Raw genomic sequence first — 115,343 nt, forward strand, 5'->3', positions numbered from 1 at the left:
AAGTTTTGGACTTGAGACGATGGTCTGGTGGTCCAGGTCGGCCCACAGTTGTCCTTTATAAATAACTCCGATGCGGTCACTCAAATTGATGATCTCATCGAGTTCATAAGAGATAAGTAAAATCGCTTTGCCTTGATCGCGCAATTTAATCAATTCACGGTGAACGTATTCAATCGCACCAACATCCAGACCACGAGTAGGCTGGAAGGCAATCAAGACGTCAGGGTTATGAACGATTTCACGGGCAAGAATAATCTTCTGCTGATTTCCACCAGAAAGATTAGAGGCATTCAATTCAGGATTAGGTGGCCTGATATCAAAGCGGGAAATTAATTCATTAGAAAATTTTGTTAGTTCACGATTAACGATGAATCCATAATTCGAAAATGGTTTTTCATCAATTTGCTGAAGAACAAAATTTTCTTTAACTTTGAAATCCATAACCAGACCCACTCTTTGGCGGTCTTCGGGAATGCATCCCAGTTTATTTTTATAAATTTGTTTCGGTGAAAGATTGGTAATGTCGTGGTCGTTGATTAAAATTTTACCAGAGTTGGTTTTACGTAGGCCTGTTAAGGCCTGAACTAATTCACTCTGACCATTCCCATCGATACCGGCAAGACCTGTGATTTCACCTTTTTTAAGATTGAAAGTGAAGTTCGTAATACATTGGTGCTGTTTTGAATTCACTACATTTAAGTTTTGGATCTTAAAAACAACTTCGCCATTAGGAAGGGCAGGAGTTTTTTCTACGACCAGCTCAACTTCTCTTCCTACCATTTTAGAGGCAAGTTCCGTTTCACTTGTCACTGCTACATCAACCGTCTCAATGAATTCACCTTTTCTGATGATGGTACAACGGTCGGCGATTTCTTTAATCTCGTGAAGCTTGTGAGTGATGATGATAATCGTCTTACCCTGAGACTTAAGGTTGTTGATGATGCAATAGAAGACTTTAATTTCTTGTGGAGTCAGAACAGCTGTAGGTTCATCTAAAATGATGATCTCAGCGTTCCTATAAAGCGTCTTGATAATTTCCACGCGCTGTTGAGTACCAACACTCACGTTTTCAATTTTTTGATCAAGATCTAAATCGAGTTTGTATTTTTCAACAATCGCTTCGATATCTTTGCGTGCTTTTTTATAGTTGATCATTCCCAGGAAGTTTTTTGGTTCAATCCCAAGGATGACGTTTTGGAGAATCGTAAAAGGGCGTACCAGTCTAAAGTGCTGGTGAACCATTCCAATCCCAAGCGAGATGGCGTGAGCGGGGGTTTCGATTTCCGTTTTCACACCACGAAGAATAATCTCACCACCGGCATCTGGAAGATGCTCGCCGTAGATTGTTTTCATGAGTGTAGATTTACCGGCACCGTTTTCGCCGAGGATGGCATGAACCTCGCCGTTTTTCACAGCGAGGTTGATTTTATTATTTGCTTTAAATGTTCCAAAAGTTTTGGAAATATTTTTTAGTTCAAGTGCCAGCATTTTATTTTACTGTTTTGATATAAGCTGCGTAAGCGCTTGAGGTTGAAGGAATTTTAATTTTTCCAGCAATGATTTCTTTTTTAATTTTTGCTACATCTTCAAGAAGAATAGAAGGAATCATCTTCGTTGTTGTTGGAGCAATATCAACAGCACCGTCTTTTAGACCGTACTCAACAGTTGTTCCACCTTTGAAGACACCTTTGCTTAAGTCAGACACAACATTGAATACAGCGTTGTCGACTCTCTTCATGCTTGAAGTGATCACGTTTTTTGGAGCAAGGTAATTTTGATCGCGGTCAACACCAACGGCCATTTTATCTTTTTCCTTAACAGCTTCAATAACACCATCACCAACAGCACCAGCGGCGTGGAAGATAACGTCAGCGCCTTTCCCGATCATTTGGTTAGCAATAGCTTTTCCTTTAGCAGCATCAGTAAAAGATTCTGCGTGTTGCTCAAGGATATTAATTTTTTTGTTAGCGTATTTTGCTCCGGCCTTAAATCCGTATTGGAAACTGTGAATGATAGGAACACTCATTCCACCGATGAACCCAAGAGTTCCCGTTTTGCTCATTTTTGCAGCAATGTAACCAGCAAGAAAAGCACCTTCTTCAGCTTTGAACATAACACCCACAACGTTCTTTGGAGTTTTAGCTCCGAAAGAGTAATCGATGATCGCATATTTTTGTTTTGGATTTTGTTTAGCTGCAATTAGGATAGCGTCGGCCATCTTAAAGCCGATACCCCAGATCAGGTCGTTTTTAGCGTCTAATAAAGTTTCTAAGTTGGCAGGATAGTCTGCATCTTGCTTAGATTCCTGGTAACTAGTCTTAATGCCTAGCTCTTTTTTTACCTTTGTTAGCCCTTCCCAAGCAGATTGGTTGAAAGACTGGTCGTTAACGCCACCCACATCTGTAACCATACCGACTTTGAGCGGCGCAGCGGATGAAGTTGCCGGAACGATGGCCGATACACATAGTAAGACAAGCGAGAACAGAACATTTTTAATTCTCATGAAACCCTCTTAGAAATTTACCGTATAACTTTTTGTTAGACATGTTTAGCACTTAACTACGAATATTGGTAGAAAGATTTACACTCTGAATGGCCTTTGTTTTAATAAGATTTCACAGGCTTTTCACTTACAATCACCGGAAGGATTAATGGGTTCATCAAAACTGTTTATTAGTTGTTTATTTACTGTTCTTTATGCTTCAAATTCATATGCCGTTACCTTAGGAGAGAGCTTTAACAGTGCTCTTTTAAACAACCAATCCGACAACATTAACGAGTCAAGACTTAAGCAAAGTATGGAGCAAAGAGCTAAAGGCCAGGGTTCATACTACCCAACACTTTCAGTGCGCGGGACTTACTTAAAGCAAGAAAAGTTTGAAGACCAAAAGACTCTTGGGTTAAACCTGACAACGAGTTTATACAATGGTGGACGCGACCGTCAGTTAATTAGAAATGCTGATGCTGGTGTGAAGATCGCAGAAAACCAAAGACAGCTCGACCGAGTGGCCTTGTATATGGAAGTCGTCGATTCTTATTACACTTTTTTACTGAATCAAAACGACGAAAAAAACCTGAACCTTTTAAAAAAGCAAAGTCAGGAGCGTGTTGATGAAATTAGAAAGCGCTTACAAATCGGACGCTCAAGAAGAGGAGAATTGCTACAAGCAGAAGCTCAACTGGCCTCAGTTGATGCTCAACTTTTAGACGCTCAAGGTTTACTAAAACAAAGTGAAGCGCGCTTTTATATCTTAACTGGATTGAATAAGGATAAAGCGATTGATATGAAATTTGATGAAACAACTCCGGTTAAACCACTGGAAGAGTACATCAGCATGGCCTTGTCTCGTGAAGATGTTCAAAACAAGCAACTCGAAATCCAGCAATTTGATGGAGACGTAAAAATTTCAAAAGGAAGTTATCTTCCGACTCTTGATCTTCTTTCAAATTACTACGCTCTTAAAGAAGGTGGCTCGACTGCTTCAAAAAACTCAGACTGGGATGTGGGCTTAAACTTAACAATTCCTCTTTATGAAGGGGGAGTGACTCAAGCACTAGTTAGAGAAACGACAGCAAAAAAACAATCGGCAGAGTATCAGTTAACTGATTACAAAAAAAATCTTCAGATTGAAATCACTTCAAGATATGAATTGTTTCATCGTTATTTTGATCAGATCAAAGCTTTTGACTTAGCTCTTCAAAAAGCAAAAAGAAGTTATGAAGAAACAACAAAAGACTACCGTTTAGGACTGGTATCTAACCTGGACGTTCTAACTTCATTAAATCTTTATTTAGATAGCAAAAGAAATTCTGAAAAAACAAAAATTCTTGCGGTGTTAAATCACAAGCAACTTGAAGCAACTGCTGGTATCATCCAATAATGAATAATAATCCGGTCGTAACATTACAAGAAAATGCCTCTGGTTTTTTTGATAAAATCAGTGAAAAGCATAGTGATAAAATGCAATGTAAAAAAGGCTGCTCGAAATGCTGCCAGACGGACATTAGCGTTTTTGAAATTGAATCAGATCGTATCGAAGATTGGTTTGCCGCTCAAGAACCAGTTGAGCAACAACGTCTATTGGACTTATGGCAAACACCTAATCAAGAAACTTATTGTACATTTCTTTACAATGACCAATGCACAATCTACGAAGCAAGACCTCTTATCTGCCGCACTCAAGGTTTACCTTTGTATGTGGCCAGTGAAAATGTTCTCGATTACTGCCCGCTGAATTTTAAAGCAGGTGATCCTCCTAAAGAAGACTGGTTGAATTTAGAGCGAATGAATACACTTCTCTCGTTTGCTGCATCGACTGAAAAAAAAGATAAACGAATTCGTCTCAAAAAACTTAAGACTAAACTCTTAACTACGCTAAAATAATTAACGAATCAAATCTTAACAATTTTATAGTAAAAATCATTATTGCAATGGGTGTTTTTTCTTTAGATAATAGAGGCCATGCAAATCAGAATATATGCCTTAAAATTTTTCTTCCTTCTAGCTCTTATATTTTCCGCACCAATTGTGTCTGGGAATACTCAACCCATCGTCGTTAAGATCGGAGGTTACGAATTTGCTCCCTTTATTGAAAAAGAAGGCAAGGAAGGAATTGTTAAGGACCTTATTGCCAAACTTAATGCTTCTCAAGAAAAATATCATTTCGAATTTGTCCTAACCAGTGCCAATAGAAGATACCGCGATTTTAAAACTCAGAAATATGACATTATTCTTTTTGAAGATGAAGCCTGGAGTTGGAAGCAGATGGGGATTAATTATGCCCGCACAAGTATTATTGGAAGCGGAAAAGAATTGGCCGTGGCGATGAATTATGAAACCCGCGACCAAAGCTATTTTGATAATCTTGCCGATAAAAAAATTGAAGTAGTTTTAGGTTATCACTATCAAATAACGGATATGAAATCAGATGCTCAGACCTTGATGAATAAAAAAATTGTTCAAGGGAAATCAAATCAAGATAACCTGGAAGATTTACTCAGCAAAAAAGTAGATGTGACATTTATCAACAGTTTGATGTTGAGCAGATTTTTAAATAAGAATAAAGAGTTGAAAGATAAATTTTTGATTAGAAATAAAGTCGATCATCAATTTGCACTTCGTGGCCTTATTCATCCCAACTCACCCATAAAAGTAAGTGAGTTGGAAAAATTAGGTTTCAATAAGATCTTGGTCACAGATGAAAATTAAGGGATCGCTCTTTCGATAAATCTCAATAGAGCAGGTTTATTTTGTTGGTAGTAATAGTCAACTTTTGAGTACTCCGGCCATTTTGTATTTGAAAGCTCGATAGTGATCTGAAGATCGTTTCTGTACTTGATACTCCAGTCTTGCATCCCACCGTTCACTTCATACCATGCATACCCGTTTGTGATTCCATTTTTAAAAGCTGTTGAAGCGAAGATATAAGGAGCAAGTCCTGAGTACTCTAAGCTTAATTCTTTAACGTAAGCTTCTTGCGGAAATTTATCAGGCATTGTATCCCAAGGATAGTTCACAACTTCAGATCCACCGTGGAAGTTGGCAGAAAGAACAAACCTACGTGTTTTTTGCCAGTTCATCACTGCCTGAGTTTCCGGCTGTCTTCCATCAACAGTGTCTTTATTGTCTGGAGTTGTGAAGTCAGGGAAATCGCGGTTTAAATCAACGTATTTTGCATTCCCACGCATGCTTGATGCTGCTCCATCTGGATTCATCGAAGGCATGATGTAGATTTGAACTCTATCAAGTAGGTTTGTGACCTGAGGGTCTTTTCCGTAGTTTGCTAAAAGATCTTTAATGAACTTCACCATGATCTCGCGGCCGACGATTTCATCTCCGTGCATGTTCGCGATGTATTTAAACTCCGGACGGTCATCATCAGTCCCGACATCGCGAGAAAGCTTAATCACCCATAGGTCACGGTTCTTAACCGATTTACCAATAGAAAACATTTTGCTGATTTCAGGGTATTGAGCTGTGATTGATTTAAGTTCTTTTTCAGTCTCTTCAGGTGATGGATAAACTCCACGCATCTTTAGATTTCCGATTGCCATTGAGAAGTGAGGGATGTTGTTTCTTACAAGGAACTCTTTAAGTCCTTTTGGCCCATAAAGCTCGAAGCCACCTTCTTCCACGTGGTCGATAGTTAATTCAGGTCTAGTTTTTACCAGGTCAAAAATTTTATGATCATTAGTCTGGATGTAAAAAGATTCTTCAACAACATTAGAGTAAGCTTTCGTCATAGAGAAAGTGCAGATGAATGCACATAGCATAGCAAATTTTTTCATGTTCTCGTCCTTGAGAAAAAGATAGTACTGCTTTTGATCCTACTCCTAAGATTTTAGCTTGCCCAAGCGATGATATAAATTGTTGGAAAATAATTTGTCGTACTAAAACAATCAGGTTTCAAAACATTGACCGAAAATATCCTTCAAGGTAAATTTTTTATGCCCTTTATTCTCAAGGAAAAACTAATCATGTTGATGCGTCATCTAGCTTTCTTATTTGTATTTATTTTTTCACTACAGACCTATGCTCAGGTTCCTGTTTCAGTCATTAATAAAGCATTAGCACAGTCTAAACCGAAAGTAGCAGAGGTGCCCCCTGCAGCAGAGACGTCATACATCCGTTATGAAGAACTGGAAAAATTAAAAAGCCCACGCGAAACTATGAGAACCTTTGTTGAGTCGATGGAAGAAGTTAAAAAAGCGACTGGCTCTTCTCGAGCTTATTTTGATCAAGCAGCAAGGACTTTCAATCTTTCACGTATTGATGAAAGTCTTCGTGAGATGACTGGAAGACAGGCAGCTGAAAAATTAATCAACACTCTTGATCGTATTACAAAAATTGATTTCAACCATATTCCCGATGATCCTAATGGATCAAAGTGGTACTTCAGAAAACAGTCTCTCACTGAAGGCAGTAAAACAATTGAAGCTGAAATCGCTATTGAAAAAAATGCAGATGGTGCCTGGAGATTTACTCCTGAAACAGTGAGTACGATTGGGAATCTTTATACTTCTATTTCACACTTAGGTGTAGTGGAAGGAGTTGTTGAATACAAAAACTGGAAGACGCGCTTAAAGGGTCATTTACCAGCATGGACTTCTGAAGAACTACTGATGTTTACGAAAGGGCAATGGTTGGGATTCTTATTTATTTTCTCAGTAGGAATTTTGGCCCTTAGTTTAATTCGCTACCTGACAACTTTATACATCCGAGCATTAGTTAAAAAAGAGTCTTTAAACTTTAAAGAAAAAGATCATTACAAGGCCACACTACCATTTGGTTTGTTAGCTTTCTCTCTAGTGGGCATGGGTGGTATTCGTTTACTTGAGTTAGATCTCGACAGCTACGCCGTTCTTATCCGCGCTTTTTATATTCTTATCGCCGTCACATCAGTTTGGTCTGCCGTAAAAATTGTAGACTTAATTACCTTACACTTTGTGAAGATCGCGAAAGACACTCACAACAAGTTTGATGATGTTCTCGTTCCGATGCTCTCTAAAACTTCGAAAGTTTTAGTTATGGCCTTCGGTACTATACTGGTGGCCCACAGTTTAACTTTTGATATCGGCAGCATTCTTGCCGGTCTGGGAATCGGGGGGGTGGCCGTTGCTCTTGCTGCAAAAGATACGATTTCAAATCTCTTTGGATCGGTCACAGTTATTATGGACCGCCCATTTTTAATCGGCGATTACGTATCGTTAGATAAAGGTTTAGAAGGAACAGTTGAAGAGGTCGGTTTTAGGAGTACACGTATCAGAACTCCTCATCAGTCACTGGTCAGTATTCCCAATAACGTTTTAGCAAACATGGCGATTGATAACTTTGGAATGAGAGGGTCGAGACGCTTTAAAACTTTTCTGCAAATGGACTACTCAACTCCGGTTGAGAAACTTGAAGAGTTCTGTGAGCGCTTAAGATACTTATGTAAAATTCACCCGATCATTAATCCAGACACGGCACAAATCTACGTTAACGATATGACGGATAAATCCATTAATATTTTACTGACCGTATTTTTTAAAACAACTGATGGGAATGTTGAATTGGAAGAAAGACATAAACTGCTTATGGAAATCCTAAAGCTCGCCAATGAAGTGGGTGTTCGATTCGCGTTTCCGACAAATACGATGCTACTTGCACCAACTGACGAGCTTCAAAATTTTAAAGAGGCAAGAGCTTCGAATTCTTCGCTCTAAAATAAAAACTTATAACTAACTAAAGTGGAGTTTCTTTATCGCCGTAAAGAACACCGTCTACGATCGTGAATCCATCAGCGTGTGGACCATGTGGATCGAAGTGAGTCCAGTGAACCATACCTTGTCCAACTCTTAGGAATTCTCCACATACAGTTGTTACTTTTCCAACAACAAGAGGGATGCGACCGAATTCAAGGTTGCTTACGATTTGAAGAGTGATGTCTTTATCAACTTTCATATTGTATTTTTGGTGTTGAAGACCACTGTTATCTTCTTTTCCAATTTGTGCGATTGTCCCAGTTACTAAAACCTGAGTTTTTTCACCTTTGTGATTGGCCATAACACTTCTTAAGCGAGCGATGCTTCCATCAACTACGTTACCTTTAAAATCTTTACACTCAACAGTTGGCTGTGCAGAAAATGCAGACAGAGACAGGGCAAGTAGCAGGCCTGTAAAAAGAGCTTTCATGTGTGAACCTCACAATAAATGTTAGGAGGCAAACTTAAAGAAGTTCTAAAGAGCCGTCTACTTTTTTATGAGCTTTCTAGTCCCTGTAAGATTTTGTCCGATTCCATCTAAATAAGCATTGTAGCGTAGTGTGATTTTTTGGTTAGGACCCATATTTTCCTTAGCAATAATCTTCTCATAGGCTTCAGCGTTAATTGGAAACGCCGTGACAAGAAATTCTTTATTCATAGCGTGATCTATAGTGGAATAAATAAGCAAATAGTCATTTTCTTCAACTAGAATTTTCACTGGGAAACGTACTAATGTTGTCACTAAAGTATGGCCTTTAATTTCTTCTTCAACTCTATCAACTGCAAGCTTCGCGTAATCATAAGTGAACACTTCATTCGAAACATTTTTCAGTAAATTTAGTTCTGTTTTATTTTTAAACGCCAGCATTCCAGAAAAATAAGTCACGTTAGAAAGAAGTCCACCATCAATGGCCTCAGGAGAAAAACTATTTCCACTCATCGAAAAAGCAGTGTTAAGTGTGGGAGCAATCCATCTCTTTCTTTTGTATCCATAAGGAGTGTTGATCGTGCTGAAAAGGTATCCATAGGTATGCATGATTCCCGCATGGACAATTTTATTGTCATTTTTAATATTGAAGAGTCTTTGCAGGTCTTCAATAATTTTATCATCGACGATTTTCTTTTTAGCGCCGGAATCAAAATTCACACTTTTTCCCCAAAACATAGCGACGTAGGGGTCTTTAGAGTCTTTTAGAATTTGATTATAGAGAGCAGGATTGTTCTCTTCAAGAATGTTTAAAATTGAAGTCTGCCATTCAGTCGAATCTAGTGCCATGTCATTCCAGTACTGGTCTTCCTTTGGCGTGTGGCCCGTTATATTGCGTGTTTTTTTATGAGCACACGATAAAGTGATAAGAAGAGTGACCAGGCATAATAGTATTTTTGTTTTCATGCTTAATAATCTCTCACAGGACGACTTACGTTGTCCTCAGAAAATGGGCACTTCAAGTAATAAAAAGTTCGTACTAATTCCCTATAAGGCACCGATTTCTGAGTGTCCCAATGGAAAACTTCAGAATAATGCAAAACACACCTATACTGAGTCCATCGCATCTACTAACCAAACCATCCAGTAGGTCAGCGATAGGAGTTACGTCTATGCATATGACAAGAAATAACGAGACACCAAATCAGTACTCTTACGGGAGTTTAGCTCTGATGCTGGTAACAGTTTTTGCGATCGCTGATGCAATGACTGGAGGTCTTCTAAGAGAGTCTGTTATTGGAAATGCGAAAGAATATGCTGTGGCCGCGGCCCTTGTGATTGCGACTGTTGGAGTTTATGCCTCAGATGGATCACCCGGACTTGTATTCGTGCGCGCTTGCTCACGCCATAAATTATGAAGAAGAACAGTTCAACATAGATGTTTAAAAAAGGGCCAATCGTAATGATCGGCCCTTTTTTATTTATCTTTGAACGACTATCTAATCTTAATGTGTCCCATCGAAGCTAAACACGCCGACGTCATCTTATAAAGTAATCTCATCCCAACGTTAGCATCCCATTCATCAGCGTTCTTAGGGTTAGGAGCAACCTCTACAAGGTCAAATCCAACCAACTGTCTGCCTGAACGAACCACTTCATTGATTAGGTAGATAACTTCAGGATAATCCAATCCACCTGGCACCGGAGTTCCTGTGTTAGGGCAGAAGCGTGGATCAAGTCCGTCGATATCAAATGAGATGTAAACCTGCTTAGGAAGTTTCGCTACAATCTCTTGAGCGATTTTCATAAACGATTCACCGTTAAGTTTTCTTTGAGCTAAAACCTGATCGAAGTAAATATCGATTTTTTTATTGTCTCTTGTGTACTCGAATTCCTGCTCGCAGAAATCGCGAATCCCCACCTGAACCAGCTTTCCAACTTTAGGAAGTTTTTCCATCACGTTGTGCATGATTGTCGCGTGAGAGTTTTCAAATCCCATGTAAGCAATACGCGTGTCTGAGTGAGCATCAAAGTGAAGCACTCCCATTCCCGGGTATTTTTCAGAGTAAGCTTTAATCGCTCCAAATGGAGTCGCGTGGTCACCACCAACAACAACAGAAATTTGGTTATTATCAAGGTGTGCTTTTGTTTGAGCATAAACTTCGTCGTTTAAAACTTCGCAAATCTCATTAACTTTTTTAAGAGCAGCTTGAAGTGTTTTACTTTTTGCCATTGTCTCATCATCAGCGTCGATGATTTTTTTAGCGAGAGCACGCCCTTCAGTATTTAATTTTTTAATTTTTGCACTTTCTTTTTTCATGAAGAGACCAGCTTGGTAAGCGTCTACATAATCAAGATCGAAAAAATCGATTTGTTCTGATGCTTGTAAAATCGCCCCTGGACCTTTTGACGTTCCTGCCTGGTATGACGTCGTTACGTCCCAAGGGATTGGAAGGAAAACAACTTTGGCTTCGCTTTCTTTAAAAGGAAGACCATAGATTCCGTCAGCAGCTGTTGCTTTTGCGTTGGGGTCAATAATTGTGCGTTCTGCTTTTGCTGCCACTTTTTTTGCAGGAGCTTTTGTTGCAGTAGGCTTTTTTGCAGGAGTTTTTTTCATTACTTTTTTTGTCATAACAATCTCTTTCTTTTTCTCGTTAATCTCGTCATACTTTTATGAATAATGGAGATTATCACAGGGAGAGTGTCTATGCGAAAAATTTTTGGTCCAATTTGCCTGATTGTTTTACTAGGCCTGTCTGTGAACGCGATTGCCAATGACGTTCGTTTAATTTCTGTGACTGGCCTTGTTGAAAAATCATTTCAACCAGATATCGTTCGTTTAAATGTCACAGTATGGGGAAAAGGCGAGTCTGCTAAAAAAGCACAGGCCAACAACCAGGCCGGATACGAAATTTTAAAGAAGAGTTTAGACTCTTTTAAAGTTAAAAAAGAAGACGCTCAAACCAGCAATTACGAATTAAATCCTGAGTATGTTTACGATCAAAAAACAAATAAAAATAATATCTCTGGTTACAATGCTAATCAGGGACTCGTTATCACTCTGAGAAAGATTGAAGACGCAGGTCCTTTCCTGGATTCAATCACAACGAATTCAAAATCAATGACTGGTGGAGTGAATGTAAACTCACTTGGATTTGACTTAGATAAAAGAGTGGATGAAGAGCGCGCACTATTAGCAGACGCGGTAAGAGCAGCCGAGGCCCAAGCTGAAATTTTAGCACGTGCGGCGAAAGTAAAACTAAAAGGTATTTACAGGCTCTCACCACGCGGAGCAAATCCTCCGATCCCAACATATGGTGGAGCCATTATGAAATCAGCAGCGATGAGAGCAAACGATGCTACGCAATTAATGAGTGGTGAAGTTAAAGTGTCTGGAGAAGTCGCAGCGGATTATATTGTAGAGTAAGATTTCTCTCTCAATTGTTAGAAAGTTTGACTGGTCAAACTTTGCTTGGGTCACTAGCATATTGCCCATGACATTCAACAAACACTCTCTATATTCAATGGCCCTAGGTTTAACTCTAGGGCTTATAAGTTCAAACGCTTCCGCAGACCCAGTTGATGATTTTATTTATCAAAGACTAAGAGTTTTCGGCATTGGGAAATATGAAACACTTCCGGTGAACAATGCTCCTGACTATCAAGCGCGAATTGAATTAGGTCGCAAGCTTTTCATGGATCCGAACCTTTCGGGAAATAAAAATATCAGCTGTCTTACTTGCCACACTCCAATGACAGGATTGAGTGATGGGCGCGCGCTTTCTCAAACGGAAGATGGGCAACGTGTTCTAAGAAGAAATGCCAATAGTCTTTATAATGTCGGTGATCCTCAAAATAAATTTATGTTCTGGGATGGGCGTGTTCATTACAGTCCAGCTAAGAAAATTTTTACCACTCCAGAGCCTGCGTTTAATGGTGAAAATCCTGTCGCAAAAGAAATTACTTCTGTTATGCAAAGTGCACTTTCTGCTCAATCCATTTTTCCCATCGTAAACTCCGATGAAATGAGAGGGCGTCGTGGTGACAATGAAATCGCTAATGCTAAAACAGATCTGGAAGCTTGGGACTTAATTGTAAAGAGACTCACAAACGATAAAAACAGCAAGTACATTGATCTCTTTAAACGTGCCTATCCCACAGTGGAAAAAGTTAACATCGGCCATGTTGGTGAAGCTATGGGCGTTTTCATGCGCGAGAGTTTCCAATCGAATGGATCTCCTTTTAATCGATATGCAGCAGGAGATACTACAGCTTTAAATGCTCAACAAAAAAGAGGACTGCAAGTTTTCATGTCGTCTAACTGTATTGCCTGTCACTCAGGACCGACTCTTGGAAACAATTCTTTTTTTGCTTCAGTGGGAGTTCCATTTTACGGAGCAAAACCATTCGCGCAGGATAAAGGTCGCGCAGAAGTGACTAACGAAAAATTTAGAACATACTTTTTTAAAACACCAAGTTTAATCAACGTTGGTTTGTCTGCGCCTTATATGCACAACGGAGCTTTCAAAACTCTTCGCGATGTCATCAATCACTACAATGATATCGAAACATCAATTACGACTTTTGATATTGGTAATAGAAGAAATGAATTTCCAGTGGAAGTAGAGGTATTGAATTCTCCTGCTGACCTGGGAGCTTTAAGAGCATCAATTCAAGCAGGATTTTTGTTATCAGGGCTAGAGCTTGGAACAAGAAGCCTCGATGATCTCGAGGCGTTCTTAAAAGAAGGTTTAACTGATCCTAAGTGGGACCCAAAAAACTTTAATGGAGCTAGTCCATTCTAGGGTTGTTGTGAAGCAGGTATCTCGCTGATTCATACAGACCCTTTGTCAGGGTTTCCATTTCCTTATATTTTTCCGGGTACTGATCTTTTACGTTGATGTCCCCTGGGTTTTCACTGTGCTTAACCAGCTTTCCTTGGCCATTGTAAGGGATGTACTCAAAGTAAAAATCTTTATCAACTAAGCTGATGTTAAACGGAGCATACCAGTTATAAGAAAAGGCCGCTCTGTACTCATCAAATTTTGGATTGAATAAATCGCGTCCAAGAGCTCTGGTTTTGTACGGTACTCCTGCAAGTCCAGCAAGCGTCGGCATAACATCCATCTCTGAGGCAATCTTCGTTTCTACACCCGGAGAAATGCGCTTAGGAGAGTGAATGATAAACGGTACGTGAAAACCATTAGCTAAACTTTTTTGCCAGTCAGGAACGTTTTTAGCGTTGTTATGTGGAAGACCGTGGTCACCGAATACAACGAAGATCGTATTGTCATACCAGTCTTCTTTCTTAGCTAATTCAAAGAATTTCCCAAGCGCAAAGTCTTGCAGTCTCATTGCATTGTACTCTTCAAAAGACTCAAATCCAAAAGCTCTGATCTCTGCTTCTGAAATCTCTTTTGGTGTCTTCACAACAAATCCATCGCTGTCCGCTGGAATTGTATAAGGACGGTGGAATCCTGCTGTTTGAATGAAAGCAAAAAATGGTTTTTTATCTTTTGCCAGAGCTGCATTGATATTTTCGTGTGACTCTTTAAATAAGTTTAAGTCTGAAATCCCCCAAACATCCACACGTGGAGATTTGTATGAGCCTTCTTCAAAAATATTTAAGTTCGGAACGTTGTAACTAAACACTCCGCGGATGTTACCCCAGTTTGCACTTCCTCCAAGGAAGTAAAATTTATCGTAGTTTTTAAACTCACCCATAATCGTGTGTTGATTAACGATGAAAGGGTTGCGGGAACCCGTTTTAACTTTTGAAGTGTCAGGAAGACTTGTTACAGCTGCAAAGATTGAACGTGCTGTTGCTACTGTGGGAGTATAGAAATTGCTAAACAGTAATGACTCATCCGCAAGTTTATCCAGGTTGGGAGTTGGATTGATTTCCGATCCTCCTAATCCTGTTTTATACCAAGCAAGAGATTCCATAACGATGACAACCACGTTTGGCTGAGACATGCTTTTTTCATCATTGCCAGGAAAGCTTCGAACAAAATTAAGATTTTTAGCATCAGGTTTATCTACACCTAAGAAATTAGCAACGACTGCATAATTCTCGGAAGCTTTATCTTTTTCAAATTCGGCCACTCTGAATGTATAAGTGTCGGTCACATATAAAATCGGATTCAATGAAAGATTAGATGTAAAAGCATCAGGAGTTGCAAAAGCTTCAGACCATCTTAGTGGATACATCTGGAAACTACCGTAAGTCCCAAGCCCAAAAAGAACCATGAATAACAATCCGCCAGCAAAGCGAGTCTTATTGTTATTGACTAGAGGAGAACCAACTAACTTAGGAGTTAAAACTTTCACCAAAATAAAAATACAGATTAAAGATAAGGCAATAATCAGCATTAAAAGTAGTGGCCACGGATATGACTCACGGACCATTTCAAATGAGATTAATGGATTTTTTAAGAACTGAATAACAGTCGCATTCAATCGCGATTTTAAATAGCCAAAATACCCGACATCAACCACGTATAAAAAGCAGATGATAGTAAACAAGATACTATAGATCCATTTGATCAATCTGACTTTAAAGGCAGGGTTAAGAGGGATGTTGATAAAGATCATCGCCGGCAATAGAACAAACATCGCTAGACGAATGTCAAAGCGTAAACCAAGACCAAGATTATGGAAGATAAGTCCGGTGGTTCCTGGAGAGATGTTATCTCTAAAGTAGATTAAAAAACCAAGCCTGAAAATTGTGTACAGGATGATTTGAAAAATCAAAAGTGAATAAAGGAACTTCAGTTTCGGGGTGCCAAATAATTTATTTTTCATAAGCTATTTATACGCTTGGGCTTGGAAAAATAAAACAATAAAGATAGAGTTAACTATGTTTTTTTGCACACTTTTAAAGAGGCTCCGATGAAAGAATTAATTGCTCGCTATTTTGAAGTTTTCAATGCAGGTGATGCCGCGGCAATGCTGGCCTTGGTTGATGATAATATTGAGCATGACATCAATCAGGGCAAGACTCAATTTGGTAAAACAAAATTCGAGGCCTTTCTTCACCATATGAATGCCTGTTACAAAGAAGATATTAAAGACCTGATCATTATGGTCAGTGATAATGGTAAAAATGCCTCTGCTGAATTTATGGTTCATGGAACCTATTTAAAGACCGACGGAACATTGCCGAAAGCGAGTAATCAAAAATACAGCATCCGCGCCGGAAGCTTCTTTGAAATAAAAAACAATAAAATCCTACGTGTCAGCACTTACTATAATCTTCCTCATTGGATTGAGTTGGTTACACAATAGGAATGAAATCCAACCTGATTTTTGCCAACCGCTTTGAAGATTTCGCTAAAATATTTTTGGCCACATTGATTGTTTTTATTTTTATGATGATGACTGATGTACTGGTATCTTCAACGGCCTTTTTACTGATTACTATTTACTTTCTGGACGGTGGTCATGTTTATTCAACTTTGTTGGAAGTTCTGGCCGACCCCGAAGAAGTCAGAAAGAAATATGTATGGATCGTCTTATTAGGATCATTTTTTTTAAACTTCATTATCCATTTATTTTTTACCGGCTATTTTTTCTACTATATTTTTTATTTTACGATTTATCACAATATGAGGCAGGGCCTTGGTGTGACGTTTTTATACCGCTTGGGTGAAAAACGCTCCGCGAATATAGTCAAATGGTCATACTACTTTTTAACATTGGTTCCTTTAGTCCTTTTTCATATGAAAGCACCGCTCTTAAAAGGAAAATTAGAAGAAGCTCTATTTAAACCAATTGATCTTTATCAGTTTTTTTCGGCCCAAGCTTTAGAGACTGCCTTTAGGTCAGGCCTTATTATTTATACTGTGGGAGCAATTGCCATCGCTATTTATCTCATCGTTCAAAAAAATGTGAGAGGTTTCCTTTCAATGCTTTTTTTCACGACAGTTTATACTTATGCCTTCCTCATTTCGGACAACGAGTTCAAAAGCTATGCCTTACTTATTTTCTCTCACGCTATCCCGTATTACTTTCTGATGGAAAAAAGGTTAGGTATCACTCATAAATTAAATTTCATGCAAAAGTATGCATGGCTTTTTTTATTAATAATCTTTACCATCGGTGGCGTGCTTGAGTACCATCAAAGGGATATCGTCACTCTTTTAGAGCCGATGGATAGTCTGGCCCTAGCTTTATTAACAACACCTTTGATTTCACATTTTATCTACGATGCCATTTTGTGGAAGCGTGGAAACGAGCGCTTTAAAGCGTTTGTCGACAACGGCAGAACACAAACTTTATAACGATTACTTTCTCTGGAGCTTATTTTGAAAAATTATCTGTACCTGGTTTTATTTTTTACTATTTTTACGTCGAATGAACTGTTTGCAAAAAACTGTCAGGAAGTGCGCATGGGTCTCGATATTGGATCGGGTTCAACAAAGATGATGGTGGCCAAAGTTGATTTTTGTACCTATAAAATTCTTGAAGTTCTTCATCAGGAAAGTCAGCCTGTTCAGTTCAACGAAGACCTGGAAAAAAGTGCTGATGGAAATTTAAGTCAGGCGATTATCGATAAAGGGTTTGCAACTTTAAGTGGCATGATCATGAAAGGAAAAACATTTAAACCAAAAAGAATTACAGGTGTGGCGACTTCAGTTTTTAGAAAGTCTAAAAATGGTGTCGATGTCATCAAAGGTTATGCAAGAAGACTAAAAACAAGATTAGAAGTAATTTCTCAGGAAGAAGAAGCAATGCTTGGATACCTTTCTGTTTTATCTTTAATGGATGAAAAAATTAAACAAGATAAAAATATTGTTGTATGGGATATCGGTGGTGGATCCATGCAGATGTTCAGCATGGATAAAAATAAAAAGCCACACCAATATCTTGGAGACCTGGCCTCAGTGACTTTTAAGAATATGGTTATTGAAGTTCTTCAATTAAAATCTCTTGAGAACACAACATCACCTAATCCGATTGGAGATAAACGCGAGCAAGTAATTGCTCTTGCCCGTTCATATTCAAAACTTCATGTTCCAAGTGATATTAAGTTTGATATTAAAGACCGCGTAGTGATCGGAGTTGGTGGAGTTCATGGTCAGTCGATTAAAAATCAATTACAGCTTAAAGAGCTGAAGTACACACTGGATGAAGTGAATCAGGCCGGTAAAACTCAGTCCCTGAAAAGTGATAAAGAACTGACCGGAGACTACCGCTCAACAGATGTTACCAACTTGCTTTTAGTCCAGGGTTTTATGGAAGGCCTGGGGATTAAAGAAGTCAAAATCGTGAACGCGACTCTTCTTCAGGGTGTGATGCTTAAGTAAAATCAAAATGAATCTGATTTAACCCCCTGATCTCAGGGGGTTATGCCAGATTTTCTCCGGATAAGTTTTTCATGGTTTACACCTAAGAGTGCTTATTTTCGCTAAACTGAGTCCATGAACAAACAGTTATTTTTAATCCTCGTTTTGGGGCTTCTATCAGGTCAGCTTTTTGCTGGATCAACGAATGACTGTCGTTCACTAATGTCGGATTTTCTTGCTCGTACCGATAAAAAAGAAAACATGTCATTGATCAAAAACAAGTGGCTTAGAACTGAAAAGGAAGATTTCCTCGAGGAATTAAAAGCACTGAAGTTTTCTGATGCCGATATCAAAACCATTATTGAAAGTCTTAATATGCAGGTAGATCCTGTGACTCCGGTTCGCGCCAGAAACTACTTAACTTATGTTTTAAGCTTGGGCCAAAAAGAGCAGAAAACGGGATTGATGGATTTAGCTCAACTTGATGCCCGCGAAGTAAATTCAAAGCATGTAACAAAATTTACTGCTCACGAAAAAAAGATTCAGGAAAAGTTTGAGTCTAAAAAAATGTCTTTAAAAGAACAAGGCCGTTACAAAGAACTTTATTACGGGTGCCGTGCTCTTTCTCCTAACGACGTTAATAAAAATGCAGCAAAAGACTTTAAGCGCTTTAACCTGGCACTTAACCTGGGCTCTCTGGGAGCTAGTTACGCTTTTTATAACATGGATAAAGAAAAAGATGCTGAATGGTATGCAAAACTAGGTTACGACCTTGGGACAACTATTTTCTTTTCTTATGTCGGTGGAAAAATCCAGACCAATCCAACAGACACTCAAATTGCAAAATCATTAAAGGGATACTTTAGTGGAAGAGTGATGGGATTAACTGATATCCTGGTTTACGATCCGCTATTTAATAAGGAACAAGAAAAAGCAGAGGCGAGAGTTGAAGCTTTAAAGAAAGATCCAAACTACAAAGATGAAGTTGCGAGTCTTTTGAAAGAATACAATGAACGTGGTCTTTATCGTAAGTACAAGGCCGAAATTATCAATACACTTAAAAAACTTCCTGAAGGAATCAGTCTTGGATTGAAAGGAAACTCAGTTGATGAAAACAACGTTGACTGGAATAACTTAACTCACGCTGATCTTGATCGTCCTGAAGTTCAGGATGTTTTAGTTGCCGCTTCGATGATGCAAATTTATCACGAGAGTAAAGGTGAATGGATTGATACAGGAGACGCTGGTCTGGATCGTTATGCATATAATGCCGTTTTTTATGCAGTGATGATACCAAAGAGTATTGTGCAGAACTTTATTACCTACAGAATGCTTTGCATGGGACAAGATAATGCAAAATTATCTTTTACGAAGGCCGTTATTTTCAATGTTGCTTCTAACTTTGTGGTGAATCAAGCATTGTTTGGTTACCGACATACGGCCATTAATCAATAATTTTTTCTTATTAAATTTATTATTTGTTGAAGTTTATCTTAAGAAGAAATGTATCACGTTGCATTTTTTTGCGAAGTGATAGAATGTTTTTTTTAGAAAAGCACATAAAACTTTTTGCGTGGTTGAAGTTGAGAATTTTTTGTTAATTTTCCCAATGAAAATATAAGATTTTCTAGATATGTATTTTTTCTTTTTTAAGAAGTTCGAACATTATACAGATGATCAAAATCGTAGAACGCAGACTCTAGAGTTTGAAGTTAACCTTAAGGAAATTGCTAACTGTCTCAATCTTAATTAGAGAAAATTTGCAAGTCTCATGCCTATCTACTATGTAATATCTACAGAAAAAGCTTCAGACTTTGTTATTTAGTGATAAAATTCGCAACGGTAATTCTTAATAAACTGAGGTTTTTTATGAGTATTTTAGTAACAGGTGGTGCGGGATATATTGGATCCCATATTGTAAGTCTCCTTGGAGCTGCCGGTGAAGACATCATTATTTTTGACAATCTCACGACTGGAAAAAAAGAAAATATTCTCTATGGAAAACTTATTGTTGGTGATCTAAATGATCAGGCAGCTATCGATAAACTTTTTCTTGAGAATCAGATTGATGCTGTTTTACACTTCGCCGGAAGCATTGTTGTTCCTGAGAGTGTAGAGAACCCCTCATTATACTATCAAAACAATACTGAAAATTCATTGAACCTGATTAAGGCCTGTATCAAACATAAGACAAAAAAATTCATCTTTTCATCAACTGCTGCAGTTTATGGGATGCCTGAAAGTGGTGTGGCCTCAGAAGAAACTCCAACGAATCCTATCAATCCTTATGGGCGCTCAAAGCTCATGACAGAATGGATGCTTGAAGACGTGTCTGCTGCTCACGATTTTAATTACGTGGCCCTTCGCTATTTTAATGTCGCTGGAGCAAGTAAGACAGGAAAAATCGGACAATCAACTCCAAGGGCCACTCACTTGCTTAAAACAGCAGCTGAAGTTGTGACGAAAAAAAGAGAAAAGATGGCGATTTTTGGAACAGATTATAAAACAAAAGATGGGACATGCATCCGAGACTATATTCATGTCGACGACTTGGCTCAGGCCCACTTAGATGCACTTGCATACCTTGGTAAAGGCGGACGATCACAAGTTCTTAACTGTGGTTACGGGCACGGCTTTACAGTGAAAGAAGTCATTGGCGCTGTTGAGGCGTGCACTGGCGAAAAACTGAATGTAGAAATGGGTCCGAGAAGAGCAGGAGATGCTGTTGAGTTGATCTCAAAGGCTGAAAAGATTAAGGATATCCTTGGTTGGAAACCTTTATATGATGATCTTGCTTACATCGTAAAATCGGCCATTGAGTGGGAGAAGAAACTGAAATAATCCAGCTATCTTGGAAAAATTACAGGGACCTATCTTATAAATAAACGGTTTGGTATGGTCCCCGTCATATAGGTATATTAATTAAAAGGGCGTCGTAAATGATAAATGAAACTCGAGCGACTTCGGTTTGGGATATTGATCCGATAAGCTCACTAATTCAGCGAATTCATTTTAAACACACAACTAAAGGGTTGCGTTCGATTAGTATTCTAAGTGAGAAGCGTTCAGAAGGTAAAACGACGACAGCAATGCTTCTTGCTCGTGGACTAAGCGAAGTATATAAATTTAAAATTCTTTTAATTGATTTAAACCCAGATGGGGATGCGCTATTAAATCAATATTTGCAAAAATATGAAGCAGTAAAAACTCAAGACGGAATGGTTGTCGGTCACCCTTTTGATTTTTCCATTTTCAGAATCAAGAACATCGATATGAACTGGCTTAAAACAGCTTACGATGGTCTTTATGCAAATCAGTTAATCAATGGTTTCTCAAATGAATATGACCTGGTGATTGTGGATACAATGACGAGTTCAAATCCGAATGATAATGCTTTAAGAGTCAGCACTCATTCAAATATTATTGTGAGTTCTGAAAAATCTTTTGGAAGAACGACTAACAAACTACAAACTGAGCTGGAACAAAATCGTAAAGAAGTTCTTGGCGTAATTTTTAATAAGTAGAAAGAAAATGAAAGAAAAAATTTATATCAAAGATTTTTTGAGCTTATTGGTTTTCTACAAAAAACCTCTTGCCATTATTATGGTGGCATCAATTCTATGCCTGGTTCAATTAAGTTTTATCCTACCTAAGACCTATAGATCTGAATTCGAGCTAAACATTTACTCTAAGTATTTTAAGAATGCTCTAATCAGTGAAGTTATCCCGGGAATGAACTCAATTGCCGAAATGACTCAGACCACTGATTCAATGGTAAAAGAAACACTAAATGATGAATTCATCGATTCTATCGGGAAAGAATTCAACATTTACCCAACTGAGATGTCACCACAACAACTTTCAAAAGCTCGTGAGCAGCTTCGTGATAGATTTGAAATGTTCTCGACTGGTGGACAGTCTTACCACGTATCATTTTCTCACGGTGACCCGATCGTGACTTTCGAAGTAACGAAGAAAGTTATGGATGCTGTAAGGGCGAATTTCATCAATACAAGAATTGAGACAATCGAAAACGCAAAGAAGACCATTCAGCAAAAACTTGAGTCAGTAAACGTTACAAAACAAATTACTGACGATTCAATTTCTGCCAATGCACTTGCTTCTAAAAATCCGACTGTCTTAAGATCTGAAATTTTAAAAATCAATACAGACTTAAGTGCATTAAAAATGCAGTTTAATGTTCACCACCCTCGCATTGTAAAGCTTGAACAAAGAAAAGCGACGATCGAAAACTGGTTAAAAGAAGTTGAAGACGATAAAGTTCCTGAAAAAGATGCTCTTAATGAAGACGGAACAAAAGAGTATTCAGATGCTCCACTTCTAATGGCCGGGGATCGTGAAATCTCTCAAACGATTGCTGCTAAACTTTACACAAAGTTTAACGACATCAACGTGGCCCTTGATATCGAAAGAAAAAGTCTACCAGGTTATATTGGTGTGATCGTTGCTCCACAAATTCCTTCTTCACCACTTTTTCCGAAGAAGAGACTTTTTGCCAGCCTTGGATTCATGATCGGATTAATCTGTTGCTTCGGTTATGTTTTTTATAATGAGATCATGTCTTTAAGCTCGACTGAAAAGGCGAGAAGAATGGCAAAAGACCTGAAGGGTGAATACTTCGGAACTATGCCGCATATTGAAGAACTTGGTTTGATGACAAATAGAGCAATCGTTTGGGAAGAAAAGAAAGTTCTTGAAGATAATTCTCCTTCAACCAGAATTACTTTACAGAAAATTCAAGATACTTAACGATTGGAAGACCTATGATTACTGGCGATGACTTTTTATTTACGCTTCACCAGTTTATCATCTCTACGTTGTGTTTGTTCTTTGTCTACTTCGCGTGGAGAGATCAGGCGGCAAAAACTTTTGACCGCTTGGAACACGTTAATCTTAAAATTATCGGGCCACTCTTAATCGGAATCTTTCTTGGTCTGTTTATGCTTTTTCTTTATGAATGGGGCAGTCTCGGGATCATTATCTCTTTTGCTTTTGCTCTTCTTATTACATTTTCGATATTCGATCCGAAGTATGCGGTTTCATTTTTTATCTTTTTACTAATTTCCAGGCCGTGGGAAATTTTTAAAGACCAAATGATGGCCGGAATGCCCAGAGATATTTTCATCCTGTGTTTTTTAAGTTTCGTCGGACATAAGATTATTAGAAAGAGATTCTACTTTCAATGGAACATGGCTTCGGCCTTCGTTTTGTTTTTTGCCATCTGGACTTTCTTTTCCATTATACCGTCAGGGCAAATTGTCGGGGCCATGATCGATTATGAAGAGGTTTTCATTAAAGGGATCATTGTTTATTTCCTGATCGTAAACGTTGTGGATAAAAAAGAATTTATTCTTCCGGTTCAATCTGCTTTAGTTTTAGGAATTACCGAAAAGGCCTTAATGTCTTTTTATAATTCAATCTTCCTGGGAAAAGTTTCGGACGGGGATCGTTTAACCAGCGTAGGTATCTTTGAAAACTCAAATGATATCGCTGCCATTATGATCTTAGTTATCCCTTTCACGCTGGCCTTCCTAAAAGGAATCACGAATACGATTATCAGATATCTTTTGGGATTTGTTATCTTCTCATTTTATTTTTATCTGATCTGGCAGTCTAAATCCCGCGGGGCAGTTCTTGGAGTAGGTGCACTGGCCGTTGCATGGTTTTGGCTACAGGCCCAAAATAAAAAGGTCGCAAGTTGTATAGTTGTCATTGGAATGATTGCCAGTCTAGGTGTGATGTCATTGATTAAAAGGGACGCTGAAGATGTTGAAGGGTCAACTTCAAATAGAAAAATTTATTGGGGAGCTGCTATTAACATGGGAATCAGGAATCCACTTTTCGGAGTAGGGTATAACGGTTTTCCACTTAACCTTTTAACATATACCGATGGCCACGTTGGTACAGAAGGGAAACACAAAACGGCCCACTCGACATGGCTTCTCGCTCTGGCCGAAACAGGTATTGTGGGATTCGTTTTCTATGTGGGCATCTGGGTTTTTTCTTTCAAGTCAGCATGGGTCATGCGAAATGATCACCCCGAGTTTTTGCTCGGTATGCTATCCTATGGAACAGCGATCACATTCCTCTCCCATACCTATATGTTATACCCCTATATTTTGTTAGGATTAACAGTTGCCTCCGGGCAGTTTTATATTAAAAATGAGGAAGTCGTTCCAGACAAAGGACTGGCAGGTGCCGTCCTTGCTAAAGGATTGTAAAACACAATGGAAGTTTTAATTATTATCCTCCTTATTATCATGTTCTATTCATACCTCGGTTATCCATTAACCTTGTTTTTCTTTTCCTTATTTTCAAGTCACAAAGTCATTAAAGATGACAACTACACTCCCGAAGTTTCTCTTCTCATTGCTGCTTACAATGAAGAAGATACGATCGCCGATAAAATAAAAAACTCTCTTGAACTTGATTATCCAAAAGATAAAATGGAAATTGTGATCGTCTCTGATGGCTCGACTGACAGAACTGATGAGATTGTTAAAAGTTTTGAATCAAGTGGGATTAAACTCTTTAGAGTCGAAGGCCGTGTAGGAAAAACTGAAGCAAGAAACCAGGCCGTCTTGGCGATGAGACGCGAGATCATCGTGTTTTCTGATGCCACTGCCGTTTATGAAAAAGATGCCATTAGAAAACTTGTCCGCAACTTTGCAGATACTTCAGTTGGAATGGTTAGTGGCAACCTTACTTATTTTGAAAAAGGGCAAAGCTCAATGGGCCTTGCGACTAAACTTTACTGGAACTATGAAAAGGCCATTAAAAAAGCTCAAAGCAAACTCTACACTCTGACAGGAGCAGTAGGATGCATCAATGCTTTTAGAAGAAGACTTTATCATGTGCTTCCTCCCAACATCATTGAAGACTTTACCGAGCCTTTGATGATCGTTGCTCAAAATTATAGAATCGTTTACGAAGAAGAAGCTGTCTCTTATGAGCGTACAACTCAAAAACCTTCACAAGAATTTAAGATGCGTGTTCGTGTTATCCGCGGTGGAATGAAAGGCTTCATCTATGCTTTTAGAAAATTAAATTTTAAAGAGCACCGTTTAGTTCTGTTTCAATTATTTGGTCATAAAGTTTTAAGATGGTTGATGCCAGTATTCTTAATTCTTTTATTCATTGTTAATTTATTGTCGTTTATTTTTAATCACAATATGGCCGCTGACTTTTTAATGATGGCCCAATTTATTTGTTACGCTATCGCTCTCGTCGGAATGATGTGGAAGCCGCCAGGGATAATCGGAAAAGTTTTTTCTATTCCTGCTTACTTTGTCATCATTAATGCTGCCAGTTTGAAAGCGCTGCTCTTAACACTTACAACAGACTTAGAGGCGACTTGGGAAACCAACGTCTATTAATGGATATAAAATGAAGAGATGTTTATGGGTCGTTCCCAAAGGTATATTTCCGGTTAGAGATGGTGCACGTGTGGCCAATCAGGCCTTATTAAAATCGGTGAGACCACATTTCAATGAACTTGATATCATGCTTTTTAATGAAGAAGACTCAGACGAGCTTCATATGAGCTTATACAATAGCGAATTCAATCCAACGAATGTTTACTTTTTTAAACGCGCTTCTTATCCAAACAAAATAAAAAAATTATTATTCTTAGCGAAAAGTTTTTTAACGACGCCATCACTTCCAGTGACGACAGGTTATTTCCATACTGATAAACAAAAACATGAAGTCACACAGGTGCTCACTCACCGCAAGTACGACGTGATCGTTTTCGATGGACTTCATCCATTCACAACGTTTATGGATCTGCCGGAATTTAAGAATATCCCGGTTGTTTACCGTGCCCATAATGTGGAAGGTGATCTTTGGTCTACGGCCGCTTCAAAAACTAAAAATATGATTATTCAAAAACTTCTTTTATGGCAGGGACGCAAGATGACTGATCTTGAAATGAGTCTTGCCCGTCGTGCACAGAAAGTCTGGTGTATTGCCGAAGAGGATTTAAAAAGATTCAAGTCACTGCAAAATGGCGATGATAAAAATTTAGTCTTGATTCCAGTTGGCCTTGATTTTAAAAAATCAATTCACACAGGCCACAACTCTAAGTCAGATAAAATTAATCTTCTCTTTCTTGGGAAGATGGACTGGGCCCCAAATAAGGATGGCCTGAAGTGGTTTCTGGAAGAAGTATGGCCGAAAGTCGATACTTCGCGCTTTGAGCTCCAAATCGTCGGGAGCGGAGACTCAAGCTGGGGAACAGAGCTTTTCAAAGCACCTGGCATTAACTTCATTGGTTTTGCAAAAGACTTAGAGGCCATTTATTCAAATTGTGACTTTAGTATTATTCCTATTCGCTATGGATCAGGAACAAGAATTAAAGTCATCGAAAGTATTTCCAAAGGTGTGCCTATCGTATCAACCGATATGGGAGTGCAGGGAAGTGGTCTGAATGATTATTTCAAAGCAGAAACTGCTGATGAATGGATTAAAGTGATTAATTCATTAGATAAAAAACGTGGGCAAGAAATTGCAGCACTGGCATTTACTCAACTTGAAGTTATGTACTCACCAGCTTCAATTGGGAATAAGGCCATCAATTCAATTAAGATTTAATGGCAAGATCGTAGAGTTCTCGAGTTTTTTGAGTCCACTTCTTTAAACTAAAGCGCTCTTCAACAGACTCAGCTGCACTGGCCGCATTCTTCATCCACTCATGATAATTTTCAGAAGTTTTTAAAAGAGCTTCATTCCAACTTTCAGTAGAAAAGTCTTTAGCAAAATGCCCATTCGTATTATGAGTCACCATGCTGGCAATGGCCCCAACATTATTAGCAAGCACCGGAACACCTGAGGCAAGTGCCTCGATTAAAGTCATAGGTAGACCTTCACGCAAGCTTGGCATTATTAAGATATCCGGATTGATAAAAAAGCTTGAAGGATCTGAAACAAATCCATGAAGCGTCACTTGGTTTTGCATTTTGTGATCAACAATAAATTTTTCAACCAGTTCTCTTTCAACACCGTCGCCTAAAACAGTTAAATGAAAGCGCTCTTTCACTGCACTTGCTGCCAAGCTTTCTAGAAAAGGAAGTAAACCTTTTTCCGGGCTTAGCCTACCAACGTATAAAAGCTCAATCGTATTTTCATTTTTATTTCTTAAAGCGCGCTCAGATCTAATCTTGGCCGCATTGGTAAGTGAGAGCATATTCTCAATCACTGCAATTTTATTGTAAGGATAAAGCTTTTGATCCAGCTCCTGTTTCATCTGATGAGAAACCGCGATCACATGGTTACATGTCTTCATCGTCATCATCGCGATCTTTTCATAGATACGTACTTTTAATGTATGGGCCGTATTGCCATGGTGAGTATGCAGATGAGGAAGTTTCCCTTTCATCATGTAACAAGCAATCAGAGCTTTGAATCCGTGACTGTGTAAAATGATAGGAGAGGATTGATCTAAAAGTGCGGCCTTCAATCTTTTTGGAAGTTGTAGATCGAAAGCTTTTGTCGAATCAATCATCACACTTTCAATACCTGTAGGCATGGCCTTTAAAAAAGTCTCAGCAAAATGTGGCGCTCTGGTTTCTCTGATAATAATCATCAATGGGTTTAATCCCATATCACGTAGTCCCACCAGACCGGTAAGCACAACTTTTTCCGCACCAGCAAGAACTCCTGGAGCTAGAACTAAAACTGGTCTGATGTTATTAGGCCTCAATTTCATGTTTTGCCTTAAAATGTCTGATAATATTTACAGCTGCCAGATAGATCGCTGCATAGAAGGGACTTAAAACTAAAAACCACATTTTCTCTGTTTCAAACATTGGTCTGAACATATAACAAAGCGCAGTTAAAACGAGATTGAGTCCAACAAAGAGACCTAACGATTTCCAGGCAATCAACTTCGGAATCGCAAACTGTGTGATTCGTGAAGAATAGATGAGACCAGGAATCTTTGGAATAAAAAAGAAGATCATTGAAGAGATCAGTGCTCCCATTGCTCCCCATTGTCCTGCACATACGTATACCACCAAAATAGAAAGTGGAGTCAATAGGAGATACATTTTTAAAACCCAGCGCGTTTGCCCAGTCGCTCTTGGGATAGCATCGTGAGGAATGATATAGGCCAGGTAAGTAAGAGCATAGACCTTTAAAAAAACGGCCGAGTCCATATACTGAGAGGTAAAAAGAATTTCAATAATCGGACGATTGAAAATAATAAGTCCAAACACCGCAGGAATCATCAGATAAGCGATATCACTTTGAGCTTTTCTGTAATGCTGAATCATACCTAGCTTATCGTCATCATGGTAAGATCGAGACAACGCCGGTACTAAAACTTTTTGGACTGACATTTCTAAAATATAAAGAGGTGGAACAAGTAAGCATCCCATTGAATAAAATGCAAAGTGTTCAGGTGAAAGTTGTGATGATAATAAAATCATATCAACTTTTTCCAGGAAAAATCCCAGTGCACCGGCAATTGATAAAGGTGCGCAGTATTTCCAGACTTCTTTTAATCTTTGAGTATCAAGTTTAAAATCCAGAATCCCTTCTTTCTTACCTAAGTGCATAGCTAAGCAAAGCTTAATAAGAAATAATCCAGTGAATCCCCAAAATGCAGCATTGATATGTCTTGTGTAATAAACCAGAGTGACAATAACCACACCTTTTAAAATCTCAAAACCGCTATTGAATAAACTTCCGTTGATTCGTTTTCCTTTAGCAATTAGATACTCACCATAGAAAGAAGCAGGTGCAGCAGTAATTGCAGATAATAGAAGAAGAATGGTTTGAGTTTCAGTAATTGAGATTATACGTGAAAGCTGGAAGGAAAATAATAATCCGACAGCTGCACAGATAAAACTTAGACTAAAACTTAAGATCCATGCGTGTTCGACATATTTTTGAGCATTATCTTTTTTTCCAATCCAGTAATAGACACTATAAAGAGGTCCACCTGTTAAAGATAAAAAAGTAATAGATTGAGCGTAAAGAAAGAAAATTTTATAAATCCCGATATCTTCAGGATCAAGGATTCGCACCAGAACAACCGGCAGGAAAAGATTTGTAATGGCCGAAACCATACTGATAAGAAAAACTGGCCAGTGCCCAGCTCTTAATTTGTTAAGCAAATCTTTCATTATTCGTACACCTGTAAATATTTATTAACCATTTGCTTAACCGAGTAGTGATCAACCACTAACGTTCTTGCTTTCTTAGCATTAACCATCGCTTCATTGTAATTTCCAAACATAGAATCAAGTTTTGCTAAAAAATCTTTTGCATCACCAAGTTTATAAGTCTGAACATAAGGCCCGTACTTTAATAACGTCACGTGCCCCGGAATATCGCTGATCAGGCAAGGTGTTTCAACTGCCATCGCTTCAAGGACCGCAACTGGGATTCCTTCATGAGTTGAAGCACTGACATACATATCGGAACCCATATTATATTCGAGAACTAATTCTTGAGAACCGATTAGTTTAATATCTGCATCTTCAAGTTTTTTTAATTCATCGTAGTAGGCCTGGTCACTTGGAGGACCAGCAATAATTAATTGAAGTCCTGGACGCTCTTTAAACATCATCATTAAAAATTTTTGATCTTTAAGTGGAACAACTCTTGAAAGTGAAAGAACAATCGGGCGATTTAAATCAAGCCCATGTCTTTTGGCGATCCATTCTTTTTTCTCTGCTCTCATTGAAGTCTCAATCACTCCCTCATAAGTAGAAATCCCGTTCTGGATAACGGCAACCTTAGTGGCAGAAAGCCCGATATCCTCGAGGTAAAACTTCCCAATCTTTTCACTGACAGCAATCATCTTGTCAGCAAGACGAGAAAATATTTTTTGGTACAACTTCCCACGAGGATAATTATCAACGTGATCAAGACCATGAGTAGTATGAATAAGTTTTGGCCTCTTTTGGAAAGTTAATTTTTTCCAAAGACTGAGTGGGCCAAGATACATAAGAGGATTTAAATCATGACTGTGAATAACATCTGCATCAAAAAGATCATTGTTCATACGACTTAGTAATTCTAAATCGTATCCAGGTTTTTTTAATTTTGGCGTCACAACTGTAAGACCGCTGTCTCTAAAGAACTGTACCCACGTGCGTTCGTGGTCGTAGATATATATTTCTACAAGGTGACCACGCTTTTGTTGCTCAAGGGCAATGTGATAGATAATTTTTTCTAGTCCGCCAATTCCTAAAAATTGTGCGACATGAATGATTCTCATATAGTTTTATTCGCCGGGCGTATGCCTTTACCGAAATCCATGTTATTCTTAAAATCCAAGATCCACTTATATATCATATACTTCGAATGGGGAGCGGAACGTGAAATATTTACTTTTTCTTTTGAGTGCGACAAGCATTTTTTTAGTAGCAGGTTGTTCAAGTAATTCCGTCAAGAATTATCCCCGTTACTCAGAGCATGTAGCAAAGATGATGGAGCACCAGGAAGCTGCAAATCCTGCGAACCAAATGAGTAGTGAAGTTCCAGATCTTTCAAAAGTTCCCGTTTATATGGCCCCAGGACATTTATTCACAATGTCTCATTCAAGCGATAGCAAACTGAGTGGAAAATTCAGAGCAGACTTCAATGGAATTCTTCAACTTCCTTATAACGTCAATGTAGATGTTTCAAACAAGACATTTCCAGAAGTAAAAGAAACAGTACTAAATGCTTACAGACGCTTTTTTCAAAAGGGTGTTGAGAGTGTAAATTTCACTCTTACATCAAGAGATTTTTGGGTAGAGGTCAGAGGTCTTGTAAAAAAGCCAGGCCGTTATTTAGTACGTCCTTCAGACTCACTTGACCTAGTTGTCGATGCGGCCGGTGGAGTTCAAGGTGACATCAGTGTTGATTATTTTACAGCATCACTGAAACAATCGACTTATGAATATCAAGTTTTATTAAATCGTTATTTCGAATCAAATGAATCAGCAGATAAAATCAGATGGCTTGGTGGAGACAGTGTTTTCATTTCCAAACTTGATAGTTTAGCTGGGGCCAGCAGAGAAATTCCATTCGTTACAATGCTTGGTGGAGTGATTAAACCTGGTAAAGTTTTACACCAAAAAGACGCCAGTCTATATTACTACATCGAAAAATCGGGTGGTATGGTTCAAGGTTTAGGTTACGAAGAGTGTTACGTTTTTAGAAATACAACAGAAGGCGTAAAAAGAATCAATTTCTCATTCGATAAACCAGAAACGATTCCGGTTATTTTTCCAAATGATACAGTTTATATGAACTCAAAAGTTGAAACGGAAGGGGACACTTGGCTTCAACGTTTAAGTTCGGTCGCAGGTATCATTTCAACAGCAGCTCTTTTAATTATTGCTCTATAATTTAAAATGAATAGCACTGAAACATGGTCAAAACTTTTTTCTAAATCCTCTTTTTTTGCAATTAACAAAGAAGAGGATTTAGATAGTCATCTGGCAAAAATTCAATCCCAAATTATTTACGATAAAAAAGTCGATGGTTTTCATCCCAACAGAAAAGATGAATTTCTATTGGGAAGAGTCTGTGCTTCAAAGGCCTTTGAATTGTGCACGGGGGATGAATTACTTTCACTTCCAGTTAATGCCGATCGCTCACCACAATGGCCTTCAGACGTCGTAGGAACCATTTCTCACAATCAATATTGGGTTGGTGCTGCCGTTGCTAAAAGTTCTGATCTGGTTGGTCTTGGAATGGATTTTGAAGTCATGGGCAGAACCAGACTTGAACTCGCAAAACAAATCAGAACCGGCGAAGATATTAAGCAGCACTCCAAACTTTCTGATGAAGAATTGCTCACAGTTATTTTTTCCTGCAAAGAATCTTTATATAAAGCTCTCTATCCAAGCGTGCAAAAATTTTTTGGTTTTGAAGATGCAGCTGTCGTCGAACTTGATTTGGATAACGGCATGTTTACTATTAATTTGCTAACTCAACTCAGTCTTAAATTTGGCATAAATTCACATCAATCCTTCATAGGCCGTATTGCCCTAGACAATAGAAACTGTTTAACTGTCTTGGAAGTTTAAGGCCTTCAAAACAGTGAAATAGGGATCTTTTTACTGATAAAAATTATGTAGTTTTATGTCGTAAAAATTTGTCTGTAATTTCAATCTCTTAACACCTTATTTTGGGCCTTTAAAGTTGTGAAAAATTTACATTTCTCACACTTTACCGATATGGAAACAATGCTGAGTGTTATAGTTCAAGAAACATTTTTTAGTTATATTTTTTAACAAGGGACCTTCGTTGTTCATCCACAAGTTGTTTGAAAAAACTGCTGATCGTATGAGAGACACTATTGCATTGTCGATGGGTGGCCGTGTTTTAACTTATGGTGAACTTGAAAACCTATCGAACAAAATTTCTTATGCATTAATGAGTGAAGGTGTGGGCGCAGGAGATATTGTTGGTGTATGCCTTAAGCGTTCTCCGGAACTTGTTGCAACTGTTTTAGCAATACTAAAGTCAGGTGCGGCCTATTTACCACTAGACCCAGAATACCCAAGCGATAGATTAAAATACATGGTGACACATTCTCGTGTCAGAAAAATTATTGCTCACGAAAAATTCACATCCATCTTCAATGGCACAACGGCTTCTCTTTTAACTTTTGAAAAAATCAATCTTGATCAGTTCGAATCAAGTAGACCTGAAGTTAATGAAGCAATGATCGACCTTGCTTATGTTATCTATACGAGCGGCTCAACAGGAAACCCTAAAGGTGTCTCTCTTGGGCATGCGGCCTTAGTGAACTTAATCGAATGGCAAAATGAACAAACTATTTTTAAAACAAATAGTGTGACTCTACAGTTCACTCCATTAAGTTTCGATGTTCACTTTCAAGAAATATTTTCAACTCTGACACTAGGTGGACACCTGGTGATGATTTCAGAAGAGCTGCGCTTAGATACATACGAGCTATTAAAAACTCTTTCAGAAAAGCATGTGAATAGATTATTTCTTCCTTACGTTGCTCTTAATCACCTTTCTGAAATTGCGGTGATTCATAATCTTTATCCAGATTCACTAAAAGAAATCACGACTGCCGGTGAGCAATTAAAGATCACTCCAAACATTCGTGCATTCTTTAATAAGATCCCAGGTGCTGTTTTATACAATCACTACGGGCCGAGTGAAACTCACGTTGTGACAAGTCTAACTCTTTCTGGTAACGCCGATTCATGGCCTAATCTTCCAACAATCGGTCAGGCGATTGCAAACGTAAGAGTTCTTTTACTGGATGAAAATTTAAATCCAGTTGCGACAGGATCTGAAGGGGATATCTACTTAGGTGGAGTATGTCTTGCTAACGGATACCTGCACTCACCGGAATTAACGGCAGAGAGATTTCTTCAATCAGAAAATCTTGGTCGTATTTATAAAACAGGTGATATTGGATATATCGACACTGACGGCAATATCGTTTTCCTTGGCAGAAAAGACGGTCAGGTGAAAATCAGAGGATACAGAATTGAATTAGGTGAAGTTGAGATCGCTATCATGAAACAACGTAGCGTTGATCGTGCCGTTGTTAAAGTGATTGATGATGAAAGCGAAAACTATATCTGTGCTTACGTCACAGGAAATACTGATATCGGTAAACTTAGAGAAGCTCTTCGCACTGAGCTTCCTGAATATATGGTTCCAAGCCATTTCTTAAAAATTGATTCAATCCCACTGACGCCTTCTGGAAAAGTGGATTACAAGGCCCTTCCTATTCCTGGAACAGAGCGCCCGGATCTATCAGTAGAATTCGTTCAAGCAGAATCACCTACAGAATTATTTATTGAAAGATGCTGGAAAAAATATATCCGCATTCAAAAAATCGGTATCGATGATAATTTCTTTGACCTGGGTGGTACTTCACTTATGGCCATCAAGATTTTAATCGATATCAACCAGGTTGCTGAAAAGAAGTTAACAGTTGTTCATCTTTTCCAATATGCAACTATCAGACAAATTGCCAACTTCATTGATACTGACCAGGATGAATTAGATAACTTTCTTGGAAGTCTTGGTGAGAATACTGATGTTATTTCTGGAGATATCGCAGTTATTGGTATGACTGGAAGATTTCCTGGTGCCAAAAATATTGATGAATTCTGGAATAACTTAGTTGAAGTTAAAAACAATATTGAAATTTTTGATTCAAGCTTAGTGAACCCTGCTGTAGATAACGAACTAACAGAAGACAGCAATTATGTTTTCGCTCAAGGGGCATACCCAGGGCAAGAAAACTTCGATAATAAATTCTTCGGCATGACTCCACGTGAAGCGGAGTTAATGGACCCTCAACAAAGAAAGTTCCTGGAGTTGACTCACGAAGGTCTTGAGCTTGCTGGATACAATCCTGAAAGCTACAAAGGCTCAATTGGCATTTTCGCCGGAATGGGAAATTCTAAATACTCACGTCTCGTTGATCAGTATCCTGAAAAAGCAAAAATGATCGGGGACTTCAACGTGATGCTTGGTCTTGAAAAAGACTACATCGCCACAAGAGTTGCTTTCAAATTAAATTTAAAAGGACCGGCCCTAAGCATTCATACAGCATGTTCAACATCGCTTGTCGCAATCATTGAAGCTGTAAAGAACTTACGAGTGAAAAACTGTGATATGGCCCTTGCTGGTGGTATCGCTATTTCAGGCGCACCAAATACAGGACATCTATTTCAAGAAGGTGGAATTCTATCGAAGAACGGCGAATGCCGCTCGTTTGATAATGAAGCAACAGGAACAATCTTTACTGACGGTGGTGGAGTTGTTGTTCTTAAGCGTTTGAGTGATGCTGAAAGAGACGGCGATTCAATCCTTGCCGTGATTAAAGGAGTGGGAATCAATAATGATGGTTCTCATAAAATGAGTTTTACAGCTCCAAGTGTAATGGGGCAAGCAGAAGCTATTTTACGCGCTCAAAAAGATGCAGGTGTTTCTGCAGATTCAATCGGCTTTATTGAAGCTCACGGTACCGCCACTCCAGTTGGAGATCCCATTGAAGTTGAAGCCTTGATTAAAGCTTTTAGAAAATCAACTGACCTGAAAAATTACTGCTACCTTGGATCATTAAAATCCAACATGGGACACTTAACTGGTGCCGCCGGTGTCGCAAGTTTCATGAAAGCAGTAAAAGTTGTAAACACTGGAATCATTCCAGGAACAGTTCATTATACAAGTCCAAATAAAATGCTGGACCTTGATAGTTCACCTTTTATTATCACGAATAAAACAGAGAAATTTCCAGAGTCTCATCTGGTGAAGAGAGCTGGTATTTCATCTTTTGGTGTTGGTGGGACAAATGCTCACATCATTATCGAAGAGTATAAAAAACCAGTTGTAGAAAATACGACAGATCTTGATGAAACATCATCTATCTTTAAGCTTTCAGCGAAATCAGCTGCTCAGCTTGAATTGATGCAAAAAGAATTGCTCACTTTCCTGCAGAAAAGTGATGTTTCTATTTGGAAGAAAATTGCCTATACACTTGAGACAGGTAGAAAAGAATATAAATTCAGAAGTTATATCGCAGGAAATAAGCCAGAAGATTTAAATCGTTTAACGGTTTTAAACTCTGGAAAAGGGGAGTACACAAAACTTCCATCAATCTACTTTATGTTCCCAGGTCAAGGCAGCCATTATAAACAAATGGGGAAAGGCCTGTATGCAACGAGCGGAATCTTTAAAGAGATTTTTGATCAGTGTTGCGACCTTTTAAATAAGCACATCTCTTACAATATTAAAGATCTTATTTTTGATGAAAGCTCAGAAGAGAATTTAAATAATACTTTCTATTCTCAACCTGCAATCTTTATTATTGAGTACTCACTGGCCATGACACTAAAGTCTCTAGGGATCACCCCAAAAGCTTATATTGGTCACAGTATTGGTGAATTCGTTGCAGCGACACTCAATGGTGTTTTTTCTCTTGAAGATGGTCTTCGTGCCATTTCGAAACGAGCAGAACTCATGAAGGCCCTTCCTGTTGGAATGATGCTTTCGGTGAGCACAAGTGAAGAAAAATTAAAAGAGATCATTGGACTACGTGCTCTTGATATTGCTGCCGTTAATGGTTCGATGTCTTGCGTAGTCGCCGGAGCAATCGATAATGTTAATGCTTTCAAGAAAGAGTTAGCTGATCTTGATATCGCTTCAATTGAATTAAAAACATCTCACGCTTTCCATTCTCGAATGATGAAACCAGCTGTTGGAATGTTCTTAGAGTTCTTAAAAGAACTTCCAATTTCAAAACCAATGTCTCCAATGTATTCAACGGTCACAACAAAGATGGAACTAGATCTTTTTGGGACACCGGAATACTGGGCCAACCACATTATCGATACAGTCCAGTTTTCTCGCACTATCGCGAAAGTCCTGGCAACACCAAATATTCTTTTACTGGAAGTAGGAACAAAAAACATTCTTACCAACCTTGCTAAAAAAGAAATGGCCCTAATCACTGGATCAGATACAAAAATCGTGACTCTACTTTCAGGTAATAAGGCCGAGCTTGAGAACCTGAGCTTCAATAAGGCGCTGGGAGATCTTTGGTTATCAGGAATCAAAGTTTCTGATTCTCGTATTCTTTTTGCAGAAGTAGATAGAAAGAAAGTCGTAGCTCCAGTTTATATTTTCGAAGAAACAAAACTTTGGCTTGAGCCTAAAAATAAAAAAACTCTTAAAACTCTTAATATGTCTGAAACAATCAATAGGAATGGAACTATGAACACTCAACTTACATCTCTTCAAAATACTCTGGTAGAGTTATTCGAAAGATCTTCAGGAATTGAAGTCGGAAGCTTTGATAACGATACAACTTTCCTGGAAATGGGAATGGACTCGTTATTTCTTACCCAGGTCGCTCTTCTTTTAAAGAAAGAGTTAAAGACAACTGTAACTTTCAGACAACTGATGGAAGATTACGGATCAATTAATCTTTTAGCTAATCACTTAGTAGATAAAGTAGAAGTTAAAGTCGCAGCACCTGTTCAGGTTTCAACTCCTGCACCAATTGCTGCTCCTGTTGTACATACGCCTGTTCAACCAACTCAGGCCGTAGCTCCGGTACAACAAGCACCTGTTCAGCAGCAACAACAACAAAGAGTGATCATTCCAACGATGGCACCAGTAACAAGTGGAAGCGGATTAGAATCAATCATCAATCGTCAGCTTGAACTCATGTCTCAACAGATCATGCTTTTAAGCGGAAACCAAATTTCAACAACTTTATCTCCAGTTCAAAATACTGAAGTGCAAATGCAGATCCCTGCAGCGATGAGTGCGGCTCCTCAAGTTCAACAAGCACAAGCACCAGCAGTTGCAGTTGCTGAGAAAAAAGGAAAAGTAAGTGTCACGAATGTAAAAGACGCTTTCGGAGCTCAAGCGCGTATCTCAACTGAAAAGACAGCTCAGTTAACTGATGCTCAAAATAAAGAGATCAAAAATTTCTTCGAGCAGTACACAGCAAAGACAAAAGGATCTAAAAAATTCACTCAGGATAACCGCAAGAATCACGCTGACCCACGTGTTGTGACAGGATTCAAACCTGAGAGTAAAGAAGTTGTTTACCCAATCGTTGTGAAAAAATCATACCTTCAAACTCTTTGGGATATTGATGACAACAAGTACATCGATATGACTTGTGGATTCGGTTCAAACTTTTTTGGTAACGGAAACGAAATCATTAAAAAGCATGTCCTGAAACAAATTGAAGATGGTATCGAACTTGGCCCTCAACACCCATTGGTTGCTGAAGTGTCAAACATGATTAACGAAATGACTGGAAACGAAAGAACAGCTTTCTGTAATACTGGTTCTGAAGCCGTACTAGGTGCCATGAGAATTGCCCGTACAGTGACAGGAAGAGAAAAAATTATCGTTTTCAGTGGTTCATATCACGGGATCAACGATGAAGTTATTTTACGTGGATCAAAATCAGGTAAGTCATTTCCAGCGGCACCAGGAATTAACGGTGAAGCGGTTTCTAACATGATCGTGTTAGATTATGGAACAGCAGAGTCACTACAAATCATTAGAGAGATGGCCGGTGAGGTCGCTGCGGTTCTAGTAGAGCCAGTTCAAAGTCGTCGTTGTAACTTTCATCCGGTAGAGTTCTTAAAAGAAGTAAGAAAAATTACTCTGGAATCACAAACATGTTTAATCTTTGATGAAATCATCACTGGTTTCAGAGTTCACCCAGCAGGAGCACAAGGTTACTTTGGAATCCGTGCAGATCTTTGTACTTACGGGAAGATCGTAGGTGGTGGAATGCCAATTGGTGTGGTCTCAGGTAAATCTGAATATATGGATGCACTTGATGGCGGTCACTGGCAATATGGAGATGATTCAACTCCGACTGTTGGAGTCACATATTTCGCAGGGACATTCGTTCGCCATCCATTAGCGTTAGCAGCAGCAAAAGGTGCATTGGAAATTTTAAAAGAAGGCGGAGTAGAGCGTCTTGATCAATTGAATAAAAAGGCACAAAAGTTTGCTGATGATTTGAACCTTTTCTTATTAACAGAAAATGCTCCAATCGAAATGAACAACTTTGGTCCACTAATGAAGCCGAAGTGGAATGCTGATATTACTAGTGGTGATTTGTTGTTCGCTATTCTAAGATATAACGGAGTACACGTTTATGACGGTTTTCCATGGTTCATTAATCTTGCTCACACAGATCAGGAATTAGCAGAAGTTTTAAATGCATTTAAGAGTGCAGTGAAGACAATGCAAAAAATGGGACTTTTTCCAGTAAATGCGAACTCTAATACTAACGAAATTAATCTTGATCCAAAAGTCTTCGACCAAAAAGGTGCACCAATGGTTGGTGCAAAAATTGGAAGAGATGAAAAAGGAAATCCTGCATGGTTCGTTGAAGATCCAGAAAATGCAGGAGAATATTACTTACTAAAGGGCTAGAAGAATGGATGCAAAATTTGTAAGTGGTGACTCTAAGAAACAAAAAGTCACTTACAATCCATTTGAGACAGGCCCATTATCAAAAGCTGTTCCATCAACTGCGGCCCAGAGAGAAATCTGGGCCTCTATAGTTATGGATGCCAATGCGACTCTTTGTTATAACGAATCGCTGGCCATTGATTTCGACGGTGCCCTTAACTCGAATGCATTAAACATCGCTTTTCAACACTTGCTTATCAAGCACGATGCACTTCGCTCGGTCTTCAGCAGTGATGGTAAAACTTTTTTTGTAAAAGAGTTTACTCCGGATAATATTAATTATCTTGATTACTCTCATAAAACGACTCAGGACCTGGATGCTTTAAAAGAATTTGAAGTTCAATTCAAGTATGATCTGATTAAAGGGCCATGCTATCGTGCAACCCTCGTTAAAATTTCACCACAGAAATTTACCTTCTTATTTTCTGCTCATCACATTGTTTGTGATGGATGGTCTTTTGCTATTTTGCTTCAGGAGTTAAGCGAGTTCTATGAAGCTGTCATAAAAAATAAAACTCCAAAAAGTTCAGGAGCACATCAGTTTGCAGACTTTGCAGTTGATGAATATATCCACGGAGTAAATTTAGAGCATAAAGCTTATTGGCTAAAAGAATTTGAAAAACCTCTGGTCACCAATAATTTTCCGGTAGATTTAAAACGCCCGGCCTTTAGAACATTTAATAGCGCTCGTTACGATGTCACAGTGAGTGTTGAACTCGTGCGCGCAATTAAAAAATTAGGTGCAACCCAAGGCTGCAGTTTCTATAGCACTTTGATGTCTGCATTTAATATTCTCTTATACAATCTGACAAAGTCACAAGACATTGTTGTAGGAATGGCATCAGCGGCGCAGTCGGGATTAGGTCAGAATGATCTTGTCGGGCATATGGTTAATCTTCTTCCATTAAGAACAACAATTAAAGAAGACCTGCCATTTAATATTTTTATGAAGTCGGTAAGATCAAAAATGCTTGATGCCTTTGATCACCAGTTCTATTCATATGGGCCATTGGTTAAAGATTTAAAAAATATTGTGCGTTCTCCAGGGCAAATGCCACTTTTAAATGTAGTGTTCAACATTGATCAGCAGGCACCAGATCAAGGGTTAAGTTTTGAGGGCATTAGGACTTCATATAATACAATTCCCAGACACTATGAGAACTTCGAGCTGTTTATCAATGCCGTAAGTTCAGGGGATAAACTGATCCTTGAGTGTCAGTACAACACGAATCTCTTTTCTTCTTCGACTATTGAAAACTGGTTTTCAACTTTTCTGGAATTATTGAATCAGCTTGTTACAAATCCTACAAAACATATCAAGTCATTTCAGTTACCATTTTTAAAAATCCCAATACCAGTGGCCGTTGAAGAACAAAAAACTGCACAGGTCTTGGTTCGCAATGCTCAGGTAGAAGAAAAAATAAAAAATATCTGGTCTCAAGTCTTATTGAATAATTCATTGGATGTGAAAGACAATTTTTTTGCGATTGGTGGCCATTCACTTCTTGCTATTGAGGTGGCCGCAATGCTTGAAGATGAATTCAAATCGAGTTTTACTATAAAAGATATTTTTGAAAACCCGACGATCCTTGAGCTTTCTCATAAAATCGGCAGTGGATTACAAACACCAAAAAATAACTTACCAGCTCTTGTGGCCAATGCTTTAACTTCAGTCAATGTCAGCCATAATCAAATGCAAGTATGGTATCTGGAAGAAATGCACCCGCAGACACTGATGCACAATCTTCCGGCCTCTATCAGAATTAGAAGTAAGATTGACCGTGTCGCACTAGAAAAAACGCTGCATTTTATTATTGAAAGGCATCCTTCTCTTAGAACGGCGATTGTCGTTGAAGACGGGATACCCGTTCAAAAAATTCTGGATAAAAATAATGTCAGGTTTAAGCCCCATCTGGAGTTAATTAAAACAACAGAAGAGCGCGTCCTTGATTTATTAAACCGCGAAGCACAGCTTGCCTTTGATAAAGCAGAACCACCATTATTAAGAGCAAAGCTCTATGAGCTAGGTCCGGAAGATTATGTTTTCTTCTTCATGGTCCACCATGCTGTTTGGGATGGATGGAGTTTTGATATTTTCTTCGAAGAGCTCAATACTGTGTATTCGGCCTACGTAAAAAATGAAGTCCCTTCATTTATTAAAAATCCCGATATTACTTATGCCGACTATAGTTCATGGTTGCATAATTTAATAACTGAAAAAGTTCTCAATAAACAAATCACTTATTGGGAAGAGAAGTTAAAGGCCCCATTGCCAATCCTTGATCTGCCGTTGGATTATAAACGTCCATTGGTCGTCTCGCATGAAGGATCAACTTTTCCTTTTGTTTTTTCAAGTGAGAGAACTAATATTCTTCGCGAGTATGCCCGTGCTCATAGTTCATCACTATTCAATGTCTTCTTGACGGCCTTTAAAGTGACTCTTGCACGCTACAGTGGGCTCGATGATATTATCGTGGGTCTTCCTGTTAGAGGAAGAAACCAGCCTGAGATCATGCAGACCATTGGCTATTTTGTAAATACTGTGGCCTTGCGATCTCAAATTAATTTGAATCAGTCATTTGAAGAAAATTTGAAGCAGGTAAGCAATACTTGTCTGGATGCTTTTGATAATCAATTGGTACCATTTCAAATTGTCTTAAATAAAATCAATTATCCAAGAGATGCGAGCAGAACTCCTATCTTTCAAACCTTCTTTTCCTATCAGGATGTAAGTAATCGTTCAGCTGAACTTAATGGTGCTCCTTACACTCAAATCAATATCGACAAGGCCTCAACACATACCGACCTTGATCTATGGATTAAGTCGAGCGATAGAAAAATTGAAGGTGCTTTTGAATTTAGAAAAGATTTATTCAAAGAAATTTCAATCGAGCGTTTTGCAGAGAGCTTTTTCCATGTTTTGGATACACTTATTGAAAATGAGCAGAGGCCATTAAATATTGTAAAATCAATTCCATTAGCGCATGAAGATCAAATCATGCTTAAGTGGAATGATACATGGACCAAGACAGATAGCTTTGTGCCATTTCATAAAATCTTTGAGCAAAATGCTAAACACAATCCTGATACCGTTGCGATTGAAACCAGCAATGGAAAAATAACTTTTGGAGAGTTGAATAAACTTGCTGATCGTTGTGCGAACGCCTTGATTGAAAAAGGTGTCGGCAGAGGACAACTGGTAGGTATTTCTTTAATTCGAAATGTGAATATTGTCGCTTCTATCTTAGGTGTTTTAAAAACGGGAGCGGGCTATGTTCCACTTGATCCAGGATTTCCACAGGATCGTCTGGATTACATGATTGAGAGTTCAACTCCTAAAATTTTAATAACTGAAGAGTCTCTATCATCAAGATTTACTCATGGTGGAGAAAAGTTACTTATTTCTCAAATCATCAACGAACCTCGTTTTGATAGAGCTGTTCCTGAGGTTAAAAATGAATTAACCGATACAATCTATGTCATCTACACTTCAGGTAGTACTGGAAATCCAAAAGGTGTTCAGTTAACTCACGGATCGGTTACGAACTTTCTTCTTTCGATGAAAGAGAAAATTGGATTTGGCCTAAATGATAAAATCCTGGCAGTGACGACATTAAGTTTTGATATTGCCGTACTGGAACTTTTCCTGCCACTTATTACTGGTGGAAGTATCTACCTTGCCACTAGCAGTGAGGCGATGGATGGAAACTCTCTAAAAAATATCCTGGAAAATAAAGACATCACAATGATGCAGGCCACTCCATCAACATGGAGACTGCTGCTTGCTTCAGGATGGAGAGGAAGTAAAAAAATTAAGATTCTTTGTGGTGGGGAAGCTTTCCCAATAGACCTGGCAAAGACACTGATTCCCATTTGTAGTGAAGTCTGGAACATGTATGGCCCGACGGAAACAACTGTATGGTCAGCATGTAAAAAATTAAGCTTAGACGATGAGTTCATCACTGTCGGGCGTCCTATCGCTAATACCTCTCTTTATATTCTTGATGACAATCGTTTTATGAAACCAATCGGTGCAACGGGTGAGCTTTTCATCGGTGGATACGGTCTGGCACGCGGGTACTTCGGTAGAGAAGACCTGACGAACGAAAGATTTATGGCCGATCCATTTATTCCGGGCGCACGAATGTATGCCACTGGAGACCTTGCACGTTTCATCTGTAACGGCGAAGTCGAGTGCTTAGGAAGAAATGATGGGCAGGTTAAAGTCAGAGGTTATAGAATTGAGTTAGGCGAAATTGAGGCCGAATTACAAAAAGTACCAGGCGTAAATGTTGCTGCCGCTATTACCAGTGAATATAGACCTGGCGACGTAAGAATTTTTGCTTATCTTTCAACAATAACAGGTGCTCCCATTGAAGAGCGCGTTTTGAGAGAAACACTTAGTAAAAAACTTCCAGTTTACATGATTCCTTCGCACTTCACGCATATGAAGGAAATTCCAAAAACATTAAATGGAAAGATTGATAAAAAATCTCTGCCAAAAGTTCAGTCTCAAAATATTGCTTTAAAAGAAGAACCAGCAGCACCAACAGCTCCGGTCACAAATATTGAAAAAAATGACAACATCAAAGAAACAATGCGTGCGATGTGGATTGAAGTTCTTGGCGTCAGCGAATTAAAGAACAATGATAATTTTTTTAATATTGGTGGAAACTCATTACTTGCCGTACAGTTGTTTTCAAAAATTGCTTCGGTATTTAAAATCAATCTTCCACTGGCCGCTCTGATTGAAGCTGAAGACTTTGATGCTTTTGTAATAAATCTTGAAGCTAAGCTAACTCCTGGTGCTGCTCACACATTTTTTAATGACAACAAATCACTCGTAAGTGAGTCGATTACTGTCATCCCTCAAATCTTTAAATCGATGGTCGCGATTAAATCGACAGGTCATAAGAATCCATTTTTCTGCTTCCACGGAGTAGGTGGAAATATTCTGAACTATGTGACTCTTGTACCCGCCACTAAGAACGAGAGACCCTTACTTGCTCTTCAATCTGTGGGAATGGATGGGGTGACTCCACCTCTTAGAAGCATTGAAGAAATGGCCAAAAGTTACATTCGAGAAATTAAACTGGTTCAACCAGAAGGGCCTTATCTTTTAGCTGGTGGTTCAATGGGGGGAATGATTGCTTTTGAAGCAGCTATCCAATTGCTTAAATCAGGTGAGAAAATCGATAAGCTTATTATGTTCGATACATTTGGACCCAATCTCGATCTAAAATCATATACAACCGAAAGAGGAAGACCATTTTTAGCAAAAATAAAAAATGCTTTCGTCGTCAGAGGTAAGAATTTGATTAATAGATTCCAGGCGAAAATTTACCGCCAACTTGGTCTTCCAGTTCCTTTACCAGTTTTACTTAAAGAAATTGAAAGAAAGAACTACCAGGCCATCTGGAAGTACTATCCAACAGAACGTTTCACTGGAGACCTTCATCTTGTAAGATCAAAGCTCGAGCCAACAGGCTGGTACAGCGATCCAGTTATGGGGTGGAAGGGAATCATTAATGGTGAAATTAAAACCTATGAGATTAATGGGACTCACGAAAATTTTATTGAAAGTCCTGAACTTATAACCGTATTAAAAAAAATCATCTAAAAAATTATGAAAATGAAATATATTCGTTCGATGCTTTTGAGTTTCTCACTTCTTGTTGGTTGTGCTTATTCGAAAAGTTTCAATTTTAATCCTAAAGAGCCTCAATGGAATTTTTATGGTGAAGGTCTGGCCGCCTATGTAACGAATATGGGACGAGATAAAGATCAAACCAGCATGTGGTTATCAACTGACTTTGGTGAAAGCGAGACCGCTTACTTTACCTGGAATGACCTCTCTCCAGGACTTTATAAAGTTATCTCTTATGTAAGAGCACAAAATGTTCAAAAGGGTCCGGAAGGAACTTCTTTCTGGCATTTTTACGATGGTGGATTTGGAACTCAGTCACCTTTTATGGACTTGAGTGGAGATTATAACTGGAGAAAAATCGAGTATTCAGTAAGAGTGAAGGGATCAGATCTGACAGTATGGTTTAGATTAAAAGCTCCAGGACAAATTTGGGTTGATGATTTTTATATCGAAAAAGTTGAAAGTGCTGAAGATAAAGTTTCTATTGAAAAACCGGAACCACTGCCCGTTCAAAGTAATAGAATGGCAAAGTCTTTTACTGCGGCCCCAGTAGCTGCAAGAAAAAAACTCTACACTTTTGAAGGATCTGAAGCAGGCCATCCTTTTTCTGTCAAAAATAAAGCAGGTGAATTTAGTCCACAGGAATTTTACAATTTCAAAGTTGGCAAAATGCCAGTGAAAGACTGGACTGGGTACGATCGCCTGGAAATGGATGTCTTTAACCCCAATGAAAGTTATACCGATTTTTTCATAACCCTTGCTGATGATAAAACGACTAACTACTGGTCGCAGACAAATTATAAACAAACCCTGGCCCCAGGATGGAACAAATTAAGTTTTAATCTCACTCAGTATTTGGGAGAAAGAGGATCACACCGTTTTCAACGTTCTGTGAACCTGGCAAAACTGGATAAAATTTTTGTGGTGATCGATCCAGATAAAAAGGCGACGTACGAAAAAAAGAATTTCATGATTGATAATATTTATCTTTCATCAAATCCAATGCCGGCAATACCAGATGGAGTATGGGCCTTCGATTTCACATCTCACCGTGCACCTGGAACTGGAAATCTTACTAAGGTGACAAGCCAGAACTTATTCAATGAAAATACTGGATATGGTTTTGTTGATCCAAAATTCTGGAGGGTAGAAGACTCTCAATATGCCAGCGAAGCGCTGAGATATACAATTGGACTTCTTGATGGCCATTTCAGAGTGAAGTTACCCAATGGGAAATACCAAATGGACCTGGTTATAGATAAATTAGGTTACTGGGATGTTCCGTTTTGGTCAGATCGTACGGTTTCAGTCAATGGCTCTCCCGTATTTAAAGAATCAAGAGGATCAGGAAAAGAATTTTTAAGCGATCTACTAAGATTTGAATCAATTGTGCCGCAACCTACAGATCATCCTTATGACTTGTATTTGGCAAAAGTTTTTAATCACATTGATAAGTCTGTTGAAGTGACCAATGGGTACTTAGACATTGATTTTTCAGGTGACGAAACAGGAATCAGCTTAAATTCATTAGTTCTTTGGAATAAAGAAAAAGACTCTCAAGGTTTAGCTTATAAAGCAGCTCTGGAGCAAAGGTCTAAACTTGAATTTGACTGGATGTCGAGATCTCTTCAAAAAACAGACAAGAGTTCCAATCAAAAACTCTCTATCAGCGTTGTTGAACCAGATCTCTACCTGAGTCCAACTAATTCAAAAAAGGCGAGTGCACAGAATTTGGCCTTTAGTGGTGGCGCAGGAGACAGACCTTATCAATTGATTCAATTCACAGCTGGAAACGCAGATGAGAAAATTAGCTGGAGTTTTAGCGATTTTACCAATGAAAAAGGACAAAAAATCAGCAAAGAAAATATTGATGTTAGTGATCTGGTATTTCAATACACATCACCAGACATCAATCATGAAACTTATCTGATCACAGGAAAATATTTAAAACCAATGATTGATCATTCAATTGTTGTGAAGAAAAATCAGGCCCGTTATGTATGGCTACAAATTCCTATCGATGAAAAAACTCCTCAAGGAAAATTCACCGGCGAAGCTGTCTTCCATCATGGAAGTGAGACGACAAAATTTCCGTTAGAGATTTCAGTTCTTTCTTACTCATTACCTAAAATCGAATTTCCGGTTGGATTTTTTGGTATCGATCCACTTCCATACAGTTATTTTCCCAAAGATGGATACGAGGCCCTTAGAAAAAAATATCGTCATATGGCCGTCAATGTTTTAGGTCAGGCAGGATTCACGACTTTCACCGGCCTTCCAGAAGACATTGGTGATTTGAATGATTTATTTAAAGAGTCTGCTAAGTGGGGAATGAATACAGTTTATTCTTATGGCGGGCAGTTCCCTCAGTCCTACCTGGATCTTGGCAAAAAACCAGGAGACATGAGTGAAGAAGATTACTATAAAAAATCCAGCGGTGACCTGAAGTCACTTTTAGCGAATAAAAATTGGCCTAAAATTGTTCATACATTCAGTGATGAGGCCGGTGGATACTCGGACAAGATCGCTTCAGATATCGAGCTTGCTAAAAAGTATCAAAAGTTTTTTCCCTTCATGGCCCTTGGCGGATTTGGATCATTCCACGGAGGAGACTCAAACAAGCTTAACAGCACCTTTGACTACGGTTTTTTCTCAAGCTTATCCAAGTCAGATGTCGGGAAACTAAAGAGTAATAACCAGCGCTGGGGTCTTTACAACGCTTCGGCCGGAAATCTTGATGACCCACGTTTTTCTTTCGGATTGGGGCTGTATATTGCCCGAATGAACGGTTTATCCCAGTATTTAGAGTGGCATGCGACTGCCGTTAACAATTACCCTTACTACGATTTCGATGGAAGAGAGTCCGATGTGGTCATGTTCTACCCAACGACAGATGGTAAACTTTTACACTCTCTACGTTTTGAGCTGGCAACTGAAGGTCTTCATGCCTATAAAAAACTTCGCCTTATAGAAACTGCGATAACAAACAACGATGGTCCGGCAGCAGCTCTGAGCGCCGCTAAAACCTGGATGGATACACTTCGCCGTGAGAATTTCTTTTATTCCTCACCGGTTTTTATGAGCAATAAAAAAATAGATTTCCGCGAATTCGAAAAAAAGTTAAACGAACATTTGAAAAATATATATTTAAAAAAATAGGTGAATTTATGAAAGATCTAAAATGTTTTTCTGGCGATATTAAAACTGACCTGATTGATCGTGAGCCGTTTAGAATAAATCATAAGCTAGTGGACCATCCAGCATTAAGCCTTGAGAATATCTCAAAGGTTATTCTCACTCACCCTAAAGACAAGGTGATGTTCTCCAAAGGACTTGATCACCTGGGGATTAATTTCGACAAGGCCTTGGTTAAAGAAAAAGATAAACTTGATATCAACGAAATTGTTGAAACAATTCGCACTTCTAATTCTTATATTGCGGTAAGGAGTGCAGAACTCCACCCATCATTCAAAGACTTGTTTCAGGATATTCTGAGCGACGTTGAAGGGTTTATGAAGATCAATAAAACGGGGAAGAAGGCCCATGTGCCAATGATATGGCTCTTTATTGCCTCTCCCGGTGCAGTGACTCCATTTCACTTTGACCGTTTTTCTAATTTCATTATGCAGATTCGTGGAAGCAAAGAGCTAGCAGTCTTTCCTCCAGGACATGAAGCAGTTGTGGCGACGAGAGATACAGAAGCTTATCTGGACTGGGATGTAGAGACACCTCCCTGGAGAGATGAGATGGAAGCCTATGCTCATAAATTTAATTTCAAGGCGGGAGAAGCCGTTCACATACCATATACTTCCGGACACTATGTAAAAAATGGCATGGATGATATCTCGATCACTCTTTCAGTTTTTTATCATTCTGATGAGACGTTGATGTGGAGTAAGGCGATGAGACTAAACAATCGTTTGAGAAATAGAGGTTATAATCCAACTCCCGCAAAGCAGTCCGTTGTAAAAGATAAATTAAAAGCGACTATCTTCCCTTATGTGAACAAACTTTCCACTACTTTAAGTAAGTTTAAGTCTTAATCCTAATCGAATTTTTTATTTCACAATGTTTTGAAATCCTAACAATCGTAAAAATGCCTTTTTTCCCAATGGGATTGGGGCATTCTTTCTAATTCATCTTGAGACTCAATTTAGTCATCTAATTCTAAGAGCTTAAAAATCCAAGATCACTCAAAAGTTATCCACATGGTACTTTCCTTGCTGTAGCAACCAGTAATTATTACCGGGTGAGTTCATTAGTTTTGGCCACTCGAAAATGTGCATGATATTTATTTGCCTTAAAAAAACTTTGCATAATTTGTTGGAAATGCTTGGAGTATTTGTATGACTGAACTAGCTGTTTCAAGTACAGGAACATTGGATATTGAAAAATTTGATATGAAGAATTTCTTCTACACAGATTCTTTTCTCTTCAGGCATCTTACTATTGGAGAAAAAGCGATTACGGTTTTTGAAGCGGCCTTCGCGATTTTACTTCTAGTGCTTTTTTCGCCGATTATGTTGTTCGTTGCCGTATCCATTAAGTTGAGTATGGGCGGAAAAGTTTTATACTCACAGACTCGCGTTGGAAAAGATGGTGAGAAATTTTCAATCTATAAGTTTCGTACTATGATTGAAAATGCAGAAGCAAAGACAGGCGCTATTCTTGCGACAAAAAATGATCCGCGCATTACACGTCTTGGAAGAATTCTTCGTGCAAGTCACTTAGACGAACTTCCACAACTTTTTAACGTGCTAACAGGAGAAATGTCTTTTGTTGGTCCACGCCCGGAAAGACCGGAATTCGTAGAAATTTATGAGAAAGAAATTGCTAAGTATATTCGTCGTCGCGAAGTAAAGCCGGGGATCACAGGCCTTGCTCAAATCTGTCTTCCATACGATGCAACTGCTAGTGAAAAGATCCAGTATGATGTTTATTATATCGATCAAAGGCACTCAATCCTATTTAACATTTTAATCAGCTATTATACGGCGATTAAAATGGTCACGTTCTTCAGAATGATCAAAAACTAAAATCAAAATTCAAATCGTAATATAATCAAACCTCTTCACACGAAGAGGTTTTTTTTGTCGGTTTCTCTAGTCATAGTGACACCACTAAATCATCAGTGTTTGTAGGCAAAATATTCCCGCCACTCATAGGCATTTCACTTCTTCACTTAAAATTAATTCATAGCTCTCGTAAGCTCCCTGCAAACTCACTGGAGACTCAACTATGAAATACTTTCAAGTAAAGCATACGCTTTTTTTATCTCTTATTTTACTCACACTATCTTCTTGTGGTGGCGGGTCTGGTTCAAGCACATCAACAGGTGAAGAACCGATTCAAGATCAAATCAGTACATCTGGATTTATTTTAACTCAGATCAGAGAACGTCAGATCGCTGATGATCCAATAGAACGCATCTATGAACCGCGCGGAATTGGCGGAGGTGGAGCGATGAGTGGATTTTCTATTTCACCTTATAGTTCCTTATGGTTTGTCGGAACAGATATGGGAACACTCTTTAGAAGTGTCGATAGAGGTGTGACCTGGCACGGAATCAATCACAACGAAACAACATACTCATCAGATTTAGACAGTGCTGCCGGTGTTGGGTTTTCAGCTGACCCGGAAGTTGTTTTTCATGCACCGGCCGGAAGAACTCCTGTGAGGAGTGAGGATGCCGGAGTTCACTGGACGAAAATTTCTTCTTTCGCTCTTGCTTCAGGAGAAAAAATTAAATACTGGAGAGCACATAGTTACGATGCCAACTATATGTACGCCGGAACGACAAGTGGACTATGGCAAAGTAGAGATAATGGATTAAGCTGGGCAAAGTTATCAGGTGTATCCGGAGACTCTCGCGGAACCTATATTGATTATCATCAAACCGGACACATCATTTATCATGCGACAGCAAATGGAATTTATAAATCAGTAGATCAAGGATCAAGCTTCACTCGCGTTCATGCTCCATCTGCTGGGCTTACGATCAGAGCATTCACTGCTGGTAGAGACTTAGATAAAATTACGTTTGCTTATATTGATAACAATGGAAAAGGTGCCTGTTCTGAAGTTCAGCCTTTTGCCAGCGATTGGGGTGTCACAAGTATGAACGCTCATTACGATCACTGCGGTTATGTGTGGCTTGGAAATGAAGCGATGTCTTTTAGACAAACAACTCAACAGGCCGGCGATCATATTAAGATGGCCGAAAATAATTCAAAGGTTATTTTCGTGACGGGATCGACTGCATGGATTCGCCAGTACGGTACAAAAGTCTGGAGAAGCACAGACTCAGGTGCTACTTGGAATTTAAAATTAAATCAAATTAACTACGATGTAACTCCGTTTGCGGCCTGGGGCCAGGATAAGATGGAGTACAGTGCTGCTGCTCTAGATATCGGATGGGATGACAGCGGATATGAAAGTTTTGACGTGCACTTAAGATCACCGGCCTCAGTTGGTGGAACAGGTTACTACTTCTTACACTCTTCAAAAAATGGAGGGGACTTCTGGAATGCTCCTTTTACAAAGTACGCTGATACTGGAGCTCGCGCGAAAGCAAAAAAATGGAAATCGACAGGACTTGAAGTCACATCCGTTTATCGTTTTAAGTTTCACCCAACGAATCCACAAATAGGATATGCGGCGATGGCCGATATGGGTGGAATGGTAACAGAGGACGGAGGAAAAAGTTTTAGAATTTCCAAAGTAGGCTACAACAGCAATTATGATTATGCGTTTGATCCTGATGATGACCGCGTAGTGTACGCAGTTTCAGGTTCTCAACATGACTTCCCGATGGAGTGGCATGCAAACGCTGCCAATGGAGATGAGGGAGGAGTTTATAAATCAACCAACAGAGGTTTAAACTGGACGAGACTCACGCCAACGAACGGCACTTTCAATCGTCAGTTTCTTTCAATCGGATACGACAATGGCAGCAATGCCATTTACGCTGGATTACACGGAACAGGAATTGCGAGATCACTAGATGGTGGAGCAACTTGGTCTCTCTTTAATACTGGACTTCCTGGTGGAGTTAAAATCATTCCACAAATTGAAGTGGACCCGGACAATGGTGGAGTTTACGCGCTTCTTGCTGGAGATGCTCCCACGTTCTCTAACAGCTCCAGTACAGGGATTTATTATCTTGCTCCTGGTGCAGCGTCATGGACTTTATTAAGAGGGACTGTGACACGTCCAAGCGGCGTCACGGCAGGACTGTGGTACTACCCAACTTCTTTTGCGGTAGACTTCTCAAGCGGAAGCTCGCGCAACACACTTTATCTGACGGATTACGAAAATAATTCAAACTGGCTGGCGACAGGGGTTTGGAAAAGTACCGACAGAGGAGCAACGTGGACGAGGCAACTGCAGTACACGCATCCTTTGACTGTCACACTAGATCAAGTTGACCCAAGTAATGTTTACGTCAATGGACTTCACTCCGTCGACGGTAGTTGGGGTAACGGTGGACTTTATTATTCGACGAATGGCGGAAGCACTTGGGGGAAAAATACAATTCCTCCATACCAATCCAATGCAAGATCAGCTACTATAGATCCAAACGACAGATCTAAGCTGTTCTACACCTTTTTTGGAAGTGCGATGCTTTATGGACCACGCCCGCAATAAAATAATTTTTTGTTTATTAGTACTGATCTTATCGGCCTGTTCTTCTCGTACACCAGAAGAACAGCTGTTAAGACAGCTTGAAGAAAAATACGCTAATCTTTATTACAACAACGAAGCTCATAAAAGAAAAGTCATAGATGAGCTTCGTGAATATTTAAAGACTCACGAATTAAACGACGATCACATCAATGACATTCATCATATTTTAAATCGCATTAACGATGGCCATGTGGTGATGTTTGATGAACGCGCCGATAAAAATCAAAAATTCAGTAACGGGATTAAATTTGTTGTCGGATCTGACCTGATTGAATCCTGTGCAGATTGCACACCTGCACTTGCTAAAGACAAATACGAAATCCTTGAAGTGAATAATGGGCCTTTCAAAGATTTTTTAATGCAGAATAAATATGAAGTGGCCGCTTCCACAGATTGGGGAAGATACTTCAGGTTAACCAGACTGCTTAAAGAAAAAAATAACAATGAGGCCACGGTCTTAAAGTTAAAAAATACATCAGGGAAAATCATCACGACTAACTTAAACTGGAAACCTGTTGTCGACAGGCCTTTAGTTTGTGTGAGCGGAGAAAGGCTGGCCCCAGATATTTATAAAGTCAGTGTTATGAACTTGTGGTGTGACGATTCAAAAGGCAGTTGGTCTCGCGAGCAGGTTTACGACAATTTTAAGAACCAATTTGATGGTGCCTTAAGCAGCGCCAAACCAAGCGATCGTCTCATCATGGAGCTGCGTGAAAATGGTGGCGGAGGTGATGAAGAAGTTGAATATATTCTGAATGCTTTCCATGAAAAACCTGTTTTCTTATACCACTTCAAATACTTGAGAAAGACTCATCCGGGAAAGCGAAAGTGGTTTGAAAAATTCTGGCCTTTTAAACTGTCTCTTTGGTCAGATGACGAATACGAATACACAGATACGAAACACAGGCCTAAAAAAACTTTTTACACTAATAAGATGGCAACTATCATCTCTAGTGGATGCTTTTCATCTTGTGAGACAATTGCTTCAATCTTAAAAAATGAAAAACGCTCAATCGTTATTGGATCGACTACTCATGGTGGATCAGGTGACCCGGTGATTTTTCCTATTAAAGGAACACCGTACTCGATTAATATTCCTACATGTGTGAATTGGCAGGAGCCTGGACTAGTGTATGAAGGAGTCGGGGTTCAACCCAATATCATTATGGAGCAGAACCCGAAAATCAAAGAAGATAATATTCTAAAATCAGCTATTGATCTAACTCGATAAGGTAAGCGATTCCAAGCTTCGTGAAAAGCGAAGCGTGCTCAGTCGTGAAGTCAGATTTATCAAATGTATCTTTATCTGTGTGCAGGTAAGGAGTTTGTTCAGCGTTGATGGCCTCTACAGGAAAGCTTGCTCTATATCCTTCGTAGTTCCATGCTGCGTGATCAGAACACCCGTAACCACATTGTTCCCAAGTCCATTTTGCTTTTACGTATTTATCAATAAGTGTCGCAAGGAAATTGTTTTGCTCTGGGTTTGTACTGTCGCTGATTAAGGCCATGTCGTAAGTTTTTTTAACGTTGTAGTTAACGCCATCAAACTGCATAACCCCTAAAACTTTCGTTTTCTTTTCTCTGTAAACGCGGGCCAGTTCATATGAACCTTGAATTCCAACTTCTTCAGCAGCATAAGCAATGAACTGAATCGTGTGTCTCGGTTGATAGTTCTGACTAACCATAATTCTAATGATGTCACTTACAACTGCAATTCCAGCAGCGTTGTCATCTGCACCTGGAGCATGTGAGTCCACTCCTTCATTATCAGTGTTGATTGAATCGCCATGCCCACCAAGAATAATAATCTGATCTTTTACTTCAGGGTCTGACCCTTCAATTGTTAAAATCACTGTCGGTTGATCATGGTTTGCGTATTGATAGTATTCAACTTTTGCATCTGAGCGAGAGGCCGTTAACTTCGACCATTCAGCTCCAATCCACTTAAGAGCGGCCACTCCTTCAGGAGCTTTGTAATAACGAGTCTTATAAGAAGAAAGGTGAGTGACAATTCCATTCATATAATCAATTGAGACTTCTGGAAGCCAGGCCTCAACTGTACTTTCTTGATTGATTGAATAATCAGGAAGCAGCATTGTTTGAAAATCGTACCATCCAAAGGCTGTTGAATTAAATAATGATTTATAGTTTGCCAGTTTTTCTTCTTTCTTAGGTTCATTATGAAGAACTCTAAAACCCCCACAACGTTTAAAGTTGTGATGAATGAAATGAGAGAGCTTATCAATCTCTGATTCTTTAATCTTAAAGAATGTTTCTCTATTACCTTTGATCACATCTTTATATTCAAAAACACGCTGATGACTTTTAGAAATGGTTGAAAGAACCAATGGCTCAATTCCAATCCAGACTGTTTTATCATTGTTAATTAGTTTAGCTTCCGCAGTTGAGAAACCAAGACTTAAAAGCATTGTTAGGGCAAGTATTTGTGTTTTCATGGCGCGACTATAATCCATTTTTAAATGATCGTTTGAGTGCTCAGTAATAATTACAGACTAAGTGGCGAATCTGTCAATCGCGTCCTAGAACACATTGATAAGACAAATTCGTGATGGGGTTTTGTGATCATAATTAAGGGAATCTTGAGGACACTAGGATTGGTGTGCCTTATTACATTTAATAATTCGTATGCTAGTGAGTTGTGGTCGCGTACCCAACTAACGGGACGTCATTTTCTTTCTGTCGAAAGAACGGACGCGGGTCTCAAGTTAAAACATTTCACCCAACAAAGAGGAGAGTATCAATCTCTACTTTCTGAAACAATTTTCAAAAATAAATCTGAATTAGAAAAATACGTCGCAGTCAATTATCCAAACTATAATGCCGTCACCAGTTTAAACTCATGGCCGATTCAAACGAAATTAGAAAAAGATCAGGATAAGATTTTTGGTAGAGGCGAAAAAAATGAATACATATGGGCCGCTAAAAATAGATGGAGCGATGAGTGGGAGTTAAAGTACGCACAGTGGCTGCAAAACGAAGTGACTCCAGAATTTTTTAAACGCTATAAAATTCCTACAGACTGTGCAGATGCTTTAGTTGGATTGCGCTGGATTTTTGCCCGCATGAATTCTCTGCCAGTGGCCAATACAATTGCAGACACTGGAAATATTTTCGGTCATTTCTCAATGAAGAAAGAATGGAGAAAATACGATACGGCCGCGAATTGGTATGAAGATGAACTTTTCATGGCCGCACTTGATTATATAATGAACCTGACAAGTACCAGAACTGTTATCAACGATGGTTACCCGGTAAAGATAGATAAAGAAGGGCTAGTTCCTGGAACTTATATCATCACTCAAAATAATGGTTCTGGTCATGCCAAAATTATTACTGAAACTCACTACGATGAAATTACGGAATTACCTCTATATACTATGGCCTCAACCAGCCCGAGAGAAGTGCGCCTGCTTGCCCGCGAAGTATTCCTGGATCAGGACTGGCCGGCAAAAAGTGCTAAAGAAATTCTGGCCTTCAGATGGCCGGTTGTCGTTAATTCGAGCTGGGTGCTTCAACCTAAAAATGCCCGCTCAAATTATTCAGAAGAACAATTTGATATCGAAATCAAAAAAGAATTCCCGGCCTTCATTCAATTTGTTCTTTCACGAGTGAAAGGTAGCTATGACCCATTGAAGTTAGTTGAGATGGGAGTGAATGATGTCCTTAATTATGCCAGACAAAGAATTAGTGTGGTCACCTCAGGTTATGCTTATTGCAAAAATAATAACTGTAAAGCTGGAAGTGCCGGTGATGAAGATTGGGGAACCAGCAGTCGCGACGCTAAACTTTTAAAGAAGTTTCACGACATCGATACACTGGTAAAACAGTTTGAAAATTTATCTCCCGGTTTATATGACCGCTGGATGGCCGGTTTAAGATCTGCCATCATCCAAATTGAAGGAGTGGATTTAAGCCTGTCTAGTTTGCGCTTTATTATGGAGAGCAATCTTTATTCAAGTCTTGCCAGTGATACACCTGAAAGAAGATGGGGGTTAAATACCTCGGAGCTTCTGACTAAATGGATGAGTGATGCCGAGAAACTTTTGAGCGCCAGAGATGGTGTGATCAGCAGACCGGAAAACCCATGCAGTACTGATTGTTATCCTAAAACTAATCTTTGGGTGGGATTGAGTACCTACGATATAGATGCTGAGCTTAATAAGCTTTACGTGCAGGTGAATACTTATTGTACGTTGATTGGAAGTAATCAATGCTTAAAATTCTTTTCGACTAAGGGCCAGAAAATTCTGGTTCATAGCGGACAAAGTAAAACTCTGGATTCATGGTTTCAGAGAATTCCTTATTTCCATTCTGATCCACGTGTAAGCATTGAAAGGCGATGGGGAAAGTTGCCTGAGGATATCAAAGCGCTGGCATTGCCTTATTTTGAGACGGTGAAGGTGGCAAAAAACTCTCTGGCCGTTTTAGATTCCGTAAAACTGATGAACCTGAAAACGGGCAAAATCATTTATCAGGCGGACGTTGATTCAAGAATCGTGTTAACTGCCAGCGGTGTTGTCTATAGTATCAATGATCAAAAAGGCGAGATCAAGCGCATGCACTTCCATAATGGTTTGATGGAATGGATTGATGTTGCCGATCCTGATCAGTTATTAAAAGTTGAAGTCAAACGCCACATCTACGTGACTGAAAGTCAGGGTTACACTATTTTTAGAAAAACTCTTCCTCAAGGCCAGATCACTTTCAGAATTAAAGATGATCAGATCGAATTTATTAAAGAGCATACCGGCAGCACTAATCAGTTCGGCCCACTGTTAACAATGGCCATAGAAAAAAACACGATGAGCTTTATCGATCTCGATAGAACTCTCAATGTTGACATTACTGTGCCAAGTTCTCCTGATTTTATCGACATGAACATTGTGAAGATTTCTTCATACAAATACCCTTATGCTGTTTTAAATTATGCTGATCACGATCAGGATCTTTATTATTCGATACTGGTTAATATAGAAGACAAGACGTGGACAAAGATCGCTTCTTCTCTCAATGAAAAACACCTAGTGTTGTGGGCCAGTGCTGATTTGAAAAAAATGCTTCTACAGACGAATTTCAGTCAGGAGTTTCCAACTGTTTATGCCGTCAGTTGGGATGAATTAAATCATTTTAAAATTCAGGAAATGAGCAACCTCATTTTGGGTGCAGAAATTATAAATGGCAGTGCTTATTTTATTTCTGGGACTGGTGGTATTTGGGATTTTAATCCGAAGACAAAACTTTTTCATTGGGATACTAAGCCGATTGAAGTGAATGCTCCTGCAAATTTTGAAGTTAAATTTTTAACTTCTTTTGGTGCGTACTTTTCTTCAAGTGATTCAGGGCTTATCCGCATGTTTAGCAATACTAAGGACTTAAATCTTCCTAAAGACTTGCTCGCAGACGACGAATTTTGCCAAATTCAGACAAAAGTTGAGGAAATATTTAGTTATAGGTTCAGTACAAGTTATGGAGATTATTCATGTATGGGTGGGAGTCTTTTGAAATCCGAGCTAACTAATCAAAATGCAGAACTGACACCTCAATTTTCTACGTACTCTTGGATAAACAAAGAAAGTTTGTTAGATCTTCGATGGCAAAAAACTTTCGCGGAGTTTGATGTTCAGTACGGAACTATTATTGGCCTTGGAAAAAATATGGGCCTTTGGTGGAACAGTGTTGAGTAAAAATTACATAAACAATAGATGAGCAGGAAGGATTCCTAAGTAAACGTGTTAATTATGGGTATAAAAATTTTGGAGAAGTGTGTATGAAGAAGATTATCGGTTTCGTAGTCCTATTAGGACTGTTTTCGAGTTCAGTGTTTGCTGGTCAACAGTATTCACTGGAAACTGCAAAGCAAGCTGTTGTTAATGACAACATCAATGTTTCAATTGCATATGAGCAATACGTACTAGTAAAGAGCCAGGCACAATCAAAGTCTCTTAACTTACTTCCAACGATCTCTGTTGATATGTTGATGGTCGACTATCAATACGCAGTTCTAAGAAGTATCGTTCCTGAGCCACAAAGGTTTTTCGAGGCAGCTGCATCTAAAGATCTTGCTGTTGCAGCAAGTATCAATAGAACAATTGTAAAAAGAAATCTTCTTCAAGATCTAGAACAAACTTTCTTCCTGTATCAGTACCACCAGGAAATGCTTGAATCTTTCAACAAAGAAAAAGCAATCACTCAAGAAATCGCAACTCGTTCACAAGAAGCTTACGATCTTGGGACAATTGATTTCTCTGAATACTACAGAACTCAAAGAGGTGTAGTTTCTGCTAACACACAAGCTGTTAACGGAAAACAAATTGTGAACACTGAAGAATACGCTTTAAAGCTTATCCTTCAAGCTAAGAACACAGAGGCCCTAGACCTGGCACCAACTAATTTCTACAACTCAACTTTGGATTTCCCAGCTACTGCTGAAGAAGCTTCAACAATTGCTGTGAATAACTCTAAAGAAGTTGAACAGTTCGATTACTTAATCGAAGCTGCTAACAAGCAAAAGAAAGGTGTAGCAGTGTCTTGGATTTCATGGGGTGGAGTAGGATTTGATTACTTCTCAAGATTATCAATTGCTAAGCACGAAGTGAACAAGATCGCACTTAACAAGAAAAAATCAATCTATGAAGTGAAGAACCAAGTTGTTGCTCAATACGCACAAATTGAATCTCAACAAGAAAAAATCAGTTACCAAAATCAATTACTAGCTATGGCACAAGATGAGTACACAGCAGCAGTAGCTGCTCAGACTTCATTATTAAACTCTTTCATCAATACAAAAAAAGCGGAATTAAATTTAATGTACGCTGAAAGAGAGTCGTCAAAACTTAAGTACGAACTAGAGCTTCAATACATCAAGCTTAAACGTCTACTTGGTGCAAACATGATGACTAACGTTGTTCCACGTTCTTAATTAAAAATGTAAATTTGGTGAAGGATTAACTTATATGAAAAAATTAATAGCATTAATATTAGTGCTTTCGATGGGAGTTGCCAGTGCAAACGTCGTAAGCCCACTACCTACAGTAGTGCAAAGTCTGGATGGGATGTTACAACCTTCTTCAGCACGCAAAACTTTAACAGACATGAAGGCCGTAGCTAACGAAAGAAATACTGACATCGACGAAGCAATGGAAAACTACATCATTGCCAAGAAGAATGTTAACGTTGCTCGTGCTCAGTTCAGCCCGATCACATCAGGACATCTATTGGGTGTGGCGATGGGGATTCCTTACCTATGGGCACCTCTCGCAATCGACGCTGTTCTTTCTATTCCTACAAAGATCTACGGTGTATCAAAAAATAAGTCTCTAGCAAGATCAGCTGAGTACAACCTTTATGATGCTCGCCAACAGATCAACAATGAATTAGCTCACCTTTACTACGATATTCTTACTCATGAAGTAATTTTAAAGACTATCGATCTAGAGATGCAAATTCTTACTTACCAAGAAGCTAAATGGATCGAAAACAAGTACTCGAAAGACAGACTTGCTGATCAGAGAAAATGGATTCTTCGTTTAGGTATGGAAAGAGTTGATATCTACAAGATGTATGCGGCCGAACTAGCAGCGATCAGAACTATGATCAGCACAACAAACGGTACAGCATACGAATTGTCTCAAAACTCAACAGAGCTTAACAAGTCGATCATCGATGGTCTTGAACTTGAAAAACTTCAAAACTTCTCACTTAGAAACAGTAACAAGTACAAATCATCAATTCACCTAAATCACGCTGCTGAAGCCAACGTGAAGCAAGTGAAGTGGTCTGTTATTAGTTTTTCGGGTTTAAGTTTTGCTTACAAGAGAAAAGTTAAGGAAGCAAAAAACGAAGCAAAAATTGCTGAGCTTCGTATGGAATCAGTAGCGCAAGAAGTGAAGACAAATGTTCTTCTACAAGTAAGCAAACTTGATTCAAATCTGGATGTTTTCGAAAACTACAACTCTGTTTCAAATGCATCAATTGGTATTTTTGAAGATACTCTTCAATCATACGGTCTGGGGCAAATGAGTGAAGACTCAGTTATTGAAACTGCTCTTGGGGCCATCCGTGACTTCAGAAGTAAAGTCGTGTCTCACTATATCGCTTGGTCATCTCTTGATGACTTCTCGACATCGGCTAACTACGACTTCGCAATTAACCCTAAATTTGAAGAGAAAGCAGTTCAGGGCCAAGTTGAATTAGATCCTCTTTATAGATTAGATGAAGATTCATTCACAGTTAAAATGAAAGAAGGTGAGAACCTAACGATCTACTTAAGCTCTCCGAAAATCGGAACAGTTTCAAGTGTTGACTATACTTTTAACGATGAAACTCTTGGAACTAAGTCTTCAGACATCGGTAAAACGAACTACGCTGTATACATCGTAGGAAAAAATGCACCTGCTGATCTTTCAGGGGTAGCGAACGTGACTTTAGATAATGGTCACGAATTTAAAGTTAACTTTACGATTAAAAAATAAACTGAGGTATATATGAAAAAACTATTACTAATTCTTGGACTTGTCGTCTCTTTTCCAAGTTTCGCATTAAATGCTAAACTTGAACCAGCTGTAAAAATGGTAGAAGCATGTTTGGCTTCCCAAGGTGTCCTTCTTTGTAATCCTGAAATCACTGAAGTATTAAAGACTGTAAGTCTTGATGCTCGCGGTGAATTCGTTTACTACCTAAAAGATGTACTTAACAAAAACGAAACTGAAAAAACGATCGTAAACCTGTACACAGAACTTCAGGTTCTTGCTCCGATTTACGAAAAACTTGATGGATGTTCAGAATGGTCATGTAGAGATCTAAAAATCTTCTTAGGTGACGTTTCTATCCGTTATGTAAAAGTATCTCCAATCAACAGCGAACTTTATATTAAACTTTATAAAGGACAAGCGGTTCAATCAGGTCGTTACGGTCTTCTAGCAACTCTTTCAGAGAAATCTGATAAAGCTGCTAACGTAGAAGAAATGGACGAGATGATTAGATTTGCTGAATTCGCTAAGAACTGGTCACGCCAAATCGGTGACGAGTACTACCTTTACCAAGCTGGTGTTGCTATCGTTCGCAAGATGACTCTTGCAGCGATGAAGGTACGCCCTGGACACGAAGGTGTTTACTCAATCGTTTTCGACAATGCTGAAGTTAACAAAGACCTTAAAATTGATAGCGTAGTTGTTATGGAGTCAAATGACCGTGACGCTTTAGTTGTTAACTTTGTTGCAAGCAGCTCAAGAGTGATCCAAGTTGCTTTCAAGCAAGCTGGTCTTCTTGGAAACACATTCTTCTCAAACGAAGAAATTTACAACAATGAAAACAACCCACAAATTCAATCTCCATACTTTAAAATGGAACTTGACCGTGAAACAAAAACTGTAAAAGGTGTTTTCACTTCAGCTCGTTACGGAAAATCAACTTTCTCAGGAAAGCTTGTTAAGTCAAACCTTTCAGTTTACTCACAAGACAATGTTGAAGGTGTAACTCTAGAGCAACTTATTGGGAAACACTCAGTACAAGTTGGAAATTACAGCATGACTCTTTCTATTGGAAAGAGAGCTGACGATAGAACAGTTTATGAAGCTGCTCTTGTTAGCGACAATGCTCTAATCACGTTCTCTAAGGTATCTATCGACTCAGCTAAGGGGATTGTTTCTCTTGTTGATTCAAACAACCAAAGAAAGTTAACTCTTGGTGTGACTGATATTTCAGCATCTCCAGTGTTCGTTGGGCAATTCTTAAATGCTCCACAAGCTAAGATTCTTGAAGTTGTATCGAAATAATTTTTAATTATTCAGACGATATAAAAAGGCCACCTTATTTAGGTGGCCTTTTTTTTGAATTTTTTTAGAAGAATAAAAGTAGACCTAAGCGTGCCTGGCTAATTTTTTGATTATAATGAAGAAGAGTTTCGGCATATCCACTATAATACTGCAAATAAAAAGCAGGGTTGAAGTTATCACTTCCTAAGCGGTAAACAAGACCTAGCTCTCGTCCACCTTTTCCAATGTCAATGACGCTTTTACCGGCAAAAAAGCGGTATTCTACATCAAGTCTTTGAGTATTATGGACTAGTACATGAGTAATAATAAGTTTTAACTCCCAGAAACCCATGTGGTCGACAATGTCTTTATTGGCAGTGGCCTTACTGTAAATATTTTGAAGTTTAAATTCTCCAAGAATATTGTTTCGTTTGATTTTTGTTGCAAAATTTGTTTTTAAGAAAAGCAGATTCATCGAGCGGGACTTATCACCATCTTCACCGTTAGATCTATGTTGCATACCGATGTCGATAGAGCGAATAAACTTATCATCACCTTCAACTAAGCGATAAAAAGCTTCCGGTGAATAAGTGATGTCATCGAATGGAGCTGATTGGTCATAAATATTCCAGAACATTGTCTGGGTGTAGGCGAGATAGAGATTGTAGTTTTTTGCGACTCTATACTTACCTGAAAATTGCATTTTTAAGTTTTCTTTACCGAAGACAAAATATGAAGGTTGGTAAAGAGAGAATTTGTTTCTTGGATCAATTCCAAAAATGGCCTTAGAGGCCTCTTGAACATCTTTATCAGGTGTCCCAAGAATAGTTGCGGTGTTATCGCCTGGAAGTGATTTGGAATCTGGTGAGATTTTTTTTGATTCGGAGTCTTCTTCAGCGGACAGAACGGCAGTCGTTGCTACACTAGTTAACAATACACTTACCAGCAGTGACTTAAGCATCTTAAATGTCCTTTATGAATGGAGATAGTAGTGAATGAATTTGTTGATCATCTTAATCCGACCACTTCTTTTTTCTTCGGTGGTAAATTCTTACCAATCTGAATGTTTATAAAAGTCGTAAACGTTTTAGATTCTCTTTTCGTAATAATGGCCTTTCAAGTTTTGCAGGTTTGAAAGGCCATTAAGACTATTTCATTAATTTTTTGTCAGAGAGCTATGGGATTCGGTTTGAGCCGTTTCCTCTAATTAAGCCTACAACGAAGCTTAAAATTGCTAGGACAATGAATACCATTAGTAGAACTTTACCTAACTCAATTGAAACTCCGGCGATTCCGTAAGCTCCAAATAGCATGGCAACAAGCCCCAGAACGAAGAAAGTGATTGCGGCGCGTAACATAGTGATCTCCTGATGAGAGGTTAGTAAGTCTCTTGAGCTTATCTAGAGCAGGACTCGTGCCACATTTTGCAATACACGAAAACGGTAAGTTATGTTGGGGGGTTGACGAGTGTGTGGGAAATATGCCACACTGTCTTCAGAAACGGTCATAAAAACCCCACACGGAAAAAATACCCCATGAAACCAAAAAAACTTTCAACGCTAATGATTATTGACGATGATCCGGATTTATTAGACCTGCTTTGCTCGTTTTTTAAGCAAAGAGGATACAACGTTTTAACGTATGCAGATGCTCGTGAAGCTCTCGATGATATCGAGAACAATAAAGTAAATGCAGATGTCGTTCTTTCAGATTTTAAACTGCCGGTTATGTCTGGTGTAGATTTCATTAAGAGAATAAGAAAGCTGAATATTGTTTTGCCAATTATTCTTATGACAGCTGAAGGTAGTTTAGAAGTTTCACTGGAAGCAATTGAAGCTGGTGCTTATGACTTCGTATTGAAGCCATTACACTTTCCTCAATTGTTAATTTCAGTTCAACGTGCACTATTTTTAAATCAAGTTCAGACAGAAAACTCGACACTAAAGAGTTTATTTACTGAGCAGGATTTCCTTGGATTAAAAGGTGTCATTGGGAGAAGCCCAGGATTTAAACAAGCAATGGAGCTCGCTAAAAGAGTTTCTTCAAGCCAGGCGAATATTATTATTTCCGGTGAATCTGGATCTGGTAAGGAAGTTGTGGCCCGTGCAGTTCATGAACTTGGTGAGAGAAAAAATAAACCATTCATCGCTATTAACTGTTCTGCTATTCCTGAAAACCTACTTGAATCGGAACTTTTTGGTTATGCCAAAGGGGCCTTTACGGGAGCAATGGGAAGTAAGATTGGTCTTTTTGAAGAGGCCAATGAAGGGACACTTTTCTTAGATGAGATTGGTGATTTAGCACTTCCATTGCAGGCAAAACTTCTGCGTGTTTTACAGGAAAGAAAGATTAAACGTATTGGTGAAAACACTTCTAGAGATATCACTGCTCGTATCATCTGTGCGACTCACAAGAATTTAAAGAAAGAAGTTGAAGCAGGAAAATTCAGAGAAGATTTATATTTCCGTCTGAATGTTATTCCTATTTACATGCCACCACTAAGAGATAGAAAAGAAGATATTCTTCCTCTGTCTGAATACTTCTTAAAAAAGTTCAGCATCATGAACAATGTAACTCTGAAAGGATTTACAAAAGAAGCGATTAAGAAATTAGAAAATCACCCATGGCAAGGTAACGTTCGTGAGCTGGAAAATGCGATTGAACGTGCAGTTGTTCTTGCAACATCTGAATACATTGAACCGGATGATCTTCCATCACAAGATCATGGTTTAGGAGAGGCAAAATCAGAAGCAGGTGCAAGCAATGCTCTGTTTGCAATTAATTCTCTTATGACACTGGAAGATGTATGCAAAAAATATATTGAGTTTATTTTCAAAAAGAATAATTTTGCAAAAGAACAGACGGCAAAAGAGCTCGATATTGACCGCAAAACTTTATACAGAAAGTTAAAAGAAATTGAATCTTACGAACTAAATTAATCAGAAAAAATTGACATTATTAGTCTTTAGAAAAGGGGTATTTATACCCCTTTTTTATTTTTCAATCCTATAACTTGATAGATTTACGTCTGTAATTATTGGCATCATTTATGCTCTATACCTATTAGATTCAATGAACTACTTCATTGGAAAATGTGAGAGGGATTTATGACTTTTAAAGATCTAGATAATGCATCAAGCACAAAAAGTAATTACGTATTAAATGAAGACACATTAAAAGGTAAATGGAAGGAAGCTAAAGGCGAAATTCAAAAGATGTGGGGGAAACTCACAGATGATGATCTAGAGAAAGCTAAAGGCGATATGACCGCTCTTACGGGTATTATTCAACAACGTTATGGAGAGTCGAAGGAGTCTGTTCAAACGAAGTTAAATGATTACTTTGGTAATGCATGGGCTGACGTAAAACAAGGTGTAGCATCGACGGCCGAAAAAGCAAAAAATGCTGTAGCCGAGGCCAGCGAAAGTGCAAAGCAAAAACTGTAATGCAGTAAAAAGAGCGAAGTTATTTATGGTGTTGAAATTTAAATAATGATTAAGTTTCTTATAAACATCAGATAGACAGTTTCCAATTTACTTCCTTCAAGCCGCCCCGATTTCGGGGTGGCTTTTTAATTTTTCCTCAAGACGATTTTAGTAATTCCATGTTGGATAAGCCAAAAAACAGGTGTAACTTCTTAGGTATGGAAATCTTAAAAGATCAGAAGCTCGTTTATCTAACGAGAAGACAAACAGAAGTCGTACAATTAAAACAAAGTCTTGTGGAAGATAGTTTTGAGCTTGCGCTGATGATTGGCCATCGATTAAAAGGGCACGGAGAGACGTTTGGTTTTCCACTTATCAGCAGTATCGGTGTTCAAATGGAACTTGCTGCAAAAGAAAAAGATATGGCAAAGTTGAAAGAGATGGTGGCATCTTTGGATGCGAGCATAGAAGAGAATTTAAAATTAGTGAACGAAGAATAAAAAAAAGGGTGATCGCTGATCACCCTTTTTTTTGTCATTATTGTGCTTCAAAGATTATTCATCTTTGTAATCAACCATAATTAATGCTTTTGAAGCTTTGCTATTCATGAAAGCTTGCATATCAGTTCCGGCCGGAGCTGCTCCTGTTCTTTCAAAAATTCTTTTTGTTTTATAATCATCACCTTTGAAGAATTCACTTACCTTGTTTGGACGTTTTGCCATATTGTAAGTTTCGTAATCTCCACTTGTATTAAGATCATCTTTTAAATATTTCTCAATCGACTTCGATCGTTGGGTTGCAATTTTTACGTCGCGGTCAGTAAGTCTGACACCCGTTGAAGGATACTCTCTATCTGCCCATGCAAGAATTTTGATTTCATCAATTTTTCTTCCTTCTCTTTGAGCACTGGCAACGAAGTCTCTTAAGTCCTTCTTGCTGGCCTCGCTTAAGCGCTGTGTGCCCTTATCGAATTTCAGGACGGCATAGTAGGCACCATTGTTGTCAGCGACTTCCTGCACGGCCACAGACGTCTTAGTAGGCTCCTCAGCTTTTGCTGTCTTCTCTTCAGTCTTGTGTGATGAGCAAGCAACTGCTGTTAACGATAGTAGTGCCGCAATGGCAATTCCTTTTAGCTTCATGAAAACTCCTCAGTTAAAAAAATTCATACTTCATGTTTGAAGATATCAAGGCATATAGAGCAAAACTCGTTCCAACTTTTATGGGCCTGGAATTAGTCTTTTAGGTCATTAATTCTGTAGCGAGATGGAATAATGCCTCAAAACAGTAAGGAATTCTGTACTCGGTTATATGATTTTAATAACTTTGCTCATGCCCCAGACGTGAGTAATTATGGCCTAACAATTGCTAAACAAAGTTTAAGGAGTAATTATGAAATGTATTTCATTCATGCTGGGAAATGGCCTACTTAAAAAAGAAAAAAAACTTATTGGAACTAAGATGTCGAAGTCTGAGAAAGATTCGCGCAGAATTAGAAAAAAAGTTTCAGTGGAAGTTTTCTTGAGAGAAATCTTGGGAACTCATTTGATTGAAAAGAAGTTTTAATTTTTTGATTCAAAAATAAGCAACGTCCCATTTTTATGATCCAAAGATTCTATCAAAGATCGTAATCTTACATTGTATTCAGAGGTTTATTAAAACCCCTGAATTGTATCTAATAAATTATTTTTGCTCAGCAGGTGGAGTTGTCGTCGTTTCAACTGTCGGTGGTTGCACTGGCGTAGTCGGGGGCGGAGTTTCAGGACGGCTACATGCTGAAAGAATTGTCAAAACAGGTATTACCAAAATTAAACATTTCATAAAGACTCCAGATTATTATTTACCAAGTTGATATTTATTTTCCAGTCCAGCTGGAATTTTTTTACTAAAACCATTTTCAATTGCCTTCGAAATTCCCTGTCCGGTATTGACGTTAAACGTGCCGTTGTAAGTAAAATCCACATAAGTCGCCACTGTTTTATTCTTTGAATCACGCAGGATTAAATTTCCTAAGGCCGTGAGGATTTCAATCCCAAAATGTTTTACTCCCTTAAAATGCTCTTTATTAGCGATGACATCAATATCTGTAATGAAAGGCTTGATATAGCCCTTGATCCCCTTGTCATCGTTTTGAGCTTCAGCGTAGAGGTCCAGTTTTCCCTTCGTAAAAGTTAAAGGAAGTTTCCTAATGAGTACCGGATTTAATTTTGAGAGATCAAAATTTTTCATTTCAACATCGACATCCCAGCGTAGTGGTTTTTTAAACATATTGAGTTCACCGATAAAGTGGGTAGGTGCAGAGCCTTGAAGTGAGCCGCTTAGATTAAAAGCAGAAACCTGGTGCTTTTTAGTGGGAGTTACATTGGTAATCTGGCCGTTTATATTTTCGATTTTTAATCTCGATGTCTCATCCAAAGATGGATACTCTTCAAAAACAATCTGGGCACGACGAAGATCGACGGAGTCAACCGAGACGGGAAATAAAGTATTTTTTACATCCTTTGCTTCTTCTTTTGGACTTGAAAGCTTACTCATATCTTTTAAGAATAAAAAATCCAGTTTATCAGTGACGATATCTGTAACAATTCTTCCTCTGAAGACTTCTCTCCATGCAATTGATACATCAACTGACTTAATGGATAAAAATGTTTTCTCATCGCCTTTTAATTTACCTGTCACTTCTTCGAAGCGGTAGGCCCCGCGGATAATACTCAGATCTAAATCTTCCATATGGAGGTAATAGGTAGGAGAAAACTCGCTTAAGTATTTATTGGCCTGGTGAAGAAGGATCATTGGTAGAAGCATACGAAAGGCGATAAGGACGACGAGAAATGTAGCTGGAATAAGAACTTTCTTTTTTTTATAGATCGAATTCATTACGTTCTCTAGTCAGCTAGTGAATATGATTTTTCAATGATGGTGCTTGTGCCACCAAAGAACTGATATAGCGATTAACTTTTCTTACGAAGTTTCCAGACCACTGATAAATATTTTTGCGCGATCTTTTAGGTTCTGTGAAATTTTGTTGATAGAGTTGGCCCTGAAGTTCAGGGTAGTCTTTTAAGTCTTGGGGCGTGAACTGACGAAGGATCATGAATTGGAAGCCAATCTCATTGAGAATTCCCTGGTCCAGGTTGTAGCGCATTTTTGGGAAAAGCTCTGTTTCTTCATCATCAATATGATGTTCGACCAATTCAGCTAAAACTTTTATTTCAGCTTCTGTGACATCATCTAATACTTTCATTTTTGCAAGACGAGGAATAAGTTTTTCATATTTAAATTTTGCCATTCCATGTTCTGCTTCTCCTTCGAGAATTAACATGCGTAGTTCATCCATCTCACTTAGAGATTCATAAACTGTTTTTTCTTCAGATTCTGAGTGCTTTTTTAAGGTATCGAGAAATGTTCTGGCATAAAATATCTTTTCATTTTTGTTAGCGTAGTCGTTAGTTAAAACGGCAATACATTCTTTTAGATAAGCGTGGTCAATAAGTAAAATATCAATAATGTTGAAGCTATTATCTACGGCAATTTCTTCACTGATATTTGTCATTTGAATGTCCTCTCGTTTTTTATATATATAGATCTGATTGAAAAATAGTGTAGGCTTAAATAATTAAAGCTCTGCCATTTCTGACAGAGCTTCAACAAGATATAACTAAATCGCTATATCTTCTTTTTTGCATCATTTGATGCTTCGGATGAGATAGGTGCAGCTTTCGCTGTAGATATTTTGGTTGCAGAAGAAGTGTTTCTTCCTAAAGTGATATCCTCGCGGCTAGGGCTCGGATCTTGAGAAGGGTAGAATTCATCCGGTGCAGAAAAATGCGTATTTGATTCTTTATTATCTAGTTTGTTAAATTCTGCAGTTTCATCGCTATCAAGTTCTGATGTGCGCGAACCAGCAGTGTAATGAGATAGCTCATCATCGGCTTCACGATTAAACTCATCAGTATGCTCAACTTTGGCATAACTTGCATTCGCTCTACGCTCTGGAGATCCTGCATGAAATGTATCATCATATGATGACGATACAGTATCGTGCTCAGACATGCCAGCTTCAGCTGAAGGTGCTGTTCTTGATCTGTTTTCGAAATCAGGAACACCGTCTGCTTGAGTTGATGAAAATTTCTTTTCACCATAAGTAGAAGTATTAGTTATTGGGTTTCTTGAAGAATGAATTGTGTTACAAATTTTATCGTAAGTTTTATCGAATTCTTCGTGGTTTCCGTATTTTGAATGTACTAATTTTCCCAGTGATTGTGCTTCACCATGAGTTCTTTGAACTTCAGCTTCTGAAAGTTTGTTCCATTTGCTTAATACTTGCGATTTAATCGTTGGCCAATTATTTTGAATTTGTTGGTTGCTTAACATATTAAACCTCAGTGTTTGAATTCGATCTCATGATCTCTTGTTAATTACATTGCATCTAGCATGCCAAATTTAACCAAAACGATATTTTAATCACTTAAGTAAGTTTTTACTGGTCGCACAAGGGGAAAAATTACTCAAGGACGTAGCAAATTGGTTTTTACAGTGTCGCGTCTGACCCATTTTAGGCAGGTAATTAGCGTCATTTAAAGGCATCGGAATTGCTACTTAAACCAGAGGGCCGATGATGGCATTTAAAAATATTGGAGAGAAGTTATGGCAGTTAAAAAATCAGCAGTAAAAAATTCCCGTCAAAAGAAAGTGCTTCAAATGGTTAATGAAGTTCATGCAAAAGATAGAACTAATGTTGAATATCAAGATATGAAGCATGATGAAGATGCTCTTCGCCGTCAGCTTCTAGTAATCAAAAAAGATTACGATAGATTAATGACTGATATGGCAACTGGTTATGGAATCATTAGGCACTGGGTAGGAATTCAAGCGACCACTAGAGGCGAATTGATTAAATCTCGTTTCATTAGGAATTAAAAAAAGGGAACTTTAAAGTTCCCTTTTTTTGTCTAATTTTTTTAGTTATTAGTGATGAGTAGATTCTTCAGATGGATGATATCTTTCATCAGTAGCTGCTCTTTGAGATCTTTCCGCTGCATACTCTTCTGCTTGGGCCCGCTTCATTTCTCTTTCTTTTACAAAATCATGAATGAGTAAGGCAAGAGCATCTTGAAGAGGGTGCGATGTTCCTACTGATTGTAAAACTTCGCGTGGAGCTGGTTTTGTATTTTCATTTGAAATAATTTTGGCAGCACCAAAAGCAATAATGAGACTGAGTACACTTAAAGTGATTCCCATCATAATCATTGAAGAGAAATAGACGTAAGCATTCTGATCGTACTGTGCTCCAACATCAACTGCGATAATAACAAGTCCCGCAGCAAACAGGGTAGCCAGCGCAGATGCAGCAGCAAAAACACCAACAACTTTCATGGCGTTTTCTTTAATCATCTCTTTGAATTCTGCAATTGGATTGACCATTTGGTGCTCACTTGAAGAACCAAAAAATGGTTTAAAGATGGAAAAAATTAAGAGTAACCACTTCATCAGAACCTCCAATATTAAAGTGGGCCTACATAAATAGGCCCACTTAATAATTTTTTATAATTTTATGAGAATTATCTACGACGGAAAAAGTAAGCTCCTGCAAGGAATCCTACTGTCGCAGCCCCAAGGATAGCGTAACCTGGGTTTTCTTTAATAACTCCAGAAGTTCTATCTACAAATTGAGCACTCATATCGCGAGCTCTTTCAAGATATTCTCTTGAAGGTTCAATGATATCTTCTTCAATCATATGTGAAGCTTTATTTTTAATTTTATTTACATCGTATTGTCCATTTAGTTGTGATGCTGTGGCCATGACTTTCTCCTTGGTATTATTAAACGAATCGCGCTCATCGCGAAAGTATCTCTTATTTTGAGTTTTGAATTTATCGAACTCTTCAGCCGCTCTTTCTTTAGTGAAGCCATAGGCCTTTTGGATTTTTCCAACAACTTGATCAACACCACCATCTAGGTAAGTAAGATCGTCATCAGTTAATTTTGACCATGTTTGCTTTAGGGATCCTTTAAGATCTTTCAATGATCCTTCTACGATTTGTGTGTTCATTTTCTCTCCTTAAAAATTCGAAAACTTTAATCTCGTTCTTTATACTCCAAACTTTGTGCCAGAAAAAAGTGCTCATAATTTTAGTGAGTTGAAGAATGACTTTAGTTGAAATAGGAAAATGCTGGGGCAATAGGAAACGAAAATGGGCAATGTGGTACGTCAGCTTTTATTTGAATTGTATCCTTATATACATATTTTTTAAAAACCATAAGGCAAATTTCCACAGGGGTATTTTAGTTCAACAAAAAGTACAAAAAGTACCCACAGCTTTAGAAAAGCTATTTAATTAAGGGAAAATTAAGCTTTAAATTTTTGGCATACAAACTGCTATGTCTAGTTTGAGTTGAAATCTGTCTCATCAACCAAAGTTAGAAAGGAGTTCTTACATGTTACAAGCAGCTATCACATTTTTTCTTTTAGGTTTAGTTGCCATGTTATTTGGTGCTTTTGGAATTGCAGGTGTGTCTTCTGAATTAGGTGAAATGATCCTTTCAGTTTTCTTCATTTTTGCACTCATGAGCTTTATAGGAAGTGCTGAGATTGAACGCAAAAGACATAAAGATCTACATTAAGTAGTAAAACTTTTTTTACCAACGCAATTTCTAAGGAGAAATTATGCAAACAAATTTTAGAATGCTTTTCACAGCACTTGTAACAACGGCCCTAGTGGGATCTTTTACAGTGAACTTTGCTCATGCAGCAGACGACACAATTAAAGAAAAAGTAACAGAAGCAGGAAAAGACACAAAAAGAGCAATGAAAAAAGGTGCAAGAAAAGTTAAAGACGAAACTTGCGAAATGGTAAACGGTAAAATGAAATGTATGGGACAAAAAATTAAGCATGGGGCCCAAAATGTTGGCGATAAAGTAGAAGACGCAGTTGATTAGTCTGCAATACATACATTAAGGAGGATTTACCGTGAAAAAAATTATTTTATTGTCTTCAATGATGATGGCCTTTTCTGGGCTTTCATATGCACAAGACAGCACCGACAACGCAGGTGGATTATTCGTTGAACCTATGATTACATGGGAAAGAGGACGTGGGGATGTCAATTTTCCTTCTCCAATCAATAGTGCTGATACAGAACTAGATGGTTTTGGTGTTGGGGCGAGATTTGGTGGACACGTTTATAATACTATCTTCTTAGCAGTCGATGGCCGTTATTCAATTCCAAAATTTAAAGATAATAAAATTAACCAAGATGCTGATGCAAAAGCTTGGAACGTAGGCCCGGTAGTAGGTATGCAAATGCCAACTCCATTTGGTCTAAGAGTTTGGGGGGGATGGATTGTTGCTGGTGGCGTAGATGTGGATAAGTCACAAAACGTTAAAGAAGAATTCAAAAGTGGACAAGGTTATAGAATTGGTGCCGGTGTGAAATTAGCTTTGGTTAGTCTCAACATCGAATACCAAAAAATTAAATACGATAACACTGTGATTGAAGAAGTCGGAGTTTTCACTCCGAACTCAAATCGCGGTGACATTGAATTGACCAACGAAGCAATGGTACTTTCCGTATCATTCCCGATTGCCATTTAATGAGATGCTAATTTAAGCCTCAGGTCATCATAGGCCTGAGGTTTTATATAAAAGCCTTTTGATCAAACAAATTCACGAAAAAATTGTGTTCTTTAGTCAAAAGATGGCATCCACTTTGCTCTATAAAAGATGAGAAAGACTTATTTTTATAGTCATTAAAACAATCGTAGGAGAAGCAAATGAAATCACTATTATTAACTGTTGCTGTTATTGCTACTGTTTCTGCAGGTGTTGTCGTAGCAAAACAAGACGCAAGCCCAAACCCAAGAGTTGCTTCACAAATTGAAGACAACATGACAGTAGGGGATCAATCAAATAAGCCCGCTGACCTGGACACGGTAAAAAGAATTCGTCGTGAACTTATGAATGACGATGCTCTTTCTACAAAGGCCAAAAATGTAAAAGTCATTGTCGCCAATAATGGTGTGACGTTGAAGGGTGCTGTTAAGACTGCTGCTGAGAGAGAAATTATCTTAAAGCATGCTTATACGACTGCCCCAAAACATAGAATATATAATCAAATTAGCGTCACGAAATAATGATCTAATTTAATTTATGGAGGAATTATGAAAACGATGAGTAGAGATGCAAAAAATGTTTCAGTATTTGGGATCTTCGATACAAGAAATTCTACAGAAAGAGCAGTTGAGCGTCTGAAAACTTCTGGTTTCAGAATGACTGATATTTCAGTGTTAATGCCGGACAAAGATAGCACTCGTGAGTTTGCTCATGAAAAACATACGAAAGCTCCTGAAGGTGCCGCAGCTGGTGCGAGTACAGGTGTTGTTGTTGGTGGGACTCTTGGATGGCTTGCTGGTATGGGAGCTTTAGCAATCCCTGGGATCGGACCTCTTGTTGCAGCAGGACCTATTATGGCCGCGATTGCAGGTGCCGGTGTAGCAGGAACTGTTGGTGGCGTGAGTGGAGCTTTAGTCGGTCTGGGAATTCCAGAGTACGAAGCAAAAAGATATGAAGGATCAGTGAAAGATGGAGGTATTTTACTTTCTGTTCACTGTGACACGAGTGATTCAATTAAGAGTGCAAAACAATTATTAGAAGTAACTGGGGCACACGATATTGCATCGTCGACAGAAGCTTAAACAAAACAGGGGATAGAGATGAAAGCAGTTAAGAAGCAAGTGAATACACTAATTGATAATGTTAACGGAAGAGTTGGTGTACCTATTTTAATGTACGTCCTTGGAGTTCCAGGGTTCGTTTGCGTTTTAGCATGGTTGTTCTTCTTTAAAGGTAAATAAGTAAATATCTAGGACAAGTAAGCGTTCTTTTAATTTCTTAGAATATCAATTGGTCTCATGGGGCGCACAGAATTAAAAAATGCGAATACCATGAGGCCAATTTTCATTTGGCCTTTTTGAGCGAGATTCGCTATGACCATTGCTTCGATTCATGCACATTCAAAATTATTATTTTATAAAATAAGAGATTTTATTTTTCTTATTTTAAAACATAATATCTTTTTTCATTCTTCAGCAATTTCTTATTATGCTGCTTTAGCGATTGCTCCTTTTTTACTTATTCTATTGCAGGTCGGGGCCTTGTTGGGGAATCGACTGCAGACAGAGCTTATCAGCCAAACTTATTTTGTATTAGGCCCGGAGGTCGGTCGAATTACCGAAATGATTTTCAGCAATGCGAATGAGGGAATTAATCTCGCTTCAATTTCCGGAATAGTAGGGGGAGTGACACTACTTTTTACGGCTTCCATCGTGTTTATTCAGCTCAGATTTTCTCTGGATACTATCTATGGCTATTACGATCCTAATGTCTCGAGGAGTTTTACAGCGGTTGTGAAGGAAAGAGCTTTCTCGATGTTAATTGTTATTTTAACTGCCGTTTTATTTTTTCTTTCTTTATTCATTTCAAATATCGTGAAATATGTCGCCGGCACAGATATGGAAGAAGGGATTTTGGGACAAGTCATAGCGAATGTGCTGAGTTTTATTATTAACATGATGATGTTCAGTGCTGTTTATTATTTTGCTCCAACGAGAACTCCCAAACTTGTATCGGCCATAAAGATGGCCGTATTTACTTCCGTTGCTTTTATCTTCGGTAAAATACTCATGGGCCTCTATTTCAAAAATGTAGCATTGAGTTCAGTTTATGGGGCCGCAGGAACTCTGCTGGTGTTTTTAGTGTGGGCCTATTATTCATCCTTCACGATGTTTTTAAGTGTGGAAGGATTTCTTTATCTCAATCCCCAGGAGAATCAGGAAGAGGCCTAGTTGTCAGGTTGGGGAAAGTTGACCATTCATCGTCTCAGAAATGAACATTCCAAATAGTTGTGTCCCTTATAATCTTGGCTTCAAGTTTGCTCTTTAGTAGGTGACAGATAATGTTTACCATGGAGGTTTTACGTGACAGTACAGATGGATGAAATTATGCAAAATAATAAGTTTAATATTGTAGATGTATTGTTAATGGATCATCGATACCTGAAAGAATGTATTAAATATCTTAAAAATGACGATGAAGATAAAAAGGTAAAACTTAAATATGCTAAAACTTTTTTGGATGCCCTTCACAAACATTCTGAAGCTGAAAAAAAAGCAGTCTATGCTCCATGCCTGAAAGTGAAAGATTTAAAAATGGAAATTCTGGAAGGACAAGTTGAGCATGGGATTACCGATGCAAAAGTTAAAATGTTGATTCCTAAATTAACAGGACTTAGAACATTGTCTGATGAACTTGAAGTCGAACTAAAAGTCCTGGCAGAATTGGTTGAGCATCATCTTAAAGAGGAAGAAGAAAAAACATTTCCAAAGATGAAGAGAGACCTGGATAAAACGATTTTAAATGAAATGGGATTTCAATTTATGAAGCTTAGAAGTTTTACAGTGAAAGACCTTCGTGATTACCCAAAACTTCAAAAAGAAGTTTCCGGTATTAGAAAATTAGGTCATCGCATTTCAGGAAACTTTATTGCAAAAGTTCAAAAGCATGTGACCCCGGCAGCTCATCGTTAAATTATTTAATAAGAGAGTTATTTATGAAGAGATATCGATTTTTATTACTGGCCTTTTTTCTGGCAAACAATGTTTATGCAGAAGGTTTGGCCTCAGGGATGGCACCGGCAATGAATGGGTCTCCTCAACTTTCAAATGTGAATTCAACTCCTGATTTGAAATCGAATGTGAACAGCTCGGTTCCGGATGTGAGAAGTGGCAATAATAGAGTGTCGCCAACAACTTCATCAATGAAGGCGATCAAGAGTCGATCGGCAAGAGCAACAGACATAAAAAGAACATCTCCACGAAATACGGCCGAAGTCGGAAGTGCGCTCGAACCTGTCGTGTCAGGTTCAAGAACACCAGATGACCAACTTAATAACAGTGGTAATGGCGCTAGATCAGCACAAACAACTGGAACAACGAAGACTTCTTCCAAAGGAATGAGTTGTAAAACGTACGAAGGTAAGACTTATGATCAAGGCGAAGCTGGTTACAGCGACTGTATGAGAAATATCAGGACTGACCGTCAGGGAACCAGAACAGTTCCTTAGCGTGAAAGATATCCGATCTCTAGTGTCGGGCTTGGGAATAAAACTCCGGCCCGACATTTAGATCGTTCCTCTCAGGTAAACTAGAGGAACGAGGATACCATCATGATAAATAAAAACATTGCGACTTTAATTCTGACTCTATTAATCTCTACTCAAATAAAAGCAGATTATCTTTCATGGAAAGAAATCGAGAAGCGCGCGAAAGCAGAAAATATCAACACAAAAGCTTTAAGTCATATCCAATGTTTTTTTGAAAAGCATGAGAGCACAGTATTCCAGAAAAAAATATCTTATGGTGGAACTCAAGACAGATGTTCAGGATCGTCGGACATTACACTCGATAAAAAAAGAGTATTTGCATTGATTGACTATACTGTTTCAAGCGATGACAGAAGAATGTTTTTGATCGACCGCGAGACGGGGGCGATTTCAAAAATGGCAGTTGCTCATGGAAGATATAATGCTTCAATGATTAACACTCATCTTTCACAGAATAAAAATTCTGTGAAGTGGGCGAAGTACTTCAGTAATGAGTTAGGATCTAATGCACCTTCCAGCGGATTTTTCGTCAGTGGAGTTGAGTATGAAGGAAAATTTGGTCGAAGTATGGTGTTGCATGGACTTGAGGAAGGAATTAATGATAACGCCTGCCAGAGAGCTGTCGTGGTCCATAAGCACTTAATGGTGACTAAGTCATCAGCACATCTTTTATCGGCCGGATGTCCCATGATCAGCAAAGATTATATTGATCACGTCATCAATTTACTGGAAGGAAATTATAATCCTGACAACGGTGTTGAAACGAATGGTTCCGTGGTCTTCATTTACGGAGAGCGTGAGAAGAATTGGGCGGCCTCAACTTGTAATGGAAATTTTAGTCTTTAAACTCATTGCCCGCTAAAAATATTTTCAGTAGATTAATAAGTGCTGTTTAAAATATTTTTAGCGGGGTTCTCTATGAAATTATCAACCATCCTTTCAATCATCATTCCTTTAGCATTCGGTGTTTCTGCTTTTGCTGCTCCCAGTGGTATGAGACCTGGTTTATGGGAGCATAGTTTCACCATTAAAAGTGAAAGTGGAAAGATTGAACAAGCAATGGCGGACTTGAAAACTAAAATGGCCAAGATGTCGCCTGATCAACGCAAGATGATGGAAGAAGTGATGGCAAAACAAGGTTTAGGAATAAACCAACAGGTTAATAGTGTGAAAGTATGTATTTCGAAAGAGCAGGCAGAGAATTTAGAAATTCCTCAGGGGCAAAATCAAAACTGCACACAAGAAGTTGTTAACCGCACAGCAAAAACAATAAAAATGAAATTTGATTGTAAGGGATTAACGGAAACGTCTGGAGAAGGAGAGTTTACTTTAACAAGTCCAACAGCTTATACCGGAAAGTCTGTGATTCATACGACAGTAAAGCAAAAAACTGACCGCATGGACATGAATCAAAAAGGTAAGTGGTTATCTGCTAATTGCGGTGAAATTAAACCAATCACAACCAAAAAATAATATGACAATAGCTAGCTAGTTTTGTAGTCTTTTCTTCACTCATGCTAGCTAGTATCAAAAACTTCTTTTTTTTTAACGTTTCTCCATTGGTGAAAAAGGGGCAGGAAAAAATCCTGACTTTCGACGACCTGTTGGAAATTCCACCGGAAGTGAAAATTGAAAGAACTGCAACAGCAGCTCCCATTGATTTAAGTTCACAAAAAAAATTCTTAAAGGCCGTAGTTCTTGAACAAAAGAAATTAGTCTTCAGAGCGTGGTCATTCTATTTATTAGGTGTGGCCGCGAGTTTAGTGAGCCCACTACTAATCAATCAATTCATTACCAGACTAACGAAACTCTCAGCAGGAACGGAAGGTTATTCGACCATTCTCCCTATTGCCATCGGTATCGGGTTAATCGGTATTGTGACAGGTATTGGATACCAGCATAACTTCTATGGAACACTAAGGGCCAACACTCGAATCATCGCCAGGCTTAATCGTTTAATTTTCGAACAGGCCTTAAAACTTTCACAGAAATCCAGACAAAGTGTAAATGTTGGTGATGTTGTTAATCACATGAGTTCAGACAGTGAAGGAATTGCTGATCTTCCGATGTTGATTGGGGATCTTGGCTGGGCCTCATTGCTGACTATCGGTTCTGTTTCGATGTTATTTCATTACTTAGGATGGACAGCACTAATTGCTGTCGGAATTCTTGCTCTTTTGACTCCTGTTACCCGCAAAATCGCAAAAAACTTTATTCATCTTGAAGATGAGATGATGAAAAAAAGAGATCAGCGTGTGAGTTTAATGGGGCAAGTGCTGCAGTCGATGAGACTGGTTAAGTATTTTGTTTGGGAACAAGAAATTTCCAATCAGGTGGCCATCGTCCGCAAAGAAGAAGTGAAAGTGAGAAGAAGTTTAGCGAAAGCTGAAATGCTCTCAGGTTTAAGTTTCATGGCGATCTCAACGCTGGTGTTATTTGTGGCCCTGTGGGTGCATGTACTTCGTGGAGAGACTTTAACTCCGGCACTGGTCCTTACTTGTGTTTCACTTTTTGGATTGCTCCAAGAGCCCATTGGGCATCTTCCAGGAGTCTTGTCGAGAATCATCAATGCATGGGTTTCTGCCAGAAGAATTATTGATTTTTTAAAAGCAGAAACAGTTGAAGCACGTACGATTAGTGATGAAGCTGTGATGAATGGATCTGATTTAATTTTTAATCATGTGAATTATGAAAGTTCAAATGGAAGTTTTAAGCTTCACGATTTAAATTTTAACATCAAACGTGGAGCTACTGTCGCAATCGTGGGAGAAGTTGGGTCTGGAAAGACAACACTGCTTCAGTTGATGCTTCAGGAAATTAAACCGAAAGAAGGAAGTGTATTTCTTGCAAGCGATAACGTGGGTTATGTGAGCCAGGAAAGTTACATCATGAATGCCACTGTTCTTGAAAACCTGAAAATGGGGAAAGAGCTTTCAAGCGATCAAATTAAAGAAGCTCTTTTTGTCATTGCGATGGAAAGAGATGTGACTCATTTGCCAGGTGGATTGCATACGGAAATTGGTGAAAAAGGGGTAAACCTTAGTGGTGGGCAAAAACAAAGAGTGTCTCTTGGGAGATGTTATTTGCAGGATCCACAAGTGGTATTACTAGATGATCCACTTTCAGCAGTCGATGTTCACACGGAAAAATTTTTAGTTGATAATTTAATTAAACAGGCCTGGGAAAATAAAACAGTTGTGATAGCGACTCACCGATTAGAAGCACTGGAAAAGTTCGACAGAATTTTATTTCTAGAGAATGGGAAAATTGCCGGGGACGGAAGTTTATCTGAGCTTATAGTGAGTTCTCCTGCTTTTAAGCATTTTTATTCTCACCATCTTGAAGTGCAGGCCCTTGAGCAAAATTCAATGGGGCTTGATAAGCTGGCCGGAGAGAATGCGAAACCAGAATCGCGTTTGATGAGTGATGAAGACAGAGAAGAAGGCGCCGTGAAAGGTTCTCTTTACTGGGATTATGTAAAAGCTCTGGGCGGAGAAGGGAAGAATCAAAAATTAATTATCGGACTTTTAATTCTTGGAGTTTTAAGTATTTCAGTTTTTCCGTTGTTCAATCAATGGTGGTTAAGCTGGTTTTCAGGTCATCCGACACAGATCACTTCTCTTCAAGGAGTCATGATTTACGGGATTATTGCTGTGCTAAGTTTAGCCGTTCAATTAAGCAGTCAGATCTTTTGGTTGCAAAGAGGGATTAAAGCGGGAGTGGAGCTACATGATAAAATGCTTGCATCTATCTTAAAAGCTCCTGTGAGATTTTTTGATACGACTCCGGTGGGAAGATTACTTCAGCGTTTTTCACGTGACCTAGAATCAGTAGACATACAGTTGCAGTGGAGTTTTGAAGCAGCTGTGCAGTCATTGTTTCAGATTATTGTTTCGCTTAGTTTAATTATTATTTCAGTCCCATTAGTTTTGATAGCGATCATTCCAGTGGGTATTATTTATTGGAAGATTCAATTAGCTTATAGATCATCGGCCAGAGAGGCGAAGCGTATGGATTCTATTGCGCGCTCGCCTCGTTACGCTCATTTTAAAGAAACATTAGGTGGTCTTCCTGTGATTCGTGCTTATAAAAAAGAAGCATGGTTTAGAGAGCAATTTTTTACTTATCTGGAGCGCAGTCAGAAAGCTTCAGTGAATAACTTTTTATTAAATCGTTGGTTTTCAATCAGGATTCCACTGATTGGTGGATTCATTTCCGGAACAACTGCGCTTTGTTTGATTTACAGTGTGGCCTCAGGGCATTTAACTGCGGCAACTGCAGGTCTGGTTGTTCTTTACTCAATGTCATTTTGGGGAGCGCTTAACTGGGGAATTCGTATTCTTTCAGATTTAGAATCGCGCATGACTTCGATTGAAAGAATCAGATTCATGACTCAAATTCCAGCTGAAAAACTTTTTATTACGGAAGAAAGAACACTCGTTGATGCCAACTGGCCTAGTCATGGACACATTCGTTTTAGTGGAGTGCATGCTCGCTATGATGACAGTCTCCCTGAAGTTGTAAAAGGGCTCAGTGTGGATATTCCTGGACGTGCTCAGGTGGGAATCGTTGGAAGAACTGGTGCAGGAAAAACAACATTGTTTCAAATGCTCTATCGTTTTATCAATATCAATCAGGGGACAATTGAAATTGATGGCGTAGATATTGCCAGCATTGATTTAGAAACTCTGAGATCAAGACTTGCCATCATTCCTCAGGACCCGACATTATTTATTGGAACATTAAGAAGTAATCTCGATCCTTATTCACGAAAAAGTGATGAACAGGTCTGGAAGGTTTTAAAGGAAACTGGAATGGAAGAACTCGTAATGAGTTTTCCACTTAAGTTATTATCTCCTATCAGTGATGGAGGAGCGAATCTTTCCCAAGGGCAACGACAGCTTTTTTGTCTGGCGAGGGCCTTACTATTAGATGCTAAAATTATTATGCTTGATGAGGCCACAGCAAGCGTAGATGTTGTCTCAGATGCTAAGATCCAAAGAGTCCTAAGACGTGAGTTAAAAGAGAAAACGGTTTTAGTTATTGCTCACCGTTTAGGAACGGTTGTCGATTTAGATTATTTAATGGTGATGAATGATGGAAGACTTGAATCTTTCAAAGGGCCATCAAAAGAATTTATTATGGCCTCTGCTAATGAGTTTGGATTAGAAGTTGAAATTGTAGAGTAACAGTTATTCCTTAGGAAGTTCTACGGTAAATGTAGCACCTTTACCTGGAGTACTTTCAACATAAATTTTTCCACGGTGAGCTTCAACAATCTGCTTACAGATGTAAAGGCCAAGGCCTAATCCACCAATATTTTGTTTGTCACTTACGCGCTCAAAACGTTTGAAGATTCTTTCGTGATTGTCTTCAGCGATCCCCGGACCTTTATCTGTTACCTGAACTTTAATCATGTCTCCATGAGTAGTTACTTTCGTAAGGATGGGCTGCTTAGGAGCGTATTTCGCGGCATTTGTTAGAAGATTGATAATAACCTGCTCGATACGAACCTTGTCCCAAAATCCCAGCATGTCATCTTCAATGATAACTTCAACTACTGATTGGGTGTGTTTGAACTGGTGAGCGTATTGTCCGACAACATCAATGATCATCTCTTTCATGCTGAAGAATTCTTTATTAAGTGAAAGCTTCCCAGAAGAAATACGAGTGACGTCCAAAAGGTCATCGATTAAAACTGATAGTCTGCTGATCTGGCGGTCAGATGTTTCAACCATTTTAATTAAGCGCTCAGGAGTCAGAGTTGATCCCTGATCATTTTTAATCTGACGGGCCACACTTTGGATTTGCATTTTTAATGGAGTCAGCGGAGTTCTTAATTCATGTGAAGCAATTGATAAGAATTCGTCACGTACTTCAATGGCCTTTTGGGCATCATCATAAAGTTGAGAGCGGTGAATGGCCTGAGCACACTGACGTGCCAGAGCGATCATAAACTCTCTTAGAGGGCGGTCAAAACTTTTGTTAATGGGAAAACTAAAAGTCAGAGCACCAAGTGATTTTCCTTCGATAATTAAAGGAAGATAAGCGATAGCGTAATTTTTTTCTTCGCGGTCATCAGCTTCAAGTTGAGTGTACTTGGTCAGTTTTTCGCTGGAAAGAAACATCGGTTCACCGGTTCTTACCGCTTCTGCTACCGGGATATCAGTTGAAAGAGGGAAGCGTTGCCATTTCTTGAAAACAGATTCAGGGAATCCCACTAATCTTTTTAATTCCAGGTGAGTTTTATCTTCTGAGAGTAAAACGATTGATCCTTTTGCAGCTTCCATTGCTTCGAAGGCCTGCTTAAAAACAACTTCAAAAACCTGATCAGGAGTAAGGGCTTCAGAAAAAGACTCTGTAATACTTTGCAGACGATTGGTTCTGTCCATCGCCAGGTTTAACTGTTCCTGGTTAGCATGAAGAGTGGTGACCATGCGGTTAAAAGCAAATGTCACGCGACCGATTTCATCTTGCTCTAATATAGGTGCCTGGTAATCGATATCTCCCTTGCTGATTCTTTCAGTGGCAGATAAAAGGTTTAAAATTGATTTAGTTGCATTTCTCGCCATCGCCCAACCGATAGTGATAACAAAAGTTAAAAAGAGAATACACAGTCCAATCGCAATTAAGAGAGGGCGGTATCTATTTTTATAAATTGAAGTGAAGATGCCTTCATTTTGCTTATTGATATGAATTTGGATTTTTCTAAGAATCTCTTTGCCATCCATCAGGTATTGACTGGCAACCAAGAGATCAGCATTTAATTCTTCAATTTGCTTTTGATTAGTGATCTGGTGAATGTTCTTTAGTTTGTTGAAAATAATCTCGTGACTGATTTCCAGTTCATCCAGGGCATGGATCGCGCTGTTTAAATAATTTGTCAGTGTCTGGTCTTCTTTAGATTGCAAAACGCTGTCAAATAAAAGTCTTTTGGTTACTTTTAAATTCTCTTCAAATTTATAACGAAGTTCGCTGACATCTTTTCTGACAAAGATGACGTTCATGTTTTGTTCGGTTGAATTTAAGCTTTCAATCGCCTGAGTGTTAAGGCTTAAAAGATTGTTGGCCGTACTTAGGCTTTGAATATCCTGAAGCTGGTTGAAGTTAGAGATGTAAATCGTCAGGAAACATAAAAGAATAAAAATAATGATCGAAAGCATAACTGTACGCAGCCTCTTTACGATCGAAGATTTTTGTTCAAAAGTCTCTTGAATCAACTGCTAGTCCTTTTTAATCTCTATGCTCTTTACGTTTTTAGGAAGCTTATACTTACTGGATACATATCCGATTCCACCCGGGAAGCGTGAAACCATTGAAGTCATCATAGAGTCTGAAGTGATTTGTATGGGAGCAATGTTACCGGTGTAAATTTTTTCACCAATCCAGTAGAGCTCAACTTCTCTGGAAGTTTTTTTAACGAACTTCTTTAAGAAAATTTTTCTATTTTCATTTTCATCACGGTGATCAAAAAAGCGTACAGCATCTCCGTTAGGCCATATCCTGTTTCTTTTCATGAAGAAGTCTTCTAGTTCACTAACTTTAAGTGATGTTACTGGATTTTTTTCGTTAACAATCACCACAATATCTGAAGCGGCCATTACACTAATTGGTAACAGCAACAGAGCTAGCATTAAGATAAGAGTTTTAACAAATGGAAATTTCACATCTTAGTTATATCAATGGAGCCCGCAAAGGGCAATGAACAATGAGAGTGTAAAACAGGACAAAAGTGTTTCTCTTTTGCCCTGCGATAGTCTGAATTGAGTTAATTTAAAGCGTTAAAAAGTCATTTGTGCTTTTAATGGGGCATAATTTTTTATGCTGTCACAGCTACTTTCAAGAATTAATTGTTGAATAGTTTTGTTTGTTGTCTCCATTACATATTGCAAATCCCCAATTAGCAGGTAAGTTGTCACGAAAGTTGTTAATTTGCAGCTGTTAACTGAATTTACAATTTCCGTCTCAATTGGGTACTCACTATCAGGATATTTTGCTACAAGCTTGTCGTACTTTTCCATCTTATCGAGAGCGATCTGAGAAAAATCATACTGGCTGTCTTTGAAAAACATGACGTGAGTTAGTTCGTGAAGAAGTAAGTATCTCTTTTGTGCAAAACTAAGTTTAGGCCATTGATCTTCAGCTGAATTAACAAAAATCATATTCACTCCGCCCTTAGAATCAGATACTGTATAAGCACCGATCTCTTGATCGGTCTTTAGACGTAGACCTTGTTGCTGAACGATATTGTATTCTGATGCTATATAATATTTTCGTAGAACAGGGACTCGCCACAAATCTTTTACGATCTGAGAAGCTATGGCCTTTGCTTCAGCTTCAATACCGTTTCCACCATTAGACTCTCTCCAGGCGAAGGCTTGAAAACATAACATTTGGCTTAAAAGTAGGATTGCTAGTTTTTTCATAATTCCTCGTTGTCCCATGGGAAAAGTGAAATTGATATTTCGTAAACACGGTTTTTGTTTTTACTCTTCTTGAAGATATAGTTGGCCAGTGAGCGACGGAATTTTTTAATTTTATCCTTCACTTCAGGAATAAGTGCAGTATCCATAGCAATAGTCACGGCACTTTGATCTCTTTCTGAGAATTCAACCAGGTCAATAGCATCACTTGCTCTTTGAAGAACCTGTTTTTGTCTCATTCTCATGGCAACAGTTGTGAAGTTTTCCTGGATACCACTAGTGAAACTTCCAGAGGCCGTAAATTGCCCGTCATCAGTCTGAACAAGAAGGTTTAGTTTTACCAGTCTTTCAAGGGCCAGTTGAGCTTCCGCTTCACTGATTGATAATTTTTTTGAAATCCATTCTGCACTTGGCTCGAAATCCTTGATGTTTGTCAGCTCGAGGATAACGTAGTTATACCAGTCTTGAATGATCTTAAATTCTTCAGCTTGTAGCTGTTGAATGGCAGAAGTTTCTGCGTGAGGAGCAGCTCTGCGTGATTTTTTACTTAGAAGAATTTCATCTTCAATTTTTCTAAATTCTTCAGGAGTAATAGCAAGTGGGACTGCGATCTTTGTAAGGATCTTTGGACTAATAGGAGATTTATTAGCAAGGATACGCGATAGAACTGAAACATCAAGGTTCAGTGATTTTGCGTACGCACGTAATGAGTAACGTGGGTTAATCGCTTTTCTACGGTCGAATTCAGAATTAATCTTGCTGATAATCTTCATGTTGATAAACCAATTAAGGCCTTCTGTGTGGGCCTTGCTTCATGTTAGTAATTAGTCTTTTTATGATAAAGGAATGGTTCAGTTTTTGTTGTGAATATGAAATATCTATAGACCTGTTTAAAAAATGTACAGGTCGTAAACATCTAAAACTTATTGAGTTTTAGCTCTTTAAGTGTTTTAAATTAAAGGAGTTTGGTGGTGTGGGCTTAAAGAGAAAGACCGGAGTGTGAATATATAAAGTGTAGTGAAAATTGAAAATATCAACAACGGGCAGAGGCCATTATTTGTCATTATATTTGATGGAGTTTAGTTTGAATTTATTGTTCTCAGACGTCACGGTGATGAAGCCTGGAAGTTTCGATTTATTTCCTAAGACATTCATGCAGAAGTATTTTTCATCTTCTTTAGGATTAAGTGGCAGAAGGTCTTTTACATCTTTGCATTCAAACAACTCAGAAAAAGAAAATCCCATTGCAAGGTAGCTGGCGAGCTTACCTTTTTCATACCTGGTGATTTTTGAGTTAATGTATCCATCGATACAGTTGATAAGGTTTAGTTCATTTTTGATCTGAGACTCGCAAGCACGGAAGTTCGTCCATAAAGTTTGAGCACGGTTAAAGTCGCTCTCAGGTTTTTTAGCGAAAGAGCTTAAAGGGAATAGAAGGAATAGAGCGAGTAGGGTTTTCATTTTGCCATCACTCCGCCTGCACCTGTATTATTATCTTTTTTAGTTGGCGGGAAGAGCATTTCAAAAAGATTACCACCGCCAGAGAAGACCCCTTGTACTCCATCAATAATATCTTTCGAAGAAAGCTTCGATGCCTTTTCGATTTGAGATGTCCCTGTCTTGCGGCATAACGGATGAAGAATTTTTTCGGCCACTTCTTTAGGGTAATCTTTGACAAATTTTTCGCAGGCTTCACTCGAAACGGGGCATGAAACTTTATTTTGTTCAGTGAAGGTTCTGATGGACTGGAGCATTTCGACTTTAGCGTAGCTGCTGCAGTTAATAGACTCATCCATTGAAGAATCAAAATAATTTTCCAGCGCGAATTTATTTTTTAAAACGAACTTATTATCTACACATTCAATCAGTGCGGGAGATCCATCCAGAAGATCGCGCCAGAAAGACAGGCCTTTGTAGTTGGCGGACATATCGGCATAAGATTTTACACCGGTGAATTGTAGCCCCCAGGGACCTTCTTCTTGCGCGGTTCCTAAGTCGAGAGCATTTTTAACTTTTTTTGCCGGAAGTGTAGGGTCCTGATCGACAATGTTCCAGTAAAGAAATCCATGAGCAAAAAAGTGATCGATCTTATCAATGCCAATAGTAAAAGTTTCGTCATCCAACTGCAGTTTTACTGAAGGGCTAAAAGTGGTGCGTCCGTAAGGCATAGTTCCAAGGTAAGGGACTTTGGTATATGAATCAGGTCCGGCAAAAGGTACGTTGAGATAAAGGTACTTCGTAATATTGGGCCAGTTTCTATCAAGTTCATCTTTCAAAAGATTGGTCAGTAATTTTTTATCACAGCCTTTCTCACCTGAGCGCCCGTTGGCCTCAGAAATAGTAACACCTAAAACGTTATTGACTGTTTCATTGATAGACGTGTTGGCGACCACAGCTTTACTATCAAGGCGGGCCGAAAAATTATCCGGCTCGCCTGCATGTAGTATCTGAGTTAATAAAATTAATTCAAGGATCATTTTCCTGCTACTGATAAATCACTGAACCTGATCAGCGGTGAAAAAGTATTAGCAGAGTCATTGGTTTTTAACTCTGTTCCCATTCTGGAAATTCCAGACAGGAGTCTATTAAAGTTACCAGCAATTGTGATTCCTTTCACGGGCTGGATCCTTTTACCGTTTTTGCATAGGTATCCGCTTGCCCCGAATGAAAACTCACCGGAAATACTATTGGTTCCAGGTCCCATTCCCATCACATCGACAACTTCTAAGTAAGTTCCTTCTGTCATATCTGATTCAGAGCTTGTTCCAGGAAGAATGATCCAATTTGAACGAGAAACACCTAGAGAAGACCTAGGTCCTCTGGAAGCGTGACCTGTGGTCTTAGTCCCAAAGTGATTAGCAGTGGCCGTATTATGATAAAAAGATTTCAGGACACCGTTTTCAATCATCGTCAGATCGACTTTTTCTGCGCCTTCAGCATCGACATATTGCTTATAGAAAGCGTCTTCGTAAGCAGGAGAGTCGATCAACGTAAAATTTGAAAAAGCGACCAGCTCGTTTAGTTTATTTTCCCACATATTCGTTTTTGTAATTGCAGCTTTTGCTGAAAAACAACTTGAGAAAGATCCAATTAAGCTTGATAAAACTTCAGTGTGAAAAATGACATCATATGAACCTGTTGGAACAGGTGCAGCTGTAAGCCAGTTAATAGAGTGTTCAAGACATTCTTCAATAGAGCCTTCGAGATCCAATTTAGAAAGATCGCGACCTTGCATAGAAGCGTAGTGCATTGATGAAACGTCACCCTCTTTAATAAGTGAAGAAGTGTAAGCACTCATGGCGAAATCACTTTCTTCAGTGTATCTGCCAAGAGAGTTTAAATAGTATGCTGAAGAGTTGCTCACCGTAATTCCATTGTAAGGAACACTTTGAATGCGCGAGTCTCTTTTTTTAATTTCACTTTCCAGCTTTAGTGCAAATTCAATTTTTTCTTCAGTTGAGCTGGTATCTTTTACAGGAGCTTTACCAATGAAGTCTTTTGAATTTGTGATTGAAATCGTTTCGTGCTCACTCTGGTCAGAGTAGTCTGCATTGGAGACAGCATTTTTTGCAGCAAAGGCAATCGCATCGTCATCAAAACTTTCTGAATAAGAAAGTCCTACTTTTTTATTCTTAATAACTCGCACACCAAACATAGATGTTTTTGAAACTTTGAATTTATCCAGGTTGCCATCAAGAGCTCCCAGGTTCATTGATTCAGCAGAGCTGACAATAACGTCACAAGCTTCGGCACCAGCGTGCAGTGATTGATCAATAATTTTTTGAAGTGTATTTTTCACGCTTGACCTCCAACTAAAATATCATCCACTTTGAGAGCGGGTTGTCCTACTGTCGTAGGAATACTTCCACTGACAGATCCACACATTCCGGCCGTGCACTCCAGGTTGTCACCAACCATGCTGATCTTTTTTAAGATCTCGGCACCCTTACCAATGAGAGTCGCACCTTTAATCGCGTGCTGTATTTTTCCATTTTTCACCAGGTAACCTTCGTTAACTGAGAAGTTGAATTCGCCTGTACCTGGATTCACTGACCCACCACCCATGGCCGCACAGTAAAGACCGTCACCCATTGATTGAAGCATGTCATCCAGAGTAGAAGTTCCTTTATCGATATAAGTGTTTCTCATTCTTGAAGCAGGAGCGAAACGATAGTTTTGTCTTCTTCCTGAGCCAGTTCTAGCATGTCCTGTTTTCATGAAACCAAGTTTATCTGAGATGAAGTTTTCTAAAACTCCATTTTTAATCAGCTGAGTTTTTTGTGTCGGCATTCCTTCATCATCAATTGAAAGACTTCCCCAAAGCTCTTCATTCGTTCCATCATCAACTGCACTTACTGCAGGGTGGGCGATCAGTTCACCTTTTTTATCCCAGAGGATTGATGACTTTCTTTCTACCGACGTTGTTTCTAATAAATGCCCACAAGCTTCATGGAAAATAACTCCACCAAAACCATTCTCAATCACTACCGGCATCATTCCCGCAGGACACGGTTTTGCTTTTAAAACTGTCAGTGCTTGTTTTGCGACAATCTCTGCCGTCTCACTGAAGTTTAGGGTTTCAATAAAATTAAAGCCACCACGTCTTCCTGGTGCCGTTGAGCCTGTTGCCTGTTCAGTTCCATCTGAGGCGACAGCTGAGGAATAGATTCTGATATAGGGTCTGGTTTCAGTTGCGTGCAAACCTTCTGAGTTGAAAATTTCAACGTTCTGTTCTTTTTGTAAAAAATTTAGTGAGACCTGAGAGATCAATGGACTTTGAGCGCGAGTGAGCTGATCTAATTTTTTTAAGGCCTCAATCTTTTCCGGCAAAAGAGCATCTGTATTGGGAATAGATCTCACTTCCTGGTATTGAAGTTTGTTGAAGTTGAAAGTCGTGGGTTTCAGAGGATTTGCTTTATGAGTAAACTGTGTCGCCAGTTTTTTCACCATATCGAGCAGGTCTTCTTTTTTCGTCGAATTAGAAAACGCATAAAGGGCCATCTGCCCATAAATCAAACGCACACCAATTCCGGAATCAATTCCTGAAGAGATGTCTTTGATCTTTTTTGAGTTATAGACAATATTTTGAACGCTGGTTTTTTCAATAAACAATTCGCAAAAATCTGCACCCAGACTGATGGCATAGGCGATGACATCGTGAGCGATTTCTTTTTGTAACAACATGAATGTCTCCTTAAGAAGGTGAATATAAAGTTTAACGAATTCAGATAGTGAATGTCAGCAGAATGTTATGGCAAATCTGCAATGATGGGGTGAGAATCTCATTTATAGATTTGTCAGGTATTGTTTGAAAGTAGGGGTATCAATGACTCAGGATTTATTTCATTTATCAGTCTCTCCATGGGAGCTTATTTTAAGAACTGTTGCCGTTTATCTTGTGATCTTGTTTCTTCTAAGAGTTGCCGGCAGAAAACAAATTGCCCAAATGGGCCCTACTGAATTAGTGGCCATGTTACTTATCAGTAATGCTGTTCAAAACTCTATGAACGCCGGAGACAACACTTTAATCGGAGGTCTAATCTCGGCGGTGACTTTGATTTTTTTAAGCAAAGGCATCAGCCATGTCACATATCATAGCCAGGTCATGAGTCACCTCATTGAAGGTAGACCGATTATCCTGGTGATGGATGGAAAAGTTCAAAAAAATGAATTGAAAAAGATCCTAATGACGCTACCGCAACTACGTGCGCTACTTATGCTGCAAGGGGTGGAGAACGTCTCTAAACTCCACCGCGTAGTGATGGATTCAGAGGGAAGGCTGCTGGTTGTGCACGATAACCCTAAAAGTTTATTAGATGGGGACGGGGATATTTCAGTGTAACTAAGGAAGCTTTTCTGGAGACAACTTAATTTTTTACAAGGCATAAGTGTTGTGCAAAACTATTTTTGTCACACATTCCACATAAGGATTAATTATGAAAACTTTACTAGCTACACTGGCATTAACTCTTTCAGCTTCTGCATTTTCAGCAAAAGTTCCATCAGCTGCTTTTACTGAAACGTACATTAAAAAAAATAGCAACGTTACTGATACAGGTGTTAACTACACAACAAATCGTACTCTACAATCTTGGTGTACAGGTATGGCAAGCCCCGTTGCTTTTGGGACCTATGAAGTTGCCGAAAAATTCGATAGCATGACTGATGGATTATACCGTTGCGATGGCAAATTTGCTCAGGTTCCAAATGAGCGTCAGAACCCAATTACAATTTTTGCTATCAATGGATGCTCAGAAGTAAATCCAGCTGAACTAAAATCAGAGTGCCCACCAATTAAGTAGTTATTATTTAGAGATGGCCGTGCGAAAAGTTGAGAAATACTTTGATTTGATAGAGTTTTTTTTATAAAAGAAGCTTCAATCAAAACCACGGCACTTTAAATGAAACTACTTTTCGTTCTGCTTTTTTTATTCCCTTTTTCTCTATCTGCTAATGAATCAATTATCTGCGTAAGCGATAACCTTCAGTTAAATATTTCTGTCGTTGAGACAACAATTCCAAAAAGTGTTGCATGGACTATTAAAGTGATCGATAACGAAAATGTTGCGATTTCTGGATCAGGTGTTTGGCAAAAAGAAGTGGAAAGTGAAGATGCTTTTTCTTCGTTTGATGACAACAGTGCTATCTCTTACAAAAATAAACGCGCAGTTTTTGTTATGGGTAATGATCAGTCAGTTTATTTTCCTGCTTGTAAAATTTAAGACAAGCTTCAGGCATTTTTCATTGGAGAATTATTCTTGGTGGAATGTGTTTAGATGGCAAGAATTTGTTTTATAAACACCCGGTTCTTATCTTTTTATTAAGTTATCCTGACAAAACTTCAGACTCTATCTAAGCAATATTTCACTTAAGCCTCAAAGAGTACGCACTTTTAAAATGTTCAAGAAAACATCAATCGCATAACTCATGATTAGATTAGGAAATAACTTCCAGTGATCTTATTAATTTTGTTTTGATGTAATATTATTTATATGAACAGAATAGGCTTAATAAATTTTAGAAGTAGATTAAGTAGAATCAACCTTATCTCATTGCTTGCTACTTTAGTTGTCGGGATAGGGTGTGTTCCAAATAATCACATTTCTATTACTTCACAGAATCCTAAGAAAATAGCTTCAACATCAACAGCATTGAATGCGACTGTTTCAAACATTGAAGTGATTAATCATCAGATCGTGATCACCGGCCTTAACCTTGATACAGTAAGCGCTTTTGAAATCAAAGAAGGGGCGACAACAACTAACCTTAGTATTGAATCAAAAACATCGACGAAAATTATCGCCAATACATTAGCTAATGTAACTTTTGCTGCCGGAAAGATTTTTGATTTTATTTTATCTAATGCCAGTGCAGCGGCAACTTATACAGTTAACTTTTCTTTATGTGACTCAACTCTTGGTGGGCAAGGTTTTAACTGTACACCCCCAACTGATAAACAAGTTCTTTCATACGATGCTGTTTCTGGAAAATGGAAACCGAGATCAGTGAATGGCCTTAACTATAAAGGTGCGTGGGATCCGACACCGGGAACTTTTCCAGTAGGGGCTTCAGCGGGAGATTATTTCATCTCTAATGATGATGCCAATGGGTACTTTGTCGGTGACTGGATTGTTTATAATGGTGCAACCTACGATCATATCTCTAACTCTAGCGCCATCATTTCAGTTTATGGACGAACTGGGGCTGTCGTTGCCCAGGAAGGGGATTATAACCTTGATAAGCTATCTGACGTTGACCTTACAACAACTCCTCCAACACTTAATCAGGCCTTAGTCTATAATGGTACAAAATGGATTCCTGGAACAGTTAGTACAACTGAAACAGATCCAACTGTAAAAGCTTTTGCTAAAGTCGTTCTCCCTACTTGTACGGTGAGTGAAGTTTTAAGTTCTGATGGAACATCTCTTGGGTGTGTGACTGATCAAGCAGGGGCCGGAGTTTTTTCTGGAACAGCTAATAGGATTGTGACAACTAATGGATCGGGGGCACTAGATGTCACTACGATTTCTGATACAGTACTTGGCTACCTTTCAGGAGCGACAAGTAATATTCAAACTCAAATTAATGCGAAACTTGATTGGGCCGTATCAGGCGTTGCCACGATTCACCCATCAAGGCTAAACCTTACTGTTCCTAATGCCGGGAAAGCGGTTATTACGGATGGGTCAGGGTTTATAACTGTTTCACCGACAACATCGACTCAATTAGGTTATTTGTCAGGTGTCACTTCAAGTGTTCAAACTCAACTTGATACTAAAATTTCAGCAGAAACAGACCCCAGTGTAACGGCCTTTGCTAAAGCGGCCCTTCCTACATGTGCTGCTGGAGAAGTTTTAAAAGCAAACGGAACAGTGCTTAGTTGTGTTGTCGATAATGCCGGTGCCGGATCTTATACTGGTGGAAACAATTTTGTCGTTGTGACAAATGGCTCGGGGGCCTTAAGTGACTCGACGATTACAACAACAAAGTTAGGTTACTTAAGTGGAGTGACTTCTGATATCCAGACTCAACTTGGTACTAAGCAGGCAACGATTGATAAAACGACAACTCAAGCTGTAAGCAAAGTCCGTATCTACGGAGCGAATGCGACAAACTATGTAGAACTAACAACAGGAACATTAACAGGAAATAGAACATTAACTTTTCCTGATTCTGATGGAAGTAACGGGTATGTTTTATCAACTGATGGTTCAGGGGTCCTTTCGTGGATTGCGGCACCTTCAGGAGTTGAAACAGATCCTACTGTAAAAGCTTTTGCTAAAGCAGTTCTTCCAACTTGTACGGCCGGACAATTTTTACAAGGTGATGGAACAAACGTCACTTGTGTGACTGGAGTTTTCAGTGGAACGGCCAATAGAATCGTCACAACTGATGGTTCCGGAGCACTTGCTGTAACAACTATTTCCGATACTGTCTTAGGATACTTATCGGGAGTGACTAGTAACGTTCAGACTCAATTAGATGCTAAAGCAAGTTCTGCTTCAATCGTAGACTGGTCTTCTGCTGGAGTTGCTCCAACAATTGATCCTTCGAGGTTAACTCTTGGTGTAGGTAATGCAGGCAAAGCTGTTATTACAAATGGAAGTGGATTACTTGCAGCTTCAGCAACTACTGCAACTCAGATTGGATACCTTTCAAATGTCACATCTGATATCCAGACTCAAATCAATTCTAAAGCAGCAGCATATGCTGGTGGAAATAACTTTGTCATCGTGACTAACGGATCAGGTGCTTTAAGTGATTCAACTATCACAACGACAAAATTAGGTTATTTAAGTGGAGTGACTTCTGATATCCAGACTCAACTTGGTACTAAGCAGGCAACGATTGATAAAACGACAACTCAAGATGTAAGCAAAGTTCGTATCTACGGAGCGAACGCGACAAATTATGTAGAACTAACAACTGGTGCATTAACGGGAAATAGAACATTAACTTTTCCAGATTCAAATGGAACAAGTGGGTATGTTTTATCGACTGATGGTGCAGGTATTCTTTCTTGGGTCGCTAATCCATCATCACCAATTTCAACTGTATTTGGTAGAACAGGCGCAGTGGTTGCAACAGCGGGAGATTATACCGCTGCTCAAATTACGAATACAGCTGCAGGTAACATTGCAGCGACAACTGCTCAAGCGGCCATTAATGAACTTGATACAGAAAAGCAAAACATTTCAACTTTTGCAGCTGATGTAAGAGCAATTGCTTTAACAGGTATTTCTTTTGTTACTTCAACGGCAGTGACGGCAACAGACACAATTTTAGCTGCTTTTGGAAAATTACAGGCGCAAATTTCAGCGAATACAACATCAATTTCGGGGAAAGCAGATACAACAAATATAGCGCAAACAATTACAGCGAATGCAGTAACAGGTTTAACAGCTCCATCAGTTGCAGCAGATGCTGCTAATAAAGGATATGTTGACACAAATTTTGTAGCTAATGCAGGTGGTGCAGCTTCAGTGCAGATCGGAACCCTTGCCGCTCGTCCAGTGGCCGCTGCTGGAAACACGGGAAGAATGTATGTAGTAAGTGATACTGGTAACGAAGCCATTTATGTTTCTACTGGTTCAGCTTGGATTAAAATTGCTTCAAACAGTGCCAACGGAACGATTGCATTAGCAAACGGTGGAACAGGATCAACTTCTTTTACAGGTAACAAATCAGTTGTCGTAAACAGCGGTGGGACTGCTCTGGTTGACGGGCCTTCAATCGATGATACAACAGCAGTGGCCGCAACATTAGTTAAACGTGGAGCGGGCGGAGAAGTTTACGGTCAGTATGTTGTACCTACAACGACTGTAACTGAAAACGCAGCTTGTACTGTTCCTGTCGGAACAATTGCAAAAGATTCAGCTGGGAATCTATTAACATGTCAGTAATCAATATTTTCTTATTACTATTCACTTCATATAATGTGCATTCTGCAACCTGGAAATCAATTTATAAAGCGGCGAATCCTCCAGCTGTCACAACAGTTATTACAGCGTGTCCAACAGGATATGTAGGTGTACCTGCCTTGATACCTTATTCACCTAGATTTTTTTGTGTATCTAAATACGAAATGAAAAAAGATGCTGATGGCAACACACCACTTGCAACTCCAGGCGGAAGCCTTTGGGTTTCAGTCACGCGCGATAGTGCCCGTGCCGCTTGTCAGGGGCTGGGTGTAAATTATGATTTAATATCGAATGAGCAATGGCAAGCAATCGTTAGAAACATAGCTGGTGTTGCAAGCAATTGGAGTTCAGGAGTTGTTGGGAGTGGGGCACTTAGTAATGGGCATACAGATAATACTCCTAATGTGCAGTTAAATGCCGTCGTCGATGATAACGATGCATGCAATGGAACAGGACAGACATGTTCATCGACTGTTTGGGATGCTCAAAGAAGAACTCATAAACTTTCCAATGGAAATGTTATTTGGGATATGGGTGGTAACCTCGCTGAATGGGTTACGAATGATAATACAGTTAAATATGGAACTGACAGTTTCGTTTCACAAATGACGGCCGGCGATCGAAAGCAAATCGCTTATGGTACAGCTACGAATACAATTTGTGCTACTCCAGCAGTCTCTCCTTATTGTGGGATGGGAAAAGGGCTTTTTTCAGGAGGAGACACGGGGTCGATGTCACGTGGTGGAACTTACAGCATAGGAACTAATGCAGGTATATTTACAACAGATACTAGAGATCAGCCCGCAAATTACTGGACTGATACAGGATTTCGTTGTGTCTATGTTCCATAATGAAGGAATATTCATGAAATTAGTTTTAGCATTTTTACTTTCTATAACGTCTTTATCAAGTGAAGCCGCTACGTGGAAAAAAATCGTAGCTGGATCTGCTGTACAAGTTTGTCCGGATAATTATATTTTTGTTCCAGCACTTGCCGGTTATACGACACTGGATTTTTGTGTGGCCAAATATGAAATGAAAAATGATGGTTATGGAATGCCTATTTCTCAGGCATCAGGATCTCCATGGGTGTCGATAGATAGACCAACGGCCAGAGCAAAATGCAAAGCTTTAGGTGTTGGGTTTGATATGATTTCAAATGATCAGTGGCAAAGTATAGCTAGGAACATTGCAGGTGTCGCTTCTAACTGGAGCGGAGGATCTGTTGGTGGAGCTGGAGAACTTAACCGTGGTCATTCTGACGGGACTCCTAACAATGCACTTGCCGCAGTTACTGATGACAATGATTCATGTAATGGGACAGGACAAACATGTTCATTAACGGTTTGGAGTGATCAAAGAAGAACTCATACTCTTTCAAACGGAAATGTGATTTGGGATTTGGCCGGTAATGTTCAGGAGTGGGTAACAAATGATTCCAACGTAAGTAATGGTGCTACCGCTTATATCTCAACTCAAAGTGATGGACTATTGAGACAAACACGTTTTGGTGCAGCGACTGGAACAATATGTACAACTTCAGGATCATCTCCTTATTGTGGAATGGGCCAGGGCGTATTTGCGGCCACCAGTGGTGGAATACATAGAGGTGGAGAGTGGTCGAGTGGAATTCCCACAGGTATATTTACAGTCTCTTTAAACACTTTAACCTCTTTTGGAAGTACCTCTAAAGGTTTTCGTTGCGTATTTATTCCTTAAGGCGAATATATGAAAAAGTTATTAGTGTTAAATTTCGTTTTATTGTCATTGCCGGTTTATTCGGCAAGTTGGAAAAAATTTGCAGTTACACCTCCAACATCATCAACGGGAACAGCAGGGACTGCGCTCACATCAGCACAGTGTCCGACAAATTATATATTTGTTCCTAGTTTATCTCCTTATACAGTGACAGCTTTTTGTGTCGCCAAATATGAAATGAAAGATGATGGATATGGAACTCCAGCATCTGTAGCCGCTGGGACTCCATGGGTATCGATTGATAGAAGTGCTGCCAGGGCAAAATGCCAGAGCCTGGGAGGAAGTTATGATTTAATTTCAAATGATCAATGGCAAACAATTGCCAGAAATATTGCAGGTGTGGCGAGTAACTGGAGTTCTGGAATAGTGGCCACTGGACAGATTAACTGGGGGCACTCTGATGGGACACCTGGAAATGCCCTGGCAGCAGTGACTGACGATAACGATCCTTGCAATGGAACAGGACAAACATGTTCATCGACAGTCTGGGATTCACAAAGAAGGACTCATAAACTTTCCAATGGAAATGTCATCTGGGATTTGTCAGCGAATCTTTATGAATGGGTTACTAATGATCTGACTGTTGCCTATTCAACAAATTATTTTGTCTCAACTATGACGAATGGTGATAATGAGCAAAATCGTTATGGTGCTGATATGGCCACTATTTGTCCTGCTCGCTGGGCATCGCCTTATTGTGGAATGGGGGCTGCGAGAATTGGTTTCAATGGTGGAGCAATTGGCCGTGGTGGAGAGTGGACAATGGGAGATCAGGCCGGAATTTTTACGACGTCGATGGAAGCTCCAGCAAATTACGCTGCTAATAATGTAGGTTTTCGTTGCGTGTTTACTCACTAAAAAGCAGATCTAATTTTTTATTTTAGACCTGCTTAGAAGATTATCTATCCGTTCGTTAATTTTCCAATCTCTTGAATCATGTCTACAATCGAGTGAATTTCAGCATTCAATTCATCAGAAATTTGGCTTACTTTTTTAGAAAGGTGACTCGTCTCATGAGCACTCTGATCAATGTTCTCCATCGCTTTAGCGATTTCTCCCATCCCATGTGCTTGTTCTGTACTCGCTGAAGTAATCTGATCTGACATTGTCACAACCTTACTAACTTCAGAAACAATATCTTCTAAAACCAGTGAACATTCTTTGGCGATTTGCTGACCTTCGTATGATTTAGATTTTGCAACTTTGATAATTTTTTCAACAGTCGATCTTGTTTCATCAACAATGGTTTTTACGTTCGTAATACTTTGATCTAAGATGGCGGTGATTTCAGTTGCAGACTTACCACTAAGAGCAGCAAGGTTCCCGATTTCTTCAGCAACAACTGCAAATCCTTTTCCTTGTTCACCGGCACGAGCTGCTTCAACAGAAGCATTGAAAGAGAGGATTCTGGTTTGAAAAACAATATCATTAATGATTTTAGTTTTATTACTGATCTCATTGATCATATTAACAACTTCACCAAAGCGCACATTTCCTTGCTCAACCGTTCTTGCCACTTCTTCGTTTACAGTATTAATTTCTTGCATAAGAGTTGCCATGTGAAGAACAACTTCTTTTCCTTTATTGGCATTGTCTCTACTTCTGTGAGTTGTCGTTGAAGTATTGATAGCTAGTTCTTTATTGTTCGTAATCATCGAATTGGTTTCATCAACGGCAGCGGCGGTTTCTGAAACAGAAGCGGCACCTTCTGTTGAAAGACTCGAAAGAGATTCTCCTGCGGCCGATAAACCGTTCATGACTTCTTTGATCTTATCAGATGAGCCTGTTAGTTTTGCGATGGCCACAGCTAAAACTTTTTTGAGCGTACGAGAAGAAAGAGTTGAAAGCGAAAAAATTAAAATAGCGATCATGAAAGTCACTACCTGAAGAACAACGATACGGTGACTGAATTTATCAACTTCGTTATTAAGTCTTACTTTTAATAGATCGTTAAAAGCTTTAATTGGCTGACCGATTGAAACGATAAAATCGGTGTAAGTCTTATTGTGCATAAGAGTTCTGGCGTGCTCTAAATTCGGTTCGGATTTTTTTGTGTAAGCTCCGGTTTCGTCTTTATAAAGACCTTTTACCGCGTTCATTGCTTCAACTTCTGTTGCAATTAAGTCTGTTGAAAGGCCATTTGCCTTCTTTAGCTCGGCAAATTCTTCCTCTGTAAAGCCTGCATTTTTTAATAAATCGTCCATTGGAATTTGTCTTCCATCGGGACGAGGTTTTTTACCATTTCTCCAGTCGACAATATAATTGTATTGATCTTCCCATTTTTGATCACCGGTAACGACATACAATCTCGCATTTAAAGTCAGGTCATTTGAGCTTTGTTGTAGTTCCTGAGCTAGCTGCAGGGACACCAGACGCTTCTCATTGGACTTGTTAACTTCAAATGATGTCCAAAGAGATGAGGCGATACTCGCAAGTAGAATGATGATTAAAACCGCATTCATTTTTGTAACGTTTTTGTAATCTAAGAGATTGTTCATTAGCTTTGCCCTCTAGGAAAAAATTGATGTACCAATATTTTATCTATTTCAAAAAAAAGATAATTAAAGCTTGGCCAAAGAAACAATCAAATTAAACAAGAAACCATTTGAAGAAAATTTAGTTAGTGTGAGATTGGTGTACGAAAAGAAAGATTATCTTTTTTGGAATACGATTCTTACAACGAGAAGAGTGATTCTTAACATTTGAAAGGAATAGTGGTTTTAAATAAATTTTATTATATTTTTTCTGGGTTACAAAAATGCAACAAGTCTCAATTATCAGTAACTTGGAAAGCCTGATACCGCTAATTATTACTTAACATTGTTAAGTATTATCTATAAGATGCCTCAAATTTGTATCCCTAACTATCAAAGATGAGCCTATGAATCTTATAGATCTTTCAATACGTCGCCCGGTGTTTGCTTGGGTTTTGATGTTTGCACTTATTGTATTCGGTGCGATCTCACTTAATAAAATGGCGATCAGTCAGTTGCCGGATGTCGATTTTCCTATCATCAACGTTTCTGTTAATTACGATGGAGCAGCTCCAGAAGTTGTGGAGTCAGAGTTAGTTGATCCTATCGAAGAAAAATTATTAGCGATTGAAGGTGTTAAAGAAATGCGGTCTTCGGCCAACCAAGGCCAAGGATCAGTGACATTAGAATTTGATATCAATCGTAACGTTGACGTTGCTCTTCAAGAAGTTCAATCGGCACTTAGTCAGTTGCGTTTACCTGAGGGCGTAGATCCTCCCATCGTGAGAAAGAAAAACCCGGAAGAAGATCCGATTATTATTATCGCGGTTTCAGGTAATGCTGATTTAAAAGACATGCTTGCATGGTCAGATAGATATTTATTAGACCAGTTAAGATTTTTACCAGGTGTTGGTGAAGTGACAGTCGGAGGATTCTCCGACCGTAACTTACGTATCTGGATTGATCCAAAAAAATTAGATCAATTTGAATTAACTATTACTGACGTTATTGATGCCTTGAAAGCTCAGCATGTCGAAAGTGCCGCAGGACAATTCACAGAAGGGCAGCGCGAACTTCGCGTTCGTTGGCTAGGTGAGGCCAATGCGATTGAGCAGGTTTCAAAAATTCGTATTCTAAAGCGCGGAAGTGATCGTGTTGTTGGAAGAAAAATTTATCTGGGTGATGTGGCCGAAGTTAAAGATGGTCTGTCTGATATCAGAAGACTGGCACGAGTTAACGGAACATCGGCAATCGGTGTTCAGATTAGAAAACAACGTGGAGTGAACGAGGTCCAGGTTGCAGAAACAGTTAAGAAAAAATTAGAGGCGATTAAAGGAAGTTTTCCCAAGGGATATAATTACCAGATCATCGTAGACTACACGAAGTCGACAGAAGCGACGGTGGGTCTGACTATTGAAAAGTTATGGGTTGCTGCCGGTATTACGATCGTTATCTGCTTCTTATTTTTAGGAAGCCTACAGGCCGCTTTTAACATTTTATTTTCTATTCCAACTTCTATCGTTGGAACATTCACAATTATTTATTTTGCAGGATTTACTTTAAACCTGTTTACCCTTCTGGCCCTGACACTTTCAATTTCCATTGTTGTCGATGATGCCATCATGCTTTTAGAAAATATTATCCGTCACTACCGTATGGGAAAAGACTCCCAGACCGCGGCCTCAGATGGTGCTAAAGAAGTTTTACCTGCTGCCATCGCTGCGACCATGGCCGTTGTTGCGGTATTTCTTCCCGTCGTCTTTATGGATGGAATCATCGGTAAATTCTTCTTACAGTTCGGTGTCACAATGTGCGCCTGTGTTCTTTTATCTTTATTAGAAGCAGTTACGATTACGCCTATGAGAGCTGCGGCCCTTCTAAGCTCAGAGCCTGAAGTTTCAAAGTTCGAGCATTATCTTGATGAACTATTTGATAAAGTGAACGATAGATACCGTGAATGGTTAAGAGTGACACTTGAATGGAAGTGGACTGTCCTTATTTCTTCCATTGCTTTTTTCGCTCTTTCACTTGTCTTAATTATGAGAGTTCGCCAGGAATTCGTGCCTATGCAGGATCAGGATTTAATTATCATGACGGCGATGGCGAAACCGGGAACATCTTTAGATGCAACTAGTGCTCTGGGATTAAAAGTTGAAGAGATTATAAAACAAAATCCAAACATCGCAGGATACTTAATTTCTGTCGGTGGATTTGGAGGCCCTGGTTCAAGCGTCAACCAGATGGCAATTCCTATTGTTTTAAAACCAAGAAGCGAAAGAAAGATTGGTCACCTTGTGATTATGGATCAGCTGCGTGATGCCTTTAAAAACGTTAAAGGTGTGCGAGTAATGTTACGTGATAACTCGGCCAGAAACCTTTCATCTGGTCGCCAGAACCCGATTGGGATTAATTTACGTGGGCCTGACTTAAATGTTCTTGATGAAAAATCAAAACTTCTTATGAAGCGCTTAGAAGACGAAAAATTAGGTGTGGATATGGACACCGATTATCGTACAGGTATTCCTGAGTTGATCTTAACACCAAATAGAGAAGCGATGGCCGATCGAGGTGTCACCGTTGAACAAGTCGGTAGCATTTTATCTTCTGGAATTGGAAGTACCCGTCAAGGCCGCTTCACAATGGATAATAAAAGATACGACATCCGTTTTAAAATAAAAGATGAAATGATTCGTTCTCCGGAAGACTTCAAGCATTTATATGTAAGAAACAATATGGGGATTCTCGTTCCATTCAGTGAAATCGTAACGATTACTGAAGGAAAAACCATTCAAGGTATTTCACGAGTGAATCGTCAAAGAGCGATTTCAGTTTTCGGTAACCTGGCCCCTGGACTCTCGCAATCAAAAGTACTGGATCGTACAAAAGAAATCGCAGAAGAAATTCTGCCACCCGGATATTCATACGCACTTGAAGGGGCCTCTGCGGGATTTACTTCTTCGTTTGAAAGCTTAAGTTCAGCACTTTCGGTAGGTATCCTTGTTGCTTACTTAATTCTTGCTGTTCAGTTCAACTCTTTCATTCACCCGTTTACAGTTTTAGTGGCACTACCGTTCTCAGTCTCAGGAGCACTTGTGGCCCTGTGGATGTTTGGAGCTTCAGTAAACTTATTCAGTTTCATCGGTCTAATCGTTTTAATGGGGATTGCAAAAAAGAACTCCATCATGCTGGTGGAATTCAGTAATCAGGTGCGAGAGGCCACCAAGAAGCCGGTGTTTGAAGCTTTACTTGAAGCTTGCCCGGTTCGCCTAAGACCCATTCTTATGACGTCAGCAGCGACAGTAGCAGCAGCTACACCATTAGTTATCGGCCATAGTATGGGAGCAGAGACTCGTCTTCCCATGGGACTTGCAATTATCGGAGGGACGATTGTTTCAACCATCCTGACGTTGTTTGTTGTTCCGGCATTGTATTTAATTTTATCTCCGTTAGAAAAAAAGGCGAAAGTCAGCAAGAGAAAAGTAAAAGCGGAAGTAGCAGGATAAGTATGAAAAGAATTTTAACATTAATTACATTAGTTGTTTCAATGAGCACTTTTTCACAAGAGACTCTTGATTTAAAAAGTGTGGTTGAGATCGCCAAGAAAAATAATCCTTCGATTCTTTTGATTCAAGAAAGACTGAATCAAGCTGATGCCCAAAAAACGCTGGCAAGATCCCCCTTGTTTCCTAATTTAAGCTGGAACCTTGCAGGTATTTATCAAAAAGATGCCATCTATACAGGTTCACCACGTTTTGATGGTGATCCATACAATTTCTATTCGAGTGATGTAAAACTTGTTCAGACGATTTATCAGTACGGTGCTTTAGATGCAGTGACTGAAGCCGACTATGATAAAAAAATTCAGTTAAAGCAGTTAGAAATTGCTGAGCGTAACCTTACTCAGAATGTAATTGATTCTTTCTACCGTTTTATTTTGAATCAACAGACTCTTGAAAATCTTATGAAGAATCAGGAGATCATGCAAAAGGCCCTTACGACGACTAATCAGCGCTACAACTCAGGTAGAGGGCAGATGCTGGATATTCTCCAGGTTAAAACTCAACTTGCTTTAATCCAACCACAAGTTGATCAGGCCAAAAACCAATTTGAAATTGCCGGGCAACAGCTGGCAAACTTCATGGGACAAAAAGAGCACTCAGGCTTCAATATCAAAGGGCAACTAAAAGCACTTCTTTTAAAAGACGTTCAAAAGTATATCGACCTGAAAAATTATGTTCTTCCTGAATACGACGTCAACCAACTTCAATTAGACCAGCTAGGTTACACTCGCTCAGTGACTCTTGGAAAAGAGTACCCGACAGTGAGACTGATCGGGGATTACATTTATAGCAATTATAAAAAACCAGACTTGTTTTCTGATTACTCAAATGCATGGGCGATTCAGCTGCAATTAACGATTCCACTTTTTTCTGGTCTTTCATCTTTTAGTGAAAAACAAATCCTTGAGTCTCAAGGCTCACAGTTAAAAATCAGCAAGCGAAATTTGGAAAATGATTTATCTCTAAAACAAGTTTCAAGTTTTAAAAATCTTCAATCGAGCGAAGCATCTCTTGTCTCTTCAACACTAGCGGTAAAACTAGCTGAAGAGTCTCAGGCAGAGGCCACACGTATTTATAGATTATCTCAAATTGATTTCCTGCAGTTCTTAACAGTTCAGCAAGCGGCATTGCAGGCAAAGACGAGTCTTGATTTATTGAAGTACCAAAACATCATTGCTTACTCGAATTACTTTGTTGCAACCGGACAGCCATTAAGTGTGCTGGTCAATATTTTAACTAATGACAAGGTTCTATAATGAAAAAGATTATTATCTTAATCGCTGCTGTTTTTGCATCAAGTGCCTTTGCGGCACCAAAGTCTAAAATAAAGAAAAGAACAGCACCTGTTATGTTAGATAAAACATATCAGGTTCAAAAGAACGCGCCTCAAATCGTCATCGGTGAAGAAAATAGTACGGCACCAATTATCGAAGAAGAAAAAGCTTCGGCCAACTACTGGCACGCTGAAATCCTTTTCACTGATTTAACGTTCAGTCTCCCTGCTTTAACTGGTGGAGCACCTGATTTTTCTCAGAACTTCGTAGGGATTGGAGCTTCTAGAAAAAATGACAACAAAATTCTGGGAGTGAAAGGAAACCTGGAGTTCGGAGCTCAATGGCAACAATACGAGCGCACAACTAAAATTGGACCTCGTGGAGAATTTTCTCAGGAAATTAATGTCTATCAATTAAATGTTTTCCAAAACTTTAATATCTTCCGCGCTTTTGAAGACTCAGTCATCATGACGGCCGGAGCAGGTATCGCTCCCATTTATTTAACTGCTGAACAAAGTATTTATAACAATTCACTTTCAGAATTAGGTTATCAATTAATGGGAAAAGCAAACTTCGTTTTTCCAGTTAAGAGAATCTTCTCATGGACACCACTTCATCTTGCAGGAAACGTAGGTGTTGTGATCGCGACGGGTAGAGTGGCAGAGAATACGATGTCGACACTGAGCTTAGCGCTGGGAGTGGACTTTGAATAAACCAGAATCATACCTTGCAGAACTAATCATGGAAGTTGTTCCAAAGACTATGCAGTCTATCAGACAGGACATGAGAAAAGAGCGTGGGGAATTAACCATCACTCAGTTTCGAATGCTGGCGAATGTAAGACAAGGTGTTTGTAACAATAAAGAGCTTGGTGAAAAACTAGGAGTGAGTGAAGCGGCCGTCTCTCGCATGATTGATTTATTGGTGCAGGAAAAATTAATAAAGAAAATCGTAAATGAAGATGACCGCAGGAATAAAGTTTTATCTTTAACGGCCAATGGTAAAAAACTCTATGAGAAGATTACCGCCAGCGCTCGTGGAAGACTGACTGTGAAGCTTGAAGCTTTGGATAAAAAAGACCGCGAAGCCGCTATTTTAGGATTAGAAGTGCTTCGAAATCATTTAGAAATATTTAAACAGTAATAACGATAAGTTACCTGGCAGTGACAACATAATATTTGCTCCTGGAATATTTACAATGCGCTCTGCTCTTAGTACTTAAGGTAAACAAGTTTTCGAGGGAAAAATTATGAAAGTTTCAAAGCTTATTACAGTTCTTGGACTATGTTCATTAGCTGCCATGGTTGGATGTTCAAAAGACAAAAACATGGATGATTACCGCAGAGATCAACTTCAAGAAAGCCTTGCAAGAATCACTTCAATCTCAGGATCATACTCAGGTGTGGCCGTCTCGAGATTAGATGGAACAAATCTTGGTGCCATCGATTTAAAATTCCAGGCGAGAACAGATATCGCTGCTAGCTCTGGAAATGTTTCAAGCCAACAAAATGCTATCGTAAGTGGATCGTTAAGCTTTAGAAGTTTAACTAACACTGAAGTTGTTTTTGATAACGGTTATTATGATGATGTCACTGGAGACTTTCAGGTAACTATTCCTATCACGCAAAACGGTGGGGCCATCTCTAAGCTTTCAGTCATCGGACAAGTTTCTGGTAACAGCTGGATTGGTTCAATCGAAGTTAAAGGGCAACCAGAATTTGGTGCTCAATTAACTCTTTATAAAAATGCTCCACCAAAAAATACAAGTGCTCTGGAAATTACCGGGACACGTATGGAACAAATCAGACGCTTAAATCTTGTGTACGAAGGTGAGTATACTGTTGGCGGCGCTAACGCTCCTTTCAGACTAAGTTTCGTTAATCGCGATATTTTACCAGAGCAAAATTTTTACAAATTATTTTCTCCGGTTCGTCAGGTCAACGTGAACTGTGACTTTACTGATTTCGAACTTAACTTCTCAAATGCTATTCTCGACGACAAAATGGGAACTCTGGTTGGACATGATCCAACTGACCAAAGAGGAACTCCAGCGCGTGCTAACCTGAGCTGCGTGAAGTTTGATAATGGTGCCGGGAACTATGGTTGGGATTGCGATATCATGACGAAGATCACGACTGTTAAAATTCACCTGAACGCTAAGAACTAAGAGAGGATTCACATGAAAAAGATCCTATCGACATTTATTATAACGATGATTCTTTTTAGCAGCACACTTAGCTTTGCTGCTGAAACGAAAACGTTTATTATTACTCCTGAGTCTATTAGAACTCAGATGTTTTCAAGCAATATGACTTTGCTTCAGGCCCTAAACAATGTTGAGAAATCAAAACTAGACGTGAGCATGGCAAGAGCTAAACTTCTTCCTTCGCTTAATCTCGGATTGTTAATTCCTGCTTTAGCGAACCCAACTTTTTTACTTGCTCAAGTTTCATTTCTTTTTCCTTTTTTAATCCCTTCTAACTGGGCAGTCTTAAAACAAGAGAAAGCTTTATTAGAAGCAGACCGATTAGCGTACAAAGCTCTTCAGCTTAATATTCTAAGTAATGCCCTTTCTCTTTATTACACTTATTTAAATGATATCCAGGTTCAACAAATCTACTCTGAGCAATCGACAACTCTTGGGCTTTTATACCAAAGCTTAAAGAGACAAGCGTCTGTTCTAGGAAACGTGACAACTGAAGATTTAAATATGGCCGCTGCTCAGTGGGAAGAGTCTAAGATTCAGGTTTCTAAACTTCAGGAGCTTCTGATTGAAGAGCGTGCAGCTTTAAGAACTTTATTAGGTCTGCCATTAGGTGCTCTATACGACGTAAAATTAGTTGAGCTTGCTCCAACTGATTTCGAATTAAAATCAGCAAGTGAAATTGCTCAAAGATCTCTTGATGTCGCTCCAGAAATGTCGCAAATCGGATTTTTAATTAAAGCAGCTAAGGCCGGTAAGTTTGCCAAGGTTTTTGGTTTTATCTCATCAGCAACGGTTTCAGGATCGTCAACTGATGGCTCTTCAGCATTCAGTGGCCTTAAAGCTGGTGGTGGATTCACTATCGGTGCAGACACTTTTGTTAACGTAAAAATCGGGAACAATAATATCGCTGCCATTCAGTTACGTGAAGATCAGTTAAGAGAAGAAAACGAAAAAACGGCCGAAATCATCTCTGGAAGAATTGTTGAAGTTAAATCTCAAAAAGACTTAACGGCAAACGCACTAAGAGACCGCTTAAAAGTTTATGAAGCACAAAAGAAACAATACGCGATTGGATTAATCCCACTTCAGACATTGTTTTTAACTCAGACTCAATTAACAGCTTCTTATGTCAACAATATCAAAAATGATCTTGATTTAAAAATGCAACGCCTGACGCTTCAGCGCCTGGTAATTGACGGTGACTTTGCAAAAGTTGTTGGATGCAAGAGCAGCGATAAGTCTTTTGACACTAGTTTCGAAACGAGCAACGATAAAAAATGGTTTAAAAAAGATCCAAAAGAAAGCACCACAACTCTAGACGATATTTGTAAATAATTAATTGGTTCCACCAACTGGTGGAACCTCATATTATGTTCTACAATTCCTTATGCACTCTTTTCCTATCGATTCCATTAAAGACAAGATTTTAGATTCACTAGATGTGGTGGATTTCCTAGTTATTAAATCAACTCCAGGATCGGGTAAAACCACGCGCGTTCCTCTGTTTTTAAAAGAAAAATACCAAAAGAAAATTTATGTCCTGGAGCCTCGTAAGCTTGCTGCTAAGCTGGCCTCTACTTTTGTGGCCAGAAGTCTGGGAGAAGTGCCTGGGCAGTCAGTAGGGCATATTTTCAAGTATGAACGCGTGGCCTCTGATAAGACTCAGATTGTGTTTCTAACGGAAGGAACTTTTTTAAGAATCCTTGCTTCTGATCCTAAACTTAGCGATTGCGATGTGATCATTCTGGATGAGTTTCACGAAAGGCATTATTACACTGATGTCGCTTTAAGCTTTCTCTTAAAAATTAAAGAAACGAATCCCAACTTAAAAATCATTATCATGTCGGCCACCATCAATCTGACGGAGCTTGATGTTTTATTGCAGGGAAAAGCAAAGACCCTTGAGTTAAACGAATCCAAACATACTTTAAAGTTAGACTATCTTCCGAATGACACTTTGGTTTTAAAAGATCCGTTGGAGAGAAAAGTTTATAATGCTTTATCTTCGGTCATCAATCGTCCTGGCCATGTTCTGATATTCCTTCCAGGGATGTTTGAAATTAAAAAGTGCGAAGAGATCATTCAAAATAATTTTAATTTTGAAGTGATCATTCTTCACGGTGAAGTCGGTGGGGTCGATATTACTGATGAGTATTATGACCTATCTAAGAAAAAAATTATTCTCTCGACTAATATTGCTGAGAGTTCAGTGACGATTCCCGGAGTGAGAACGGTTATCGATTCCGGCCTTCACAAAATTAATAAATTAAATCCAGTCACCAGGCTGCCATTTGTTGAACTAAGAAAGATCAGTCAATCATCGGCGATTCAAAGGGCCAATAGAGCTTCGAGAGAAGATGCAGGTCTTGCCTTCAGGCTTTACTCTGAGTTTGATTACCAAGGGCGCGATCAATTCGATACGCCGGAAATCAACCGCGTGGACTTAAGTGAGTTGATGATTACGACTGCAGATATTTTCAATCGTGGGATTGAGGATTTTACATTCCTGGCCCCTTTAAAAGAGTCAGAAGTTATAAAATCAAAAAAGTACCTGGAAGAAATAGGGTTGTTTGAAGAAGGTAAACCTAATGCGGCTGCAAAACGTTTATCGCGCTTTCCTTTTCATCCAAGAATTTCAAAGATTTTAGATGAGGCCTCAAAAGGTAATGAGAGATCATTTAATAATGTTGTCAATTACCTGGCCGACCTGATTGAACCAAAATCTAGTTACCGTTTTAAAACTCTTGTGAAGAATTTTTTCAAACCCAATCCTAAAGGTGTGGATATTGATTTTGAAAAGATCATTCTCTATGGTTATATTGATCAGATCGCAAAACTAAAAAATCATCAGCTGATTCACATGAGTGGAGAAACGTATGCCGTTTCACCTAAGTTATCAGGTGATATTGACCCTAATCATGCACTCTGGATTATTCTTGATCTGGACAATCGAAATCAAGTGACAAGAATGCTGCCGATAGAAGAAGACTGGCTTTATGACCTGCCTTTTTTTCCGATAGAAGACTCCAAACAAATAGACTTTGATACTGACAATTTCAGGCTCTCGGTTGAGCAAGTCAGTCGTATTGGTGCGATCGTTTTATCCAAAGAGAAAATTACTAACAATAAACTCACTCCAGATATTGTCGAGTTTGTGGCCAGGAAACTGCTGCCATCATTTAAGGCCAAGTTTGAAAGTGACACTTTTAAAAGACTACAGGTTTTTGAAAAGTACTCAGAAAATAAGATTGATGATTTTGAAATCGCACCGTGGTTTAAAAATCAGGTTGAGTATCTTTTAGGTGATAGCTCTTATAATTTAGAAACTATTCTGGATGCTTTTGTCCTTGAGGTATTTAATTATCTCAATACAGATCAGGCCTATGATCTGGAAGTCGATCTTCCTTTGAGTCTGCAGTTGAATGATAAAAGAAAAGTGACAATTAATTACGATGTGACCAATGGAATCCATTGTGAGTCTTATATTCAAGATTTTTATGGTCTAGCGAGTGTTCCAAGCATTTTGAAAGGAAAAGAGAAAATAAAAATTCATCTTTTAGGCCCACACAAGAGAGCATTGCAAGTCACGATGGATTTAATGAGTTTCTGGGAAAAGACCTATAAAGAATTATATGGGGAATTAAAAAGAGATTATCCAAGACATCACTGGGCGCTGGACCCAAAAAACGCTAAACCAATCCTGCTTTTAAAGAATGTAAAGTAAAGGCCCCGCAAGCAGGGCCAATACAATTCTTAGTCCAGATCAAGTTGACCGACTATACTTATCCCGAGACATATATTGAACTGAGAGTGAACTTTTTACATGGCCACAGATGAAGAACTGTAACTTTTCTTGTATATTCATCTCCCTATGGCAAAACTCGAGCTTGAGCGAATTATCTCCAAACGCGGACTTCTTAGTCGAAAAGAAGCGGCGATTGCTATTTTAGAAGGGCAAGTCATCGTTAACGGCCAGATTTGCAAGGTTCCTCTCGCGTATTTTGATCACCGATCTACTATTGAAATCAAAGGACAGAAAGCTGTTGAACAAAAAAAGCATTACCTGGTTTTAAATAAACCAAGAGGCCTGATTGTCAGTCGTTCTGATGAAAAAAATCGCGCTACGGTGTATGAATGCCTGAGCGAATGGAGTGGTCCATTGGTTCAGGCAGTTGGTAGATTAGATCAGGCAAGTGAAGGTCTGCTTTTATTTACTAATGATCATGTATGGGCCAATAAATTAATGGACCCAAAAACTCACGTCACAAAGACCTATCACGTACAGGCCTCTCCGATTCCGGATGAAGAGGTTTTAAAAAAGCTTTCTGCCGGTATCATGCTCGAAGGAAAAAAAACCTTGCCTGCGAGTTTCCAACTCATTCGTTCAGGTGAAAAAAATGGATGGATTGAAGTTCAATTAACTGAAGGGCGTAATCGTCAGATTAGAAAAATGCTTGAAAGTGAAAATATTGATGTTTTAAGATTAATCAGAGTTCAGTTAGGTATTATTACTCTCGGTGATTTGCAAAAAAGTGAGTGGAGAGAGTTAAGTGCAGCTGAAGTTAAAATTTTAACTCAATAACTAAATAAAAGTTTTAATCGCGCGAATCGTTTCTGCGGGAGCACTAATACTAGGAAAGTGTCCTGTCGCCTTTAGTGTAACCATCATACTATCTGAAATATTATCTTTAATAAACTGACCAACATTCACCGGTGCAACCAGATCGTCTGAGGCCTGAATTATTAAAGTAGGTACTTTCACTTTATTAAGATGAGAGCGGTTGTCAGTTAAAAATGTCACTCGGGCAAAGTGCGAAGCAATCTCAGGTTTCACTTTGCAGAAAGTTTTAGCGAGTTCTAAAGCGAGTTCTGGATGATCCGCATTTCTCATTAAGGCCGGCGCCATAGTTGTGGCCCAATTCAAATAATTATCATCAATAGAAGTGAGTAGTTCTTCAACATCTTCCTGATTAAATCCTCCCACATATCCATCTCTGTTTAAATAACAAGCAGAGGGGCCGATCAGAACGATTTTTTCAAAGAGGTGTGGTTTTTGAATGGCCGCAAGAATTCCAATCATTGCACTCACTGAGTGACCAACAAAGATTGGTTTTTCCAGTTTTAATGTTTCACAAATTTCTAAAACATCAGCAGCGTATCCATGAAGGGAATTGTATTTTGTTCGATCGTATGAAGAGATATCAGAGTTCCCTGCACCAACATGATCGAAGAGGATGATTTGGTGATTGTCAGCAAAAGCAGGAGTTATGTGTTGCCACATATGTTGATCGAGACCGTACCCATGAGCAAAAATGATGGGTCTGCCTTTACCAAATACTTTTACATTATTTCTCTTCAACACTTCCATAAAATTGTCTCGGGTTATATAAAGATTTTATTCTAGTGCCTTGAAAGTTGCGAGTTTATTTATAGAGGAAATGAAAAATTAATATTGGAGGGCCCCTAAGGCGATGAATAGAGATGTAAGAAAGTTAAGCAACCTGACTTATGTGATCCTATTGTTAAGATACCTAGATAGTCGCACCTCTCACTGTAATTCCGATTGTATTTATCTCAAATTACATCATAAAATAATCTCATGAAAAAATCTTACATTCTTATTGTTCTTAGTACGCTTTTGATCTCTGGTTGTGCCACACGCTCGCCAGTCGTCGTTTCAGAACCTCAGGTTAAAGTAAAAAAAGAAGCCGTTATAAAGGTTAAGGAAAAGGTCGTAAGGCCCATTGCTGTAACTAAGCCTTCTGCAGATGTGATCATGATTGATCATCAGTATTTTAAAATCGCTTATAATTTAAAAAGACGCTTACCCGAATACGTGACTTACCAACTGGCAGCGGAGCAGTTAAGAAGCAAATCGGCCGAGAGAAAAAATAAGTTTGTTCCAGATCCATATCTGGTTGATAAGGATCTCCCTTATGTTGTGACGTCCGAATACAATCGTTCGGGTTACGATAGAGGTCATCTTGCTCCATCGGCGGACTTTGCGTGGAATCAGGATGCCAATAATATGACTTTTGTGATGTCGAATATGGCCCCTCAAACGCCGGGACTTAATCGTGATGCATGGAAGAGACTGGAAGATCAGGTAAGGAAGTGGGCCTGTGGAGAGGAAAAAGTCACTGTGATCACAGGGCCGGTATTAGCGGATAATCTTCCTACATTAAAAAGTGGATTAGAAATCCCTCAGGATTTTTTCAAGATTGTTATTGATGAAACCGCACCTAAGAAAATGATCGCATTTTTGTATCATCAAACAGATAAAGGGAATGTTTTGAAAGAGCGCATGGTCCCAATGAATAATATAGAGAAAGCTACAGGTATTGCTTTTACTCAAGATTTCCCAGAGCTGCAGAGTGGAAAAATGCGCGTCCCTGCAAGCTTAAATGAATGGAAAGAAGCAGACTGTAAATAAGGAGTATGTATGACAAAAAATTCAAAAACAGCATTGATCGTTGGAGCTTCAAGAGGATTAGGACTTGGGTTAGTTCAAGAGTTAATTTCAAGAGGATGGAATGTGATTGCAACTGAAAGAAAGAATGATCCAAAGTCTGCTCTTCGAATTTATGCCAACCAAAAAAACGATAACCTTAGAATTGAGCAAGTCGATATCAATGAAGCAGACTCAATTCATAACCTGCAAAAAAATCTTGTCGATACTAAGTTAGATATTTTATTTGTGAATGCCGGTATTGCCAATGACCCTTCCGAAACAGCAGGTCAGACGAGCACCGAAGAGTTTCATAGAGTGATGGTGACAAATGCACTTAGTCCATTAAAGGTGATTGAAGCTCTTGATGAATTAGTCACTGAGACGGGATCAATCGGAGTCATGTCATCAGGACTGGGAAGTGTGAGCGATAATACTTATGGGTCTTATGAGATCTATCGTGCAAGTAAAGCGGCCCTAAATACTTTGATGAGAAGTTACGCTGCCAGAAAAGGTGGACAGAGAAGTTTGTTTGCCATCTCTCCTGGGTGGGTAAAAACAGATATGGGTGGACCTGAGGCCACACTAGATGTGAAGACCAGTACGAGTGGGATTATCGACACGATTTTAAGTAATCAAAGTCCAGGAATGAGATTTCTCGATTATCAAAACCAAACGGTTAACTGGTAGATCGAAAATGTGGCGTGAATCGGGATCACACTCCTCATTTTGGCCTTCTTTTGGACTAGATTTCATAAAGTTAAAGAAAATACTTATGCCTAAGTATTTGAGATTATTTATTTTTATATAATCTGGACAACGCATCCTAATTTTTTATGAGGACAGAATAAAATGACATCGGTATAAGTTTGCCTAATTAACAACATTAGGAACACTTGTGAAAAATCTTTTAAAACTTTCCCTGATCTCTCTTCTCCTTGTTAACGTTGCATTCGCTGGTGCGAATCGTTTTCCAAAGAACCCGGATCTTACTCAGACTCCTGGTAAACTTTGCACAACTCCTACAGAACACCGTTACCCAGAGCAAATTGCTTACTGTGAACGTGATGTTGATACTTACACAAAGAATTCTATCATCGCTAAATACGATACACTTTTCGGATACGAAATCAGAACTATGAAGAGATTAGATTTCAAAATCGATCACTTAATTCCTCTATGTGCTGGTGGAGCAAACGCTGAAGAAAACTTATGGCCACAACACAAAAGTGTTTACGCAATTACTGACCCTATCGAGCCAGTTCTTTGCGAAAAAATGTCACAAGGGAAACTTAAGCAAGCTGACGCTATTAAGTTAATCCTTAGAGCTAAGTTAAACCTGGACCAAGCTCCAGCGGTTTTAAAAGAACTTCAAAGAATGTAATTCAAATATTAAAAGGCCCCTTTGGGGGCCTTTTTTTTTATCTTTTTTTCGGATTCATCAGAATATAAATCACAATAGCAAAACAAAAGGAAATTACTGATCCGGTTAAGAGGACAGTTGAGAATCCATTTGAAAATGCTCGCAGACCGCTTTCAAGTAAATCCTTCTGAGTATTCATATCAATTTTAGTCATGGCCTTTGGTAGATCACCAGAGAGAATAGACTTGATGAATTCTGGATTTATGGGAGTTCTTATTTGATTCTTCTTTAATTCAAAATTAAAAGATGCATTAGTCACAATAGAGAGAATTCCACCTAAACCACTTACTCCAAATAAAATTCCGGTGAAACGAGTGGTCGTGCTGATTCCTGAGGCCATGCCGGAACGATTGAAGGGAACTGAACCCATGATCGCTTTGGTTGTCTCACCGTTGAGCATTCCAGCGCCTGCACCCATGATAATTAAGGCACAAGCAACGAGTGGGTAGGAGTTAGATGTAACGAGAAAGAATCCCAGTAAGTCACCGATTGAAACTGTTAGCAGTCCGATGGCCAGAACTTGTCCTTGAGTGAATTTTTCATTGAGATATAAACTGAATTTAGGAAAGATGATCATCGCTATGGCAAAAGGAAGCATATGCAATCCTGCTGCAAGTGGAGTGAGTGAGAAAACATTCTGTAAATAAAGTGGAATGTAATTCATCATGACCTGAGCACTAAGAGCGTAGGCGAGCATCGAGCAGACTGAGCCGATGAAGAATTTATTTTTGAATAA

Annotated in this window: 96 protein-coding genes (2 of these 96 cut by a window edge); 65 read left to right on the forward strand and 31 right to left on the reverse strand. The window is 38.9% G+C overall.

Translation table 11 applies throughout. The features are described 5' to 3' along the window. Positions 1 to 1,488, reverse strand: partial view of an ABC transporter ATP-binding protein gene (locus SHI21_RS05690; protein ID WP_323575301.1) — the 5' portion only. The gene continues 45 nt to the left of window position 1, outside the view; the window shows 1,488 of its 1,533 coding nt (coding positions 1–1,488); its start codon is at positions 1,486 to 1,488; the stop codon falls past the left edge of the window. 1 nt (position 1,489) lies between these two features. Further along, entirely contained in the window at positions 1,490 to 2,503 is a 1,014-nt protein-coding gene (locus tag SHI21_RS05695; protein ID WP_323575302.1) for a BMP family lipoprotein, read from the reverse strand. Between the two features lie 148 nt (positions 2,504 to 2,651). Between SHI21_RS05695 and SHI21_RS05700 the strand changes: the two genes are divergently transcribed. From SHI21_RS05700 to SHI21_RS05710, 3 genes are all read left to right on the forward strand, one after another. Then, the gene (locus tag SHI21_RS05700; RefSeq protein ID WP_323575303.1) at positions 2,652 to 3,881 is read left to right on the forward strand and encodes a TolC family protein; all 1,230 of its coding nucleotides are present in this window, start codon (positions 2,652 to 2,654) and stop codon (positions 3,879 to 3,881) included. After that, a complete protein-coding gene (locus SHI21_RS05705) occupies positions 3,881 to 4,384 on the forward strand; it encodes a YkgJ family cysteine cluster protein (protein ID WP_323575304.1) in 504 nt (167 codons plus the stop codon). Before SHI21_RS05700 ends, SHI21_RS05705 begins: the two co-directional genes overlap by 1 nt. Positions 4,385 to 4,462: 78 nt before the next feature. Then, a complete protein-coding gene (locus SHI21_RS05710) occupies positions 4,463 to 5,209 on the forward strand; it encodes a substrate-binding periplasmic protein (protein ID WP_323575305.1) in 747 nt (248 codons plus the stop codon). On the opposite strand, the gene SHI21_RS05715 is transcribed toward SHI21_RS05710, so the two are convergent. Beyond that, positions 5,206 to 6,288, reverse strand: a complete 1,083-nt coding sequence (locus SHI21_RS05715) for a M14 family zinc carboxypeptidase (RefSeq protein WP_323575306.1) — start codon at positions 6,286 to 6,288, stop codon at positions 5,206 to 5,208. The genes SHI21_RS05710 and SHI21_RS05715 overlap by 4 nt on opposite strands. Positions 6,289 to 6,477: 189 nt before the next feature. Between SHI21_RS05715 and SHI21_RS05720 the strand changes: the two genes are divergently transcribed. Further along, entirely contained in the window at positions 6,478 to 8,205 is a 1,728-nt protein-coding gene (locus SHI21_RS05720; protein WP_323575307.1) for a mechanosensitive ion channel family protein, read from the forward strand. A 19-nt stretch (positions 8,206 to 8,224) separates the two neighbouring features. Here SHI21_RS05720 and SHI21_RS05725 read toward each other — a convergent pair whose 3' ends face one another. Both SHI21_RS05725 and SHI21_RS05730 read right to left on the reverse strand, forming a co-directional pair. Beyond that, positions 8,225 to 8,674 carry a DUF3465 domain-containing protein gene (locus SHI21_RS05725; RefSeq protein WP_323575308.1) on the reverse strand — a complete coding sequence of 150 codons (450 nt, stop codon included), beginning with the start codon at positions 8,672 to 8,674 and terminating at the stop codon, positions 8,225 to 8,227. Between the two features lie 57 nt (positions 8,675 to 8,731). Further along, positions 8,732 to 9,637 (reverse strand): hypothetical protein, encoded by a 906-nt coding sequence (locus SHI21_RS05730; protein ID WP_323575309.1) that lies wholly within the window; start codon positions 9,635 to 9,637, stop codon positions 8,732 to 8,734. A 206-nt stretch (positions 9,638 to 9,843) separates the two neighbouring features. Between SHI21_RS05730 and SHI21_RS05735 the strand changes: the two genes are divergently transcribed. Then, positions 9,844 to 10,089, forward strand: coding sequence for a hypothetical protein (locus SHI21_RS05735; protein ID WP_323575310.1), 246 nt, complete (start codon positions 9,844 to 9,846; stop codon positions 10,087 to 10,089). Positions 10,090 to 10,166: 77 nt separating this feature from the next. On the opposite strand, the gene SHI21_RS05740 is transcribed toward SHI21_RS05735, so the two are convergent. Beyond that, positions 10,167 to 11,303 carry an agmatinase family protein gene (locus SHI21_RS05740; protein ID WP_323575311.1) on the reverse strand — a complete coding sequence of 379 codons (1,137 nt, stop codon included), beginning with the start codon at positions 11,301 to 11,303 and terminating at the stop codon, positions 10,167 to 10,169. Between the two features lie 75 nt (positions 11,304 to 11,378). On the opposite strand from SHI21_RS05740, the gene SHI21_RS05745 reads away from it, so the two are divergent. Together SHI21_RS05745 and SHI21_RS05750 are read left to right on the forward strand one after the other, a co-directional pair. Continuing rightward, positions 11,379 to 12,098 carry an SIMPL domain-containing protein gene (locus tag SHI21_RS05745; protein ID WP_323575313.1) on the forward strand — a complete coding sequence of 240 codons (720 nt, stop codon included), beginning with the start codon at positions 11,379 to 11,381 and terminating at the stop codon, positions 12,096 to 12,098. Between the two features lie 67 nt (positions 12,099 to 12,165). Further along, positions 12,166 to 13,476 carry a cytochrome-c peroxidase gene (locus tag SHI21_RS05750; RefSeq protein ID WP_323575314.1) on the forward strand — a complete coding sequence of 437 codons (1,311 nt, stop codon included), beginning with the start codon at positions 12,166 to 12,168 and terminating at the stop codon, positions 13,474 to 13,476. Here SHI21_RS05750 and SHI21_RS05755 read toward each other — a convergent pair. Then, on the reverse strand, positions 13,463 to 15,475 hold the full coding sequence (locus tag SHI21_RS05755; protein WP_323575315.1) for an LTA synthase family protein: 2,013 nt from the start codon (positions 15,473 to 15,475) through the stop codon (positions 13,463 to 13,465). The genes SHI21_RS05750 and SHI21_RS05755 overlap by 14 nt on opposite strands. An 87-nt stretch (positions 15,476 to 15,562) precedes the next feature. Here SHI21_RS05755 and SHI21_RS05760 point away from each other — a divergent pair, with 87 nt between their 5' ends. The 10 genes from SHI21_RS05760 (at position 15,563) to SHI21_RS05805 (ending at position 26,571) form a co-directional block, all read left to right on the forward strand. Further along, positions 15,563 to 15,958, forward strand: coding sequence for a ketosteroid isomerase-related protein (locus SHI21_RS05760; RefSeq protein WP_323575316.1), 396 nt, complete (start codon positions 15,563 to 15,565; stop codon positions 15,956 to 15,958). 2 nt (positions 15,959 to 15,960) lie between these two features. Further along, the gene (locus SHI21_RS05765; protein WP_323575317.1) at positions 15,961 to 16,953 is read left to right on the forward strand and encodes a hypothetical protein; all 993 of its coding nucleotides are present in this window, start codon (positions 15,961 to 15,963) and stop codon (positions 16,951 to 16,953) included. Between the two features lie 24 nt (positions 16,954 to 16,977). Continuing rightward, positions 16,978 to 17,979 (forward strand): Ppx/GppA phosphatase family protein, encoded by a 1,002-nt coding sequence (locus tag SHI21_RS05770; RefSeq protein ID WP_323575318.1) that lies wholly within the window; start codon positions 16,978 to 16,980, stop codon positions 17,977 to 17,979. 114 nt (positions 17,980 to 18,093) lie between these two features. Then, a complete protein-coding gene (locus tag SHI21_RS05775) occupies positions 18,094 to 19,413 on the forward strand; it encodes a hypothetical protein (protein ID WP_323575319.1) in 1,320 nt (439 codons plus the stop codon). Positions 19,414 to 19,827: 414 nt separating this feature from the next. Continuing rightward, positions 19,828 to 20,799 (forward strand): UDP-glucose 4-epimerase GalE, encoded by a 972-nt coding sequence (gene galE / locus SHI21_RS05780; protein WP_323575320.1) that lies wholly within the window; start codon positions 19,828 to 19,830, stop codon positions 20,797 to 20,799. 98 nt (positions 20,800 to 20,897) lie between these two features. Further along, a complete protein-coding gene (locus tag SHI21_RS05785) occupies positions 20,898 to 21,482 on the forward strand; it encodes a nucleotide-binding protein (protein WP_323575321.1) in 585 nt (194 codons plus the stop codon). Positions 21,483 to 21,489: 7 nt separating this feature from the next. Further along, entirely contained in the window at positions 21,490 to 22,728 is a 1,239-nt protein-coding gene (locus SHI21_RS05790; RefSeq protein ID WP_323575322.1) for a GumC domain-containing protein, read from the forward strand. Positions 22,729 to 22,742: 14 nt separating this feature from the next. After that, positions 22,743 to 24,200, forward strand: a complete 1,458-nt coding sequence (locus SHI21_RS05795; protein WP_323575323.1) for an O-antigen ligase family protein — start codon at positions 22,743 to 22,745, stop codon at positions 24,198 to 24,200. A 6-nt stretch (positions 24,201 to 24,206) separates the two neighbouring features. Continuing rightward, complete coding sequence (locus SHI21_RS05800; protein ID WP_323575324.1) at positions 24,207 to 25,355, forward strand: glycosyltransferase family 2 protein; 1,149 nt, start codon at positions 24,207 to 24,209, stop codon at positions 25,353 to 25,355. A gap of 10 nt (positions 25,356 to 25,365) precedes the next feature. Continuing rightward, positions 25,366 to 26,571 (forward strand): glycosyltransferase family 4 protein, encoded by a 1,206-nt coding sequence (locus SHI21_RS05805; RefSeq protein WP_323575325.1) that lies wholly within the window; start codon positions 25,366 to 25,368, stop codon positions 26,569 to 26,571. Here the strand turns inward: SHI21_RS05805 and SHI21_RS05810 are convergent. Genes SHI21_RS05810 through SHI21_RS05820 form a run of 3 tightly spaced genes read right to left on the reverse strand, consistent with a single transcriptional unit; the run spans position 26,561 to position 30,205 of the window. Then, on the reverse strand, positions 26,561 to 27,685 hold the full coding sequence (locus SHI21_RS05810) for a glycosyltransferase (protein WP_323575327.1): 1,125 nt from the start codon (positions 27,683 to 27,685) through the stop codon (positions 26,561 to 26,563). The two genes, SHI21_RS05805 and SHI21_RS05810, sit on opposite strands and share 11 nt — an antisense overlap. Beyond that, positions 27,669 to 29,105: a lipopolysaccharide biosynthesis protein gene (locus tag SHI21_RS05815; protein WP_323575328.1), complete on the reverse strand. Its 1,437-nt coding sequence runs from the start codon at positions 29,103 to 29,105 to the stop codon at positions 27,669 to 27,671. The genes SHI21_RS05810 and SHI21_RS05815 overlap by 17 nt, the downstream gene beginning before the upstream one ends. Beyond that, the gene (locus tag SHI21_RS05820; protein ID WP_323575330.1) at positions 29,105 to 30,205 is read right to left on the reverse strand and encodes a glycosyltransferase family 4 protein; all 1,101 of its coding nucleotides are present in this window, start codon (positions 30,203 to 30,205) and stop codon (positions 29,105 to 29,107) included. Before SHI21_RS05820 ends, SHI21_RS05815 begins: the two co-directional genes overlap by 1 nt. A gap of 100 nt (positions 30,206 to 30,305) precedes the next feature. On the opposite strand from SHI21_RS05820, the gene SHI21_RS05825 reads away from it, so the two are divergent. From SHI21_RS05825 to SHI21_RS05865, 9 genes are all read left to right on the forward strand, one after another. Then, entirely contained in the window at positions 30,306 to 31,322 is a 1,017-nt protein-coding gene (locus SHI21_RS05825) for a hypothetical protein (RefSeq protein WP_323575332.1), read from the forward strand. A 6-nt stretch (positions 31,323 to 31,328) separates the two neighbouring features. After that, positions 31,329 to 32,006 (forward strand): 4'-phosphopantetheinyl transferase family protein, encoded by a 678-nt coding sequence (locus SHI21_RS05830; protein ID WP_323575333.1) that lies wholly within the window; start codon positions 31,329 to 31,331, stop codon positions 32,004 to 32,006. Positions 32,007 to 32,226: 220 nt separating this feature from the next. Further along, complete coding sequence (locus tag SHI21_RS05835) at positions 32,227 to 38,892, forward strand: polyketide synthase (RefSeq protein WP_323575335.1); 6,666 nt, start codon at positions 32,227 to 32,229, stop codon at positions 38,890 to 38,892. A 4-nt stretch (positions 38,893 to 38,896) separates the two neighbouring features. After that, the gene (locus tag SHI21_RS05840) at positions 38,897 to 44,551 is read left to right on the forward strand and encodes a non-ribosomal peptide synthetase (RefSeq protein ID WP_323575336.1); all 5,655 of its coding nucleotides are present in this window, start codon (positions 38,897 to 38,899) and stop codon (positions 44,549 to 44,551) included. A 6-nt stretch (positions 44,552 to 44,557) separates the two neighbouring features. Continuing rightward, on the forward strand, positions 44,558 to 47,737 hold the full coding sequence (locus tag SHI21_RS05845; RefSeq protein ID WP_323575337.1) for a hypothetical protein: 3,180 nt from the start codon (positions 44,558 to 44,560) through the stop codon (positions 47,735 to 47,737). 8 nt (positions 47,738 to 47,745) lie between these two features. Next, complete coding sequence (locus tag SHI21_RS05850) at positions 47,746 to 48,621, forward strand: cupin-like domain-containing protein (protein WP_323575338.1); 876 nt, start codon at positions 47,746 to 47,748, stop codon at positions 48,619 to 48,621. A gap of 303 nt (positions 48,622 to 48,924) precedes the next feature. Next, positions 48,925 to 49,614, forward strand: coding sequence for a sugar transferase (locus SHI21_RS05855; RefSeq protein ID WP_323575339.1), 690 nt, complete (start codon positions 48,925 to 48,927; stop codon positions 49,612 to 49,614). A gap of 202 nt (positions 49,615 to 49,816) precedes the next feature. Continuing rightward, positions 49,817 to 52,225 (forward strand): WD40/YVTN/BNR-like repeat-containing protein, encoded by a 2,409-nt coding sequence (locus SHI21_RS05860; RefSeq protein ID WP_323575340.1) that lies wholly within the window; start codon positions 49,817 to 49,819, stop codon positions 52,223 to 52,225. After that, entirely contained in the window at positions 52,206 to 53,495 is a 1,290-nt protein-coding gene (locus tag SHI21_RS05865; RefSeq protein WP_323575341.1) for a S41 family peptidase, read from the forward strand. Before SHI21_RS05860 ends, SHI21_RS05865 begins: the two co-directional genes overlap by 20 nt. Here SHI21_RS05865 and SHI21_RS05870 read toward each other — a convergent pair. Further along, positions 53,476 to 54,720: a M20/M25/M40 family metallo-hydrolase gene (locus SHI21_RS05870; RefSeq protein WP_323575342.1), complete on the reverse strand. Its 1,245-nt coding sequence runs from the start codon at positions 54,718 to 54,720 to the stop codon at positions 53,476 to 53,478. The genes SHI21_RS05865 and SHI21_RS05870 overlap by 20 nt on opposite strands. A 123-nt stretch (positions 54,721 to 54,843) precedes the next feature. On the opposite strand from SHI21_RS05870, the gene SHI21_RS05875 reads away from it, so the two are divergent. From SHI21_RS05875 to SHI21_RS05890, 4 genes are all read left to right on the forward strand, one after another. After that, a complete protein-coding gene (locus SHI21_RS05875; protein ID WP_323575343.1) occupies positions 54,844 to 57,969 on the forward strand; it encodes a hypothetical protein in 3,126 nt (1,041 codons plus the stop codon). An 83-nt stretch (positions 57,970 to 58,052) separates the two neighbouring features. Next, the gene (locus SHI21_RS05880; protein WP_323575344.1) at positions 58,053 to 59,204 is read left to right on the forward strand and encodes a TolC family protein; all 1,152 of its coding nucleotides are present in this window, start codon (positions 58,053 to 58,055) and stop codon (positions 59,202 to 59,204) included. A gap of 34 nt (positions 59,205 to 59,238) precedes the next feature. Beyond that, a complete protein-coding gene (locus SHI21_RS05885) occupies positions 59,239 to 60,756 on the forward strand; it encodes a TolC family protein (RefSeq protein ID WP_323575345.1) in 1,518 nt (505 codons plus the stop codon). A 12-nt stretch (positions 60,757 to 60,768) separates the two neighbouring features. Beyond that, positions 60,769 to 62,058: a hypothetical protein gene (locus SHI21_RS05890; protein ID WP_323575346.1), complete on the forward strand. Its 1,290-nt coding sequence runs from the start codon at positions 60,769 to 60,771 to the stop codon at positions 62,056 to 62,058. A 64-nt stretch (positions 62,059 to 62,122) separates the two neighbouring features. Here the strand turns inward: SHI21_RS05890 and SHI21_RS05895 are convergent, their stop codons facing one another. Together SHI21_RS05895 and SHI21_RS05900 are read right to left on the reverse strand one after the other, a co-directional pair. Continuing rightward, entirely contained in the window at positions 62,123 to 62,998 is an 876-nt protein-coding gene (locus SHI21_RS05895; RefSeq protein WP_323575347.1) for a phospholipase A, read from the reverse strand. Between the two features lie 214 nt (positions 62,999 to 63,212). Then, entirely contained in the window at positions 63,213 to 63,395 is a 183-nt protein-coding gene (locus tag SHI21_RS05900; RefSeq protein WP_323575348.1) for a DUF1328 domain-containing protein, read from the reverse strand. A 177-nt stretch (positions 63,396 to 63,572) separates the two neighbouring features. Between SHI21_RS05900 and SHI21_RS05905 the strand changes: the two genes are divergently transcribed. The 3 genes from SHI21_RS05905 (at position 63,573) to SHI21_RS05915 (ending at position 65,962) form a co-directional block, all read left to right on the forward strand. Beyond that, positions 63,573 to 64,976: a sigma-54-dependent transcriptional regulator gene (locus SHI21_RS05905; protein WP_323575349.1), complete on the forward strand. Its 1,404-nt coding sequence runs from the start codon at positions 63,573 to 63,575 to the stop codon at positions 64,974 to 64,976. A gap of 168 nt (positions 64,977 to 65,144) precedes the next feature. Continuing rightward, positions 65,145 to 65,483: a CsbD family protein gene (locus tag SHI21_RS05910; protein WP_323575350.1), complete on the forward strand. Its 339-nt coding sequence runs from the start codon at positions 65,145 to 65,147 to the stop codon at positions 65,481 to 65,483. A gap of 197 nt (positions 65,484 to 65,680) precedes the next feature. Then, a complete protein-coding gene (locus SHI21_RS05915; RefSeq protein WP_323575351.1) occupies positions 65,681 to 65,962 on the forward strand; it encodes an Hpt domain-containing protein in 282 nt (93 codons plus the stop codon). Between the two features lie 54 nt (positions 65,963 to 66,016). On the opposite strand, the gene SHI21_RS05920 is transcribed toward SHI21_RS05915, so the two are convergent. Next, positions 66,017 to 66,601 carry a hypothetical protein gene (locus tag SHI21_RS05920; RefSeq protein WP_323575352.1) on the reverse strand — a complete coding sequence of 195 codons (585 nt, stop codon included), beginning with the start codon at positions 66,599 to 66,601 and terminating at the stop codon, positions 66,017 to 66,019. 250 nt (positions 66,602 to 66,851) lie between these two features. Between SHI21_RS05920 and SHI21_RS05925 the strand changes: the two genes are divergently transcribed. Beyond that, entirely contained in the window at positions 66,852 to 67,025 is a 174-nt protein-coding gene (locus SHI21_RS05925; protein WP_323575354.1) for a hypothetical protein, read from the forward strand. 117 nt (positions 67,026 to 67,142) lie between these two features. Here the strand turns inward: SHI21_RS05925 and SHI21_RS05930 are convergent, their stop codons facing one another. The 4 genes from SHI21_RS05930 to SHI21_RS05945 all read right to left on the reverse strand — a co-directional run bounded on the left by SHI21_RS05930 (position 67,143) and on the right by SHI21_RS05945 (position 69,833). Continuing rightward, positions 67,143 to 67,280 (reverse strand): hypothetical protein, encoded by a 138-nt coding sequence (locus SHI21_RS05930; RefSeq protein ID WP_323575355.1) that lies wholly within the window; start codon positions 67,278 to 67,280, stop codon positions 67,143 to 67,145. 15 nt (positions 67,281 to 67,295) lie between these two features. Next, positions 67,296 to 68,336, reverse strand: coding sequence for a DUF748 domain-containing protein (locus tag SHI21_RS05935; protein WP_323575356.1), 1,041 nt, complete (start codon positions 68,334 to 68,336; stop codon positions 67,296 to 67,298). Positions 68,337 to 68,352: 16 nt separating this feature from the next. Continuing rightward, on the reverse strand, positions 68,353 to 69,012 hold the full coding sequence (locus SHI21_RS05940; RefSeq protein WP_323575357.1) for a hemerythrin domain-containing protein: 660 nt from the start codon (positions 69,010 to 69,012) through the stop codon (positions 68,353 to 68,355). 113 nt (positions 69,013 to 69,125) lie between these two features. Then, positions 69,126 to 69,833, reverse strand: coding sequence for a hypothetical protein (locus SHI21_RS05945; protein ID WP_323575358.1), 708 nt, complete (start codon positions 69,831 to 69,833; stop codon positions 69,126 to 69,128). A 273-nt stretch (positions 69,834 to 70,106) separates the two neighbouring features. On the opposite strand from SHI21_RS05945, the gene SHI21_RS05950 reads away from it, so the two are divergent. Next, on the forward strand, positions 70,107 to 70,379 hold the full coding sequence (locus tag SHI21_RS05950; RefSeq protein WP_323575359.1) for a hypothetical protein: 273 nt from the start codon (positions 70,107 to 70,109) through the stop codon (positions 70,377 to 70,379). A gap of 48 nt (positions 70,380 to 70,427) precedes the next feature. Here SHI21_RS05950 and SHI21_RS05955 read toward each other — a convergent pair whose 3' ends face one another. Together SHI21_RS05955 and SHI21_RS05960 are read right to left on the reverse strand one after the other, a co-directional pair. After that, positions 70,428 to 70,949, reverse strand: a complete 522-nt coding sequence (locus tag SHI21_RS05955; protein ID WP_323575360.1) for a hypothetical protein — start codon at positions 70,947 to 70,949, stop codon at positions 70,428 to 70,430. A 71-nt stretch (positions 70,950 to 71,020) separates the two neighbouring features. After that, positions 71,021 to 71,512 carry a CsbD family protein gene (locus tag SHI21_RS05960; RefSeq protein ID WP_323575361.1) on the reverse strand — a complete coding sequence of 164 codons (492 nt, stop codon included), beginning with the start codon at positions 71,510 to 71,512 and terminating at the stop codon, positions 71,021 to 71,023. Between the two features lie 386 nt (positions 71,513 to 71,898). Here SHI21_RS05960 and SHI21_RS05965 point away from each other — a divergent pair, with 386 nt between their 5' ends. From SHI21_RS05965 to SHI21_RS06020, 12 genes are all read left to right on the forward strand, one after another. Beyond that, the gene (locus SHI21_RS05965; RefSeq protein WP_323575363.1) at positions 71,899 to 72,084 is read left to right on the forward strand and encodes a hypothetical protein; all 186 of its coding nucleotides are present in this window, start codon (positions 71,899 to 71,901) and stop codon (positions 72,082 to 72,084) included. 43 nt (positions 72,085 to 72,127) lie between these two features. Continuing rightward, entirely contained in the window at positions 72,128 to 72,400 is a 273-nt protein-coding gene (locus SHI21_RS05970) for a hypothetical protein (protein WP_323575364.1), read from the forward strand. Positions 72,401 to 72,431: 31 nt separating this feature from the next. Beyond that, positions 72,432 to 73,055, forward strand: coding sequence for an outer membrane beta-barrel protein (locus tag SHI21_RS05975; RefSeq protein WP_323575365.1), 624 nt, complete (start codon positions 72,432 to 72,434; stop codon positions 73,053 to 73,055). 179 nt (positions 73,056 to 73,234) lie between these two features. Further along, positions 73,235 to 73,594 carry a BON domain-containing protein gene (locus SHI21_RS05980; protein ID WP_323575366.1) on the forward strand — a complete coding sequence of 120 codons (360 nt, stop codon included), beginning with the start codon at positions 73,235 to 73,237 and terminating at the stop codon, positions 73,592 to 73,594. A gap of 27 nt (positions 73,595 to 73,621) precedes the next feature. Next, entirely contained in the window at positions 73,622 to 74,155 is a 534-nt protein-coding gene (locus SHI21_RS05985; protein ID WP_323575367.1) for a general stress protein, read from the forward strand. An 18-nt stretch (positions 74,156 to 74,173) separates the two neighbouring features. Next, positions 74,174 to 74,314, forward strand: a complete 141-nt coding sequence (locus SHI21_RS05990) for a hypothetical protein (RefSeq protein ID WP_323575368.1) — start codon at positions 74,174 to 74,176, stop codon at positions 74,312 to 74,314. 132 nt (positions 74,315 to 74,446) lie between these two features. After that, on the forward strand, positions 74,447 to 75,304 hold the full coding sequence (locus SHI21_RS05995) for a YihY/virulence factor BrkB family protein (RefSeq protein ID WP_323575369.1): 858 nt from the start codon (positions 74,447 to 74,449) through the stop codon (positions 75,302 to 75,304). A gap of 132 nt (positions 75,305 to 75,436) precedes the next feature. Continuing rightward, a complete protein-coding gene (locus tag SHI21_RS06000) occupies positions 75,437 to 76,045 on the forward strand; it encodes a hemerythrin domain-containing protein (protein ID WP_323575370.1) in 609 nt (202 codons plus the stop codon). 23 nt (positions 76,046 to 76,068) lie between these two features. Continuing rightward, positions 76,069 to 76,581, forward strand: coding sequence for a hypothetical protein (locus SHI21_RS06005; RefSeq protein ID WP_323575371.1), 513 nt, complete (start codon positions 76,069 to 76,071; stop codon positions 76,579 to 76,581). Positions 76,582 to 76,683: 102 nt separating this feature from the next. After that, a complete protein-coding gene (locus SHI21_RS06010) occupies positions 76,684 to 77,466 on the forward strand; it encodes a murein L,D-transpeptidase catalytic domain-containing protein (RefSeq protein WP_323575372.1) in 783 nt (260 codons plus the stop codon). A 72-nt stretch (positions 77,467 to 77,538) separates the two neighbouring features. After that, entirely contained in the window at positions 77,539 to 78,093 is a 555-nt protein-coding gene (locus SHI21_RS06015) for a DUF3617 domain-containing protein (protein WP_323575373.1), read from the forward strand. A 41-nt stretch (positions 78,094 to 78,134) separates the two neighbouring features. After that, positions 78,135 to 81,809 carry an ABC transporter transmembrane domain-containing protein gene (locus tag SHI21_RS06020; protein WP_323575374.1) on the forward strand — a complete coding sequence of 1,225 codons (3,675 nt, stop codon included), beginning with the start codon at positions 78,135 to 78,137 and terminating at the stop codon, positions 81,807 to 81,809. A 3-nt stretch (positions 81,810 to 81,812) separates the two neighbouring features. Here the strand turns inward: SHI21_RS06020 and SHI21_RS06025 are convergent, their stop codons facing one another. From SHI21_RS06025 to SHI21_RS06060, 8 genes are all read right to left on the reverse strand, one after another. Continuing rightward, positions 81,813 to 83,840 carry an ATP-binding protein gene (locus SHI21_RS06025; RefSeq protein WP_323575375.1) on the reverse strand — a complete coding sequence of 676 codons (2,028 nt, stop codon included), beginning with the start codon at positions 83,838 to 83,840 and terminating at the stop codon, positions 81,813 to 81,815. Positions 83,841 to 83,843: 3 nt separating this feature from the next. Continuing rightward, positions 83,844 to 84,287 (reverse strand): type 2 periplasmic-binding domain-containing protein, encoded by a 444-nt coding sequence (locus SHI21_RS06030; protein WP_323575376.1) that lies wholly within the window; start codon positions 84,285 to 84,287, stop codon positions 83,844 to 83,846. Between the two features lie 114 nt (positions 84,288 to 84,401). Then, entirely contained in the window at positions 84,402 to 85,046 is a 645-nt protein-coding gene (locus SHI21_RS06035) for an ImmA/IrrE family metallo-endopeptidase (protein WP_323575377.1), read from the reverse strand. After that, on the reverse strand, positions 85,043 to 85,816 hold the full coding sequence (locus SHI21_RS06040; RefSeq protein WP_323575378.1) for a DUF4423 domain-containing protein: 774 nt from the start codon (positions 85,814 to 85,816) through the stop codon (positions 85,043 to 85,045). Before SHI21_RS06040 ends, SHI21_RS06035 begins: the two co-directional genes overlap by 4 nt. A 280-nt stretch (positions 85,817 to 86,096) precedes the next feature. Further along, positions 86,097 to 86,504 carry a hypothetical protein gene (locus SHI21_RS06045; protein WP_323575379.1) on the reverse strand — a complete coding sequence of 136 codons (408 nt, stop codon included), beginning with the start codon at positions 86,502 to 86,504 and terminating at the stop codon, positions 86,097 to 86,099. Further along, positions 86,501 to 87,520, reverse strand: a complete 1,020-nt coding sequence (locus tag SHI21_RS06050; protein ID WP_323575380.1) for a hypothetical protein — start codon at positions 87,518 to 87,520, stop codon at positions 86,501 to 86,503. The genes SHI21_RS06045 and SHI21_RS06050 overlap by 4 nt, the downstream gene beginning before the upstream one ends. Continuing rightward, positions 87,517 to 88,842 (reverse strand): TldD/PmbA family protein, encoded by a 1,326-nt coding sequence (locus SHI21_RS06055; protein ID WP_323575381.1) that lies wholly within the window; start codon positions 88,840 to 88,842, stop codon positions 87,517 to 87,519. The genes SHI21_RS06050 and SHI21_RS06055 overlap by 4 nt, the downstream gene beginning before the upstream one ends. Further along, positions 88,839 to 90,224 (reverse strand): TldD/PmbA family protein, encoded by a 1,386-nt coding sequence (locus SHI21_RS06060; protein ID WP_410198812.1) that lies wholly within the window; start codon positions 90,222 to 90,224, stop codon positions 88,839 to 88,841. Before SHI21_RS06060 ends, SHI21_RS06055 begins: the two co-directional genes overlap by 4 nt. 145 nt (positions 90,225 to 90,369) lie before the next feature. Here SHI21_RS06060 and SHI21_RS06065 point away from each other — a divergent pair, with 145 nt between their 5' ends. The 7 genes from SHI21_RS06065 (at position 90,370) to SHI21_RS06095 (ending at position 98,080) form a co-directional block, all read left to right on the forward strand. Further along, positions 90,370 to 90,885 (forward strand): DUF421 domain-containing protein, encoded by a 516-nt coding sequence (locus SHI21_RS06065; protein WP_323575383.1) that lies wholly within the window; start codon positions 90,370 to 90,372, stop codon positions 90,883 to 90,885. 94 nt (positions 90,886 to 90,979) lie between these two features. Then, entirely contained in the window at positions 90,980 to 91,345 is a 366-nt protein-coding gene (locus SHI21_RS06070; protein WP_323575384.1) for a hypothetical protein, read from the forward strand. Positions 91,346 to 91,444: 99 nt separating this feature from the next. Further along, positions 91,445 to 91,765, forward strand: a complete 321-nt coding sequence (locus tag SHI21_RS06075; protein ID WP_323575385.1) for a hypothetical protein — start codon at positions 91,445 to 91,447, stop codon at positions 91,763 to 91,765. 270 nt (positions 91,766 to 92,035) lie between these two features. Further along, entirely contained in the window at positions 92,036 to 95,446 is a 3,411-nt protein-coding gene (locus tag SHI21_RS06080; RefSeq protein ID WP_323575386.1) for a beta strand repeat-containing protein, read from the forward strand. Next, positions 95,437 to 96,315, forward strand: a complete 879-nt coding sequence (locus SHI21_RS06085; RefSeq protein WP_323575387.1) for a hypothetical protein — start codon at positions 95,437 to 95,439, stop codon at positions 96,313 to 96,315. Before SHI21_RS06080 ends, SHI21_RS06085 begins: the two co-directional genes overlap by 10 nt. A 13-nt stretch (positions 96,316 to 96,328) precedes the next feature. Further along, positions 96,329 to 97,183, forward strand: a complete 855-nt coding sequence (locus SHI21_RS06090) for a hypothetical protein (protein ID WP_323575389.1) — start codon at positions 96,329 to 96,331, stop codon at positions 97,181 to 97,183. A 9-nt stretch (positions 97,184 to 97,192) separates the two neighbouring features. Continuing rightward, on the forward strand, positions 97,193 to 98,080 hold the full coding sequence (locus tag SHI21_RS06095) for a hypothetical protein (protein WP_323575390.1): 888 nt from the start codon (positions 97,193 to 97,195) through the stop codon (positions 98,078 to 98,080). Between the two features lie 44 nt (positions 98,081 to 98,124). Here the strand turns inward: SHI21_RS06095 and SHI21_RS06100 are convergent, their stop codons facing one another. Next, the gene (locus SHI21_RS06100) at positions 98,125 to 99,720 is read right to left on the reverse strand and encodes a methyl-accepting chemotaxis protein (protein ID WP_323575391.1); all 1,596 of its coding nucleotides are present in this window, start codon (positions 99,718 to 99,720) and stop codon (positions 98,125 to 98,127) included. Between the two features lie 383 nt (positions 99,721 to 100,103). On the opposite strand from SHI21_RS06100, the gene SHI21_RS06105 reads away from it, so the two are divergent. From SHI21_RS06105 to SHI21_RS06140, 8 genes are all read left to right on the forward strand, one after another. Beyond that, positions 100,104 to 103,199, forward strand: coding sequence for an efflux RND transporter permease subunit (locus tag SHI21_RS06105; protein WP_323575392.1), 3,096 nt, complete (start codon positions 100,104 to 100,106; stop codon positions 103,197 to 103,199). Between the two features lie 2 nt (positions 103,200 to 103,201). Beyond that, the gene (locus tag SHI21_RS06110; protein ID WP_323575393.1) at positions 103,202 to 104,512 is read left to right on the forward strand and encodes a TolC family protein; all 1,311 of its coding nucleotides are present in this window, start codon (positions 103,202 to 103,204) and stop codon (positions 104,510 to 104,512) included. Further along, positions 104,512 to 105,243: a hypothetical protein gene (locus SHI21_RS06115; RefSeq protein ID WP_323575394.1), complete on the forward strand. Its 732-nt coding sequence runs from the start codon at positions 104,512 to 104,514 to the stop codon at positions 105,241 to 105,243. Before SHI21_RS06110 ends, SHI21_RS06115 begins: the two co-directional genes overlap by 1 nt. Next, on the forward strand, positions 105,236 to 105,673 hold the full coding sequence (locus SHI21_RS06120) for a MarR family winged helix-turn-helix transcriptional regulator (protein ID WP_323575395.1): 438 nt from the start codon (positions 105,236 to 105,238) through the stop codon (positions 105,671 to 105,673). The genes SHI21_RS06115 and SHI21_RS06120 overlap by 8 nt, the downstream gene beginning before the upstream one ends. 106 nt (positions 105,674 to 105,779) lie before the next feature. After that, positions 105,780 to 106,697, forward strand: coding sequence for a hypothetical protein (locus tag SHI21_RS06125; RefSeq protein ID WP_323575396.1), 918 nt, complete (start codon positions 105,780 to 105,782; stop codon positions 106,695 to 106,697). Positions 106,698 to 106,709: 12 nt separating this feature from the next. After that, complete coding sequence (locus tag SHI21_RS06130; protein WP_323575397.1) at positions 106,710 to 108,071, forward strand: TolC family protein; 1,362 nt, start codon at positions 106,710 to 106,712, stop codon at positions 108,069 to 108,071. A 52-nt stretch (positions 108,072 to 108,123) separates the two neighbouring features. Then, positions 108,124 to 110,460, forward strand: a complete 2,337-nt coding sequence (locus SHI21_RS06135) for an ATP-dependent helicase C-terminal domain-containing protein (protein WP_323575398.1) — start codon at positions 108,124 to 108,126, stop codon at positions 110,458 to 110,460. 147 nt (positions 110,461 to 110,607) lie between these two features. Further along, on the forward strand, positions 110,608 to 111,318 hold the full coding sequence (locus tag SHI21_RS06140) for a pseudouridine synthase (RefSeq protein ID WP_323575399.1): 711 nt from the start codon (positions 110,608 to 110,610) through the stop codon (positions 111,316 to 111,318). Here SHI21_RS06140 and SHI21_RS06145 read toward each other — a convergent pair whose 3' ends face one another. Further along, on the reverse strand, positions 111,319 to 112,104 hold the full coding sequence (locus tag SHI21_RS06145) for an alpha/beta fold hydrolase (RefSeq protein WP_323575400.1): 786 nt from the start codon (positions 112,102 to 112,104) through the stop codon (positions 111,319 to 111,321). A 231-nt stretch (positions 112,105 to 112,335) separates the two neighbouring features. Here SHI21_RS06145 and SHI21_RS06150 point away from each other — a divergent pair, with 231 nt between their 5' ends. From SHI21_RS06150 to SHI21_RS06160, 3 genes are all read left to right on the forward strand, one after another. Beyond that, positions 112,336 to 113,169 carry a DNA/RNA non-specific endonuclease gene (locus SHI21_RS06150; RefSeq protein WP_323575401.1) on the forward strand — a complete coding sequence of 278 codons (834 nt, stop codon included), beginning with the start codon at positions 112,336 to 112,338 and terminating at the stop codon, positions 113,167 to 113,169. Between the two features lie 9 nt (positions 113,170 to 113,178). Continuing rightward, complete coding sequence (locus SHI21_RS06155) at positions 113,179 to 113,874, forward strand: SDR family NAD(P)-dependent oxidoreductase (RefSeq protein ID WP_323575402.1); 696 nt, start codon at positions 113,179 to 113,181, stop codon at positions 113,872 to 113,874. A gap of 208 nt (positions 113,875 to 114,082) precedes the next feature. Beyond that, a complete protein-coding gene (locus SHI21_RS06160) occupies positions 114,083 to 114,568 on the forward strand; it encodes a hypothetical protein (protein WP_323575403.1) in 486 nt (161 codons plus the stop codon). 37 nt (positions 114,569 to 114,605) lie between these two features. Here the strand turns inward: SHI21_RS06160 and SHI21_RS06165 are convergent, their stop codons facing one another. Continuing rightward, positions 114,606 to 115,343: the 3' portion of an MFS transporter gene (locus tag SHI21_RS06165; RefSeq protein ID WP_323575404.1), read on the reverse strand. The gene runs 771 nt beyond the window's last position; the window shows 738 of its 1,509 coding nt (coding positions 772–1,509); its start codon lies beyond the right edge, outside the window; its stop codon occupies positions 114,606 to 114,608.

It is taken from the genome of Bacteriovorax sp. PP10 (assembly GCF_035013165.1).
GTDB lineage: Bacteria > Bdellovibrionota > Bacteriovoracia > Bacteriovoracales > Bacteriovoracaceae > Bacteriovorax > Bacteriovorax antarcticus.

Bases quoted from the DNA above. Each gene is read 5' to 3' on its own strand.
- SHI21_RS06140 (WP_323575399.1), top strand. From the start codon at position 110,608: ATGGCAAAACTCGAGCTTGAGCGAATTATCTCCAAACGCGGACTTCTT.
- SHI21_RS05725 (WP_323575308.1), bottom strand. From the start codon at position 8,674: ATGAAAGCTCTTTTTACAGGCCTGCTACTTGCCCTGTCTCTGTCTGCA.
- SHI21_RS05990 (WP_323575368.1), top strand. From the start codon at position 74,174: ATGAAAGCAGTTAAGAAGCAAGTGAATACACTAATTGATAATGTTAAC.
- SHI21_RS05695 (WP_323575302.1), bottom strand. From the start codon at position 2,503: ATGAGAATTAAAAATGTTCTGTTCTCGCTTGTCTTACTATGTGTATCG.
- SHI21_RS05755 (WP_323575315.1), bottom strand. From the start codon at position 15,475: ATGAAAAATAAATTATTTGGCACCCCGAAACTGAAGTTCCTTTATTCA.
- SHI21_RS05965 (WP_323575363.1), top strand. From the start codon at position 71,899: ATGTTACAAGCAGCTATCACATTTTTTCTTTTAGGTTTAGTTGCCATG.
- SHI21_RS06045 (WP_323575379.1), bottom strand. From the start codon at position 86,504: ATGAAAACCCTACTCGCTCTATTCCTTCTATTCCCTTTAAGCTCTTTC.
- SHI21_RS05955 (WP_323575360.1), bottom strand. From the start codon at position 70,949: ATGAAGTGGTTACTCTTAATTTTTTCCATCTTTAAACCATTTTTTGGT.
- SHI21_RS05710 (WP_323575305.1), top strand. From the start codon at position 4,463: ATGCAAATCAGAATATATGCCTTAAAATTTTTCTTCCTTCTAGCTCTT.
- SHI21_RS05870 (WP_323575342.1), bottom strand. From the start codon at position 54,720: ATGAAAACACAAATACTTGCCCTAACAATGCTTTTAAGTCTTGGTTTC.
- SHI21_RS05890 (WP_323575346.1), top strand. From the start codon at position 60,769: ATGAAAAAACTATTACTAATTCTTGGACTTGTCGTCTCTTTTCCAAGT.
- SHI21_RS05970 (WP_323575364.1), top strand. From the start codon at position 72,128: ATGCAAACAAATTTTAGAATGCTTTTCACAGCACTTGTAACAACGGCC.
- SHI21_RS05985 (WP_323575367.1), top strand. From the start codon at position 73,622: ATGAAAACGATGAGTAGAGATGCAAAAAATGTTTCAGTATTTGGGATC.
- SHI21_RS06015 (WP_323575373.1), top strand. From the start codon at position 77,539: ATGAAATTATCAACCATCCTTTCAATCATCATTCCTTTAGCATTCGGT.
- SHI21_RS05795 (WP_323575323.1), top strand. From the start codon at position 22,743: ATGATTACTGGCGATGACTTTTTATTTACGCTTCACCAGTTTATCATC.
- SHI21_RS06115 (WP_323575394.1), top strand. From the start codon at position 104,512: ATGAAAAAGATTATTATCTTAATCGCTGCTGTTTTTGCATCAAGTGCC.
- SHI21_RS05760 (WP_323575316.1), top strand. From the start codon at position 15,563: ATGAAAGAATTAATTGCTCGCTATTTTGAAGTTTTCAATGCAGGTGAT.
- SHI21_RS06075 (WP_323575385.1), top strand. From the start codon at position 91,445: ATGAAACTACTTTTCGTTCTGCTTTTTTTATTCCCTTTTTCTCTATCT.
- SHI21_RS05805 (WP_323575325.1), top strand. From the start codon at position 25,366: ATGAAGAGATGTTTATGGGTCGTTCCCAAAGGTATATTTCCGGTTAGA.
- SHI21_RS05945 (WP_323575358.1), bottom strand. From the start codon at position 69,833: ATGTTAAGCAACCAACAAATTCAAAATAATTGGCCAACGATTAAATCG.
- SHI21_RS05950 (WP_323575359.1), top strand. From the start codon at position 70,107: ATGGCAGTTAAAAAATCAGCAGTAAAAAATTCCCGTCAAAAGAAAGTG.
- SHI21_RS06050 (WP_323575380.1), bottom strand. From the start codon at position 87,520: ATGATCCTTGAATTAATTTTATTAACTCAGATACTACATGCAGGCGAG.
- SHI21_RS05745 (WP_323575313.1), top strand. From the start codon at position 11,379: ATGCGAAAAATTTTTGGTCCAATTTGCCTGATTGTTTTACTAGGCCTG.
- SHI21_RS06110 (WP_323575393.1), top strand. From the start codon at position 103,202: ATGAAAAGAATTTTAACATTAATTACATTAGTTGTTTCAATGAGCACT.
- SHI21_RS06005 (WP_323575371.1), top strand. From the start codon at position 76,069: ATGAAGAGATATCGATTTTTATTACTGGCCTTTTTTCTGGCAAACAAT.
- SHI21_RS05980 (WP_323575366.1), top strand. From the start codon at position 73,235: ATGAAATCACTATTATTAACTGTTGCTGTTATTGCTACTGTTTCTGCA.
- SHI21_RS06130 (WP_323575397.1), top strand. From the start codon at position 106,710: ATGAAAAAGATCCTATCGACATTTATTATAACGATGATTCTTTTTAGC.
- SHI21_RS06085 (WP_323575387.1), top strand. From the start codon at position 95,437: ATGTCAGTAATCAATATTTTCTTATTACTATTCACTTCATATAATGTG.
- SHI21_RS05830 (WP_323575333.1), top strand. From the start codon at position 31,329: ATGAATAGCACTGAAACATGGTCAAAACTTTTTTCTAAATCCTCTTTT.
- SHI21_RS05720 (WP_323575307.1), top strand. From the start codon at position 6,478: ATGTTGATGCGTCATCTAGCTTTCTTATTTGTATTTATTTTTTCACTA.
- SHI21_RS05925 (WP_323575354.1), top strand. From the start codon at position 66,852: ATGAAATGTATTTCATTCATGCTGGGAAATGGCCTACTTAAAAAAGAA.
- SHI21_RS05700 (WP_323575303.1), top strand. From the start codon at position 2,652: ATGGGTTCATCAAAACTGTTTATTAGTTGTTTATTTACTGTTCTTTAT.
- SHI21_RS05905 (WP_323575349.1), top strand. From the start codon at position 63,573: ATGAAACCAAAAAAACTTTCAACGCTAATGATTATTGACGATGATCCG.
- SHI21_RS06145 (WP_323575400.1), bottom strand. From the start codon at position 112,104: ATGGAAGTGTTGAAGAGAAATAATGTAAAAGTATTTGGTAAAGGCAGA.
- SHI21_RS05750 (WP_323575314.1), top strand. From the start codon at position 12,166: ATGACATTCAACAAACACTCTCTATATTCAATGGCCCTAGGTTTAACT.
- SHI21_RS05850 (WP_323575338.1), top strand. From the start codon at position 47,746: ATGAAAGATCTAAAATGTTTTTCTGGCGATATTAAAACTGACCTGATT.
- SHI21_RS05840 (WP_323575336.1), top strand. From the start codon at position 38,897: ATGGATGCAAAATTTGTAAGTGGTGACTCTAAGAAACAAAAAGTCACT.
- SHI21_RS05800 (WP_323575324.1), top strand. From the start codon at position 24,207: ATGGAAGTTTTAATTATTATCCTCCTTATTATCATGTTCTATTCATAC.
- SHI21_RS06155 (WP_323575402.1), top strand. From the start codon at position 113,179: ATGACAAAAAATTCAAAAACAGCATTGATCGTTGGAGCTTCAAGAGGA.
- SHI21_RS06020 (WP_323575374.1), top strand. From the start codon at position 78,135: ATGCTAGCTAGTATCAAAAACTTCTTTTTTTTTAACGTTTCTCCATTG.
- SHI21_RS05920 (WP_323575352.1), bottom strand. From the start codon at position 66,601: ATGAAGCTAAAAGGAATTGCCATTGCGGCACTACTATCGTTAACAGCA.
- SHI21_RS05895 (WP_323575347.1), bottom strand. From the start codon at position 62,998: ATGCTTAAGTCACTGCTGGTAAGTGTATTGTTAACTAGTGTAGCAACG.
- SHI21_RS05880 (WP_323575344.1), top strand. From the start codon at position 58,053: ATGAAGAAGATTATCGGTTTCGTAGTCCTATTAGGACTGTTTTCGAGT.
- SHI21_RS05765 (WP_323575317.1), top strand. From the start codon at position 15,961: ATGAAATCCAACCTGATTTTTGCCAACCGCTTTGAAGATTTCGCTAAA.
- SHI21_RS05735 (WP_323575310.1), top strand. From the start codon at position 9,844: ATGCATATGACAAGAAATAACGAGACACCAAATCAGTACTCTTACGGG.
- SHI21_RS06065 (WP_323575383.1), top strand. From the start codon at position 90,370: ATGACTCAGGATTTATTTCATTTATCAGTCTCTCCATGGGAGCTTATT.
- SHI21_RS05785 (WP_323575321.1), top strand. From the start codon at position 20,898: ATGATAAATGAAACTCGAGCGACTTCGGTTTGGGATATTGATCCGATA.
- SHI21_RS05855 (WP_323575339.1), top strand. From the start codon at position 48,925: ATGACTGAACTAGCTGTTTCAAGTACAGGAACATTGGATATTGAAAAA.
- SHI21_RS05885 (WP_323575345.1), top strand. From the start codon at position 59,239: ATGAAAAAATTAATAGCATTAATATTAGTGCTTTCGATGGGAGTTGCC.
- SHI21_RS05915 (WP_323575351.1), top strand. From the start codon at position 65,681: ATGGAAATCTTAAAAGATCAGAAGCTCGTTTATCTAACGAGAAGACAA.
- SHI21_RS06100 (WP_323575391.1), bottom strand. From the start codon at position 99,720: ATGAACAATCTCTTAGATTACAAAAACGTTACAAAAATGAATGCGGTT.
- SHI21_RS06090 (WP_323575389.1), top strand. From the start codon at position 96,329: ATGAAATTAGTTTTAGCATTTTTACTTTCTATAACGTCTTTATCAAGT.
- SHI21_RS06105 (WP_323575392.1), top strand. From the start codon at position 100,104: ATGAATCTTATAGATCTTTCAATACGTCGCCCGGTGTTTGCTTGGGTT.
- SHI21_RS06135 (WP_323575398.1), top strand. From the start codon at position 108,124: ATGCACTCTTTTCCTATCGATTCCATTAAAGACAAGATTTTAGATTCA.
- SHI21_RS05820 (WP_323575330.1), bottom strand. From the start codon at position 30,205: ATGAGAATCATTCATGTCGCACAATTTTTAGGAATTGGCGGACTAGAA.
- SHI21_RS06070 (WP_323575384.1), top strand. From the start codon at position 90,980: ATGAAAACTTTACTAGCTACACTGGCATTAACTCTTTCAGCTTCTGCA.
- SHI21_RS05910 (WP_323575350.1), top strand. From the start codon at position 65,145: ATGACTTTTAAAGATCTAGATAATGCATCAAGCACAAAAAGTAATTAC.
- SHI21_RS06150 (WP_323575401.1), top strand. From the start codon at position 112,336: ATGAAAAAATCTTACATTCTTATTGTTCTTAGTACGCTTTTGATCTCT.
- SHI21_RS05845 (WP_323575337.1), top strand. From the start codon at position 44,558: ATGAAAATGAAATATATTCGTTCGATGCTTTTGAGTTTCTCACTTCTT.
- SHI21_RS05865 (WP_323575341.1), top strand. From the start codon at position 52,206: ATGGACCACGCCCGCAATAAAATAATTTTTTGTTTATTAGTACTGATC.
- SHI21_RS05960 (WP_323575361.1), bottom strand. From the start codon at position 71,512: ATGAACACACAAATCGTAGAAGGATCATTGAAAGATCTTAAAGGATCC.
- SHI21_RS06035 (WP_323575377.1), bottom strand. From the start codon at position 85,046: ATGAAAAAACTAGCAATCCTACTTTTAAGCCAAATGTTATGTTTTCAA.
- SHI21_RS05900 (WP_323575348.1), bottom strand. From the start codon at position 63,395: ATGTTACGCGCCGCAATCACTTTCTTCGTTCTGGGGCTTGTTGCCATG.
- SHI21_RS05935 (WP_323575356.1), bottom strand. From the start codon at position 68,336: ATGAATTCGATCTATAAAAAAAAGAAAGTTCTTATTCCAGCTACATTT.
- SHI21_RS05775 (WP_323575319.1), top strand. From the start codon at position 18,094: ATGAACAAACAGTTATTTTTAATCCTCGTTTTGGGGCTTCTATCAGGT.
- SHI21_RS06125 (WP_323575396.1), top strand. From the start codon at position 105,780: ATGAAAGTTTCAAAGCTTATTACAGTTCTTGGACTATGTTCATTAGCT.
- SHI21_RS05705 (WP_323575304.1), top strand. From the start codon at position 3,881: ATGAATAATAATCCGGTCGTAACATTACAAGAAAATGCCTCTGGTTTT.
- SHI21_RS06095 (WP_323575390.1), top strand. From the start codon at position 97,193: ATGAAAAAGTTATTAGTGTTAAATTTCGTTTTATTGTCATTGCCGGTT.
- SHI21_RS06010 (WP_323575372.1), top strand. From the start codon at position 76,684: ATGATAAATAAAAACATTGCGACTTTAATTCTGACTCTATTAATCTCT.
- SHI21_RS06080 (WP_323575386.1), top strand. From the start codon at position 92,036: ATGAACAGAATAGGCTTAATAAATTTTAGAAGTAGATTAAGTAGAATC.
- SHI21_RS05730 (WP_323575309.1), bottom strand. From the start codon at position 9,637: ATGAAAACAAAAATACTATTATGCCTGGTCACTCTTCTTATCACTTTA.
- SHI21_RS05940 (WP_323575357.1), bottom strand. From the start codon at position 69,012: ATGACAAATATCAGTGAAGAAATTGCCGTAGATAATAGCTTCAACATT.
- SHI21_RS05815 (WP_323575328.1), bottom strand. From the start codon at position 29,105: ATGAAAGATTTGCTTAACAAATTAAGAGCTGGGCACTGGCCAGTTTTT.
- SHI21_RS05715 (WP_323575306.1), bottom strand. From the start codon at position 6,288: ATGAAAAAATTTGCTATGCTATGTGCATTCATCTGCACTTTCTCTATG.
- SHI21_RS05740 (WP_323575311.1), bottom strand. From the start codon at position 11,303: ATGACAAAAAAAGTAATGAAAAAAACTCCTGCAAAAAAGCCTACTGCA.
- SHI21_RS06040 (WP_323575378.1), bottom strand. From the start codon at position 85,816: ATGAAGATTATCAGCAAGATTAATTCTGAATTCGACCGTAGAAAAGCG.
- SHI21_RS05810 (WP_323575327.1), bottom strand. From the start codon at position 27,685: ATGAAATTGAGGCCTAATAACATCAGACCAGTTTTAGTTCTAGCTCCA.
- SHI21_RS05860 (WP_323575340.1), top strand. From the start codon at position 49,817: ATGAAATACTTTCAAGTAAAGCATACGCTTTTTTTATCTCTTATTTTA.
- galE (WP_323575320.1), top strand. From the start codon at position 19,828: ATGAGTATTTTAGTAACAGGTGGTGCGGGATATATTGGATCCCATATT.
- SHI21_RS05930 (WP_323575355.1), bottom strand. From the start codon at position 67,280: ATGAAATGTTTAATTTTGGTAATACCTGTTTTGACAATTCTTTCAGCA.
- SHI21_RS05995 (WP_323575369.1), top strand. From the start codon at position 74,447: ATGACCATTGCTTCGATTCATGCACATTCAAAATTATTATTTTATAAA.
- SHI21_RS05790 (WP_323575322.1), top strand. From the start codon at position 21,490: ATGAAAGAAAAAATTTATATCAAAGATTTTTTGAGCTTATTGGTTTTC.